Source organism: Niastella vici (assembly GCF_002077945.1).
Taxonomy (GTDB): Bacteria; Bacteroidota; Bacteroidia; order Chitinophagales; family Chitinophagaceae; genus Niastella; species Niastella vici.
On the sequence record NZ_LVYD01000024.1, the window covers coordinates 230,687 to 346,029 of the forward strand.

Consider the following 115,343-nt stretch of genomic DNA (forward strand, 5'->3'; position numbering starts at 1 on the left):
TTGACAATCGATTAACTTCTAATAATGAGAAAAATTTTTGTACTGACCGGGCTTTTTGCGGCGATCATGGGAACCACGCAGGCACAGAACCTGAGCTCTCCCTATTCTGTGTACGGCGTTGGTGAAATTCAGGAGCTGCAACCCGACCGCAGCAGCGGTATGGCCAACACGTCCATGTCACTGGTATCAACCCCCGGCTTCCTGATCAATAAAAACCCGGCCTCTTTGATTGGCTTGGAAAGAAGTTTGGCCCAGGTTGACCTCGGCATTGTTGCAAAGACCATCACGTTCAAGGGTAATATTATTAATGGCAATAATGATAAAGCCAAGGACCTTACCATTAAACGCATTTCTATATCGGCCAAACTCAACAACTGGTGGGCCAGCAGTGTTGGCTTCAAACCTTTCAGCTATGTGAACTATGCGTTCACCGGGCAAAAAAGCATTGAAGGTTCAACCAGTACCTATACCGGCAATTATGAAGGCAATGGCGGTTTGCATAATATATTCTGGAATAACGCCTTTGCCCTGGGCAAACACCTGGCCGTGGGTGTGCGTTCCAACTTTATCTTCGGATCAATAAACCAGATTGAAACATTGTCGGGCGGTGCATTGAGCACCAGCATAATATCGCAGACGAGTGATTATTATTCCGGTTTCCGTTTTGAAGGCGGCGCCATCTATGGCAACAAGATCTCGAAGAACTGGAAATTCTCCCTGGGTGGAAAGGTCACTACCAGGAATGACCTCACCAACGATAAAACGCTTACCGTTACCGAGGGAGGCAGTGTAGTTGAAGCGAATAAGTCATTAACCGGTAAAAGCTTTACCCTGCCCTGGCAGTATGATGCCGGTATTGCATTGGTAAATAAAGGCCGCGCTACATTTACTGTTGATTACAGTTATGGTAACTGGAATAAACTGAACCCCAGCGGTTCTACCTATTCTATAGTAGACAACGATCGCATTTCGGCCGGTTTCCAGTTCAGCAACCAGGTGCAACGGTTTGGCATGGTGGCTGAAAAAAGCTATTTCTCGGCAGGTGTTTTTACCGGGAACCAATACTTACAGGTAAAAGGCCAGCAGATCAGGGAAGTGGGTGGCACCATTGGTTACGGTGGTTATTTAAGCCGGGGACTGGCGTTTAACCTCGCGCTCGAAGGTGGCAGCCGCGGAACAACCGTTAACAACCTGGTGAAAGAAAATTATTTTCAGTTCACCCTGTCGCTGTCGTACAGAGAAGTATTATACAGTAAGGGAAGAAAGTACGATTAGTAGTAATTTATCTTATTGAAAGAGGCTGTGTCGATGATGCAGCCTTTTGTTTTATAGGAAGTAAGAGGTAAGAAGTAGGAAGTAAGAAGCTCGCGAATTTTCAGATTTTCCTACTTCTTACTCCCTACCTCAAAACCCAATTCCACAGAAGCCCCTTCTTCCCGAGATCTTATTTTATTCTTTTATAGAAATACAACTTCACTGAAGAAGCCAGTCCTTTTTCACTCAGGGTGTAAAAGCCGGAATCGTTATTGGCAAACACAATGGCTTCGCCCTGCGGTTCGGGCGTGTATGGCAGGTTAACCGGTTTGTTGCTCAATGACTGCAGCATGGTTTCCCCCGATTTATGCGGATAATAATAAATAGCGTCATAGGTCTTTATCACGATCCCGTTGCCGGCCGGCGAAATGGCCGCGCTTGTGACATAGTTATACGGCAGCACGCCCACGTCCTCGGCCCTGTTCATAACCGTTGTACTATATGGGTAGGTCAATTTGAAGATCCTTGACTTCAGATCGGTTTTGGTGATCAGGTAAATATCCTTGGAGGTGGGGTCAACCAGGATGGCTTCGGTATTATGGCTGCCATCGGGGTAATAAAAAGCAATGGCGTCAATGTTTTTAACCGTATCGGCAGCCGCCAATGGTTCTTCCAGGCGGTAAATGACATAATCAGGATGTACCAGCAGGTTATCGCCGGTTTCAGCAATGTACAGGTATTGAATGCCCTGCAGGGGCCCATTTGATAACACCATATCTTCCCAGTCGCGGTTCACTACATTTGCCAGGTGAATATTTTTCAGGAAAGTGCCATCGTGTTTTAACAAACCGATATCGGGCGGGTTGCCACTGTCCTGCTCAACCCATAAATAACCAGGATTGGCCTTGCTGTCGGCAATGCCCGAGACTTCATTAAGGGAGGCTTCGTTCACCGCAAATTCCTGGGGAGTGGAAGTAAAACCGGTTACATTGCCATCACTCTTATCCTGGTGACAGGCCGATAACCCGGCCATTATAATAAATAAAATATGCCTGTAGCTGAATGACACGTGCAGTTTTTGTGCAAACATAAGGTGTACAAGTTATTAAAATTCCTTCGACTACGCTCAGAATTGCCTGTTAAGGATTTATGGGGTACATTATCTTTTTTATCCTGAGCGGAGCCGAAGGACAAATATTTTCTCCCGATTTCATAATCAAAACCGGTCCCGGATGGTTATATTGCCCCAATCGCGTGCAATGGCGGTCTGCTGATCAAACTACTTCAATTCCGGCAAACACCTTACCAGGTTACCGGGATGTTAATTCCTTTATCGAACCCTACATTCGTTCCTGATAAAAACCGGGCGCGAAACTTTTTCATCAAATAGTACGTACTGAACGTAAATGAGCACCATTGCCATGAATACAACCATGCCATTATTAACACCGCTTGAACCGCATAATAAATACGCACCCGTATTTGAATGCAGGCTGGCTAACGGACAGGTAACCGTAGCCTTGCGGCCCTTATCATTGCACGACTGGCCCTATGCAGGCAAATGGCTGTGCAGGGAATTCACCCGCCGGCAGGCATCAGGCGCACAGCTGCCCGAAAAGCATTTGCGCGAAACCTTTTGCACCATGCTGCAATGTGATTTTGCCCAGCCATTTATTGGATTGATAAATGACCAGCCCGCATTTTTGATAGAGATCTGCGACGGCGATAAACATTGCGATGGACTGGAAGAAGGGCCACATGTATTTGACAACGGCGATCATGCGATCAGGTTAATATTATCACCCACAGCCATCAACACACGTTATTTCAGCCGGTATGCGCTGTTAAGCAGCCTCGAACATTTTTTCTCCTATTCCCAGGTGAAGCGAATTGTTTGGGAATTGCATGAAAAAGACAGGTACAACATTAACCTGGCAAACCAGTTGTCGTTCATGGCAGGCGAAACGCCCCATTGGCCGGGCATACATGTTTTCCTGTATCCGCGCGAAATTTTCAATCGCTTTTCTGCCAACTATCATGTACATATGCAAAAATGGCCGTAAATTATATAGTGTTACCGTTAGAACATACTCCCCTCTTCTCAGGCGCGGTGGCTGTAAGGCAGGCGCCACTACTTCCGAAACCAATCGTAAAGAGCTTACTATCCGTACTTTTTCATAATTTCGTTTGTAAGTGACCGTGCGTTATAAAAAACTAATGACGATCGCTTTTTTAAACCTTATTTTATGTCCTTGAGTAAACAGGATATTGCGTATATCCGGCAGGCCAGAACGATCCTTGACGAAAATTTCGACAAGCATATCACCATTCCGCAACTAGCCCGGCAAACGGGCATCAATGAAGCCAAGCTCAAAGAAGGGTTCAGGGAGTTATTCGGCTTCAGTATTCATACCTGTATTTTGCAATTACGCCTGCAGAAGGCCCAGGAGTTATTATTGACAACTGAGTTATCGGTCACCGATATTACGTATCATATCGGCTATAGCCATGTAACGCATTTCACCTCCCTGTTCAAAAAGGAAACAGGCATGACACCCACCGAGTGGAAGAAGAAGTTCGGCCCCCCGGAGCCTTAAGCCCCCAGCCCCTAAAGGGGAGATCGGCCATGGTGAATGGTCAATGGTGAATCGTTCGCGATTTCCAGATTTTCGAATTAAATGCAGAAATCAAAATTTCGAAAACTCCATTGACCATTGACCTTTGCCCATTCACGCTTTACAGGTTCTGCTTCTTCAATTCCCCAACCGCAAAATCAGCAGCGCGGGCCGTTAACGCCATGTACGTAAGCGATGGGTTCTGGCAGGCGGAGGAAGCCATGCAGGCGCCATCGGTAACAAAAACGTTGGGCGCATCCCATACCTGGTTATGCGCATTCAGTACCGATGTTTTGCGATCGCGGCCCATACGGGCGGTACCCATTTCATGAATGCCCTGCCCAATGGCATAGCCGTCACTATCCCAGGTACTGATGTCTTTTACGCCGGCTGCTTCGAACATGGCCACCAGTTCCTTCACAATGTCTTTACGCATTTTGAATTCATTCTCTTTCAATTCGGCGTCCATGGCCAGCACGGGCAGGCCCCATTTATCTTTTACCGATGTATCGAGTGAGATCTTATTATCGTGATAAGGCAATACTTCGCCAAAACCTGTTGCACCTATGTGCCAGGCGCCCGGCTCTGTTAACGCAGCCTTTAGTTCGGCGCCCACGCCCAGTTCGGCCACCTCGCGCGACCAGTTGTCGCGGCTGGCGCTTCCCTGGTAGCCGTAGCCCCGCAGGAAGTCGCGTTTGTCGCCGAACAGGTTGGCAAAACGGGGGATATAAAAACCATTGGCGCGGCGGCCGTAGTAATATTTATCTTCATAGCCTTCCACCAGTCCTTTGGCGCCCAGCATGTAATGGTGGTCCATCAGGTTATGGCCCAGTTCATTGCTGCTGCTGCCAAGCCCACCCGGCCATATGTCGGTGGCAGAGTTCATGAGTATCCAGGAAGAGTTTAACGCAGAGGCGCACACAAAAATGATCTTTGCATGATACTCGTAGGTTTTGTTGGTTTCAGCGTCCAGCACTTCTACCCCTTTGGCCCTTTTGGCGTCTTTGTCGTAAATGAGTTTGGTAACGATTGACCATGGCCGAACCGTGAGGTTGCCGGTTTTCTTTGCGGCGGGCAGTGTAGAAGACTGGGTGCTGAAATAACCACCGAACGGACAACCTTCCCAGCACCGGTTGCGGAACTGGCATTGGGTGCGGCCTTCCACCGGCGCGGTTAAATTGGCTACGCGGCCAATGAAAAGATGCCGTTGATCTTTATAATAAGCTTTAATGCGGCTGGCAACGTCTTTCTCCACGCAGTTGAGGTCCATGGGCGGAAGGAATTGCCCGTCGGGCAATTGCGGCAGGCCTTCTTTGGAACCGCTGATACCGGCGAATTTTTCAACGTGATCGTACCAGGGGGCCAGGTCGCGGTAGCGAATGGGCCAGTCGACCCCATATCCATCTTTGGCATTGGCTTCAAAATCAAAATCGCTCCAGCGGTAGCTTTGCCGGCCCCACAGGAGCGAGCGGCCGCCCACCTGGTAACTGCGCCACCAGGTGAAAGGTTTTTTCTCTACGTACGGACAATCCTTTTCATTGGTCCAGTAATCCATCAACTGTTCATAGGCCACCGTGCCGCCGGCCCAGTCGCGGGAGATGACGGGATTGTCGGTTTTCTGTTTGTGCGTGGCGGTGCCGCGGTGTGGGAGGTCCCACGGGTTACTATTGGCAGATTTATAGTCTTTGATATGCTCCACGTTGCGGCCCCGTTCGAGCATCAGTACTTTCAGTCCTTTTTCGGTGAGTTCCTTGGCGGCCCAGCCACCACTTATTCCGGAACCTACAACAATGGCATCGTAGGTATTTTGAACAGCGGCTTTGCTGTTAATTTGAAGAGAATCCCCTGGCATAGCATCGTATTTGGTTGGTGAGCAATGAAAAACCGGTTCAATATAGTTGATTTGACAGTTATTATAAAATACGAAGAGAAATATTTTACCGGCTTGGGAAGGGAGTCTAATTTTGTAAAGAGCCCATAATTGAGACGTATACCATCACATCGATCCTTACTCCCTACACATCAACGCTGATGAAATTTTGACGATGCCGGCAACTATTATAGCTGCTGATACGAACTGATTTTGTAGCACTATAAAACTTTTTCTATGGGCAATGGCATACGATTGACGCCATACCTTGTAGCTACCGTTACCAGGGTAAAGGATTATATTGATGAACATCCATTGGAAAAGAAAACAACCAATGAGCTGGCACAATATGCCGGCATCAGCCGCAACCTGTTACAGAAAGCATTCAGGGAGCTATATAGTACGCATATAAAAGAATACTATACCGCGCAAAAAATGGAATCAGCTATGTTACTATTGAAAGCAGGCATGCCCATCAGACAGGTGGCCAGGCAGTGCCGTTATCGCTCACACAGTGCTTTTACTACCGCATTCCGGAATAAATATGGAATGGCGCCACTGAGTTGGTTGAAACAAACCGGTTTATAATATAACAATAAAGAATAGGTGTTCAATCGGTGCCAAAGTGCAAAACATGAAGTGATCGTGCTAAAATGTAAAATTGGGTAAAGTAACTTACGCCTGAATTATCTTAAAAACTCCAAAGCCAGTCCCTGGCCAATTTGTAGCAGTATATAAATACCGACTGTGTAATACACTTTCGGGAACCTTACCGGTTTGAATAACTATCTTATCCGCCAAAGCACCGGAAATTAAAACCTTTTTGACAATATAAGGTTGAATTAATTAATATCCATTAAGATCGTTCCAAAAACTGAAAGTGCATTTTTTCAGTCAGTATTCTATTTCAATTAACAGAGCGCACCCTGCACTGATAAACCTATTCTTGTTATGACAAACCATAACCATTACACCTTGTATGTTTTGCAAGCCGTTGAGCTGGTAAAGCAGCAAATAGAAACGGATCCGTTCAAACACCGGATGTGCAAAGAGTTATTGGAACTTATTACACCTGTTAACCGGAAGATATTGGAGAAAGCATTTAAAGAGCTTTATGGGTATCGAATAAAAGCGTACCAGGTAAAGCAGCGGCTTGCATTTTCGAAGAATTATTTACAGGAAGGGATGCCCGTAAAGCGGGTGGCGGCGAAGTGTTATTACAGATCACAAAGTGCTTATTGCACGGCGTTCAAAAAAGAGTTTGGCCTTACGCCTACCGAATGGATCAGGATAATAATACAAAGAACGCCCCCTATGTTAAATTGATGTGAAGGAACAAAAAAGTAAAACAATGGTACAAATTTCAAAAATGGGTGCATGTAATTTGCCTGAAGAAACTACTTCGCTGCTATTCCTTCAAACACCAAACCTAAGCTTGAAAAGATATACCAATTGATCCGTATCCTCCAAAGGACTCTTCAATTCCATAAATAGGGTTAAGGCACTTACTGCATAGCCCTTGTTGTTTAGCCGGGGCGTTGGCAGTAAGCTGATTTGAAGCGTTCACTTTGAATACCGAATGAATGATCAACAGGAAATGCCAGGTTAAATTTGCTTGATATGAAACAAATACGATCCATGCGAAATGCATGACACAGCAACCACTTTACTAAGCGAATGGCATTAGCCTGACCGAAACAAGATTAGTAAATAAAATTTGTGCCATGCTCAAAAATGTAAAACCTTATTCAATGTATGTGCTCGATGCTATTAAATGTATAAAGCAGCACATAGACGCCAATCCCTTTCATTACAAGACAGCCGCTGAATTACTCAATCATTTAAGTGCGCCCAATCGCAATGCAGTAGAAAAAGCATTTAAAGACCTGTATGGCGCAGGTATTAAGGAATACCAGATCCGGCAGCGATTAGCAGCATCCAAAAATTTTCTTGAACAGGGAATGACCAAAAAGCAGGTAGCTTATAAGTGTTTGTACAGAACACAAAGCGCGTTTGCTGCGGCCTTCAGGAAGCAATTCAAGATGACACCAACAGAATGGCAAACGATGTATAATAGTATTACGTGGAATAATGAATCAATTTTCGACAACAATCATGCATCTTTCGACAACAATCGGGCATAAATCAACAATAAGGCGATGTACCTTGCATATAGAATGAATGATGCTCCGGTCATATTGCTCCGGAAGAAAACGAAAAACGAACCATAGCTTCACTTACAGACAATAGAATTTTCAACAGCTATTTATACAGCATAAAATAAGATACTACGCATAGTAGTACAGTAAGTTTTTATCCAAACTGGATAAGGTTTCGCCGGTACGCGCTGGTTGTTTAGCCGGGGCAGAGACGGCTGATCTATTGACCCTACACTTAATTTTTTATGAAGAATGATCTGACAACTTCTTAATAGAAGGTTGATTGGAATACTATAACCCGGTAAAAAGCTAGTGCAACAATTTAACGACATTAACGAGGGATTTGAATGCTATTTAAATAATTGTTTCCGGCTAAACGGAGGATGCTCGCTCCATCTGTCACTGGCTTTGATGCCGGGGAATCTAAACATTAACTATTAAACCTTTTTCATGGATAACACAATCAAACAAGGTAATATAGCCGCTACAACATCACCTTTACCGAAAGTAGTTAATCAGGAGATAGATAACGATAATATACAATCAATAAGCTCCAACCAGCAGCCATCAACAATAAATAGACTATCTATCATTATTCCTGCTTATAATGAAGAAAAAACAATTGCACTTATACTCGATCGCATCAATGAGGTAAAGCTTATTCGAAATATTGAAAAGGAAGTAATAATTGTAAACGACTGTTCAACTGACAAAACTGAACCTGTAATACAAAATTATATCGCTAACCGCGAGGACCTTTCGATCAACTATTTCAAATATATAAAGCATGATATAAACCAGGGAAAGGGTGCGGCTATCCATACGGGCATTGCCCAGGCAACCGGCGAATACCTGTTGGTTCAGGATGCCGACCTTGAATACGATCCGGGCGAATACAATACGCTTTTAAAACCAATTGTACTGGGCTCGGCAGATGTGGTATACGGCTCACGATTTATGGGCGGCAATCCACACCGCATCCTGTTCTTCTGGCATTCGATCGGCAACCGGTTTTTGACTTTCCTATCGAACATGTTCACCAACCTGAACTTAACCGATATGGAGACAGGTTATAAAATGTTCAGAACAGATATCATTCAAAGGATAAATCTTAAGGAACGGCGATTTGGGTTTGAACCGGAAGTGACGGCGAAGATCTCGATGGTGCCAGGCGTGCGAATATATGAGGTAGGGATTTCTTACTATGGGAGAACTTTTGCGGAGGGGAAGAAGATTGGGTGGAAGGATGGATTTAGAGCTATTTTCTGCATTATAAAATATGGTTTGTTTAATAATGAAATAGTAATAAAAGAAATCAAGAAAACTTACGACGTGTAAGAGCTTAAAAACTTCAGGGCTAAACCACTAGATATGGCCCGAGGTATAATAAATAAATAGTTGTCAATCAACTTCGTCAATACTACAACATGAGTGAACAGATTTTTATACCGGCCAATCAGGTTTCATTTAGAGAATTTATTTGGGGCGAGCATAGGAATAGAACAGCTTTGAAAGCCGCCGCGATAGCAATCGTAATTCAATTTGCAATCTTCAAGTATTTCTATCCCTTTGTCAGCTTCATCCATGGAGATTCATTTAATTATATTCAAACAGCCAGTAATAACTGGGGAATTAATACGTACATGATCGGTTATCCCATGTTTCTTCGGTTTTTGAGTGTTTTTACGACCTGGGATTTTGCATTATCTGCATTTCAGTACCTATTAATACAAACCAGTTCGTTACTGCTTCTGTTTACAGTATTTTATTTTTATAAACCGACCAGATCGCTACAAATAATCTTGTTAGCATTTATGGTCCTAAATCCCCTGTTTCTATACATAGGAAACCTCGTATCAAGCGATGCTTTGTTCCTTGCTTTAAGCCTTATCTGGTTCGCACTGCTATTGTGGATTACCCACCGGCCCTCATTTAGGTTATTAATATGGCACACTGTTGTTGTGTATTTCGCATTTACCGTTCGATATAATGCAATGATATATGTCCCGATTGCCGCTCTTGCTTTTACATTATCTTCTTTCTCTATTCGCATGAAATTAGTAGGTATCGGTATGGCTATAATAGTCATTGGTTTATTCGTACTTCATACGGGCAATCAATATAAAGTTCTTACCGGTAGTTGGCAATACTCACCCTTTTCGGGCTGGCAACTTACAAATAATGCCATGTATGCTTATAGATACGTCGATAGTGCGCACCGAAAACCGGTCCCTGGGAAATTCAAAGAGCTCGACAAATTTGTTACCCAATACTTTGATAGTACAAGAGATACTGCAAAATATCCGCAAGAGGCTATGATAGCCAGCACAGTGTACATGTGGGACCCAAGGATGCCTCCATATAAATACAGACAATGGTTTTTTAGAAAAGACACTATGGCCCCAGAACTAAAAAGATGGGCTTCTATGGGACCATTGTACAAAGATTACGGAATGTTTATCATCAAACGCTATCCGTTAGAATTTATTCAATATTTTTTATGGCCAAACTCACAAAAATATTACGCGCCTCCTGTGGAGTTCTTAGAACAATATAATTCAGGAAAGAACAGTGTTCCTTCTATTGCACAGAAATGGTTCCACTATAAAACGCCACTGCTCACCATAAGGACAAAAGACCCGAAAGCACGGTTACTAGATTTCTATCCAATTTTGTCAGGAGTGATTAATGTGATAATGTTGTTCGGTTTGTTATCCTTTTTTTTGTTAGGGGGCTTTGGTCAGAATACGCTATTCAGAAAAGCTATCTTATTGAGTGGAGCAACTTGGTTGCTGAATGCCGGATTTACCATCTTCGCTTCCTCAGCCGCCTTGAGATTCCAGTCCTTCCCCATTATGCTTTCAACGGTTTTCGCTGGATTATTATTGAATTGGATATGGAAGCTGGCAAGTGCACAAACAGAACGTATATATACATCTTCTGAAGGTATAATTCTATCAACATGAAGCCATCAAAATTAAACACATTTACGGAGGCTATTACGATACTTTTTGTAATACTATTCCTATATACAGGAATCAGCAAGTTAATGGACTATACAGTCTTCAAAGAGCAAATTGCCACCTCTCCTATTCTAGCACCCGTGTCACGCTGGATAGCGGCGGCACTTCCATGGATGGAATTCGCCATCGTGATTTTGCTTGCTATTCCTAAATGGCGGCTAAAAGGGCTCTATGCATCCTTTATAATTATGATATTGTTTACAGGTTATATCATTTCTATGCTGACCTTCAACAAAGACATTCCTTGTAGTTGCGGTGGTGTAATAGAATTGCTGTCCTGGAACCAACATATCATTTTCAATACTGTGTTCATTCTATTAGCCGCAATTGCGATCGCAATAGAAAAGAGAATAAATAATGATAAGAAAAGAACAATGGCTTTCATAACTGAACCTAACAACTAGTCATCATGTTATTCGAACAACCTATATCGAATCTTTCTTTCTGGCAGTGGCTTAGGATGGATCAAGAAAACAAAAGATTACTGTGGATATCTGCCATCACCATCTTGATACAATTCATTGTGTTCAAAGCCTTTTATCCTTTGCCAAATTTTATGCCGCCGGACTCCTTTTATTACTTAGATGCAGCATACCATAACCAAACTATTAATTTTTGGGCTATAGGTTATTCAAAATTTTTACGACTGTTTAGTAGCTTTACGAATTCGGATCTTGTTTTGGTGATAGGTCAATACCTTATATTAGAGGTAAGCTTGCTTTATTTCTTATTTTCCGTACGTTATCTGACAGCTCCAAAGATTTGGACATTTCGAATACTGTTGGGAATCAGTATACTAAATCCATTATTAACCCATATTAGCAACTTTATTTCCAGCGATGGTTTATTTACAGCATTGAGCCTTTGCTGGTTTACACAGCTGTTATTCATTTTATATAAACCTAGTCTTCGGTTACTACTATCTCATAGTCTTGTACTGCTACTGGCATTTATGGTTCGTTATAATGCCATTTATTATCCCTTTATCAGTATAGGATGTATACTTTTAGCCCATATGTCGCAGAAGATAAAATGGGTAGGTATTACAGCACTCACTTTGTTACTAGGAGGATTTATTGGGCGGACGCAGTATGAATACTACAAGATGACAGGCACTGTGCAGTATTCTGCCTTCGGCGGGTGGCAGTTAGCTGCGAACGCATTATATGGCTATGCACACGCTAGACCTGATGCAACTGAATCAATACCACCAAAGTTCAGAACACTCCACTCAATCGTTAACCACCATATGGATTCCCTTAATAAACTTTTTTTTATTTTCCGACCTGACCTGGATATTGGGGTCTATTATTTGTGGGATGGAAAATCGCCTTTAAAAGTTTATCTGGCAAAACACCGACCAAACGATACCCTTACGCCCTACTTCAACCGCTGGGCGGCTGTGGCGCCCTTATACGCCAGCTACGGGCGATACATCATTTTTCATCATCCCCGAACCTTTTTGAAATATTTTGTGTGGTCAAATTTTGTCAAATACTATGTTCCACCAGCTGGATTCATGGAGGACTACAATGGAGGAGAAGACGTGGTCGCCCCAATAGCAAGTACATGGTTTGGATGGAAGGATAACAAAATATATAACAATTTCGGAAACAAAAAGATCAGAATAGCAAAAGCTTTCCCTCTCATTTTGGCGATGAGCAACTTCATTTTCGTCATAAGTTTCATCGGCTTTACAGGACTAGGCGGTTTCAAAAAGTGTTCGGTTCAAAGCAGGCGAATCTTGTTCTTGACCCTTATCGTTTGGGGTAGCAATATGATATTCAGTGTTTTGTCGGCGCCTATTGAACTGCGTTACCAGTTATTTCCAATGGTACTCACATGTACAATACTCTTCCTGTTACTATCATTCATTGTATCAGAAAGCAGAGCGGGAAATGCTGATCAAAAAATGGATCATGGTAATGACCAGAATAAAACACCAAGTATTCAGATAATATAGTATTAAACACAAACACTATGAAAAAAATAGTATTGCTGCTACTCTTAGTATGGTTAACGGGTTGCTCCGAACGCAAACCAGCTGTAGTAACCGGTTTAGAAGGAAAAACTCTTCCTTCTTTTAATTTCCTGCTTATGGATAGCACCCAAGTGAATACCAGTAATATAGATAATGGAAAACCAGCAGTTATATTCATTTTTAGTCCTTATTGTCCCTACTGCAGAGCTCAAACCGAAGCTATCATTAATGATATTCAATCTGTACGCAATATTAATTTTTATTTGCTGTCTGGTTTCCCTTATAATTTGATCAAGGACTATTATAATCATTATCAATTGAAAAAGTATTCTAACATTACTGTTGGTCAAGATTATAGTGACTTTTTAGGAAATTATTATAAGGCACCCGGCGTCCCTTATATAGCGATTTACAAATCCAAAAAATTGAAGCAGGTATTGATGGGGAACGTGAGTATTAATGTGATACGCAATATTATTCAAGATCAGAAGTAAAGGGAGTTGAAAAATATTGTGGGCACACCCTAATCAGGAATGCCTGCAAGATACAGAGTAGCTGGCAGAGGAAAGGGCCCACTTTAACCAAGCTGCTCAATATCAGTGGGGAAGCCGAAAACCACTAAAAAAGAGTAGGCGTTTTATTTAATCTATCTTTAGCTTTTTGATGCAAAAAAGCACTTTAATTATGAAAAAAGCAAAATTAATGCTCACTGGCATCGCCATCCTTGCTATTGTTGGTGGAGCGCTTGCCTTTAAAGCAAAATCAGCTTTTAGCACTCAATTCTGTACGTCTACAACTAGTGGTACATGCGTTAGCTCTTTTCAAAATGGTAAAACTGCAACTAGCGGTACCAGAACTTACTATGTTGTAACAGATGATCCTACTGCCTGCGCATCAGCCGCTCTCAATTGCTCTGGAGATAAGAACCATGGCAACATAACCACAAGCACTACATTTATTGTAGCTGAACCATAACTGGGAGTCTAATGCCAACGTGCATTAGTAGCCGGAGGGGTGACTATATAATCACCCCTCTCTTTTTAGCCTAAAAAATAAACGAAAAAACAAAACAATTCATTCAAAAGGATCGGATGCCATATTGAGGCAATCCATTTATTTTATAATTAATTTGTTTTTTTGAATTGAATCTGCAGCTAGATGCGGCTCGACTGCTGGCTTTATGGACATTTGTGGGTGCTTTGTGTATTGCTTATTCCATATTTTACAAACCTCGCAATCTTTACTACAATATTCGACAGTATCCAAATCATACCCATTTTCAATCTGCTTCAACCTGGCCGGAATTCCTTTTGTCATCCAGATAGGAGCAGGTTTTTTCTTTAAATAATGGTCGAAAAATTGCATTGCCCTCATTGTAAAGTCTTCTTGATCCTTTCCGGGATATAAGCTATGCCCTCCATGATCGTATTGCAATAGCCAGGCTGGTTTTTCTTGTCGCCGCAGAGATAGAAACAACTCCATAGACTGTGGCCAACCTATATCATCTTTGCAATGTAGAATTAACAAAGGGCTAGTCACTTGATCAGCCGAAAAGATCGGAGAATTTTTAATCCAAAGATCAGGCCGTTGCCAAATCGTAAATCCGATGCTTTTTTCATACAATTTATCCATTCCAGCATCTATCCCTACCACCGAAAGCGACCTACTGATCAAATCACTTGAACCACCAGACCCCTGTAACGCAGCAGCAAACAAATGCGTATGTGTAACCAAATAATTCGTTTCTGATCCCCCCCAGCTATGTCCTGCAATACCCATCCGCTGAGAATCAACAAACGAAAGTGTTGAAAGGTGCTTTGCAGCAGACACTACCGCGTTATATGCATCTTTCGCATTAACGACGTCTTTCGAAAATTTTGAAGCCCACTGATAATGAATATCAGGAGTAAATATTAAGTATCCACGGCTGACGAACCAAGGAATATTTATGTTTGCGTCTGTCGAATACATGGGTCGAGGAAATTGATATAATCGGTGAGACAATTGCTCATAATAATTGAATATAACAGGATATTTTTTGCGAGGGTTAAAATTTTCGGGTTTGTATAATATCCCTTGGCAAAAAGTACCGTCCAATTGTCTCCAGTTGACTAATTCCGCGGTTAGCCAGTTGTACGAATGCTGGGGAGAAAAGTTTGTCAAAGGGGTAAAGGTCTTAAAATCACGAGTTAGGAATAAATTGATAGCCTCAGAAGTTGATTCTCTGGAAACAATCCACACGTTGGCGTCCAAAGCCTTATTGAGTATTCGGATCCCATCAAATACCATAGATAAATCAACACCTCCTCCGAAAACCCATGGCCCCATTACTAAACTATCGGGCGAAGCACTCCCATCCGGCCGACAGCTAAAAAATCCAGAATATTTATTCCGAGTATCAAATGCTGCTAGCAGCAAACGTTCTTCATTATCCATTAACCTATCCAATTGACCGCTCATCAGCCTGAATTGAATTTGATGTTTTCTTCCGTAACCCTTTGTTACATTTATAGGAGCCCGCTTTCCGGTTAGATCCATTCTCCAAATATCATAATTGTCGTATATTAGTACAGTAGAGTCTTTATACCATTTACCTATCCCCACGGCGTGAGAAATCAAATCCTTCGGAAACCCGGTAGGCTGCAGATTAAAACCAACATTGGCACCACGAGATAAGTTTACTATTTTCCCTGTTAAAAGGTCGCAGCTGAAGTAGGTGTTTATATCAAAATATACAAGGTAATGGCCGTTCGGACAAATCCAGAAGTCGCCTTGAGGTGTTTTCGTAGGTATTATTATCCTTCGACCATCCTTCATCGACACCAGGCTGTATAAAGGTAGAGGATGCAACCACCAGCGGTCACCATCGCCTGCCTCATTAACAATCACTACGAAATCGCCCCATGTATCTGTTGTCAGCACTCGTTCACCTTCCGCGATCAGTCGAACCACTAAATTCTTGTCAATGCCAATGACGGCGGCAAATAAACGCGGACCTGGATTTACTAATTGTTTCGATTGAACAATGCTGTCCTTATAATTCCATACGTCTACGCTGGCCAGCATTGCATTCGGCTTCCTTCTATCAGCCCGTGCTTCCAACTCGAAAAAAATATACTGCCCGTCTTTACTAAAGCGAGGAGAAGATGGGCAAATGGAAAACTCGCTTTGCATCCCATCGGTTTCGTGGGTAGCTTTCCTTAACGCTTTTTCCATTCCCTTTTTATAATACCATAAGGTATGAACCAATCCTCCATTCATATTTTCTTCCACAATAAAAGCCACCTGAAGCCTATGCTCATCAAGGCTATACCCACTAATATCAGCATTGCCCATACAATCTCGCTGCGAGCACCAAATGGTTACAACTTTGCCGTCAGCTAATTCAACCCACTGCAAGGAAGATGACGCTTTTCCATCCTTCTTTGCCCTTACCTTAAGCAACAACTGCTCCCCTTTTACGTCAAGCGAGTAATCCTCTACAGAAACGAAACGTTGTTTATTGCCAGTTACCAGATTATATAGAATTAGTTCATGCTCTTCTCCCTTCATTCTATACGCCAGCCATTGTCCTGTTTCCCCTTGACTAAAGGACTGAACACCAGGAATTGTATCCAACTTGTCAGAGCCCAACAATAATAAATACAATGTATCATTTTTAAGAAAGATAAATTGTTTACTATTCATTGAGAAATCACCTGTTATTGAGCCAGCTAACTCCCTGCGCCAACTTCCTCTTGTTGACTGTATAATGAATTTATTTCTCTTCGTTCCAAATTTTATAATATAGGTGAAATAATTTCCGTCGGGACTTACTAACAAAGGATGATCAAAGGTTGCCCAATTGGAAAGTGCTTCGCTATCGATGATCTGTTTAGCAAAAGAGCTTCGTTCAGAATCCTGTGCCAAAGAACCAAGAGCAAAGACAATAAGAGCAAACATCAAAAAAATACGCATAAAAATTGATTGACTTTGATATTCTTAAAGATAGAACATTTATTCGACCCCAAAGTGCGAACGTTATCGCCGGACAACTATCGGTATCCTGATGAATCTTAAATATTCCAAGAAGTTGTTTCATCCATGCAACGCATTCCCCAAATATGCAATTTACATTATGAAGTTTACAGGGTAACTTAGAACGACCAGGAGATTACGGCCTTTATGCGGCATTATGAGTTCGGGTAACAAAATAGCAACATCAAGCAGTCCTCTAAAATCAACTTTTTTCCGGTATTAAAACTGAAGTTTATCTGTACATTAAAAGATTTATTCATATACATATGTTCATGCAAGTTATACATGTATCATTATCATAACTATAAACTTTTTATAAAGAATAATTTATACTTGCGGCTCGCCAGGTTCAGATACAACGTGTGCCAGAACGGATTCACTGTACTCCTGATAGGAACTTATCCAAAGAACAACTTCAACTACTTTGCGAACCGGCATTCATTGAAAATGCCGAAAACTTTCTGATCATCGGCGCAACAGGTTGTGGAAAATCTTACCTGGTCTTTGCCGTAAAGCCTGCATGAACGGATAAAAAGCGTTTTACTTTTCCATGAACTGGTTTATTGAACACATTACTACTGTCCGACTCGATGGTATATATAACCGCTTCCTAAATACACTATTCAAAACTCCTTTGCTTATCCTGGATGACTCTGTTCCTGCTTTGTCAAAATATTTTGCTGCATTTTTTCTTACTAACATATGGGACTATCTTACCGCCAATCACTCTCGCTGATTTTGTTCCATAAATATCAACATTTCAAAAATCTAAACTATGATCGACGATATTGAATGCCAGCGTCTGTCGTCAGGTCTTAACGAAAGTAAAAAAGCACTGATCAAAATGTTCTCTTCTTGTAGACGCCTTCCATTGACCATATTTCTCCGGAGATCAGGTTTTCATCAAACCTATTCAGGATGAGAATATTGGTCCCAGAGAGGTTCCAATTATATACTATTTTATGTTCTACCTTTCCAGAAACAATATTTTGGTAAGTCAGATTTTGTATAAGTCGAAAACCATCGTCTTTCCATTGTACGACATTTTTTTTAACCTTATCTGGTAACATCAGTAACTCTGACATTCCGCCAACGATTAATGTGTCAATATAGACAGTATCTAACCCGTTTTGATTCAATGTTTGTTTATGTATTATAATTGAGTCCTCATGTTGTATTACCCGCATTTTACTAGGTACTCCATTTATATAATCATTGCCGCGATTAGAAGTCCGCTTATTAAGAATCCAAGTACCTGAAAAATCTGCATTTTGAGCGTGTGCTAAATAAAGTGAGGAAAAAAGCACAATTAAAAATGATAATCCCTTTCTCATAGTTCTGTTTTAGTATGTTAATATATTATTGTCCACAGCTTCTTCAGCACAGGAAGAAAATCTCAGTCATTAATGCAAGTACACTTTTAACCAATGTATCGGGCAAACGATTGCCTTTTTTGCATGCAAGAAATCATCGTGCATTATATATTCGGTATTGGGTAATAATTATCAGTCCAGCATCCATGATTTCAATTAAGATTGCAGCTGTAGATGATCGCCATTTTTTTTGAATAAAAGTATAAACTCCTATTAATAAGGTGTATACGTTTTTAGAAGGGATAGCTCATCTAATGAAAGACAAGGCCAACAAGATGAAATTATTTAGAACCATAGCTTATATACACATTCAATAAAAAACACTTCTATGCACCTTTACGTGATAAAATTTACCGCACCCTTGATGAGCTTAACAACGCCATTCTTAGATTACTGAAAAGGCACCAAAAGCAACCTTTTCAGAAAAGAGAACAAAAATCGAATCGACCTGTTCACTTCCGCAGAACAGCTGTTGCTGCAATCGTTTCGGTCGAAACCTTATGTCATGATCGGCCGACCGGCACTCTATTGGCCCGGATTTTTTATTCAACGACATTTAGGATGATCATCCGACTTAATATGATAAGTTAATAGCAAGATCACAACGCTGACCGCTACTATCAATCTAAGCTGGTCGAATAAGCTCCATGGACCAACGCCTTGGAAAATGAGAAAAAAATTATTCAAGCTTATAATGCAAGCGATAACAAAAAAGAATTGTTCGATAAACTTTCTATTGTCCATATTAATTCCATTCTGCTTTATCAAAAAAATATAAAATATAATATGCAATTAACGCTGCTGCAGATCATGGAAGACCGTTATAAGAAATATCCGATCATGATCACCTCCCAGTTGCCCGTTAAAGAGTGGCATGGATATATCGGCGAGCCAACCATTGATGATGCCATTATGGACAGATTGACAGCCACCAACCACCGCCTTGAATTTAAAGGAAAATCTCTCAGAAAGAAATAATCCCTACTACCCCTACTAAGTTTACATTGTACCGACCCTCGGCGTTTACTTCGTGAATCATGCTACAAAAACACCTTGCGTTCACTATCACTCCGAAACAGCGGTTCAACTCACTCCGAAATATTCAGGAATTGCATTGGCTTCCTTCCTACTGCATGGAATACCAAAAGTCCAAAATTCACTGCCTGATGAATTTAAAACTTGAAAAACATATTCATATACAGGTGTACAAGCCCACTTTTTGCCAATCAACAATCGTTTAATTTTGTCAATTTCCAATACGGTATCCATAATAGGTATATTACTACTGACAGCGCCACCTACTAAGTAATAGCCACAAAATATTCAGTTTACATAAGCCCGTTACCAAAAAAATCATTTTTATCGATATATCTTGGCCACGTAGGCTTGCCAGTTTTTATTTTATCCAGCGTTTCCCGGAATTCATTGATAAGAGTTTCCGACTGCTTTCGTTTAATAGCCTGCTGTATCGCCTCCTCTTCCTTTTCAACAGCTTCTTTTACTCTACCCGCCTTGTACAGCAAGTTGGCATAAGTGTCCAAGTACAATCCGGCATATAGCCCTCTGGCTTTCTGCCTTTCCACTATCCCTTGCATACATTCGACGGCCAAATCAATCTGTTCCTTGTCAACGCTACGCTTGAATATTGCGTTCCAAACTACTGTATTAAGTCCTAGATCAAGGTCTCGGTTATAATTATCCTGGCTATAATTATTTATTAGTATTGTAAAATATTTGGCACATAAGGCGTAGTCATGTTGGCCTTCGTACCACGACACCTGTGCTTGCAACACTGTACGATTGGCAAAATCAGAATCGTATTTAGCAGCTATTTTTTTCTTATACGTAGGCCAATCGGGAGAGTTTTCGGTTACAAGCATCGAGACATCATCTTTATGATTCTGCTCCTCTAAATTTAGGTAAGGATAAATATCTTCATTGAGAATTATTTGATCCACAAGAAGGTGGGCAAATCCCTTTTGCGCCATGACGGAATCTACTTTTTCTCCATTAGGGTAAAACAGGTGAAAAAATTTATCTTTTGAACTTTGAGTAAGGGATGCTATAATTGAAATGTACTCTTTTTTGTACAATTGATCTTGTGGCAACGTTTCAATATAAGCCTCGTAGTCCTTTACAAGGTCTTGTAACACATCGTTCTGTCTCAAATACCTGGCGGTATCAATAAGTGCAGGAATAACTTTATAATCTTTTTTGCCCAATTGATATTTTGCTAAAAGAGAATAGTATTTCAAAAAGCGCCCAGCCCCGTTAGGGTTAACCGCATTTTTTGCAATTGAAATCATGTCGTTCACATCTTTATAACCGACATCTCTGTATACCAGTTTACCTTCGGGAGAAAAGTACAGATAAGTAGGAAAAGCTGGCATGCCATATTCCGTCTTAATTCTCTCAGCATCTTTATACCAGATCTTAACGGCGTCTTCATCTTTGTCGGTTTTGTCCATTTGACATCTTACAGAAAGAAAATTCCTGTTATAAAAGTCCCCCACTTCCTTTTTTGGAAAGATCTCGTTTTCCATTAACTTACATGGCCCGCACCAGGTAGTGAAGCAATCTATAAAAATGTATTTATGCTCTTTTTTTGCTTTCTTTAGCACTTCCTTCCAAGTTAGCCCCTTGACAAATTTGACTCCATTTAGGGTCGAGTCATTATACAAATTTATCTGCTTAGCTTCAACCCGGCCCATTACTAACATAGATGCCACTAGATAAACCAAATTCTTCATTGAAACTCTTTTTATTTTTAAGTACCCAACAAGATCCATCTTTAAATTCATTCTGTTGTCCAGAACCTAATATCCCGAGTTTTGTGCAAGATTTATATCGGCGTTTATATCTTTAAATGGTAGCGGAAAGAGTTTTTGAAAGTTTTTCCATTGACTACTGTTCTTTTGAGAACAGACAAACGTCATCACAGCGTCGACATTATTCGTTCTTTTTAGGTCAAGCCATCTGTGTCCCCACTCGCTAAATAGTTCAACCTGTCTTTCGTGTAAAATAGCAGCGAGTAAAGAGCTTTTATCAGCAGCAGTAGTATTTGCCAGACCAGCCCGATGGCGGACAATATTCAAATCATTTTGTGCGGCTTGAATATCTCCCTTTTGCGCTTCAGCTTCTGCTCTAATTAAATACTGCTCTGCCAATCGAAAGACCATCAAGTATTCAGTGAGTGGCGCATATGATGTAGCGCTCTTATACTTAAATGGGTAGTAATACCGATCAGTATTTAAGATTACACTATCTATCCAATGCGCTCTCCGCTGATCCGATGCCTCAAAGCTGTAAAGTAATTGAGGGCTTAAATAAACAGGATGGTCAGATTCATCAGGCCCGGAGGAAGGAAGAATGAAATGCCAGGCATCTTCGGTATTATGCTCGGAGCTAACGGGCTGCAATTGCCAGATCGCTTCATTGCTGTTTGCTAAAAACGCATCATCTAAAGCAGTCAAGGTAAATAAGGAGGAGTTATTTATGACTGAGCTTGCCTCTGTAATTGCATTAGGCCAATCTCCCGTGTAAAGAAAAGTCCTGGCCAACAGAGCCGTTGCAGCCCACTTGTTCGGTCTCGTTCTCTCTGAAGTGGTTTTTAACACAGAAGCATCTACAAATTTATCGTTGAGCATGCCCTGCGCAGTATTTAAATCTGTAATGATCTGTTGATACACTTGGGATATTGGCGTTCTTGGAAGTGTTGCGTTTCTTTTATAGTCAGCATTTAACAGCAAAGGAACGTCACCAAACATATTAACCAGGTAAAAATAAAAGAATGCCCTCATGAAAGTAGCTTCACCAAGGAGCTGCTCCTTAACTGCTGGGGTTAATGTAACGGAAGCATTCAACCCTTCAATTGCTGCATTGCAAATGAAAATATTTTGGTACAAAGGCGCCCAATACTCACTACCAGCTCCATTTGTAGGTTGGGCGAACAAGGAGTTAGTATAATAATAGTACTTTGATTCAGAAGTGGAAACTCCACTAAACAATGTCAATTCATCTGCAGAAAGTCCAAGGTTCATGGAAATACTTCCATTACCCGTAAAATTGTAACCACCTCTACTCATAGTGGTATAAAGGCCAGTAAGCACAGAGGTCGCCGTAACATCATTCAGATAAACATTAGCTCCATTGACACTTGTAACCGGAGCACTAATCTCGACAAGCTTCTTGCAGCTAGTAAAACTTGCTATCGATAGTAGCAGCCATAGCCCCAATAACTTTTTAATTAATTTGTATTTCGAGTTCATAAAATTATACTTGTTTTTTCAGTTTTGTTTGAGATGCTTTTACTACCCTATAGTCCAAGTTGGAGGCCAACAGTCCATATCCTCAATGGTGGTAGAGTCGAAAGACTTTGAGTTTCAGGATCCAAGCCTTTATAGGAAGTGATAGTCAAAAGATTTTGCCCTTGGAGATAAACTCTCGCATTATCAACATGTGCCATTCGTTGCCATTTCAACGGAAGTTGCCACGATAGTGATACATTCTTCAGGCGGATGTAGGAAGCATCCTTATAAAAATTGTCACTATTAACAACCCTGAAGATGCTGAAATCCGTTTTGGTTGAATATAACTGCACTGTTGCAACATCTCCGGGTGTTTGCCAACGGTCTAACACACCCGTGGGCTGATTGCTGGAACCGCTGAAGAATACACCGGGAAATCTAACACCGTTATAAAAGGTAAAGCTATTTGGAGCAAGCTGCTTAACAAAATAGAAAAAGAAATCGAGCTGAACGCCTTTATAACTTAGGCTGTTACCAACTCCTCCGTAGTACTTTGGAAAAGTACTGATAAGCTCAGTGTAGTCGGTTGGGAACTGAGGAGAGGAGGTAGGTTTACCATCTGCGCCAGCCACCTGGTACTTGCCTGTGGTAGAGTTCACGCCGAGGAAATGTAATTTGCGAACAACATTTATGGGTTTGCCTATGATTAAATTTCCGGTATATGGCGATGAAGAAAAGTTGGGAAACTTTAAAAGTTTATTTCTCGGTATTGTTACATTAACGGTAGTTGTCCACGTAAAAGACTTGCTTTTTATATTGGTCGATTGCAACGAAAGCTCCCAACTGGTATTTTGTACAGTTGCAGGAAAATTACTGGTGATAGAGGAATATCCAACAAAAGAAGGCAGCATAGTACTCAATAGCTGATTTGATGAGCGGTTCCTTGCATAAGTTGCGCTCACGAGAACTCTGTCTTTGATAAACCCAAGCTCGATCCCTCCTTGTAGCTTGTTGGTTTCTTCCCATTCAAGATAGGGATTGGGCAAGCCTGCAGGTGCCAATCCAACTTGATTTTGGTAAGGCGTTCCGTCGTTATCGACATTGTTGTATATACTTAAATATTGATAATCTCCGATCTGATCGCTTCCTGTTGTCCCATAACTTGCCCTCAACTTTCCAAAGCTTAAGAAACGAAGTTTTCTGACCCAATTCTCCTGGCTAAAAAGCCACGCCGCTCCCACACTCCAGAAGTTATGATAATGGTTAACCGATCCAAACCTGCTACTTCCATCATGGCGACCGGTAAGGTTAACGATATATTTATCAAGCCAATTATAGTTGAGTTTACCAAACAGAGCGGCGTATTTATACTCTGTAACATAAGAACTTCCCATAAAATACGAAGATGCAGAAGCAATATTTTCAAGTTGCTCGTCGCTATTATAACCGAAGCCTACAACGTACCCACCGCTTGTGTTATTCCGTTGAACAGTGCCTCCCGCAAGGAAATCAAGTTTCCCTTTACTTATCACTTTTTTATAACTTAATTGTGGTTCGATTATCCAAGAATTTTGATTCCTGTTTCCATAGCCAGCTGAATTTTGCGTAGAAGATCTATACTCAGGACGGATAGCGCTATAAGGAGTAGGATTAAAATCATTTGTCTGAATATTTGTATATCCAAAACTGCTCTTAAGCTCCAGTCCTGGAACAACTTGGTAACTTAGAATAGCATTACTTACCAAATTGCTAGTCTTGTTCCTGTATTTAGTAAATATGTATGCAAGTGGATTGATGAAAGTGGAAGTACCCGACGGAGTCTGTGCCCAGTTTAATGTACCATCATCATTATAAAGAGCCGGCGCATCTGGCTCAAGCAAAACAGCTTTCTGCACCAAATCGTTTACCTGTGGCAACCGGTTCATATCCAGCATATAGTTGCCTGAGAAAACTACACGAAATTTCTGATTGTTAGACGTGACTGTAAGATTGAAATGCGACGCTCCCTTTTGATCTGAAAAATTACCCGGGAAAACAGTGTTTTCGCGATGGTAGTTCCCCCCAATTAGATACTGCACATTCGCCGTTCCACCAGAAACATTCACATTAATATCGCTATATCGGGCAGTCCCTCCTATAAGCGTCTTTTGCCAGTTAGTGTACCGTGTCGTATCCCAAAATGTAAGATCATAATCTGTAGATTTCGGGGTAAGTCGGTCATTCTTAAATGCCTCATGGCGCATTTCCAGATATTGCTGTGTGTTCATCATGTCGAACGTCCTCATAACCTTTGCCGCTCCGTATTGGTAATTAATATTGATTTTTGCACCGCCGACCTTCCCTTTTTTTGTAGTAATCAAAATAGCTCCATTGGCTGCACGTGCCCCATAAATAGCTGTAGCGTCAGCATCTTTCAGGACTTCAATGCTTTCTACATCTGCGGGATTAATATAGCTCAATGGACTTCCTCGTCCATTCATGCCAGAGCCACCTAGAATGTCATCTATTCCTGTAGCAGTTAGCTCAGAATAATAAGGCACTCCATCAATTACATAAAAAGGTTCATTCCCATTTCCAATACTATTTTCTCCCTGTATTCTTACCCGAACCGCCCCACCGGATAATCCATTGACTTGTGTAATAAACAATCCCGGAACCCTGCCTGCGATCGCTTGCAAAACATTAGACACTGGTTGCTTTTCGATATCGGAGCCTTTTATTGTCGTGACATTCCCGGTTTGAAATCTTTTCGTTGTTGTCCCATACGCAATCACCTGCATCTCATCCAAATTCCCCACAGCAACCCTCAATTGCATAGTGATTAGTGACTTTCCCTTAACAGATATCTCCTGCCTGTCATACCCAACCGATGATATTAACAGCACAGCATTTTCGTCAATTCCGTTCAACACAAACTCCCCTCTCAAATTTGTTGTCGTTCCTCGGTTCGTTCCTTTAACAGTTATGTTCACACCCTGCGCCGGCGCTCCGTGCTCATCTGTTATCACGCCTCGCACATCAATCGGACCCTCCACTTTCACCGGCGACGTTGCAGGTAACTCCTTTCGTGGTCGTATAATAATCGTATTCTCATTAATCTCATAATCCAGCTTCTGCCCCTTGAAACACATGTCAAGCACTTCTTCAATGCTTGCATTCTTTACTGCAATGGAAACTCTGGGTGTGCCTTCCAGCAATTGGGAAGTATATAGAAAACGATAGCTGGTTTGTTGTTGTATTTTCTTTAAAACCTTATCAATGGGCGCATCCTTCTCCGTTAAGGATATCTTCTGCCCATATCCTGCCGCTGTCACCTGAAGGCAGGCCGCCAGTATTATTACAGCAGTAAGTTTCATAATTCTAACTGCTTGTTGCAGCATTTTGGTTTTGCCAGTTTTGGCATTAAAGCATTGCTTCGGTTTAGTTGCCTTATTGCCGTTGCCGGGCAATAAATGCACTAGTTTGCAAACGATAATTTGCATACTTTTGGGTTGAAATGTTAACTAATATGTGATGCCGTGAAGTTTCACAGGTTGACATTCCAAAGCCGGCAATGTGACAGCATTGTTGGCTTTTCTGTTTCATAGCGCTTATTAAACACAAAGCAGTCGAACGCTATAAATCAGTATGTCAATCTGTAGGGATGTGGCCTAATGCTTAATGGATTATTTATCACATGGCAGCCAGCCCCGGCATAAAACCGGTTTGAATTATGATAGGCAGGTTTATATATTCCACTCAGGATATTGCGGATTATGAACTTTCAATTACATACTTACAATTACATACTTACAATTACATACTTACAATTACATACTTACAATTACATACTTACAATTACATACTTACAATTACATACTTACAATTACATACTTACAATTACATACTTACAATTACATACTTACAATTACATACTTACAATTACATACTTACAATTACATACTTACAATTACATACTTACAATTACATACTTACAATTACATACTTACAATTACATACTTACAATTACATACTTACAATTACATACTTACAATTACATACTTACAATTACATACTTACAATTACATACTTACAATTACATACTTACAATTACATACTTACAATTACATACTTACAATTACATACTTACAATTACATACTTACAATTACATACTTACAATTACATACTTACAATTACATACTTACAATTACATACTTACAATTACATACTTACAATTACATACTTACAATTACATACTTACAATTACATACTTACAATTACATACTTACAATTACATACTTACAATTACATACTTACAATTACATACTTACAATTGTGATACAACAATTTTTTTTCCTTCCAGCTTAAATTTCACAGAGCCCGTTTTCTCCAGCAACTGCAACACTTTCGATGCATTACTGTATCTCGATATCTCCCCGTTGAATTCCCACTTCTTCACTTCTTCCCTTTCAAACCGGGTTGGCTCAAGATCATACCAGCGTTCCATCTGGCGCATGATCAATTGAATATTGGTATTATTAAAAACGAACTTACCCTCCTTCCAGGCCATTACCTGCTGTAGATCTACATCATCCAGCACATCGATCTTTGTAGCATTTAACACAGCCTGCTGTCCGGGTTTTATAATCCTTTCCGATCTGCGGCCATTTGTTTCCGTCTCCACTTTCACACTGCCTTCTAACAAGGTGACTTTAATGTCCGCTTCATCTTCATATGTATTCACGTTGAACTTTGTCCCCAACACAACTACTTCCATACTGCCTTTACTAACAACAAACTTTTTCCCTGATAATTTAGCCACTTCAAAATAGGCTTCTCCCGTTATTTCTACCTTGCGCTCTTCCTCATTAAAAGCTACCGGGTAGCGAATAGAAGATTGCGCATTCAACCATACCCGGCTACCATCGGAGAGTTGCATATACACAACATCACTTCCCTTCGGTACCGTCAACGTATTATAGATCAGCTTATCGGTTATCGCTTTCCCTTCGGCAGAATAAAGCAGCTTACCATTGGCATCCTTAACCACTTTTGTAGCGCCCTGCGTTGCCAACAAACCGCTCGTTAAACTATCCAACACAATTGTTTTTCCGTTATCAAGCGTAAGGGTCGCGTGTGTGGTAGTAGGGCTGGCATCTGTTTGAACTGCCTTCACAACAACTGGCGCTTCTGGCAAAGCCCTGCCCGGTTTCTTTAAATAATAGATCCCCAGCGATACAAATAAGATGATCACCGCCGCCGCAACATACCGCCACCATTTTAATTGTGTTACTTTGGCTTCGCGCTCTAACTGCACATCCCAACCGTGTTCCCGCATCCGCGCCCAGGCTTTTTCAAGATCTATCTGCTTTCCATCCTGATAAGCCCGAACCTCGGCCATTAGCCCGGGAAGATTATTAAGTTCATCAAAGAATTGCCTGTTTTTTTCAGATTGTTGCAGCCAGCTTTCGAGATCAGCCGAGTCTTCAGGGGTAAGCTCCTGGCGAAAATGCCTGATCAACAACTCGCTTATTTTAGCATGGTTCTCCACTCTACGCAATGGTTTATTTGATTAGTACCAGCCGGTAATAATTTTAAATTTAGTAACAGACCGGAAACATTCAGTTAATATCTATCTATATATTAAAACAACTGACTGTGCCGGAATTGTGACAAGAAGTTGAAAAATTTGAAAAAAACTTTTTTTACTATATAAGGTGGCCCGGAGGTGGTATTTTAAATTGTAGCAATGCAATAGTATGTATCAACCAGGCAATTGCCAGCGTATTTTCGGAAAGAAGGAGTCGTAAAGTCTGCACGGCACGGCGGCGTTGGGTATAAACAGTATTCACAGAAATTTGCAGGATCTCCGCAACTTCTGCGGGTGTCAATTCTTCATAATACAGCATTTTGAAAATTTTGCGGCACTCTTCGGGCAGGCTTTCAATGGCCTGATCAATAGCCTCTACCACAACAGCTTTTATCGAATGCTCGTATTCCAGCAAAGTGTCGTCTTTCATTCGTTCTGCAAATTCTCTTATCTTTTGCCTGTCCCGTTGTTTGGCCTTTATATAATTCAAACTACTGTTACGGGCACTGATGTATAAGAATGCTTTTATATTAACTTCTGTATTAAACAGGTTATAACGTTTAAAAAGGGCCGAGAAAACGGTCATGGTAATATCCTCCGCATCTTCCCTGTTATCAATTAACTTATTGATGAATAACAGAATAGACACATAATAACTTTTGAAAACCAGCTCAAAAGCTTTTTCATCTCCTTGCTGAAAATCGAGGATCGTCTGGTTTTCTAATTTATTACTCATGAAAAATTCCCGGAAATATTTTTGCTGGGCCTTACTCCAGCAAGCTACTAATTATTGATTCCGGATAAGGATTGGAAAATGCAGATAAAGGTTACGGTCGTTTTGTGGTTTGAAAAGTGTGGCAGCTAATTCTTAATTCACACTGTTATAACTGGTTAGAAGTACATTTAGGATAGCTGTTACTTTTATAACACAAACTTACGGTTAAAATAATGGAAAATAATCAGTTGGTCAAGAGAAATACCCACAGCTCAAACCCAACTGGTAATTATGCTTAAATCACATAGAATGTCTCAATTACGCTATATTACATTACATCATAACCAAAACTCCCACATGAGATATTTCCTCATCCTCCTGCTGCTCGCCGGCACCGCCAGCGCCCAAACAATAGATACGGCTACCGTATCGCAGGCGCAGAAACTAAATGCGCTGCAATTCACTGCCGCTGAAAAAGATAGCATGATCGATGGCCTCAATAATTACCGCAGCCAGTACGAGAAACTGCACCAGGTAAGCACCCCCAATAGCCTCGCCTACCCCTTTGCTTTTCATCCCGAACCGCCGGGCTTCAAAATACCCACCAAACAGGCGCCCATCAATTGGAGCATTCCGGCCAATGTGCAATTACCGGCCAACCGCAACGAGCTGGCCTTCTACTCCATTCCCCAACTGGCGTCGCTGTTAAAAAATAAAAAGATCACCTCGGTTGCCCTCACCCAATTCTTCCTCGACCGCCTTAAAAAATGGGGCGATACCCTGGAATGCGTGATCACCCTCACCGAAGACCTGGCCCTGCAACAGGCCAAACAGGCCGATGCGGAAATCAGCAAAGGGCAATGGCGCGGCCCGCTCCACGGCATCCCCTATGGCCTCAAAGACCTGTTTGCCGTTAAAGGCTATAAAACCACCTGGGGCTCGGTTCCCTTTAAAGACCAGGTCATCGATGAAGACGCTTTCGTATACACTCAATTGAAAAAAGCCGGCGCCGTACTCGTGGCCAAGCTCACCCTTGGCGAACTCGCGCAAAATGACCAATGGTTTGGGGGCAGAACCCGTAATCCCTGGGACATCACTAAGGGCAGCAGCGGTTCTTCGGCCGGCTCGGCTTCGGCTACCGTGGCCGGACTGGTACCCTTTGCCATTGGCACCGAAACCTATGGTTCCATCACCTCGCCCGCACACCGGTGCGGGGCAACAGGTTTGCGCCCAACATTTGGGTCGGTGAGCCGCAGCGGCGCCATGGTGCTGTCATGGAGTCTCGACAAGGCCGGCCCCATCTGCCGCAGCGCCGAAGACGCGGCCATCGTTTTTTATTACCTGAAAGGAACCGATGGTAAAGACGCCAGCGCCATCGAACGCGCCTTCAACTATACCGGAAAAGCCGATCTCAAAAAACTCCGCATCGCTTATGCCGGCAATTACTTCAAACAAATTCCGCCCAATGGCATGCAATGGTCGGTGCTCAACAAATTCCGCGAACTGGGCGCAAACCCGAAAGAAGTGGAATTTCCCGACTCTACTGTGTACACCTATAATATGATCGGCATTATGATCAGCGCCGAATCGGGCGCCGCCTTCGACGAGCTCACCCGCAGCGATCGCGACGACCTTATTCGCCGGCAGGACAAAAACTTTTGGCCAAACAGCTTTCGCGTGGGGCGCTTTATTCCTGCTGTTGAATACATCAATGCCAACCGCCATCGTTCCCTGCTTATTGAAACAATCAATGATTTTATGAAAGACTATGATGTGGTCATTGTTCCTTCCTTTGCGGGCAGTCAGTTACCCATCACTAACCTCACCGGTCATCCCGTGGTCATACTACCCATCGGCTTTACCCCCGAAGGCATGCCCAACAGTATAACGCTTATCGGCAACCTGTATCAGGAAGCTACCATACTGGCCGTGGCCAAAGCATTCCAGGATGCAACGGATTTTAATAAAAAACATCCGCAAAAGTTTAAGTAAGGGTACGCCCTATATTTTTGGAATCACATCGTTACAAAAAATGATAAAAGTATTTTTGGCGGCCCTGTTGATCCTTACCACTGATCTATATGTTTATCTGGCCGGGATGCACAGTTAGAATATACGCTTGAGTTGATACGGCATAGCAGGTAGCACTTACATGGCTGCTTTGCCGGCCAACCAGCCCTTTCATTCCTCACAGTTGTTCGAACTTTGTAATTGTTTCAATATTTTTCATTTCAATTTCTGTCAAACAATTGGAGACATCTTTTTTAAAGGGATTATACCAATCTTTACTTTTAAAGTATTTTTCCATTTCGCCACCTGGCTGAAATATCAATCCATAATTTGCATAAACGGTGTTACGCATAATTTTCAGCTCCTGCTTCGTCTTTTCCTTAAAGAAGCTTTCCGGCTGAACAGTTTTCGACAGCTGATAACGTTCGCTGTCATCAAAAAATATATCAAGGCTTGTCGAGTAGTGCCCAACCTCCGCACTGTCTTTGCCATAATTTCTTCCCTGTATTGGGTCACCAAAAAGTATTAATGCATTAGTGGTCTTCGTTTTATATTTGTATTCAGTAAATAGTCCACTGTATTTTCCAAAGAAAAATTTGTTACCCTGAACCGGGACCCTGTTAAATGTTTTGCATTGACTTTGCCAACATTGTTTTTTTGTATAAAGATTTGTTGACCAGGTCCCGTTCCATATTTGAACAATTATACTGTCCCTGTTTTTAAAAATTATCAGGTCCCACTCTCCTTCTGAATCTCCAAAACTATAAACACCAACCCTTTGTTCAATTGGTTTTGTCTTGCTTGTAAAGTCTTTTGGATCGTACGTTTCTTCTGTTACCTCATTAAACAGGTGTTTTGGAATTTGTGCCAATAAAGAAGTACTGGTAAAAGCAAATAGCGTTAATAAGAGTTGTCGAATTAAAGACATCTGATCGTCAATTTTAAAAACAGGAGGATGGTCAAAAATATTGATCGTCTATGTTCCTTGCAGATACTGGGGACCTCAATGAAGCGCGATCTTTCCTTTTTTGATCTCAAAGCTGAACAGTCTGTACGTATCTACGGGTTTGCCATCTATTGAGCCGGCTTCCCATTTACCCAAAGCACTGAACACGGCTACTATCTGGCTATCGAGGGTGGCATCTTTCGTTTTGTTGTCCATTTCACATTTAACCATTTCCCCTTTGCAATTTATCCAGAGGCCTACCATCCCCTTGTCTTTGGTTTTGGGATTGTCTTTCAAAAAAGTCGCCCCCGAATCAAGGCGTTTTACTATTTCCTCGTCGGTAACCGCACAAACCGCCTGCTTTTGACCTTTAAACATGGGAAAGGGAGAATATACTTCTTTGTCGTTACAGAGTCCCTGTATGGGTTCCTTTACTTCCACTTTGGCAACAAACTGAGCGCTGAGGCCTGATAATTTCAATACAGCAATGGCAAGAATAATGATCGATTTCATGTTTTTGGTTGGTTATCGTATAAAGAAACAACATTTATTTCCTGAATACAAATTTCATGATACCCAACTTTTATCAATATCCTGGTCCGGCAACCGCTTTATTGATCGCCTCCCTGTATCGACAGGGCATGATAAAAAATATTCAGCGGGTCCCATTGGCGTTTTACCTGTTGCAGCCGCGGATAATTCTCCTTATAATAAAGGGTATACCAGGGAACGCCCGATTTGTTCCATTCGGGGTCGGCCAGGTCGGTATCGGGATGATTGATCATGCAGCCATCGGTTTGTTCATTGGGCACGGGCACCCCGCCGGTAGCAGCGAATAGTTCCTGATAAAAATTACGTACCCAGGCTACAGCAGTTGCTTCACCGGCGGCATCGCCCCAGCCTGTATTGCATGCCAGATCGAGTATACAGTTCCGTTGAGCCGAGGCAGTAGCATCGGGCGGAACCGTATTCACTTTACCGCCATATGTGGCCATGGCCAGCCCTCCGCCAATATTCTCATTGGCGGTAAGGTATTTCCAGGCCGTTGCCAGCTGGCTGCCGGTAAGCGGTTCCCGCAATAACGCATCTTTCACTTTTGCCAGGGCGTTATCGAACCCCGGCATAAACAGTTCAGGAAAAGGATTAAGCGCAAAACGCAGCCAGGGCGTTTCCTCTATCTGTTGTGTATAGGGCAGGCCTTCGGGCCCCGCAATGGCGGCCAGGTGCTCCTGTATAAGGTGGTTGGCATTGGGGCCGGTAGCCAGCCCTTTTATTTGTACCGTGCCCAGGTTGCGATGGTTTAGAAAAAGCAGGCTGAACAGTTGGTTATATTGCGAATCAGGACTGTTGTGCTGGCGGCTCCATTCCCCAAAATTGCGGGCCAGCCGGGTAAACGATAACTCATCAAGATCATTCCAGTTCCACGACACGCGAAAGGTGGTGATGGAAGCGGGCGCTTTGGGCAGTGCAGTAAATGGATCGGAACCGGTAGCATCGGGCGACCGGAGCCAGTAGCGGGTTACAATGCCGAAGTTGCCACCGCCACCACCGGTATGCGCCCACCAAAGCTCCCGGTTGGGGTCAGTTGCTTCGCGGGTGGCAATAACAGCATGGGCCTTTCCCGATGCATCAACGGCCACCAGTTCTATGGCATACAGGTAGTCGGCCGCCAGGCCATATTTGCGGCAAAGAAAGCCGAAGGCGCCACCGAGCACATGCCCGCCCATGCCAATGCCCGGGTGTTCACCGGCCGGCAGCACCACACCCCAACCCAGGAACAACTGGCGATAGGTTTCACCAACGGTAGCGCCGGCTTCCACGGCAAAGGCAGTATGTTTGTGATCAAAATAAATAGCTGTCATCAGTGATAGATCGATCAACACCTGTACGGCGGGGTCGGCCACAAAGCCTTCGAGGCAATGACCGCCGCTGCGTACCACCACGCGCTTTTTGCTGCTGACGGCTTCCTGCACGGCGTTTACCACGTCGTAGGTGCTCCGGGGCAACTGAATATACTCGGGTTTTCCGGTATAGCGTTTATTGAATCGTTTGGCTGCGAGATCGGCATAACGGATATCGGCGGGAGTGATCTTTTCCATGCATTAAATATAAAAAAATAATACCTTCACGATACCAGGGAGGCCCATCAAAATCAATGTGGCATGAGCAATGCTATTTCTGTTTCCATTCAACTAAATAACCCCTGCAGCGAGGATTGGAATGGTATGGAACCAACGGAGCAGGGCCGGTTCTGCAACAGTTGTCAAAAACCGGTGATCGATTTTACTCACTTTACCGATCAACAAATACTGGAATATTTTCTACAGCATCCTTTTCCTGTTTGTGGCAGAATAGGGCACACGCAACGAGACAGGCATTATTCACCCTCAACGGTAAAAACTAACCGGCATTTATCGCCGGTGGCTGCGACGTTGATGACGCTGGCTACTATTACTACGGAAGCGGCGTGTTCGGAGACGGAACGGGTAAAGCCACTACAGGTACAATCAGTTGACAAACAAACACCGGGCGTTCGGGCCGACTCGGTGATCATTTCAGGAACGGTAAAAGATGCACATGGTAAGCGCCTTGAAAATGTGGAAATTGTATTTGATAAATACAAGACATTGACTGATAAGCATGGGAACTTTCAGTTTACATTTTCTTCAGGCAGTCCCAAACCGGGCGTTATTCAATTTTCGTATGCAGGGCTGGAACGGCAGGTACGCAGTTATTATCCGATAATGGGCAGTACCAGCTATGAGGTACAATTTCCTGAAGCCGATTTTCCGCAATTCATTTATGGAGGAAGTATGATCACTTCATTTCACATTCCCGTTCCCGATTCGCTGACAAGATTTCCCTTTCAATCGTTGAATTTGTTGAGCCAAAAAACAAGGTCCTTTTTAGGGAACCTGGCCCAGTTCATAAAAGACAATCCGGTTGTAAAGGTGACGTTAGCCGCTTATTATAAAACATCCAGCCAAAAGGCTGTAAAACTACAGCACCAGATAAAAGATTATCTGGTTGATAAGGAAGGCGTCAACGCGGAAAGATTTGAATTTGCCCAACCGCAATTACGAAAGAAGATCAGGAGCGAAGTGATCATTCAATTTTCATCGGGGGATGAGTGAGGGGTGGGCGAGATACGCTGATAAAGCTAATTGACTTTATTGATAAATTACATCCACTACATCCGACTCCATTTTTATTAACATATGATCATCTGGGTCATAAGAACTGGGATTATAAGCTGAATATTGAACGGTATATTTTTCACCTTTCCGTAGGTCATACGCTTCATTGATATTTACAATAGCTTTAAACTGATCACCTTTATTTAGTTGAACGAAATCCTCAGGTTTAATTTCCCGATTCTTAATAGATTCAATATAATCCACTTCGTTTCCACTTTTATCAATTATCACAAACATATCCCTTTCGATTTTGTTCTTCCAACACAAAGTCATTCCATCTAAATAAATGGTATCTGGCATATTATTTTCAAACAACAAGCAAGCCTCCATTACTTCATCCTTAATTACTATAGACATTTGAACTTTGAATATCATTAATCCCATATCTAATAACATTAAAAACTTAAGAAATTAGTTTACTACAAAGTATTCAAAATTGCCAGCATTAGCCAAAGCATCTTTTGGATTTGTTTTTGTCAACTCTAAGCAACGGTCTTTATATACATAATCTTTTGTATTACCGACATCCTTGAAATGAGACAACTCATGTATAACAATTGCGGCCTTCGATTCATTCCCTGATTGGTTAGTTTTCCAGAACAATTCATTTACGAATATCGTATGTGCCTTATCACGACGATAAACTTCTGCATATAAACTCTCATTCTTCTGTTTAATTGACCTATCTTCAAAATTCTCCACCGTCAACTCCTTAACCACCTTCAACGCCCGCTGCATCCTTTCTATAATCGTTCGCACCGCCTCGCCATCATCCCTTCCAAACCACTTCTTAAAATCTCTTAAAGTGTTGAGATCTTGATTTTCCAGTAATGTCAACTTCGTCTCCAATAAATGTGTAGCATCTTTAATTGCCCGCCTGATCGCCCTGTCCTTTTCCTCCTTTGTTAGCGCTGCATTAACCCCTACTCCACCAGGTTCAGCTTCTCCCTTGTATCGAAACTTCCTGCCACCAATAAATACAGAGGTACTTCCCGCTGTAATCACTCCTCCATGCACACATTCATCACCCATCCGCGCTGCTGGTTTGCCATTTATGAATACGGTGGACGAACCCGTTATTATTAAATCCACCGCTCCTTCACAAGCACAGGTATGGCCCACTGTGACAGCTGGTTTATCATTGATCAATACCGTCACACACCCCAAACCAATCTCCCCGCCCATATGTGGCGCGCATCCCGGTGGTACCAACGGACAAACATGCATATCACCTTCCCTTGCTGCCGGTTTACCCAAGCTATGAAAATTTTCAAATTAAAAATTGCACTTATCAGCTTTAATTGAGCGTGATCATCGCTCCAACAACTGCCACCTTTTCTGCAGATCTGATACTTATAGCATCATCACTAATTACCCTCATCTCTCCTTTTGTATCAATCTCAACCACCTGCCCACTTATATTAATTGTTCCATCTTTATTCAATGCAATCATTGATTCGCCACATTTCAACTCCAATACTTTCTTTGCATCTATCCTGATAACGCCTTCCCCATCCAGTTCAAGTTTATTTCCATTCTTATCTGCAATAGATAAACTTCCATTTCCATCGTTCATTATGATCTTTATTCCATTTCGCGTTTGAATGGCTTTTATATCGTTCCCCTCTTTTTCATGCAAAGTGGTGGCGCTTCCATTATTCATTACCCCAGTTATATAGGGCCTGGTTGCATTACCTTCTTCAAAGTTCACCATCACCTCTGCGCCTATTTCGGGCTTCATATACAGCCCATTGCCATTACCGGTATAGGGTGTAACCATTCTTAAAAATGGGCTTACTTCTTTCTCTCCCATCCAATGGAACCGTACCTGTACCCTTCCCAAATTTGCTTTATCATAATTATCAACCACTATCGCAGTCTGCCCGGCACACCAGGGCGCTTTAACAGGTTTTGCGGGCGCTTTTTTTACGGATGCCGGTATAGCCATAAATTCATTCCTATAATTACCCGTGCCATCTAAATAATGCACTAAAGAAATGATCCTGTAGTCGCTTGCTGCTTCCTCCCTGTTTACATGTATTACCCCGGCCGGACGTAATCCCGGCAGATCGCTATAACCAGTCATCTGAACAATATCACTATGCTGTATAGCAACCTTGTTATTCATGACTTCATCAAGCTTCTCTTTATCCTTTACATTTTGCGAGTACCAGTCTTTTGTTACCGCGCCAAATAGCTCTTCCCCTTTTGCCAAAACCTTTGCGCCTACATCGACATGCCCGGTATGATTGGCAATATTTTCTATCAAACTTTCAAACTTTTCATTCTTCACATAATTATGGGCCTTTACCTGCAGCTTACCTGATCTTAACTCAACTCGTTGCACAAACCGGCTCAACTGAATGCCGTATGTCAGGTTAATCGCGGGATCTTTCGGCGTACCTATTACCAGTTTCTGTCCATCATAATACAACCACTCCCCATACTGCCCTGCCAGGCGGGTAATAAACTGCCAGGCTGTTTCATTATACTGCACCTCATAATAAATTGTGTCATCAGAAACAGGTTTGATCGTATATGTTAACCAATCAGCGTAATATTGTTTTAACACATCTTTGACCATACTTTTAACCGATTCCCTGATCCAGGACCTGCGTTGCGGTCCCTGGTCCAATAAAATGGTAGGACTGGCGCCACTGATAACGATCATTCCCGGATGACCATTTTCGCTGCCAACAGCCACTTCTGTTATAACGCCCGAAAACGATAAGCTGGATTGCTCCTGAACCGACGTTACCTGTACCTTAATTGACGCCCCCATCAGATCGGCCGATTCATTAAATACCGAATGCATATCTTTCCCCAACGCTTCTGCAAAACATTCGAGCCGGAATTCATGGTGCGCATATATTCCCTGGCTCAATTTCAAAGAAATAAAATCTTTAATTTCCCGGCCATCAATTTCAAGTATCGTTTCTACTGCGCGTGCCATAGACATGAGTTGGTTTGTTCGCAGGTACAATAATTTCTAACCTGCGGATAATTATGGGTTAATATGGTGTGTGTTGCTTAAAGGCCAGGCCAGCTGTTCTTAAAGACTGTCTCTTCCAGTTTTATTGTATGGGCGCTCAACGTTAACTGCAATAGCACCGGGTATTGACCGGCTGTATCAAAGGTTTCATGATATTCAATGCAAAGTGCATTTTCAAATTCAAGGGTTTTAAAATTGCTGTTATTATCATGCCTGATAAAAACGATCTTACCACTCTTGGTTTGCGAGGTGTTGATCATCCAATCAAATAAACCGGGATGCTTGCAGGTTGCCAGGGTCAAATTAATGGTTCCACCCATTGGCCTCGAACTCGCCTTACCTGATACATCAATGTGTTGATTGAAGCGAAAGCTGCAACGCAGCACTTCTATTTCACTCTCATTCTGCAATTGCAGTCGGGCAATAAACGACATAGTAAAAGTTATTTACTCTATTACAGGATTACCTGCACGGCATACGCATGCACAGGCATATATAATATAATGTACTGTAATGGTTGGACTTTCGGGCTGCCGGGGGTGTGTAGACGTTGCGACAAAAATCAGAGATACTTAACGGAGCTTATAGCTGTATGATCAAATATATGTATTATTCGAATACCTAATACAGTTACCTGATATTTTTTTTAAAAGTGTTTGCCGGTGTAAATATGAACTGTCACGAGGATATCTTTGCACCTGTTTTAAAAATGAAGCCCCGAACAATCCAGGGGCGTCCTTCTGCCTTCCCCAATACCAGAAATTTGATGTATTTTTCTGCCCATGAAAGAGATCCAGGATTTCACCGACAAACAGGCATTCATAGATTTTTTAGCTAGTCGCCCCGAAAAGAGCAAGGCTTATCCTGATATACAATATGACGAACTATATGATATAGCACCGGGCGTATGGTGCATTTTAAATCAGTATACCATTTCATTCAATGGATATAACAAATTCTTTCTTCAAATGCACCCCGAAACCAATGAACTGTTTTTAGGTGACATGAACGATAGTGGGCATGCAACAAGAACCCGCATTATTAAAATTCACCGGTCCGACATCTTTACCAGGCAAGCCTGGCTGGAAGAATGGTACGAGTTCGAAAAAAGCTGGGGACGGCCCTTGAAATTTTGGCTAACATGACATCAACAGCTCTTCGTATAACACTACATGAAGCAGTACAACGATCGTAAAAAAGAAAAACCCTTCAGCACAAACAAGCTGAAGGGTCCGGTATATTTAGTCGCAGAGATGTATTTTAATTCCCGGCAACGCGGAAGCGAAGTCCGGCACTTATATAGGTATGCCTGGGAAACAGCCAGTACACATTATCTCCACTGCCTTCCTGAGAAATATTAAATTGATAGGTGTATCCGCTTTCACCATACAAGCCCAGCCATGATGTAACATAAAAAACACAGCCGGCCCCGCCGCCAATACCAAAACTTAATTGAGTTTCCGGAACAATCCGTGCGTCGCCGCCATCACCGTTTGTTTCTTTTACTCCACCGAATAACCTTCCATTCAGGCTGGCAATAATATAAGGTTTTATTTTCCGGTCCTCGTTGTTCTCCAATAAATGATAGCCCAAATTCATTGTATAAAAGAGCTGTCCTTTTGTTTTACCCTGTGTAGTTACTTTAGCACCATAATAATCTGTAGTGCCGAATTCAAATTTATAACTGGGGATATATTGAAATTCATATCCTGAAAAGAACTGCTTGCCCACCTTGTCGCTTGCCACAGCAAATGTATAGCCCATAGGCGTTCCCCGGCCATCGCCCAGCGAATAAAACCGGGTGCCGATACTATAGGTGCGGCCTTCTTTTTCAAAGTAATTTGCTTTTTTGTACTGGGCAAATCCACTTAAGCCAATAATAAGAACTAAAAGGGTCAGGTTAAACTTTTTCATGTTTAGGGGTTGTTATTGTTTTGGTTTTAACAGTATGTACTTGAAAGTATTGTTATAGGCTGCATCAATAAATGCCAGCATATCGTTCCATTTTGCAGCAGGAATATTTTTAGCCTTGTAGCATTTTACCACACTGATCATTACGGTACCATTCTCTTCTTTGGCGGTGCAGGTAAAGCTACCGGTTTCATTTTCCACCTTTTTATTTAACTCGGTCAACCCTTCTGCCGTATAACCGGCCGGTATTTTAAACTGAATATTCCAGGTATACGTTTTTGGAGAACGTACATCGATATCAAATTTGCGGTTCCTTTCTTCTTTTTTGATCTGTAACTGGGAACCGGTTAACCCAACCAGATTGATGAGGTATTTTTTACCTGCTTTCCGAATAAGATCACTCAAATTGAATTCTTCCCTGAACGAAAGCGTACTTTTCTTTTGTGTGCGCCCATCGGTTAACAGGGTAAACTTTACATCGTTTACGGGCTGACTGAATTCACCTTCCAGCGATTCTTTTACATATTCAGGCTTCTTTGCTTTATACTCATCCTTTACGGTTTTCACGGTGTTATTGTATTCATCTACCTGTTTGGGCTTCATCTTTTCGGTTGGGTCTTCCCCGCCATAGCTCTTGTAATCATCAAACATGTAAGGGATGTATTTCAGGGCGCTCACCGTGTTCCTGGCCTTCTGAATACCTTTATAAGAAGAAGTTCTGCTTACCTGCAGTTTTTTCATATCGGCCGATAATTCGGCGTTGATCGTATACTCTGCGGTGTTATCCCCTGCGGTAGTGCCGGGTAAAGTAAACGGTTTTATCTCGGGCACCCCATTCTTTTTTGCCGGTTTATTGATAATATAGGCTTCGTTGCTTAACAGCCTTTCTTCCAGTTCACCGGGGTTCGAATAATCGGTAGCATTAAAGTACAGTCTGTTGCCCGCTTTTATTACGTACCTGATCTCCTGTTCAAACAACACCTGATCCAACCTGCCTATGTTGTTGCTGATACTTATTATGAGTTCCGATTTAATATCGCGCTGATACAGCAGGGACCCGAAGAGGAAGGCGAATTTTTTATCGGTAAGATAATCGCGCATGAATACCACTTTATTCCGCAACAGGTAATACACCATATCGATGTATTGCTGTTCGCCCAGGTCTTTGGCGCCCAGCTTTACCAATTCGGCCCAACACTGGTTAACAACCATTTGCATGGTAACATAGCCGTCTGTAAAAGGCTGATCACCTACCATTTCATAATCTTCCCAGGCCTTGCGGGCCAGTTCTTCTTTAGTGAACCCGGTTTTCACTTCGCCTTTTACGCCAACCAACGCGCCTTTTACATCGTCGCGGTTTGAATAAATGACCTGGAATTTAACCAGGGGATATTGCAAAAACGGACTGATAAAGTTTACGTCTTTTTCAGTATCCCGGTCTTTGTCGGTAAACACATACCGGAAGAACCCTTCTGTGCTGTTTTCTTTTTTAAAGACAGGAGCACCGTTCAATGAAAGCGATTTGAAAAAAGATTTTTCATCTGTTTCTATAGCGATCTCATTGAACATAACCGGATACCCCTTATTGCATATTTCATAATTGGGGCTGAACTCAATATAACCTGAAGCGGTTACATCGAGCTTGCTTTTGGTAGTGGTTACGTATTCCAGGATATCGCCCGGTTCCAGGTTACTAACCGGTACTTTGTAATACTGGTAATTTGAACGGGCCACCTGGTCGAAATAACTCTTGAAGTATTCCGGGATATCGGTCCCGTCTTCCACCCCTACCGCATTCTGCAAATTGATATTTACAGCCGTATCGCCGGGTTTGGTTATACGGGCTATAAAGCCATCTTCCTTTGAACCATAGCGGAAGTAGATCTCTGAAAAAGCATTTACGGCATTGTTGTCGTTGAGCCTGATCTTGAAATGTGTTTTCTCAAAAAAATACAGGCTATGTTCCCGGCGGCTGAAGAACCCACCGCTGCTTTTACGATCGAACAAAACATTGCGCGAAAATCCTATAACAACAGCCGATTCATTGTTCCATTTGGCCGGAATGGCATTGCTGCTAAAAGCCTGCGGTTGCTCGGCAAGCATAAAGCGGGCATTGGTTTCGATATTATCGAGAAAATTTTCATCAATATAGCCCTGGGCCAGGGTGCGGGTGGTATAGCAAATGCACAACACCGTAATAATAAGGCTAAGCGCTGTACGCGATTTATTGATAGTCATGGAGCGGGTTATTTAGTGGTAATGCTGAAAAAGTAGCTGCTGAAGGTCTTGATAGATTCAAGGAATTTTTTCCAGTTCTCAAAGTCGGCAGTGGTGATGGTACTGTTCTTCAGAACGAGCTGTTTTTTAAGGGTGATTTTATTGCCCGATACCACATATTCGCCACTGAATTCGTACCCGTTTTGTTTCAGCTCCAGCTTTTCAGGGATATCTGAAAAATGCTGACCTGCCGCAATGGTCAGTGAGAACTCGTCATCAAAGCTCAGTACATAGTCAAGATCATAACCGCTTTTCCTTTTTTCATTGGGCATATACCTTTCCAGTGTTTTTGGAAAGAAATCGAGGTTGATGTATTTATCGCCCGAAATAGCCTGTACGGCATTGCTCAGGTCGATATTGCCTGAAATAGTCACCGGTATATCGCGGTTGCTGAGGTCACTGGTTTTAACATCCGATGCCTGCACATTGTCGTTATTGAATTCAAGGTAACCGTTCAAAAATTTCTCCCGGCCACTGATGGGCAGGTCCTGGTAATATTGATGAAAATCCTTTCGTTCATTCCCGGTGAGGGTTACCTGAATTTTACCTTTCATGAGGTCGTTGGTAAGCGTAAAATCGGCTTTGGTAAATATTTTATGATCGTTACCTGTTGTAAGTGGCACGGTCTTGATCTCAAATTTATCGCCATTGGCCACCATGGCTTCCTTGCCCTGTATACGGTAAGCGTTCTCGCCAAGGGGCACATACTTTTCTGTGGCATCTAAAAAGTACTCTTTGCCTTTATAATACAGGGTGCTGATGGCATGGTTGTTTACGCACAGTGCGGGCAGCGATTGGGGGTAAGGCAATGCCCGGGTACCGATCCAGGTAAAGCGGGCATCGTAGCCGGCCGCCTTCAACAATTCGGTGAGGAGGTTGGCCATTCCTTTGCAATCGCCGTATTTGTTGGCCAGTACTTCCTGGGCCGATGCCGGTATATAACCGGAGTAACCATCTTCATACGCGATGTACCGTATTTTATCCTGCACCCAGTAATAAATAGCTTTTATTTTGTCGAGATCATTACTTACCCCGCCAGTGATCTTTGCCAGGGTTGGCTTCAGCTTTTCAGGGTCGTTATTGCACATTTTGTACAACCGGTTATTCCAGTTGTATACATCGGCAGTTTTATCAAAGCCCTGTATTGATTCGCCCTTTATTTCAAATGATTTTATCTGTATAATGATATGCGGGTCGGTGTAGGCCCGGCCGATCTGTTTAAATTCACCTTTGTGGGCCGGCAGGTCTTTCATGGTGAACACATAGGTGGTATAACCGCCTTTGGCAGTTTGTTTCCTTTCTATTTTATTCCCGTCGAAACAGTAGGTTTTAAAATCAACCGATAACCAGTCGGGCACTTTAAATTCAAACACCTGTTCGTTGGTTGGGTAAGCCTGGTGAAAGAACAACCGCGTGAGGTATTTGGCATCGGTGTATTCTTTTTTTACCGTAATGCGGGCCATACTTCCTTTATCGTTAAAACGAATGGGATAGTACTGCACCCGGCTGTCGTCGAAAAAGATGTTCTCATCCGTGAGGGAGCGGTCGATGCCCTTCCTGTCGGATGTGAGGTATTTGGAGCCCGACTTAACAGCCTTTTGAAATGTTTTTAACTGAATGAACTTGTTATAGAACTCCGGATAGGTGATGCCGGAATATTTTTTCAGTGAAAGGAATTGCAGTTCCGCTTCTTCCTGTACTATCACCACTTTGTCTTTCAGGGCATTAAGGCCTTTATCGAAGGTGAAGTAGTGATGCGAAGAACGGCAGATCACATTGTCATCCTTGTAAATACGGGCCTGGCGGTCGGCTTCCGCTTCATCATCGGAGCTAACAACCTGCGATTTAGCGGGGTAAAAACAAAACAGGTAAATAATGGAAAGGAAGAGGAATTGGGCCGGGCGGTTGAAGCATGTAGCAACAACTACAGGCGGTAAATGCCTGCCTGCGCCGGGTAAGGGCTTTTTCATGTCTACTAAGGGTTTTTGGCAATGCAATAATATTAAAAAAAAGCCCGGCATAACAGTACCGCAGCTATATTATATAAATATTGTAGGAAAATAATAGGAATTACTGATCGATCGGGGCCCTAAACATCGAAAATACGGCATAAAAAAGCCCCTCCCGTGCCGGCTGGGCCGGGCGGGAAGGGCATCGCGTAGTGCGTGGTACTAAGGGGGTACAGATAGTATGTTATTATTCTTTCATGTTCTTCTTTGTGATCACCCTTCCACCGGGCTTCAGCTGCGCAAAGTAGATGCCTTGCGCCAGCCGGCGGCAATCGATTGCATAACCCGTTTCTTTCAGGGGCGCCGGATACGCAGGCGCCTGGCGGATACAGCGGTTAATAAGCGTATGGAAGACAGCTATCAATTGTGACGGCAAGATGCAGCCAATTTTTTTCGTGATCGAGGGGGATTTTCGGCTAATAAGGGGGTGTAATTCGTTCCCCCCGGCCCCCTGAAGGGGGAGGATTTGCGAGCAACCGCAATCAATTAGCAATAGACAATACATTTGGAAACTAAATGCAACCTAGTCTCAGGAATGTAACAAGCTTAAAAGCCCCCTTTAGGGGGTTTGGGGGTGGGACATAAAAAAGGTCCACTGTAGAAACAGCCGACCTCTAACGATTGCTTGCCATATGAAAAAAACGTAAGTCTTATTAGTGTGAAGCGTTTGCTTCGTGGTAGCTTTCCTCTCTTTCCTTTCTTCACTTACCGTGCTACCGTTTTTCTGCTACAAATGTACAGTGCCTTCAACTTTCCACATAACGCAGTTTGTCACTGGTTTATTATGCCTAACGTGGTTATAGCTTTGAAAAAACGGCTACCAGCCTGCTTATGCGCCAATTTTGATCATGATCTCCGGCATTGTTTTACCGAAATAAAATGTGAATAAGTCCAACAAATTATGGAATACCTACCTTCATGCATCTGGTTATGAAGGGTATGCTCACCAGTTAACTTATATTGTATGCCAAAAATCTCCATCTTTAAAAAATTCATTACCTGCACCCTGGCAGGATTGGTAATTTATGCATCCGCTTTACGTATAAGCTTCACATTTCTGCGGGCATGGATCCCTTTGCGGTTTATAGCTATTCCGCCTTTTTTATTGCTGGCTGCGGCTGTTATTTATGCGGTTATCTGGCTATTCCGGAAAACAAATAACCCCGCCACCCTGGCCTTCTGGCAGGGACTTATTCGCTATGGCGTGGCATTTGACCTGGCCTGTTTTGGCTGGGAAAAACTCTTTCATTTGCAGTTGGTAATGCCCCAGAACAAACTCGACATGCCGCTGAGCAGTTTACCATCACAAGACCTGTTCTGGGTTTTCTTCAGTCACTCCTATCCTTTCGCCTGTATTATTGCCGCCTTGCAGATCCTGGGGGCCATGCTACTATTATTCAGGAGGACCAGACTGGTTGGTGCTTTTGTATTACTGCCGGTGCTTGCAAATATTTTATTGATGGATATCTTTTATGATATTGGTATAAGTGTAGTAATTCATGCCTCCATTATGCTATCGGGCACCCTGTATTTCCTGTTCATTGAATTTAACCGGTTAAAGGAATTCTTCTTTGTTGCAAAAGATCAGCTGCCTGCGCTGTCCTTTTCCAAATATGTAAAAATGGGGCTGCGCCTTTCAATTATATATATACCCATCCTGTTAATTGCTATGCATGGCAATCCCGATACAGACCCACAGCTCAGGGGTAAATATGCGGTGAAACAAATAATAGCAAACAAGGCGATAAGCAGCGCCGGTTGTGCCGACAGTTCACTTACCCGGGTATATTTTGAGATTAAAAATGGCTGTGTGTTTGAATTTAATTCCCCGCAAAGAAGATGGTATGGCACTTATAAAAAACAGCATGACTCCCTGCAAATAAAATGGCGTACGCCCGCTGAAAAACCAGGTTTTACCGGTGTACTGTCGCCGGTTAACAATAATGGTACTATACTATTGACCGGGACAATGGGGAGTGATTCAATAAAGATCACGCTACAGAAAATAAAGCTCCCCCATTAGGGATTGGGTTAAAAGAAAAAAGTCCTCTGTAGAAACAGCGGACCTCTAACGATTGCTTGCCATATGAAAAAAACGTAAGTCTAAGTTGTGTGAAGCATTTGCTTCGGGGTAGCTTTCTTCTCTTTCTTTTCTTCACTTACCGTGCTACCGTTTTTCTGCTACAAATGTACAGTGCGGCCATCCATCAACATAATCAGGTTTTTCACGATTTCATTACGCCAAACATTGCTATAGCTTTGCAAAACCTGCACCCAGTGGGCATTTCAGCTGATTTTACCTATTATCTCCGGCAGGTGCAGGCAGGATGGTGCAGGATAGTACCCTTCGGCTTCGCTCAGGGCAATCAATGAAAACTATATGCTGAGAATTACTGGTAGTTATAAGATAAGTATCTTAAAAGATGGCTCCCCCTTCAGGGGGCTGGGGGATGGCATAAAATAAAAAAGGTCCACTGTAGAAACAGCTGACCTCTAACGATTGCTTGCCATATGAAAAAAAACGTAAGATCTTTTTAGGGTGAAGCTTTTCGCTTCGTGGTAGCTTTCTTCGCTTTCTTTTCTTCACTTACCGTGCTACCGTTCTTGATGATGTAAAAGTACAGTGCGGCCATCCATTAACATAATCAGGTTTTTCACGATTTCATTACGCCAAACATTGCTGAACATTTGCAAAACCCTTGTGCAGCAAGGGTTTCAGCCAATTTTATCAATGGTATCCAACCCAAAAAACAGGTAACGAACCATCAAATCGTTTACTTTTCTTTAACATTTATAATAACAACCGCTTAACCTTACCCTTTGCAAAACCCGCCAGCGTACTGATTTTCAGGTACATCATGTAAAATTGTTGTTAACGCCGGAATCAGGTAATTATAGTTTCTATTTTTGCAGGGTCATGCTTCGAAAGATACTGGCCATTATATTATTGCTTAATCATCTCAACACATCTATGTTCATACCACAGATGGCTGAGGTTGATTACTATGATAGTATGGGTAACCAGATCGATGATATCAATACCCTGGTTGAATATATTGACCAGGATATCCTGGGCCATCCCGACTACTCGCCCGAAGATGAAGACGATGACAGCGGCCAACCCTATCATATCGTAAAGATCGTGGATTACTCCTGGCATCCGTATGTTGTAGAAGTACAAACCAAAGTAAACTTCACCGACCAACCGGCTAAAGTATTTACCGGTTATATTGAACATAAACTTACACCCGGCTTTCCCCATAGCCTGTTGCAACCGCCGAAATGTTAAAGGCTAATTGCCTGACACTTAACGCAAGTACGCGAGACTTCTTATTATTCAATTAATTACAAATAGCCAACTAAATGGGCTGTTTGTTCATCCGTTTATTGCTTGCGCGATTGACGTGCTGTGTACTGCGTTCCCTCAACCAACCGACATTCCTGAATTCAAATAAGTAACAATGACAATCACCCAGCTCATGTGTAGGGCATTTACTGTATTGACTTTGGCAGGCGCCGTCCTGCACTGTCCTGCACAGGATACGCTTCGCATTACATTACCCGAAGCGGAAAAACAGTTCACCAGTAAGAACCTTGACCTGATGGCCGAAAAGTACAATATCGACATCGCCCGCGCCCAGGTACTACAGGCCCGCCTGTACAACAACCCCAATATCCAGTTCGCCGCCAATGCTTACAACCCCGACCGCAAAAAATGGCTCGATGTAAGTAATACCGGTGAATATTATGGGGGCATTCAACAACTGATCCTGCTCGCCGGCAAAAGGAACAAGCAGATCAAAATGGCCGAAACCAATTCCCTGCTGGCAGAAAACCGCTTTTACGATCTTATGCGCACCCTGCGGTATACCCTGCACAGCGATTTTTACCAGGGTACGTATCTGCAACAGGCCATTGCCGCTTACCAGGTGCCCATTGCCGCCCTGGAAAAGTTAACGGTCAATTACAATGAGCTGCAGGCAAAAGGCGTGATCACCCTTAAAGAAGTGGTGCGGGTGAAATCGCTTTTATATAACCTGAAAACGGAACAAACCGCCCTGCAGAACCAGTTCAACGATATAGAAGCAGAACTGCAGCTATTGATGCAGAATAATCATACCTGGTTTATACCCGTAAGCGATGTAGCAGTTACCCAACTGCCATCTATTCGTAAGTATGTGTTACCAACGCTGGTCGACAGCGCGTACGCAAACCGGTACGATCTGCAGGTGGCCGCCAATACCCTTACCCTGAACCAGCAAAATTACAGTTTGCAAAAAGCCATGGCCGTACCCGACCTTACGGCCGGCGCCCAGTTCGATAAACGAGGCAGCTTTGTGAACAACGCTTCCTTTCTTACAGTAGCGATGGACCTGCCTTTCTTTAACCGCAACCAGGGTAACATAAAGGCAGCGAAGATCGCCATCGATCAAAGCAATACCAACCTTACCCGTCAAAAGCTGACGGTGGAAAATGAAGTGCAGCAAGCCTACGGCAAAGCATTGAACACCGAAAAAATGCTCAATGCCATTGACCCCGGTTTCCAGAACGATTTCGACAAACTGTTAAAAAGCATTACCGAGAATTTCGAAAAAAGGAATATCAGCTTACTTGAGTTTACCGATTTCTATGATTCCTACAAACAAAATGTACTGCAATGGAATCAACTGCAAAACGACCGCATCCAGGCAATAGAGTCACTGAACTTCTCCATTGGAAAACCAATTATAAACCTTTAATAAAGAAATCATGATCAACTATAAATCAACCCTCATTCCCGCCCTGCTTATTATTGTCGCCATTGCGTGCAACCGGCCAAAGGCCGCTCCTGCCAAAGGCAATGCCGTTTGGGACAGCGTTTTACAAAACGTGCAAACCGCACCGGTGAAAGAGGAAGATGCATCGGAATGCATAAAACTGAACGGACAAATTCAGGCCAATGAAGACCACCAGGCAAAAGTGTATGCACTGGCCAGTGGTAAAATAAAAAGCGTGAACGTGGCCCTCGGCGATAAAGTGCAAAAGAACCAAACCCTGGCCGTGCTGCAAAGTATGGAAATAGCCGCCAGTTCAAACGACCTGGTACTGGCCGAATCAAATGTGGCCATGACAAAAAAGAACCTCGAAACAACGAAAGACCTGTATGAGGGTAACCTGGCTACCAGCCGCGATTACACCAGCGCACAGGTTGATTATAATAAAGCCCTTAGTGAGCTCAACCGCGCTAAACAGGTACAGGCCATCACCGGTGGCCGTAATGCCGTGTATGAATTGAAAGCGCCATTGAGCGGTTATGTAATAGAAAGAAATATCAGCGGCAATTCGCAGGTACGGCAGGATAACAGCAATCCGCTGTTCACCGTGGCCGACCTCAGCAACGTTTGGGTTATTGCCAATGTATATGAGTCAGACATCAGCCGCATTCATAATGGCGATGCAGTAAGCGTAACCACACTCGCCAACCCCAATACGCCGCTCGATGGCAAGATCGATAAAATATACAATGTGCTTGACCCCGCTACCCGCACCATGAAAGTGCGCATCAGCATGCCTAACCCCAACAATACATTAATGCCCGACATGTTCGTGACCGTTAAAGTGAATGCACAACCGGCCAGCAGCATGCTCACCATTCCATCGCAAGCCATTGTGCTCGACAACAGCAAAAATTTTGTGGTGGTTAAAGACGCAAAAGGGCTGCACAAAAAAGAAATAACCGTGATAAAAAGGGTTGACCCCAAAGCATACATTCAGGGTCTTTCAGCAGGAGAACAGGTGGTTACCAATTCACAGGTTTTCATCTATCAGGCTTTAAGCGAATAAACAGGCATGTTAAAAAACTAAAGAACCAGGAATGAACAAACTAATAAAGAAGGTCATCGCCTTTTCACTAAAGAACAGGCTCTTTATATTCTTTACGACCATCATACTCATCATATGGGGCGCCATTGCTTTCAGGAGTATTCCCATTGAAGCATTCCCCGATGTTACCAATACCCAGATCACCATCATTACCCAATGGGCCGGGCGCAGCGCCGAAGAGGTGGAAAAATTGGTGACCATACCCATTGAAGTGGCCCTGAACCCCGTGCAAAAGAAAACCTCGGTACGTTCAACCACCGTATTCGGTTTGTCGGTTGTAAAAGTGATCTTTGAAGACAATGTAGAAGATGCTTTTGCCCGCCAGCAGGTGAACAACCTGTTGCGCGATGTGGAACTGCCCGAAGGCGCCGACCCCGATATTCAACCCCCTACCGGCCCTACCGGCGAGATCTTTCGCTACACCCTGGAAAGCACCACCAAATCGGTACGTGACTTAAAAACCCTGCAGGACTGGGTGATCGAACGCCAACTGTTAGGTGTACCCGGTGTGGGCGATGTAGTAAGCTTCGGCGGTGAAGTAAAGACCTATGAAATAAAAGTAAATCCGCAAAAGCTGGCTTCCTACAGCAACATTACGCCGCTCGATGTATACACCGCTGTTTCAAAAAGCAATATCAATGTAGGCGGCGATGTGATCGTTGACAATTCACAATCGTATGTAGTGCGCGGCATTGGCCTCATCAACAACGTTGATGAGATCAGGTCGATCATTGTAGACAATGTGAACGGTACGCCCATATTGGTAAAAGATGTAGCCGATGTGGAAGTATCGGCCCTGCCCCGCCTGGGCCAGGTTGGCCGCGACAAGCAAAACGATGTGGTGGAAGGCATTGTGGTAATGCGCAAAGGCGAAAATCCCGGCGAAGTAATTAAACGGGTGCAGGCAAAGATCGATTACCTGAACAAAAAGGTGCTGCCTGGCGATGTAAAGATCAACACCTTCTACAACCGTAACGACCTCATCGACTTCGCCACGCATACCGTGCTGCACAACATGCTCGAAGGGATCATCTTTGTTACGGTGATCGTATTTATATTCATGGCCGACTGGCGCACCACGGTGATAGTGGCCATTGTAATTCCGCTGGCACTGCTCTTTGCCTTTATATGCTTAACGCTGCGTGGCATGAGCGCCAACCTGCTTTCCATGGGCGCCATCGACTTTGGGATCATCATCGACGGCGCTGTGGTAATGGTAGAGGGCATCTTTGTGCTGCTCGACCAAAAAGCGCATCAGTTTGGCATGGCGCGGTTCAACCGCCTCTCGAAACTGGGCCTTATCAAAAATACCGGTGGCGAGCTGGGCAAGGCTATCTTCTTTTCCAAGCTCATCATCATTGCCGGTCTGCTCCCCATCTTCTCGTTTCAGAAAGTGGAAGGTAAAATGTTCTCGCCCCTGGCCTGGACGCTCGGCTTTGCCTTATTGGGCGCGCTCATTCTCACCCTTACGCTTATTCCATTGCTCAGCAGCATTCTGCTGCGGAAGAACGTACGCGAAAAACACAACGTGTTTGTGGAATGGCTTACAAAAGGCGTTATGTGGCAGTTCAACTGGACATACGCCCGCAAACGCTTCAGTATAATTATGGCCACCCTCGCCGTAGCGGTAGGCCTGTTCTCCTTTAAATTCCTGGGAACAGAATTCCTGCCCGAGCTCGATGAAGGCGCCATCTATATACGCGCAACCTGTCCGCTCAGCGTATCGCTGAACGAGTCGCGCGATATCGCCAACAAAATGCGCAAGATGGTGCTCACCTTCCCCGAGGTAAAACAGGTAATGTCGCAAACCGGCCGGCCGAACGATGGTACCGATGCCACCGGCTTTTACAATATCGAATTCCATGTTGACATTTATCCCAAAAGTCAATGGAAAAGCGGGCTTACCAAAGAAGAGCTGATCGACAAAATGCAGCACATGCTCTCGGTGTTCCCCGGTATTGACCTCAACTTTTCGCAACCTATTATGGATAATGTGGAAGAAGCGGTTTCGGGTGTGAAGGGGTCGTTGTGCGTAAAGATCTATGGCGACAGCCTGGCCTATACCGAGAAGAAAGCCTACGAAGTGTATGATGTTATGAAGAACGTTCGCGGGGTCGAAGACCTGGGGGTTATCCGCAATATTGGCCAGCCCGAATTGCGCATCGACCTCGATCAAAATAAAATGGCATTGTATGGTGTAACCACGGCCGATGCCAATGCCACTATTGAAATGGCCATTGGGGGTAAAGCCGTTTCGCAGATCTATGAAGGCGAGAAGAAATTCCAGCTGCGCCTGCGTTACCAGGAAGAATACCGCAACAATGCCGAAGCCATCAGCAACCTGTTGATACCTACCCTGCGGGGGTCGCAGGTGCCGGTAAAGAACATTGCGACCATTGAACGGTTAACGGGCCCCAGCATCATATTCCGTGACGATAACCGCCGCTACAGCGCCATCAAGTTCAGTATTCGCGGCCGCGATATGGGAAGCACCATTGCCGAAGCGCAAAGCAAGGTCGATAAATCGGTGCACCTGAACAAAGGGTATGAAATGGTATGGGCCGGTGATTTTGAGAACCAGCAACGGGCCACCCAGCGCCTTACACAGGTAGTGCCCGTAAGCCTGCTCATCATCTTCCTGATACTGTTCGTTATGTTTGGCAATATAAAAGATGCCGGCATGGTATTGCTGAATGTGCCATTTGCCATTATTGGCGGAATTGCCGCATTATTGATCTCAGGCACCAATTTCAGTATTTCGGCGGGTATCGGGTTTATCGCCCTGTTTGGTATCTGTATCCAGAACGGGGTGATCCTGATCTCGGTGTTCAAAAGCAATATTCAAAAGATCAAAAAGCAGGAATTTGACCATCATTCGCTGGAGCAGGCGATAAAAGATGGGGTGCGCTCGAGGGTGCGGCCGGTGATCATGACTGCCCTCATGGCAGCCATCGGTCTGTTGCCCGCGGCCCTGTCGCATGGTATTGGCTCTGAAACCTCAAGACCGCTGGCCATTGTGGTGATCGGTGGTTTAACCACTGCCACCTGCCTTACCCTGCTGGTGTTCCCGCTGTTCTTCTATGCAGGATACCGGAAACTGGGACAGAAAATGGATTAATGAACGTTGTGTGTGTTGATTGACAAATAAAGGATCATTAGCAATGGTGGTCCTTTTTAATTTTTACCGCCTTCCGTTCAACTGCCAGCGCTTCATAGCACCGTTAGATTGTCACTTCTTGCTATAGGGTTAAACATTAATGTCGTTGTACTATATTACAAATACTTCCGATTGCGGGAAAATGTGCACATTTTTCGGTAGGAATTTTCCTATTATGAGGAAATTAATTCACATTACTGCAAAATAAATATACAAAAGCTAGTTTATTATGTGATTGGCTTGTAATTTGAACTATGTAATCTTAGTTTTTCAAAGAGTATTTTTGGATTAAAACGGGGGCGGATGTCTATCCAGCCCCTCTTTTAACCCACTTGTCAGGATTAACCGCTTTTATACCTGCTCCCCGGATGTATTATAGTACACTACGCAGTCTGCACTTTCCCCCATAAACGATGTCATCAATCATTATTACAACTGCCTTCCTTTTTACTTTCTTATTAACCACCACCGTAACCAGCGGCATGTGCAACACCACTTCCACCGGTGTTTTGGCCAGGCCGTTCTGCAACCGGTTACATTGAAACTGCGTATACCCGGCAGCGTGCTTAGGACCCCGAACAGGCCGGCCTGTTATAACCCTGTTCTGCGATTCATGTGCATAATGATTTAGGAATAAAAATTAAAAATCCGTATCTTCTGTAAGATTACTAAAATGTTAAGTGCCGGAAGCTCTTTGCAGTTGTGACATAATGTTGAACAAGTGAAGTAATGAAACAAACACATTGGTAATAATTACTTAAACTCATTGCTGGCCATATTACAGTTACTTCGCATTAAACCAACCAACTATATGCTACAACTATTCAAAACACATGAGCGGCTACTCGCCGGCGTTCTTTCCATTAGCCTGTTGTTTACAGCCTGTAAAAAAAACATGGATACTGTAAACACATCCACGTCAACCAGTCCCTCGCCCAAAACAGAAGCCACCACGCTTTCTGAAACCTTTGAATCGGGCAGCAAAACAGCGTATTCAGCAGCAAGCGTTACGTTATCAACCGGCTCCTGGTATTTTGATGATGCCCTTATCGGTAACCTGTCAACCGACAGAAAGAACGGCACCCAAAGTGCCCGTATACGCAACACTGGTAGCATTGGTATGAACTTCAATTTTGCCGACGGCGCCTCCACCGTAGCGGTGAAGCACGCTGTGTTCAGCAGCGATGGCAGCAGCACCTGGGAGCTGCAGGTGAGCACCGACGGTGGCAGCACCTACACCAAAGTAGGCAGCACCGTTACCACTTCATCAACTACCCTGGCAACCGCTACCTTTACGGTAAACATAGCCGGTAATGTACGGTTTCAAATTGTAAAGACCGGCGGCGGCACTAACCGCATCAATATCGATGATGTGGTGATCACCTCTTATTCATCGGGTGGTGGCAGCGGCGGCGGCACCGGCACCGACGATGACAATATGTTGATGGGTAACCCCAGCGGCGCTACCAACGATGTTGCCAATTACACCAACTACCTGATGGTGAAAACTTATTATACCGAATCGTACCACCGCGACCGCGGCACGCCAAACTGGGTTAGCTGGCATATTCAGGCAAGTGACCTCGGCAGCACAACCCGCCAGGACGATTTCCGCGCCGATGCTACCCTGCCTTCAGGCTGGTACCAGGTGGGCAACACCAGCTACTCGGGCAGCGGCTTCGATCGTGGTCATAACTGTCCTTCAGGCGACCGCACCGCTTCAGTAGCAGCCAACTCTTCTACTTTCTTAATGACCAATATGATACCCCAGGCGCCCACCAACAACCAGCAAACCTGGGCTAACCTCGAAAGCTATACGCGTTCACTGGTTACTGCCGGCAGCGAAGTGTATGTGATCATGGGTTCGTATGGAACCGGCGGCACTGGCAGCAGTGGCACCGTTAACACCATCGACAATGGCCATGTTACCGTTCCCAACCGCATCTGGAAAGTGATCGTGGTGCTGTCAAATGGTTCGGGCGACCTGAGCCGGGTAACTACTTCCACCCGCGTAATCGCCGTTAATACACCAAACATCAACACCACTAACAGCGATTGGAAAACTTACCGCACTTCGGTTGATGCCATTGAATCGGCCACCGGCTATGATCTGTTGTCGAATGTGAGTACCTCTATCCAGAGTGTGATCGAAGCACAGGTCGACAATCAGTAGTTACAGGTTACACGTTCCAGAGCCTGCCCCGCCATAGCGGGGTTTCAAGGGTTACCTTAACCCGGGCCTCACGAATAATTAAAAACCTCAAAATTCAACAGCATTCATCGTTGAATTTTGAGGTTTTCTTTTAATTATCAATTATGCTTTAACCAGGCCCTGTAACCTGAAACCTGTAACTTTTTCCTACTTTTGGCCCGGACCATTCATTTTATAAAAAGAATTCACCATGACCAAGATCCGTTGGGGCATATTAAGCACTGCCAAGATCGCCCGGGAAAAAGTGATCCCGGCCATGCAACGCGGCAAGTATTCTGCGGTAACTGCTATTGCCTCCCGAAACGCAGAGCAGGCAGCCGAAACCGCGAAGCGATTGAATATACCAACGGTGTATGGTTCGTATGAGGAATTATTGACCGATGCGAATATTGACGCCGTGTACATTCCCCTGCCCAACCACCTGCATGTGGAATGGGCCATCAAATGTATAGAAGCCGGTAAACACGTATTATGCGAAAAACCGATTGGACTATCCTCAGCGGAAGCCATCAAATTGCAGCAGGCCGCTGCCAAAAAGCCGGAGCTCAAAGTGATGGAAGCATTTATGTACCGTTTCCATCCGCAATGGGAGTTGGCAAAAGAGCTGGTTGATGACAAACGCATTGGCCCATTAAAGACCATTCATTCTTTTTTCTCCTATTATAATGCAGACCCCAACAATATCCGCAACCAGAAACACCTGGGCGGCGGCGGAATGATGGACATTGGCTGCTATTGCATTTCGCTGGCGCGCTTTCTTTTTAACAGCGAACCGCTTCGGGTATTGGGTCATGTTACCATTGACCCGGTGCTGCAAACAGACACCATGGCTTCGGGCATCCTGGAATTTTCAACCGGCACGGCTACCTTCACCTGTTCAACCCAGTTAATGCCTTATCAACGGGTGCAAATACTGGGCACCGAAGGCCGTATTGAAATTGAGATCCCTTTCAATGCGCCCCCCAACCAACCGGTAAAACTGGTGGTGTATGAAAAGAATGGCGACGAAGAAATGACCTTTGAACCGGTTGACCAGTATACCCTGCAGGGCGATCTGTTTTCCCAGGCCATACTGAACAACACACCAGTGCCTACTCCACTGGAGGATGCCATTAACAATATGAAAGTGATTGAAGCAATTTTCGCCAGTGCAAAGTCCTAACCTTTCAGCTCGGCCTGGCGGTTTTCTATGGCGGATTCATGCAGGAATTTGGCCGTTGAGATGGTTTGCTGAAAACGGGCGGGTTTCTTTATAAAATCCAACGCGCCAATTTCAAGACATTTTGCTTTTTCTACTTCATGGATGGAAGTAGTGTACATTATTACCGGAATATTTTTATAGAGCTTGTGGGCTTTTAAGCGTGATAGCGTTTCCATGCCATTCAGGAAAGGCATGTTCAAATCAAGCACTATCAGTGAGGGCATGCCCGATTGTTCGAGTGATGTATCGAGGTAATTGAAAACCTGCAAGCCATTTTCTACGAGGGCTATATCATTAGAACGACCAATTTCTTCAAACGCAGTATGCAGCAAATACCTATCCTCCTGGTCATCGTCCGCAATTAAAATAAAAGGTTTTTGACTCATCTTTTTTGGAATAACAGTAAACAATACAAATCAGGTAAGTACACGAGGTAATTACTCATAAAAAATCAACCAATCAGATTTTTCATCCAAAGCAAAACATTCGGATAACAGTGTTTCTTAATCCGGTACAGGATACTTACTAATAATCAGAGAGAGGTCTTAATCCGTAACTTTGAAAGTGGTCTTTTGGGCTTGTTAATTTCAATCGTGGAGTAAGTTAAATCTTTCACTTGAAAAATAAAAATGTTTAACGAAAAATCATTCAAAACCCGTCATTTTACGGTTAGCACCAATAGGTTAAAGTTAAACCTTTAATTAGCAGTGAGAACGAGGTGATAGTGTGGGCAATTTGTCTGGAGTACATGATTGGTGAATACAAGTGTTAAGTCGTGAATGGTGAATGGTCAATGGTGAATAGCTCGTGATATTTGAGATTAATAATCGATCCTGCACCGCCTGAAATTGACCATTGACCCTTCACCAGCATGATCACAATCAGTAAAAATAATATGCTCATTGCCTGTACAAACCGGCTTTTATTGTAGTAAATTTATAAACGCTCCTTTCCATCTTATCCCAATCTTTTCTTATTGAATTAGTCGTGCTCTCCCGCACACCATGAACCACCGAAGGAACAGCCCCGCACTCCTTTTGAAATTGTATTAAAGCCATTTAATCACTCAAAAAAAAATCGTTTATGGAAACGCTAGTTCACCTTGGCCAGAAAGTAAATCAAATGTATGATGCCTTCAATCGCCGTGACCTGAAATTTATTACCGATTGCCTGAGCACTGACTGCATATGGGAAGTTATGGGCGGAGCTGATGTCCCATTCAGCGGCATTTATCATGGACCGAATGATGTACAAAATTTCTTTGGCAAAATGGGAGAGGCGGTCGATTTCACAGATCTTACCTGCGAACACATTCTTGAAAATGGCAACATAGTAATTGCCAGTGGCAATTTCAATGCGGTAGCCCGCAACACCAACAAACGTTTTTCTTCCTTCTGGTGTATGACCTGGGAATTCAACGATGACGAACAGGTGGTTCATTTCCGCGATAGCTTTGATACGGCGGCGTGTGCAAGAGCATTGCGCGAAAAGTAAGTAAGCGGCTTCTTTTATTAAATGAATCTTTTGAGGTTTTTAGGATTACGAAGTAGGAAGTAAGAGGTAGGAAGTAAGAAAAGTCACTATTTTCAGCCTCCCGATTCCTTCCTACTTCTTATTTCTGTATTTGTATTTCATACTTCTTACTTCATACTTCTTACTTCATACTTCTTACTTCTTACTTCTTACTTCTTACTTCTTACTTCTTACTTCTTACTTCTTACTTCTTACTTCTTACTTCTTACTTCTTACTTCTTACTTCTTACTTCTTACTTCTTACTTCTTACTTCTTACTTCTTACTTCTTACTTCTTACTTCTTACTTCTTACTTCTTACTTCTTACTTCTTACTTCTTACTTCTTACTTCTTACTTCTTACTTCTTACTTCTTACTTCTTACTTCTTACTTCTTACTTCTTACTTCTTACTTCTTACTTCTTACTTCTTACTTCTTACTTCTTACTTCTTACTTCTTACTTCTTACTTCTTACTTCTTACTTCTTACTTCTTACTTCTTACTTCTTACTTCTTACTTCTTACTTCTTACTTCTTACTTCTTACTTCTTACTTCTTACTTCTTACTTCTTACTTCTTACTTCTTACTTCTTACTTCTTACTTCTTACTTCTTACTTCTTACTTCTTACTTCTTACTTCTTACTTCTGTCTCTTATTTCCCCTTCATAAACACTAAAATAGCAGATCCACCAAGTTCGATCTGATCACCATCCTGCAGCTCATGCGATACACCCGGCACATTCAACGACTTCACTTTATCATCGGCCGTGTAGATCCTCGTTTTGTTACCATTCTCGGGCAACCCGCCCTTGTCGGGGAAAAGAAAGAATTTGTCTAACTGCGGATTATACTGAATATAGGCATGGTTGCGGCTCACATGCAAATTGGCGGCGCCTGTTTGCGCATCGAAGGCCGGATCATCCTGCCCCCAGAAAACAATATCATTGGTATGGATCTTCCCGGTCGTTAACTGCGGGTTCTTCGTTCGGCCAATATTGAATTTCAATTGCTGTTGTGGATTCAATTCGTATTCGGGCAATTCCGTTTTTCCTTTCAGCACCTGCAGGCGCGCAACAGAGTATTGCTGCACAAAATCCTGCCCCCGCCTGATCACTTCGAGGCCCATGGTGCCATGGCTAATACAATAGTCGGGCAGTTTATCTTTTACCAGGTGATGTTCAAAGAACCAGTCCCCGGCCAGTTGAATAAAATTGTTCACCAGCTTGCGTTCCAGGTGTTCTTTCTGGAACATTCCCGGCACATCGCTGCACAGGGCCACCTGCAGGGTTTCTTCCAGCTCCTTGTTATTACAAACCACATACAAACGCAAACCGGCAATGGTATGCCCCTTTTCATCAATATAGGGTTTTAACCCATTGATGATAAAACGCACGATCTCTTCGCGCTTGGCCCGCGTGGCCGGAATTGATAATACCGGCTGCCCATTACCGGTGGCTGGCGGCGCATCGCTTTGCTCAGGTGCAACCGGTGTGGGGTTGGTGAGCCACCGTTTAAAAAAGTTTTTCATCGCGGTTATAATTATTTATTGACTTTAATTGCAGCTGCTGATAAATATTGAGCAGTTACCAGTTGCCGGATTCCGGTTGCCGGGCCTTGAATTTCGGAGTTTCGAATAAAAAATCGGAAACTTCGGAATATAAACCCCGGTAACTGGTAACTGGTAACCGGTAACTGGTAACCGGTAACCGGTAACTGGTCCCCTTCAACCTGTAACTGACGCTCCCCGGCCTCCAAAACTTTTCTTCAAAACTAAAACGACACTATATATCCCCGTTTCTCCAACACTTTGGCAATGGCATTGGCTACCAGTACCGCATTGCCCGATCCTTTCCCCCGCTCTATTCTTATACAGGTTACGGTGCGCGACCTGTGATCGGGCGTGGGCGCAAAGAACACATACCATCCATCCGATTCTATTTCACCATTGATCACCCGCTCAGGCGTACCCGATTTACCCGCTACCACTATATTCTTTATCTTTTGTTTGCCCGGCTGATTACTTTGATCGATCATATAGCGCGTAAGGACACCTGCATAGGCGGTGTCCTCGCTTATTTCAACACCTGAGGCGGGCGGCTCGTTTACACCCGCTTCTTTCAAAAGATACCGCGTGGGCATCATAACGCCGTTGTTGGCAATGGCGCCGGCCATGCGCGCCATCGATGCCGGTGTGGCGGTAAGCGTACTTTGCCCCCAGGCCAGCCCCGAGAACGGACTGCGATACCGGTTCTTGGTACCCTGCAACCTCGGATTGTTATACGCCCGGCGGTCATGGTTCATCACTTCCTTGCGCCAGAAGGCCAGGTCTTCCGATGCTTTCTCTTTATTCAACGAGGGCGCAAAATCGTACCCACCACGCTGGCTAACGTTCATACCCGTTGCCTGGTACAACGCCGCCATCTGGTCTTCGAGGTTATTCTCATTGGCCATGCGAATGAAAAAGATATTGCTCGAATTCACGATGGCCTCATGCATGTCGACATAATTCACCTTGGGAATAAATGGCTCCTGCTCGGTTGGATTATCGCGAAAGATCTCGTTGCGATAAATGTCGCGGTATTTTACTTTAGTGGCATCAAGCCCCATTTTGTTCATGGCCGCCATACCGGTGAGGATCTTGGCGGTTGAACCGGGCGCGGTGGCATACGTCATACCCAGATCGCGATCGGTGACCGGTTTGGGCAGTTTATTTCTTTCACGATCCGGGAGCAGCATCAGATCGGGCATTTGCAAATTGGGCAATGGGTTCAATGCAGAAGCCAGCAGTTCGCCGGTTCCGGCATCCAACACCACCACAGCTATCCGGTCATTTTTGAAACTGCTTTTGTGCAACGAATCCTGGATCTCTTTCTGCAGGGCCGCATCGAGCGTTAAATAAATATCGCGGTCTTTGTGTTTTATTTTTCGTACCGCTGCATTGGTGGTGTCAATGCCCGATTGCAGGCTTTCCACCAGCGGTGAATAATCATAGCTTACCAGTTTGATCGTCTTTTGCACCGGCCGGGTAAATTTATCGGGCCGGTATTCGGTGCTTACATAATCACGCTTTTCCGGACTGGTTGCATAGCCCCGCAACGAAGTAAGGTGACGCGCCTCGGCAAAATAGCCATTGCCCTGCCCCCAGAACAACCGGGTATTGTAATCGCCCGTCCAGAAGAACAGGTCTTCCTCAAAGGGATAAAAACGCACTACCCTTTTCTGCATCAGGTTTTGCAATTGCAGGGTGTCTACCCCGGCAGCGAGATAGTCATTCATTTGGCGCTTAATGGTACCGGGCTCGCTGGTAGCGATCACCAGGCCATTACGGTCGTATATAGAACCGGCGGCCAGCACGCGCGTGAGCTTATCGATACGTGGATTGTAACTATAGATCGGTAACCCGTTGCGGTTTATAACACGCGCCGGTTTAACCAGTATTTCTTTAGCATGCACCACCTGCACCTGGTACAGCTTCACCATTAAAACGGCTATGCCGCTCAAAAAGAACAGGATGCCCGTGCCCAGTACAAAATCATAGTATTTACGCAGGTGTTCGGTTTGAATGGGCAAGCCGGGCCGCGATGAAATACCGGCCACAATACCCATGGCCGCGAGGTTTACAATAAGCGAGATCTTTCCATAACTCAGGAAAGGGACCGTAACACCGGTAAGCGGTAACAGACCGATAGAACCGCCGGCAATCAACAGGAATTGTATGCCGGTGGCAATGGCAATACCGGCGCATAAATAAAAACTGAATGGCTGCCCTGCGCGGCGGGCATGCAAAAAAGACCGGTGTATCAGGATGCCGAACAGGGCGAAAACTGCTACCAGTCCCAGCCAGCCGAGTTCTTCCCCAATACTTGGCAATATCATATCAGTATGTGCGGCGGGCATGGTATTCGGAAAACCGCGGCCGGGGCCCTGACCGGTAAGTCCGCCCGAGGCAAGCGTCCAGTAACTGTGCGCCAGGTGGTCGCCGCCAAAAACGTCATTATCCCACTGGCTTTGCCACATGGCCTTGCGATCGGCGAGGCGGTCGCCAATACCCGGCAACTGATCGCCAAATGCAAATGCCGCGATAACCAGCAATACAATTACCGGTGCATCGGCCAGCACGGCCAGCGTACCATACCATTTCACTGTTTTCACCTGGCGTTGAATGATCATGGTGAGTATAACCGCCACAAAACTGATGGCAGTGGCCAGCCAGCCGGGTATCAGTGATAACAATACACAGTATAACACTCCTGCTAACACGGTCAGTAGTAAATTACCTCTTGCAATGCTATAGAAAAACAGGAATGTAAAACACATTACCATGGCCGGCCCCATGTCGCCCATTAACAGGTACAACACCAGCAACAGGCCTGTGCCCAATAGCACGCCCATGCTTACCTGAAAACGCCAGCGGATGTCCGATAAATTGCGGATGTTCTCTTCATTGGCCGCAAAGAAACCGGCCAGGAACAACAGCAACAGGTATTTGGTGATCTCGCTGGGTTGAAAGGTAAAACCACCCAGTTGAATATTCACTTTCACGCCGCTTCCTTCGGGCCCGGTTCCAACCAACAGCGTCAACAGCGCCATACCAACGGCAAGGGCCAGCCACGTCCACCCGCGAAGGGCATATACACTCTTCTTTCTGAAATTGAACAGGGCATCGAACCACCAGCGGGTATATAATTTACGGATATCGATCAACGCAAAAACAACAAACCCGGTCAACCCAATAAGAACGCCCTGCAAAGCCTGAGCGGCATGCAGGGTATCGGTAAGCGGGTTTTGAATACTGAATAACAACAACACCGAAATGCAGCAGAGGATCAGCAGCAACGGTAAAATAAAAATATCAGGCTGTTTTCTCCGCAACCATAAAATGATATGAGCGAAAAAGAAAGCGAGGATACAACCACCGGCAATGAGCCAGTAAGAAGTAGTGAATTCTTCAGGCGTTCTAACCAGTAGTACGCCGTCTTCCTTGAGCTGTGCATAGGCAATAGGGCCTATTAACCTGATCTTATGCGGTTTGCCGTTGAAGGTATAGAATTTGTTCTTTGCGAGCCGCGCACTCCCCTGCCGCGCACCAAATTCATAACCGGGTTTCAGGGGCAATACACTATAACCAGAATCCTGGATGAGACCGGTGAAATGAAATTCGCCGTTGGAGCCGGTGCGTGCATACACCACATGATCTGTCAGCGAATCCTCCTCGAGCGTGGCAATATGTTCGCGCAATTGCACCAGTGTACCGGGCATGGGTTCGCCCTGGAACAAAATGCGGCCGCCCATTTCATAGCTACCGGTTGATACATTTACGGTGGCGGGATAATTAACAGGGTCGCTCAATTCTTTCTGGTACAACACCGAATCAAAACCCAGCCGTTGCCGCGAGGCTTCCAACCGGCCCTGAAAATCGACCCCGGCACCGGGCGCTTTCCAGGCTGTGGGCGCAGCCACCCCAAATGCCCCCTTATTGATGGCGCCGAGGTTATCGACCCCTTCGAGCGTTATGAGCCGCATCGATAAGGAATCAACCAGCATGCTCACATCACGGTCATCGGTAAAATAATTGCCCCCGGCAATGATCTTTCTCAGCGAGTCTTTATTCATGCCGGCTTCCAGCTTTATGGCCCGGCCGGTTTTCAATGCTACATTGGCCCGGGTAAGGGCTGGTGTGAGTGTAAGGAATAATTTTACAAACAACACGAGCATCAATACGGCAGCGCCTGAAAGTAGTATCCAGGCTTCTATGTTACTTCTATGAATATTTTTCGGGGGAATTTCCATTTTCGTTACTTATGTTTGTTTACTGGTTGCCAGTTACCAGTTACTGGTTACCAGGACTTCCATTTCGAGCACTCTACAAGTAATCTGGTTCTCTAAATTTTTTGCCTGGCGACCGGGAACCGGCAACCGGTAACAGCAACATTCGCTTTTGCAGTTTATTGTTTCAGGATTGCCACAGCCTATTACCTGGATCCTTTCACGATCAACTGGTCAAAAGCTACCGTTTGTGCACCATCTACCCGCAGGCCAAAACAATTTCCATAGCCGCCGGTAAAGGGCAACACATTCTCCACCTTATCATTTATGTAAAAAAATATCGAGTTATTCCTTTTTTCTATTGACAATGTATTCATTTCATTATCCGGACGAATATTGGAAGTGTGCGTCCAGTTCACGATCGGTTGCCAGTCGCCGTTGGTGATGGAACCAATGGCATAATAGCCGCTGGCCGTAATGTAATAAACGTAATAGGCGTCAATGTCGGTATTGCCGCAAAAGTTGATCCCATACGCTTCATCGGGTTCATTGCCCCATTGCGTGGCGCTGGCTGAGATGCTGAAATTCTTTTGAATGTCCAGATCAAATTTTACGGTAGAATGATAGGTCAGGCTATCCGTTAACCCTTTGATGACGTATTTACCATGGTCGAATTTGAATATACTGTTCTCATCTTTACCGGTTTCCCAAATGCTGTCGGCATCATCGCTGAAATCATCATAGTACATCCCGTTCTGCAATGTAACGCCTGCATCGCGCTGCGCGGGGGTTTGCACGGCAGCAATAACATTAGGATGCGGCGCGGCATTCACCACCGGGGTTATCAATGGTTTCCCTTGCGCAACGTGTGTTCTGTGACTTGCCTGGGCAACGGAAACGGAATCAACCGGCAGCACCGTAGCAGCAGCCTGTTCTTCTTCATTGGGCCGGCCGGGCTTGTTCGGGAATACGGCCCACATGCCCATCATGAAAGCGCTGAACAGCAACACACCCAGGATGGTGAAAACGACTTCCTTCTTTTTACCCGCCACCGCTTTCGGCACTGCCACCGGTTTGTTGAATACCTGGGTAAGCTTTTTTGTTTTGTTGGCGGTTGCCGGTTTGCGGAACCGGCTTTGTGCATTTTCCAGCGCAGCCTGCTGCAACAATTGCCGCACATGCGCAGTATCGCTCAACCGGTGCACCGCCTGCTTGGCCGTTAACCCATGCAACAACTGCAACAAACTGGGCGGCAAATAGCGATCGGCCGGTAATGCGGGCTCGGGTATAGGACATTCAATTACCCGGTTTATATGCCACAACAGGTCTTCATCATTATAGGCAAATGGCACTTTGCCGGTTAAACATTCATACAGTACAATACCTAATGAATAGTAATCGGTAGGCGTTGACACGGTTCTTGCCTGGCTGAACTGCTCGGGCGAAGCATACTCATACGTAAGCATGGAAGAACCGGTTACCGTGTTGGTTTGTTCGCGCAACTTGGCAATACCAAAATCGGTGAGCAAAAAATGCAGCTCGCCATTGGGCATGCGGCGGTACATGATGTTCTCGGGTTTTATGTCGCGGTGCACCACGCCTTTTGCGTGAATGGCATCCAGCGCATCGGTCATGTGTTGCGCCAGCTGTATCACCGTATCTACTTCCAGTGTGCCGCGTTCTTTCAACAGGCGGCGTACATCACCGCCCTCAATGAGTTGCATAACAATATAGGGCAGCTCTGCATCGAGGTGTACATCTACGATCTTGACGATGTGATCATGCTGGATCGATTTCATGATCTCCGATTCGCGCTGGAAACGGCGCAGGGTATCGGCATCGGTGTTAAAGGCAAAGTGCTTGATGGCAACCAGGTTATTCGAAACCAGGTGCCTTGCTTTAAGCACGCGGGCATTGCCCCTGCCTATTTCACCCAGGATCTCGTATCCTTTAAAATACTCTCTAAAAATGGATGTTGCCATATGTTATTGCATCTCTGTTTTTACCATTTGCACAGAGAGACTTTTATTTGTAGAATCAGGTTTAACCTGGTAACTCACAGGATACTTAACGTTTTCAAAAAATGTGTTCACCAGTTTTACATGAACCGGAAAGCGCACGTTGATGCCGGTTTCAAACCCTTTCAGGCGCAGGTTTTTGATGACAATTGTGTCGCCTGCCCTGCCTGATAATTTGTTAATTTCCAGCGCTGCAAAATGACTGCCCTTTTCTTTAGCCGGTATTACCAGCAACATATGGTTTATACTGTCGGCATAATGCTGCACCTCCATTATATTCTTTGTTGCTGTTAACCGCATGGTATCATACGTGAGCGCTACGGGCCCTGCCGGCGCCGCATGCTCACCGCTATAAATGGAAGCCGGCATTTTTCGGGGATCGCGAGCTGTATCTGCAACAGCAGGCAGCTTCTTGTTGGCAGTATTATTTTCGGGAGTTGTCGTGGGTGTTGATTTGTTTTGTGAGAAAAAGAACCAGGAGCTCGCCGCCAGCAGCACCACTACCAATACGTTCCAGCGGATCCATTTGTTACTCGCCTTTTTTGTTTTTGGCGTGGAATTATCGTCAACAGCATTATTGGTATCGGGTTGCTCTTTATTTGTAGATGTAACAACAGGCGTTGTAGTTGTTTCCGTTTTTGCTTTAACAGTTTTTTTTGTTTTAACCCCATTGGTGACGGGTGCAGTTTGTTTGGCGCGGTTGTTCTTTAATAATACAACAGTGATATTATCGTGCCCGCCCGCTTCGTTTGCCAGCGCAATGATGTTATTCACCTTTGTATTAAGCGCGGCAGTAGTAGCCAGTATATTGGCAACTTCTTTGGCCGTGACCATATCGGTAAGTCCGTCACTGCACAACAACAGTCCATCGCCCGGCAACAGCTCTTCTGTACCATACTGCATAAAATCTTCATCATCGATGCGGTGAATGGCCGAACCTACTTCGCGCAGGATCTGGTTACGTTGCGGATGGCTCATTGCTTCGCGCTCGGTAATTTCACCGGCATCTTCGCGCAGGCCAACAAACGAGTGGTCTTTGGTGAGTTTTTGTAAAACGCCTTTACGATACCGGTACATACGGGTATCGCCCACGTGAACAAAATACACGGCGCCGGTAGTAGCATCGGCAACAGCGGCCGTCAGTACACAACACATTTCACTGAACTTTGGATTTTGTGCACGCTCTTCGGCAATACGGTTGTTGGCAAAGATCACGGCTTCGCGCAACATGGTGAGCGTATCACCCTTTGGCGTATCCATGTACTGGTCAATAGATTCCCTGGCAATAGCAGCCGCGCGTTTTCCACCTGCATACCCACCTACCCCATCAACCACTACCAGCAGGGCCTTATCGGGCGACCATAACTGGCGGCAGGTATAGGTATCTTCATTCTCCGTCCGCCGCATCCCGGGATGCGTATTGCCACTGATCAAAATAGTTTTCATATTACCGTGGCAGGTTTTTAAAATGCCTGAATAATAAAATAATCACAAATACAAACAGCGCTATGGATGAGATGGTGTTGATCATAGGTAGTTTACAACTGTTTAAATGTAAGCGTTACCATGCCATTCAATAATACCTGGCTTTTATCACGCAGATCGAACCAGCGGGGACTGCCGGCTTCACTTTTCCCGATCACTGTTTCATTTACCCGCGTTTCGTTGTTGCTGAAGGAAGCGATCTGAAATGATTGTTGCGATTCATTCCATCTGATACGGGCATGGGGGTTCGAAACAAAACCCGATTCAATAAGCAGGTAATTGCTGTAGCCCACATTCTCCGGTTCTTTACGGGCGATCACGATCTCGGTATCTTTCATGATGTACACCGCATCTTTACTGGTATCGGCCGTGTAGTATTCAATGCGAGCCAGTCCGGCATCGTTGCGGGCCGTTCTTTGCGTAGCATTATTGGTTACGGCTACATTGGTAACGCTGAGGTCGGGATTGAATTTAACGGTGAAAGTGCCGTTCTCGGCAAAATGCAGGTGACGCAGCACGTCGAGGTTGATATCCATTTTATCAAAAACATTGGTCGCTTTTGATTTCATGGTCACCCTGGCTGTATTGTGCCGGTCGCTGCCGCCACTGCCGGCGGGCTTCAAACCGGTGAGCATACCGATGACCCGTACATCTTCCACCGAAATTCTTTCCTGGTTGAAATCGGTGCCGGGTGCAAAGCGGAAATGCCAGTGAAACGACACGGGCGACAGTTCATCATAATTCTTCCGGGCGGTTTTCAGTTTGCCGTAAAAGGCTTTCAACGCTTCTTTTACTATGACGGGGAGAGAAGGCAACCGTTCTTCATACACTTCGGGATGAAGAATGATCAGGTAATGCATGTTGAACAATAAACTTTTACCAACAGATTCGCGTTTGCAGGAATTCTCAAAACACTCCATCAATTCTTTTAAAATAAAATTGTTGGTGACCGGACCGTTAGCGGCACGCTGGTCGGTGCTTTCCGGAAGTATTATTGATTTGAGGGCCGCAAAAAAATCACCTGATTTTTTCTTCATGGGTTTCCCTGGTTTTACACGGTTTACAGCTATCATTTATACGAATTAAAAATAATTGATTTGAGAACGTGTGCATCGTAAAGAAAACATAAAATGCATTTGATTGGAACGCTATTTGTAAGGGGAAAAACCGAGCCAGAATTTATTTAACGTTTCTCTGCAAGTTGTTTAACGAAGAATTAGGAAAACGTGAAATAAAACAGTTACAGGTTACACGATACAGAGCTTGCCCCGCTCTGCGGGGTTACAGGGCACAAACTTCAAAACTCAAAGTAAGGGCCCCCTGAAACCTGGAACCTGCACCATGGAACGGTTTCATAATTACAAGCGCTCTCCTTCATTACCCAGCGCCTTTCCCGTAAGGGTACGCACCAAAAAACCGTTTTTATACTGTTTTTTCGTTCCTGTATATAAGCTACCTTTTCAGTAGTTCACCCTCCCCTACCCCAACCATCTCATTTGCACTTATTCATTAACCAGTTAACACATTCTCTATGAACAGGATCCTGAAAATATTTGCAACCGGTGATGAGCGAACCGGTGTCATCAACGGTTATCCGGTCATTGAACAGTATGACGGATTTATACTGACCGAAGTACCATCGAACAAAATGAAGGCGCTGCCCGCATCCTGGTTGTTCGAAGACATCACCGACGAATACCGTATTAAAACCGGTAAAGGTGAAATCGACACTTCCATCCCCCGCCTTACCCGCCCCGGTAAAGTGAACGCGCACCCGGCTTATACGGGGAAAGATAAAAAGACGCCCCCCGCAGGCAAACACCATTACCTGGTACAATTCATTGGACCCATAAAACAAACCTGGCTGAGCGGGGTAAAAAAAGCAGGCGGTGAATTGCGCGATCCCTACGGCGGCTTCACCTACATTGTACGCGCCACAGCCAAACAAATGCAAAAGGTTATAACATTACCGTATGTACGCTGGGCCGGACATTTACCTTACGAATCGCGCATTGAAAGAACGTTGTTGCAAAAGATAGAAGCCGATGGTACGCCGCGTAAGAAAAGCGCTGCGATGGCAACACTGCCACGAACAAAGACCATGCAGGGTGTATACACGGTTGAATTCTTCGGCCCCAAAGACGTGACCAGCGCCGTGCCTGATGTAAAGAAACTGGGGTTCAATATTCTCACCAAAGATGTGAAAGGGAAATTGTTGGTTGTTGAAACCAATAAACCGGCCCGCATCCTGAATTTATCAACCGTACATGGCGTGCGGCGAATAAATGAGCGGTCCATTAACCGGCCCAGCAACGATGTGGCGGCGGGCATTATGGGCACGCAGCAGAGTATGGGTAAAACAAACGGCAGCCTGGGCCTGAGCGGCAAAGGTGAGGTCATTGGCATTTGCGATACCGGCCTCGATACAGGCGATCCTAAAAATATACACCCCGATTTTGAAAAACGGGTAAAATGGCTCAAAAGCTATCCTATTACCCACGACTACGCCCAATGGATCAACAACCCCGGCGCTGATGATGGCCCTGCCGACCTCGACAGCGGTCATGGAACGCATGTTGCCGGATCGGTGCTGAGCAGCGGCGCCAGCTCAAAAGGATTGCCCGGTTTGCAGGGGCCTATTCGCGGACTGGCCTACAATGCCCAACTGATCTTTCAGGCAGTGGAACAGGAGCTGGACTGGAAAGACCCAAACGATCTGCGTGATTATGGCCGGTATTTGCTGGCGGGCATACCCACCGATCTCACCGATCTTTTTGGCCAGGCTTATCAAAAAGGCGCGCGCATCCATTCCAATTCCTGGGGCGGCGGTAAACCCGGTGAGTACGATGAACAAAGCCGTCAGCTCGATCAGTTCATTTGGGACCATAAAGATTTTTGTGTGCTGGTAGCCGCCGGAAACGACGGAACCGACAAAGACGGCGATGGCAACATCAACCTCATGAGCGTAACCTCGCCGGCCACTGCCAAGAATTGTATAACCGTTGGCGCCTGTGAAAACAAACGCATCAACTTCAACAAAGAGGTGTATGGCGAATGGTGGCCAACCGATTACCCGGTGGCGCCTTACAAGAATGCGCCCATGGCCGATCAGCCCGACCAGGTAGTGGCGTTCAGCAGCCGCGGCCCTACCCGCGATAAACGCTTTAAACCCGATGTGGTAGCGCCCGGAACTTTTATCTTATCGACCCGGTCAACGATGATCGCCGGCAACAATACCGCCTGGGCGCCGTTTACGCCAAGCAAAAAATATTTTTTTATGGGCGGAACCAGTATGGCCACGCCGCTTACTGCCGGTGCTGTTGCGCTCATCAGGGAATACCTGCGCACCAAACAAAAGATCAGCAAGCCATCGGCCGCTTTGCTGAAAGCCACGCTGATAGCGGGTGCCGTGCGTTTGCCCGCCACCGCCGCCAATGGCGCGCCGGTTGATAACCACCAGGGATATGGCCGCGTTAACCTCGATGCCATCCTATCGCCGCAGGGTTCTAAAGCAGTGTTTACTGATGTAACCAAAGGATTGCATACCGGTGAAGTGCAAACTACAACCCTCACTGTACCTTCAGGCGCTGCGGGGTTGCGCGTGGTGCTGGCATACAGTGATTATCCGGGGCTTTCGTTGGTGAATAACCTGAACCTGATATTGACGGGGCCCGATGGAAAAAAATATACGGGCAACCAGGGTGGCAGCAGTTCCGCCAAAATGGATAGTGTGAATAATGTAGAAGTGATTGCGCTCCCCAAGCCATCGGCCGGCAACTGGCGCCTCGATGTGGTGGGTTCCAACATTCCACATGGCCCGCAGGATTTTGCGCTGGTGTATATTGTGTGAAACGTGAATAAATAAAAAAACCTGAGCGTGTTCCATGCTCAGGGTTTTTTATTTTAATTTTCTATTGCTTACAATGGCTGGAATAATAATTTACCTGCAACCAAAGCAGGAATGATAACCTGGTTTTGTTTGGCATCGAAATAGAAATCTGCCGGACCTGCAATTGCCGGCCAATCGTATTTGGTGACCTTTTTAGTGTTCAGGTCAATTTTCTCCAGAAAACCGGCCGGGTGGTCCAGGGCGCCCCAGTCAGAAACGATCAACGTATGATCATCGAGCAGGGCCAGTCCGTCAAAAGCGCCATGAATGTCGCCTGCTTTCTCATACGAAGGGATATAGTTCTTCCAGCTTATCACCCCAATTTCACCACCCTGCATATTCTGAAAATCAAAACTGCAGGTGTACAGCAGGTTCTTTGCTTTGTCGTAACAAAGACCATTGGCGCCTTTTACGTCGACCACTGGCGTAACCGCACCGGACCTGACATTCACTTCAAATACCTTTCCAACATCAGTAGCCGAAACAAACAACGTGAGATCATCTTTCACGGCGAGGTCGTTCAAAAAAGAAGTTCCGCTATTTGATAAATTGATATCGGTTATTTTATTGCCGGTCGAAAGTTGAATACCAATGACACGATCAATATCAGCCACATATAAAACGTTGCGGATGATAGCGGTTCCCTTGGGCGCATTCAGTTTTGCTTTGGCGAAAGAAGGCGTTATTACCTTCCCACTAAGCGAAAGTTTTGCAATGAACCCATCCCCATCTTTAGCAGTGGGATCAAGGGCCTTGCCAATATTGGATACATATAGGAACTGTCCATCGGAGGTTACGCTTTCGGGATTCGACAGGCCGGTAGAATCCTGCGCCAGCGCGCTTACCGCCAGTAGGACGCTTGCAATAAATGATAGTACTTTCTTCATCTGATTTTATTTAATGCGCTAAGTTATTTTATCATGGTTTAACATGATAACGTAAAAAGCTCAAATAATTGCACATTTAACCGGGAATGATCTCAGGCTGGGTATTCAGGGGCGACAACGCCGGTTCTTTTCCCCGGTTACTATTGGGCGTAAAACCGAAGCGTTGTTTGAATATTTTGATAAAGTGGGGAATATTTTCAAATCCGCATTCCATGGCTACTTCCGAAACGTTATTACCGGAATGCTGCAGCAACAGTCGGGCATGTTCAAGCCGTTGCTCGTTGATCCATTTTTTAGGAGAGTTGTTATACCGTTGTTGAAAATCACGTTTAAACGAAGCCAGGCTACGCCCCGATAATTTGGCCAGTTCTTCGAGGGTAAGCGGTTGCAATAAATGTTTGCGAACGATGAAATCAATATCGAGCGGTTGGCCAAAAGCAATGTGTTGCAGAAATGCCAGCACCTGTTCTCCCTGCGGACCGGCCAGCAATAACAACATCAGTTCCTGCAGCTTTAAGTAAAGAATGCTTTCCATGGCGGGCATGGATTTTCCAAAATAACCCATGAACTGGGTTTTGAAACCATTGAGCAATTCGTTGCTGGGAACAATAAGGTGCGTGGCGGTTGCAGGCGCCTGGCTTTTTGCGACCTGATGCGTATGCAGGAATTTCCTGGCAAAATCATCGGTGAAGAAGATCAACAGGGCTTCATAATCGAGGCCATCCGGAACAAATTCCGACATGGCATAAATGCCGCGTTGCAGTATCACCAGTTGCCCCGGTTCTGCCATATGTGTATGGTCTTCAAAATGCAGGTACTTATGGCCCTGCAAAACGAAAATAACAGTGTGCTCGGTGATAAAGCTGGTCCTTTTACCAACGGCCGTGGCTTTTCTGTAGCGGGCCAGCGGCGTATTACCCAGCTGCAATACGTCGTTATCGTTTTTGTCGAAGGAGGCGGCGGAAGGGAACCGTATTAACATCCTGCAAATTAAAGAATTCCTTAACAATGGAGCGGCGCAGCTTTCAACCTAAATAATACCCTCATTCGCAGCCGGTTAAACAAACCGGTTTTACGCAAGTTTACATGAGGGGGAATGAGTTGGTTCCGCCGGCGATATTGCAATTGGTTTATAGCGTAAAATTCAGTAAATTATAGTAAGCAACTATTCCATTATCCTTCGCACAAACATTGATCGCAGCCTGCCATAACACCAACAACATTATAAAAAATATACACTATATGTCAATTCCTATTGCCAACCCGGTAGTTTTTTTCGAGATCGGCTGTAAAGATCTTTCGAAAACGGCTTCGTTTTATGCCGATCTGTTTGGCTGGACGCCCACTGGCATACCGATGGCCTCATTGATAAATACCAATACGGAAGAAGGGATCCAGGGACAGCTCACCTCGCTGGGGCACGAACCCCATAATTATGTGCTGTTCTATATTCAGGTGAATGATATTAATGAAAGCCTGACGAAGATCCAGGAAGCGGGCGGTAGAAAGTGCGTAGGACCTGTTATTTTGCCCAATAACAAGCAATTTGCGTGGTTCACTGACCCTGAAGGGAATATGGTTGGTTTGGTAACGCGTTAGGGTTGAGCGGAAGCTCCTTTTGCCGGAAGCCCCTGAACATTTGCTGTAGCTTGCTCTTTACCAGTTGGACGCACAATTCCCGGATTGTCAATTGCACCCGGCCAGGCGGGGGCGTGTTATTTATTGGCCAATTGTTCCGATTTATTCTATTCCTGCAAACCGGCGCTTTCTAATTTCGCCAATCGCCAGCTTTTGTATCTTTAGAAGGAGAAACAAGGGTTGCGCTCAAAGTTTACCAACCATGACCTATCACGAATTCAAACCGGGCAAGGCGTTACAGCCATATGTGAAACACTATTATGTGTATGAATCCACCTGCGATGCAGCATTTGAAGATGTGGTATTTCCCTGCGGCAGTATGGAGATCATTTTTAACCTGGGTTCGGGGAGTTGGCTAACACAACCCGGACAGGAATTTGTTACCACGCCCGCCGTTGAGTTGTGGGGACAGGTGTTGCGACCGCTGGCAGTACGATCAATAGGCCGGAACACGATGTTAGGGATCCGGTTCTACCCCCATGCTGCCGCCAGCATTTTGAACGACAGAATAAACCAGTTCAATCACCAGGTGGCTAATTTCGGCGATGTAATGGGCAAAGAGGTACATTCATTACATAGCCAGTTAACGGATGCCAGGTCCTGGACAAAAAGACTGGCCCTGGTAGAAACTTTTTTATTACAACAACTTTCCCTGGCCACAAAAAGGTTAAACAAGATAGCGGTGGTGAGCGACCTGATGCTGAAGCTGCAGCAACAGGAATCGTTTGATACCATGGAAACATTGGCAACGCGCTATGGCATTTCGGCGCGTTATATGCAACAATTGTTTGTACAGTACACCGGGCTTACGCCGAAATTATACAGCCAGATAAACCGGTTTCAAAACAGCCTGCAATTAATAAGGGAAGGAAACAGTTCATTAACCTCCATTGCCTATGAATGCGGTTATGCCGATCAATCGCATTTCATCAGGGAGTTCAAAACATTTACGGGGCTTACCCCATCGGGTTATGCCATAGCCAATTCACCGGTTGAGTTGGCGGCCAGTTTGGTTGGGCAGCAGTATGAAGGTGTTTTGATTGCGTGATGGCTAAACGTTTTTCAGAGCTTCCAACCATTGACTTCAGATTTTTGGCGTCCCTCCTCCCCTGTTCCGTTTTATACAATTTCAACTTTTCGACTACGGGTAATTTTGTTTTATCATCATAAAACAGAAACCTATGTCATCAGTATATCAACAATTCAAACAACTACACCAGGGTCCCGGGTTATTTGTGTTGCCCAACATTTGGAACGCTAAAAGCGCGTTGGTTTTACAACAGGAAAAATTTCCCGCGATAGGCACCTCCAGTGCCGCAGTTGCCAGCAGTTTGGGATATGAAGATGGAGAGGCGATGCCCTTTGAAGATTATCTGTTCGTTGTTCGCAGGATATTAGCAGCCGTACAAATACCATTAACAGTAGATATGGAAATGGGGTATGGAAAAACGGATGCCGCCATTTATGCCAATATAAAGAAGCTGGCTGAGTTGGGCGTGGCAGGCATTAACATTGAAGATTCAACGATAGAGGCAACCGGAAGAACCTTGAAAGATGCCAACGTTTTTGCGCAAACTATTTCATTTATAAAGAGCCAGCTGGCAACAGATCAGTTGGAGCTGTTCATCAATATTCGTTGCGATACGTATATATTGAATGTAGCCAACAAGCAGCAGGAAACGGTTCAACGTTTGAAACTGTATGAAACAACAGGAGCAGATGGCATCTTTCTGCCCTGCATCAGCGAAGAAAAAGATATAGCCGCAGCGGTTAGAAGCACGAAGCTTCCCATAAATGTGATGGGCATACCCGGCTTGCCCGGTCTCGACAGCTTAAACAAACTGGGAGTAAAGCGGGTTAGTCTGGGTCCGTTTTTATACAACAAAGTATATGATAGTATAGCTCCATTGATGCAAGCCGTAACGGCCGGTAAGCAGTTTACCCCGCTTTTCTAGTATTCTTCATTCATCAACAATAAAAAATCAACAACATGAATTTACCAACGAGGGCGCAGGATGCCCATGCCAGCTTAGCAGCGGCATTTAATACGGGCGATGTGAATACGGTACTGAATATGTACGATTTTACTGGCATTATTGTGCCGGAGCCGGGCAAGCCAGTTTCGGGCCGGGAACAATTTGAAGCGGCGATCAAAGCCATTTTAGCAATCAAAGGCAAAATGGAGATCAAGACCGTTTATTGTTTGCAAACCGGCAATGTGGCAGTTGGCCGGAGTGAATGGAACATTACCGATGGTGATGAGGTAAAAGTGCAGTCGAAAGGTATCGAAGTCATGAAACAGCAACCCGATGGAACCTGGAAGATTGTGATTGATCATGCCTTTGGGGCGTTGGAGCAAATTGTTTAAAAGGGTATAGCCATGAAAAAATTGGGGCTGTCCCGATAGCTATCGGGATGGCCTTATTTATATGTTTGCCGCCCCAGGTACTACTGGAATGGGTGTTAGATGGCCTCTTATTCTCTGAGTATTGCCTGAGAATGGTATAAAACTAGCCATGCAGGAGTAGAGTGCGTGTAGGAGCTCTGTAGGGGGCGGGTACGGGACGTAGGCCAATAGCCTACCAGTTTAGGTCAATACGGATAGCATTACGCTACTGTTTTGCCAGCTAAATGTAAATGTTGTCATGGAGATCTGTTTTATGATCACCAGGCTGGTGCAATTGCCCCGAATGATTAGCCAGGGTGTTACACAACCCGGAGCGTGGGCGGCGCCTCATTTAAATTATTCTTCCAGAATGCTTTATTTGACCTGGACTTCAATTTGGGGTCGCTCCTTTTTCTTCAATTTTTTTAATAAAAAAGTAAAAAAACTTTTTGGGGGAATCTCAAAACTGCTATCTTTGCCATCCCAAAAACGACACACCCTCAGGGAAAATCGTTCAGCGGTAAGGATCGGTAGTTCAGTTGGTTAGAATGCCGCCCTGTCACGGCGGAGGTCGCGGGTTCGAGTCCCGTCCGGTCCGCAGGTTTTTTGCTCAAACCCGCTCCCAGAGCGGGTTTTGCTTTTTTTGGTCGCGTTTTTGGTCTACCATGTTTAAAAAATACTGCGAGTTTGACATAAATTGACTCTACTTTACTTAACAGGTTGCTATCATACTGAATTTACTAATTTCTTTCCATTTTTTGTTTTTTTTGATTTTGACTTCAACGGCGGAACCCCAGCCTAAGATGGTTATAGTAAGCCAGATTTCCCAACAAAAGGATTGATGGGCCATTTCTACCGAAGGCACACTGGATTATTTTGTAATTTACTGCCCCTGGAGGATCGTAAATTAGTTAGAAGCTTTTCTAATACTTGTTTAGTATGCGAAAACCAAAAAGAAACAATAGAAAGGGAAAACGAAGGACTGGTTCCTATTGGAATTATAAACAGTCAGGAAAAGTCATCATGGATCATTGTTCAACATTAAGCGATATTGAAGACAGCAAGTTCGGCGCTAATTTTCTGTTGGAAATCGGCCTAAAAGCTGGCATTAATGCCGTCAATGAGAATAAAGCCTTAAATATTCCGATTACCGTGGTAGAGAATGGTTGGATTGTCAAAAAAACTGCAGATGGAGCCATTGTGAAAATGTACCCTATTAATCAGAATCTAAGTAATAGATTAACAAAAGGCACAATTTTACATATCAAAATAAACCAGTAAGCGGCTACGCATTTTGCTGGCCCCATGGTCCAGGAAAGCACAATAATAAAAGAAATCAAGAAAATTGGAACAAGGAAAGTCTGTTGAAAAAGGGCCACAAATTGAAGGCAAGGACTTGTACGAATTATTAATTGCCAAAGGCGTAAGAAATTTGCATCATGCGAATACAGTTAAAACATCTTTAACTTATATTACAAACGATGCACTTTTGTCCCGTCATTATGTTGAATCTTTAGCGTTGGTTCAAACATCCCAATATACTGATGAAAAGGACAAAGAATTGGGTATTTGGGATTCAGTTTTTCTTGATGGTTTGGATCTTCATAAAAAATTTGTGAAACCTAATAAATATGGACCGATACTATTTTATATCGATTTGTCTTTACTATTAGATTCTGAGTTTTCATGGGTACGAGTAACTAAAAGTAATCCTGATTCATGGCGACCACCCGAAACCTCCTTTTTTGAGAATGTTAATGATATCAATCAGAATTATCTATCCGGTAACAAACTGGATGATGGAAGAATTATGTTCCTATTTGACAATCCTGACAAAAAGATTAGTCTATCTAAGTATTGTAGAAAAATCGTAGTGGATGATCCTCGGATTGAGTTGACCTTTTCAGATGGAACCGTTACGAAAATTGCGGAAATGGTTAAGGCTTCTATAGAGAAAGCGATAGACGATTGTAAAATTACAGGCATTGACGTAGAAATTCGCCATCCTAATCTTGATGGTTGTAATTGCTATCATTTATATAAGCGTATGTATGAACATTCTAAAGAAATTTTCGATAAGCTTTTTCAAAAATAGATCATTTATAGACCAAAGTTACTGGTAATAGCGGGTAGCGCAAAGCGGTAGGCAATAGTTTCTGGTTGCTTAATCCGAAGGAAACATTCATCGGGGCTTGAAATCTTTATTGTCATAAAAATTGGTGGCGGTCATCTACTGGCGTTTATTTTGGATGCTTTCAGCATATTCCATTGCCTCCAGTCGAAAACGCGCGGTATCTTGTTCCGAACAAAACTCGACTTGGATTGTAAGGGCGTTTATCGCAGCGGGCAAATTGGTTTTGTCTCCTGTGGCAGGATCTCTTCCTATTATAAGAACATTGCCAAAAAGCGGTCGTTTGAAAAAAGAGGAGTGAAAGGCAATATTTGATTCATTTATCAAGCAGTTTTCGTCAGCTATAAGTTGGGTAGTCTTATCGGTTGAAATAGTGTAAATATGTGAACTGCACTTAAGCAATCGGTTAACTTCCTTGTTGTACGATGCCAGGTCCATGGGAAGAACAACAGGTTCTACCCGCCCTTCAACTGAATTAATGAGCAAGGCTTGCATATCGTAATTTTTCGTTCGAAAATTTAGTAATGGTAAGGCAATTAGGAATAGTACTTATTGAGCAGTTCCTCCGCATATATTTTCCCATCTTCAGGAATATTGGGATCATTAAGAATCTGCTCAATTTCGGCTTTTGCAAGCAGGCACTCGGTGTCTCTGATCTCTACCACTTTTACCTCCGCAATTTGGCTACCACTCAAAATTAAATCTTTTAAACGATTATGCCCATCATGGATAACTAATTTCCGCTTGCCTATTACTTTCACTTCAATAGGTCTTTCACTTTGCGTGGCACCAGGGTCAGCTAAATCCCAATCACTCGGCTTCCAATTTTCATCACACATATTACGTGGATATAATCTGTAGAAAGGAACGCAAAGCAATTGGTCTATCTGTAAATCAATATATTCTTCTCTGGGCTGTGGGTTCATCAATGCGAGGTAACGAGCGTAGTTAATACTATGCAAGGTTACCAGTTCTGCAGGAGTTAATTGCATTAACTCCGCATCTGCAAGAACTGTAACTTGTTTGAGAAAGTCTAAACACCTGGATTTAAAGCTTTCGTAGCTTTCGTCATCCTTAATAATTAAATCATATTTTAAAAAAGCGCTCATAAGTATAGGCCTATTTTGGTAAAACAAATAAAATTAAGTTTTATAAATTGAAAAGAAGTAAAAAGAGCAAATACATAAACAATTGCGTATTTACAACATGATAAAGGGGTAAGAAAATTAAGGCGATCGTGGAGGGCTATCCCAATAAAAAGTTTCTTGTCGCTGATCTTTTATGGTTTGAATCGGGCGTCCCGCTCGTAACCAATCTTTGTGGAAAAATTCAATTTTTTAGTGAGTAGTAAATCTATTAGAAGTGGTTGTTTTTAATAGTACAAACGATGAAAATAATAAGCGAATAAATCAAATAAGCGCTTTAATCAAATAGGAAGTTAAATATAAACAACTATTGATCTTTATGATCTATCGATTGACAAAAACGGGTTTTTGGCAGTTTTGTATTGCCCAGTCTACCCAAAATTTCAACCAAGTTAGTGCACATTGGTGGTCTTCTGTTAAATTGGTTATATTCAAGTACGCCTGGTTAATTATTCGCTGGTGACTACAAATTCTCCATCGTTATTATTATTTATCAATAAGCCGTTTTTCTCATTAAATAAAGTTTGCAACCCGGCGGCAATCGTAAAAAGATGCCAAGCGTTGTTACCCTAGAAAAATATTACAGGCTTAGTTAGTCGTTTTAATAAAAGATGTTATTAATTGGAAAATTGTCTTACATAAATAATGATCAATGCATCCACTAATTCAATTTTTTATAAGAGCTAAGGAACAAGTCATACACATTAAGGAGGAATCAGACGAAGAGATAGAACAGGTATTTGAGGTGTTAAGTTGGGGAGAGATAAATTCGAGGCGGTATTATATCATGCGGGCTACCTGTGAAGAGGCGTCACAATATTTTATCGGCTTTAAAAAAAACGAATACATTGATGTCATATTGAAAGCGGAAGGACAATTATTCAGTTTTGATAATGGTTTTGACTCTTATGTTCATGAAAGGGATGAAGATCAAATGTTAAATCACTTAATTGAATTTATTATCATTGATGCTGTGATTCAAAAACGGTCTTTTATTAAGGGGTACTTTTATGGGTATGATGATGAAGGAGCGATACACAGGATATTGTTTGCTATAATGGAAAAGTTGAAGTTTGACGTTACAGACTTAAATCCGGGTTTTAGGGTAGATAAAAATTTAACTTCGGCTTTATCACCTTTAGAGCAATATATTAAAAAATTGGGCATAAAGGAACTAACGGTGGAAAAGATCCATTTTGGAAGGCTCCCTAATAAAAGTTATTATTTTATTGGTGTGAATGTGGAAGGAGCTGTATATCGTTATGAGTTGAGGGCAAATTGTGGTAATATCATCGTTACCGCAAATATTGATAAGGGCCGTGAACAGAAGAAAGTAGCCATCGAAGTTTCTTATATCCATACAAAAAAGGATGATGTATTTCAAAAGCTGCTTGAAAGCATTTGTTTTGACTGCATACATGATTTCATTCCTGGAGATGTAAGAACAGTTGAATGCACTATTGATAATACTATAGTTGAAATGGTGAAACCGGGGTTCGATTTTTTTAAACCAAATCACGTTGATTATGGGAATTCGCAATACTTTAAATTTGATTTTTAGTAATTGCGTGTCGGCTTACTCCGAAAGTCAGTAGATTAAGTCGGATTGCCAAAACTTTTTAGTATGTAGATCCATTATAGTTAGTCGTCCATTTTTTCCTCCTGATCCGGTATCCAAATTGTAAATATGAGCCGCTTTCAAAGGAGTATTCAAACCCCAATTCAAGGTACTTGTATGTCCAATAAATATGTTCTTATAATTGTCCGCTATATAAAAGGGTTCAACTGTTCCTTGATATCGGTTCTGAATTTGCCATTGAAGAGCATCTTGCCATAAAGTACGATCCCAATAAAAAGTTTCTGGTCGCTGATCTTTTATAGGCTGAAACCTGTTTAATCCCCCGTGAACGAAAAGGTTATTATTTTGATCATTATAGTACAGCAATTGCTTTTCAAAAAATATCTGGTGTTGCTGCGGAATATCCTCAGGATTTAGCGAAACCTTGAATCCATTTCCGCTATATTTAAAAATTAGTTTTTTACCAGAATGTATGGCATAAGACTTTGCTGTGCTTAAAGCTCCATACGTCCATTGAACAGGATGATAACTTGATTTCAAAAACTCAAGTAGCCATGCTTCATGATTTCCTTTTATCGCAATTAAGTTTTTTATTTTTAGTAACTCTTCAACACATTCGTAAACAAATTCGCCACCATCTATAACATCCCCTAATTGTATAAGAGTATCTTTTTGATAATCAAATTCACATTGTTCAAGACATTGTAGAAAGCCCTTTATATTTCCATGAAGATCACCAATAACGTATGTTGCCATAGAGTTGTAATTTAGTTTTACATTATTTCGTATTTGGGTGTCTTTACTGTCGCGATCGCTACGATGTTGTGGTTTCTTATTACCCCACCCATCTATGTGTGAATGTTAATCAGGGGTACCATGTTATTTAAAATGTCATTTTGAATATTGCGAGCAGCACCACCTTCCAGGTCCAATCAGCAGTTTTTAAAAAAAAATTCAAGGTTGGATAGTTGTGTCAGCACGAATTGTGTAATTACACACACATTTTGTGATGTAGGGAACAGATTCTCCATATCCCGGAATGAAAAAAAGGCCATATTATTGTTAATTCATTTTTGTTGCTAGGTATAAGTTCCTTGTTTATTTCTTATTTTTATTTATCCTAATTAGATATCGACTGATGAAATATGTTGAGCGTAAAAGAAAGATTCTTTCCCTATTTGGTAAAGAATTTATGGTGAACAGAAACAATTATACCGAAACAATTACTGGTACTAAAAAATCAGTCAAACAATATGTTAGTGAATTTTGGGAAAAAAGAAGTATAGATGAAGTAAATACTGATATGTTTTATAAGATTAGAAAAAAAGATGTAGAAACCTGGTTATTGGAGGAAGTTGATTTGCTGATACGGGGACCGCTTAAAATTAAAGCTGTGGGCGGAACTGTACCAACCATTAATATTTCTATTAGGGAGTTCGCAGATAATCTGGAGGCGCTTAGTTCTGGAAGAAACGAAGCATCGAAGGAAATGCTTGAATTCTGTACACAAGTGATTATTAATAAATATGGCGTTGGTGCTATTGTGCTAGGAGACAAATTTGTAACGTATTGTGGATTTAAGGCTGAAGAGATGATTGATGAATTTTTGAAAAAGTATAAAAAGAAGAAAAAATAGCGGAGCGAGAGTTCAATCACTTAGAAAAAGTCGATAAAAATCGAGCATTCAAAAAAAATTGAAAGCAATGAGTTGCGTAAATTATATTTATGATAAGACTTATAGCCACATTTTTTTTCCTTATAGGGACTTTTAGCTTTATTAATCTATTTTCACAAAGCAGCGATGTTTTTGTTAATGGATATTTTAGGAAAGATGGCTCTTATGTTCAACCTCATTTTAGAACTGCCCCTAATAGCAGCATGTTTGACAATTATTCGACTAAGGGAAACTTTAATCCCTATACGGGAAAACCAGGATGGATTGAACCATTTTCTAAAGTTTCTTCAAGTAGTTATCAGGCGATACCCAACAATTACCAATCTAACTTTGACAACCTATTTAATTATCTCAATAAAAAAGACTCATATCATTATTTTAAAATAGTCGATGGTTTTGATTATGAGTACAAGCTTTTTTATACAGGTTTATTTAAACTAAATAATAACGAACATAAAGAAGCATATAACATCTTTGATACACTTCGTAAAATAAAAGGAACTAACAGTTTCATTCATGAGGAAAGTAACTTTTGGTTTGAAATAAGCTCCCAATATTTAGATGCACAAAAGGAATTTGAAGATATTTATACAAGTTCGGCTAAATATGAAGAAGATGGAAACTATGAGGTGTTGGAAATGAAGTTAAATAAGGTAAAGAATCCGCTTAATTTTTACCACAAATATTTAATCAAATATACTACTGCTTGGCATTGTCATAAATATCAGGAAGCAAAAACTTGCCTTGATTCTTTAATTGTCTATTCCTCTCAAACAGAAGTACATGACACTCTTCTTGCAAATTATGACGCCATCGTAGAGAATTTGAATAACATGCAAAACACCTTAGATACACATTTAAACGGCACATATTATTATCCATTAGAATCATTAGTTGAAAACCTACGATACTACTTGATAAATAAAAAATCCCCCTCGGATCAATTAAAAAAGGCCGCTTTCTATCTCAGAAATATAGAATGCACAATAGAAGATACAACTTTTACGCGGTCACTTAACGATACTTCAAATGCTAAAACTAAAGTCGCTAAAATTGACTATCTAACCTTTCATACACATTTGTCCAAAAATTATGGTACCACTATTGGAATAGTCTTATTACAATTCTATGACGACTCGTCATACTTTATTTATAAAAAGAAGTTATCAGAATTTTCAAAATTCCAAAGTGCGAAAAACTCAATTGCCTTTAATTTCAAAGGTCTTCAGAATAATGTGGAAGGTTTAGAATACTTGATTAGTGAACCACTAGTTGGCGGTTTGACTGAAAGAAATTTTGAAGGTCCTATTACCCAAAAATATAAAAAAGAATATAGGCTTTACTTTTACTGTATTCTCGACAGCTCAGGTAACCTAAAAAATTTATCTGGATTGTTTAAATAAAAAATAAGGACGGATGAATAGTCCACACTTTAATCATACTGGCTTCTCTGGCGAAAAATCCCTTGGCGAGCATTTAAAAATCTTCGCCAGTGTATGAATCGACTAATTAGCAATCGGAGAAATTTGTAATTATCTGAGAGATATTAAAAAACCGCTCAGCTCTTTTGGAGCGGTTTTTCAATTTCGGTGTGTTTAACTGTCTTTTGAGAATTGCGTTTTTATTTGACAAAGAATGAATTTTTGCCTGTGCGATTGTTTTCTTTTAGTTCGGAGTTCCTGGGTAAGTTCATATGGGAGATGTTCTTCGGTAGATTCGGGTTTGAGAATATCCTCAAATATTTTATTCATTTGTTTAAGAACATCGGCGCCATTTCGATCCTGCAATATCCGGGTTAAGTTATAATTTTCATTACGGCTGCGCCAAAATTGTATCTCCCTTTATAGAGAACTGCACGTGGGTTTGCTTTTGTAGAAATTGAAGTATGCTGTTTAATGAGTCGCAGCGCGAAAAAATTCCAAAGTAGGTTTTCTTGGGAAGGATTCCTATACATTGAACCTTCTTGTGATAGTGTTTGCTCACTTTTTTAACTATTGATTCTAAGTATTCGTTTTCAAACACAAGGGGGGCTGTCTGGACACTTTTGGGTTTCCTCTCCTATGGTTTTCGTTGAATTCTCCATGGTCTGTTTTTTACCAAGATTGGCGGCAGATGCTTGACCGCTGTTAAATTTAAACGAGCCGGTTACCACAATTAAAAAAACTGCATATTCTTGTATTTTATCGAATATTTGTACTTTAGACTGAATGACACGAATAGAAAAATTAAGGACATTACCGGAAGATGTTAAAATCGGAAGCATCATTCATTCGTTTAAAACCTTTGCATTAGGGGATATAGAATACAATATCACCAGACCGATCGCTGCTTTTATTTTGGGAAGTTGTTTCATAGACCAAATGGCTGCGTACAGATATAATCACGGCACAACAAGCAACGAAGAACATTATAAGAAATTTATTAATGAGTACCTTAAAGAGTACAATTCTTTTGATCTATATAACAATTTACGCTGTCTGATAATTCATAATTATACATTGGGTGAATATATGAGCCTGACAAGCGAATTAGAGGCGATAGATCAGCAGGAAGACATTTTACATGTAAACATTTTGACGGCACGGCGATTCCATAGCGCTTTGAGTCGGGCTTTTAGCGAATTTTCGAAAGACATTTTGAAAATTAACTCGCAAGCAAGAATAAATGCCGTTAATAGATACAACGAGGCGCCTGTTTTAGTCATGAACAACTATGAGATTCCTGTGTATAGTGAAGACGATGCCGATTATTTAATTGTTTTTTTTCCAAAAAAGTAGTTGGTAAAACAATCAACAATAACGGTTCCCTTGAAATTTTGGAGCTAAGGAAATCGTCTATACAGGAAGGTGTATTTAAGGTGGAAGCTTTCACCAAGAAAAAGCACAGGACAATTGTTCATGCTGCAAGTTTAGCTGACATTGCACACCAATTAGGATTACCTGCACCGATAGAAGTACTTGCCGCCCGATCAAACGAATAAAGAGATGCATCGGGCAGGCGTCCGTTTGTTGCAGCAATCGTAAGATGAATACGAATTAATCCTCCTCATCATCATTCAGGATATTTCCCAACAACTCATCCGGAGAGGAAGGTTTACCCAAATAATTGAGTGGATTAAAATCCTCGAGGAATCTTGTAAATACAGATGAAGGGAGTGTAAGTTCGTTTCTGTAGGCCCTGTAAGGTTTATCAAAGACAGCTTTAAAGGTATCAGTAAAATAATGCTGGTAAATCCCAGGAAAGTTATTTAAAAACGTTATGAATTCGACGGTGCCTGCATAGTTTCGGGCCACATTTTCTTCATAACGAAAAAAGCATGTAAGAAAGTAAACAGGAAAAAGTGCTCGGAATCATAGAAGGCAAATTCCTTATCGGCAATTCCGGTATTATTCCCGTACAAAATTCTCATAAACCTGACTTTAGGATATTTTTCAAGCCACTCGGTTTGATCATAATATAAAAAGGATAAAAATTCTTTCGCCATTTCCTCATGATCCTGCCCGAGGCGATGTGATATATCCAGAAGGAATAGAAGGTAAGTGTTTAAATAAGTTTTAAAGAAGCCTTTTTTGAACCTGTTTCTCAGGCAGTAAAAATGACCGGTGTATGGACCGTTGTAAAAAGTGTCGTTCATACTGGAGTTTTGATGTTTATATGGGAGAATATAGCCCTGTTATATAAACAAAAAGAAGCTGAATTTTTACCATAGGTATGTTCGTTTTAGTTATTCACATGGCATGGTTGTTTTTGTTTATGGCCTGATGGTCTATATCATCTTCCGCCGCGAACCTATTGGCCAGTCTTTGTCTTAAATATGCAACAAATTTGCCGCCGTTTTTACTGGTGATCGAAGCACATACTTTATTTGACATAAATAGTGGCGTGTGAACAAGTTAAATGTAATAATTTAACTTGGGATCATGCGGGGTTGGAGAAGTATAACAATACAGGCACAATTTATTTCAAACCCTTGAAAAGATCAAATCCCTACCCCGACTAATGCTTTTTTTTTCAAGGGGGGGCTATGGATTTTTTGTCCTCATCCTGGCGGCAATGCCGGTGAGTTCAAAATGATTCCAGAATTTTAAAGCATGTTCAGGCGTGGAAAACGACAAATTCACTTTTCGGTTTCGGAAAAATTTGATTGTAACACCCGGAAAAATTATGTATGTTCTTTTTACATCAATCTCTTTTAACCATTGATCGTAAAGCGTAGATAATTCAGAAGGCATTGAGTTTGTATTTAGAAAGCAATAGCATAGGGCATGTAGTAACCATTTAATGGATTGTTCACCATCTTTTTGCAATGAAAGATGACCATAATTATTATAACAGCAATAAAAAGGTAAACAAATCTTTTCTCCATTGATAACAGGCTGCTCTTCCTGGTAGTAAAATCTACGCTGAAACTTGTCTGCAATATTTTCACTTCCTGATATATTCAGGTCTTCACTACATTGACTAAAAATGCCGGAAACAATGGGCAAAAAAGAATTGAAAGGCGAAAGTTTGGCTTTTAAGTTTAAATATGATGAAAAACTGATAGCATACTTAGTTATAAAATAACTTTCGAGAATTTTGACCAGTGACTCCGAGTTAATTCTTATAATACCGTTTAATAAGTCATTTATTTCTCCAATCTTTTGTATTTCTTCTTTGTCTCTCTTTTCAATTTTTTCAGTTGTGTCTCTTATAGTTTCGAGTAAACTATTAATAAGATGTAATTTGTTCTGGTAATTCTCAAAAACCAGCTGACAATGAATCTGATCTTCGGACGATAGCCTGTTCAATATATCCTGTGTGTTTTTTATTGTGTATGTCATAAACCGATTTTCTATAGTTGTATGAATGATGAGTTAAGGGCAGACCTTAAAGGGTTGGTTTATATTATTGTCGATTGGTTGACCGACCGCAGGTACGGCAGATATCGTTTTTCTGTCAAGTCTTTTCCCCGCCGAAATCTATCCGTTTTGTAATTATAGTGTTCCACAAAAAACTGTACTCTTTTTTGTTGGAGATCAATGATGTACCGATAGCTTGCAGTCGTACGCTTTTCATTGATGCTGTCAGAATTCTTATGAATGAATGCAATCTCTTTGTCCTGGTCGTTTAGTGCCAGTAGAGGCAGAATAAATTTTTCTACGATATAGCCCTGTTCGGGCGCGGTGCTGCTGTCCAGGACAAAAAACAATTTTTTTCCCCCGGTAAGGGTGACAAAAATATTAGAGCGCGTCATAGTTATTGTTCTTTATGCTTGTTTAAAAATGGCTGGGAGCGGGCCTTGGTAGCTCCCAGCTTTTTGAGTTTGTCCTTATATTGTTCAAAGACGTCTACCGTAATGAGGTAGCTTTTGCGTTTACTGCCTAATGTGGCACTTCCATAAAATGTGGCCTCAGGTAATAAGGCTTTAATGCGTTCTATCTTCCGGTTGGAAGCGGGAGTATTAATTACGATTAGTCCGCTTAATGTTTCCATGTGTTCATACTTGTTTATGAATGTGATTGTATATCCCAACTAATTAAGGTTGCGAGAGAATAAAATCAGCGAATTATTGAATAGCTAAAAGGAGATTATAAATCAAAAATAAATTCAATGCCGTTGTTAATCTCTTGACGTTTGCATTCTGTAATATATAGTCCCAAGCAATTCAGTACAAAATAGCGGCAATAACCGTTGAATAGGTGGATAGAAAAAATGTAGCTATTTGAAACAAGACGTTCTTGAAGGGTGGTTATTTTAGCGTTTACTCGTCTGGCAAGTTCAAGCCATTCATCAGTAGTGATGGTTTCAGGATCCCCGTTATTCGTAATGTCGGCGGCGGGGTCGTTTAAGGCAATTAAAGTTTGACTAAGGGTGAAAGAGATAAATCCGCGAATAATTCCCGGGTAGAGAGTATGGAGTAATAGCGCTTTTTCTGCAGCGGACATTTCGGTAATAGGTTTTTTAATTTGCAGGCTGTCAAATGAAAAAGTTTTGAACGTTTTCTTAACCGGCGCTAGGACGAGGCAAGTATCGACAGCAATTACGCGGGAACAATTAGCGCATCGTATGTATTGGCTGAGAGATGGTGCTATTTCAATTTTATTACCTAGCCCGTCACATGCAGTAAAGCCATCGAAGCCGGCTGTATTGCCGCAATTGCAAATAATTTGTCCGGAAGTTTCAATTTTTCGAACATATTCGGTCAAAAAATTGTCCTCGAATATTCTTTTTAACCATGCGTTGGCAAAACGAGTATAAAATTTTATAAGTGAGTTATTTACGGTGATAACTTCCCTATCTGTTATGGTAACGAATGTGGCGGTTTGGTTAATGATATCCTGCCGGTAACTGACAGGATAAATTTTAGCTGCATTTGGGGTCGAAGAGGTGCGTTTGTCAACAACTAAAAATTGCATGGATGGATCTTGTGAACCGGTGCTGGCATCAGTGATACGTAAAATAAAAAGGTTGGCAGTTACACCGCGTGGATTGATTTTGATCCCGGTTTCCGTTAAGCATAAGAACAAAGAAGGTTTGTTTTTATGTTTGATATTGAGGTAACCATCGTTACCCAAAAGATCAACCAGGCGCATAAATATGGAGGTAGCTTTTTTATTTAGCTTTTGCATAGTATTTTATAAGTTTAAGTGGTGATGAGTTGTAAAATGGGGTACTGTGGCGGTGAATAGAACTTGTGCCAGGGAGATTAGTGGAGGTTGACATGTGCGCTCAATTAAGTCTCGGGCCGATGAAACTTTGCCCAGTTTATATATAAAAGAGCAGGTGAAGTCGTTCACCTGCTCGTTCATTGTTCAATTCTGACTATTCTCGTATGACTATAGATTCCAAATCTGTTCCATAAGGTCAGACTTCATTGATTTTATCACGTTGGCTTTTTCAGGGAATTTTTCTTCTTTTGGTATTGCGGAATATGCCTGTCGTATACATCCATCTGCTATAAGGTTATTGACCTTTTTAATTTGTAATTCAAACTCATTTCGGCGCTTTTCTTCTTTTGAAGATTCTTTAACCATGTTTTTTGTTGGTTGCTGCCCTGTAACCGGCTTACCGGTAATTGCTTTAGATTTTTTAACAATTTTGACTTGCGAATTCTCGCGAGATTTTTTGACCCTTTTTGTTGCAGTATCAAGATTATTTTTACTTCGCATAATTTAGTATTTAGAATTATTATTTCTGACAATTGCTAAGACTGTCTGTAGTGAGAAATTGATGATGAATGTTTATAAGCCCGGTATGTTGCATGATAGGCGGAGGCTACTTGCCGCTGAGGGAGGACGAAAGGAACAGGATCGAAAAGGTAAATTCGAATTATGAATGGACGTTAAGCTTGACCTGAAAACCAGGTTGTAATTTTGGGAATTAATTCGACATTTATAAAATCGGCATAGATTAATAGGTCTTCTTTTGTGGTACCGAAACCGAGTGAAGGGTTATCGTATTCGTTTAACCATTCGATGGAAAGGTTTGCATTTGTATGGGTATCTAAACCGTAAAATCGAAGTAGTTGTGATAGATCACCCTGTCGAAGACAATTAATCGCCTTTTCAAAAAGGGCTACTTCACTTTCGGAGAAATTATAAATAGGAACGTGCAGGTTGAAAACAAAACCTCGCTCAAAAATGGTTTTATCGGCAGGGAAAGATTCGGGGTCAAAACAGTTTACTATATCGGCGCCTGATTTATTAGTTAACTGCATCAGTGTGATTGTAGCCAAACAACCGAGACAAATCTCTTCGTTAATAGTCATCCATTCCTGCATATCTGGTATAAAATGAGGGTCGTTCTGTATTTTTCTACAACCGACTTCAATGGCCTTTAACGCGTCCTTGAGAGTGGGCGCCAATGTTTTAATGTGCATCATGTTTTTTAATTAAATCGTTAAGAGAATAAAGGAAGTTTAGTCTTCAAACCACTTTACAATTTTTCCGGTTTTTCAATTAGTCTTAATAAAATTTAGAATGGGAAAAAAAAGGCAGGAGTGGCTTGTGATTCAATTTCTATTCAAAGGTTATCTTTAACAGTGTTGTAAGCTGATTGTGATAAGTAATTGTTCTTTGAGATCGGGTGCTAGTTCGTAGGCCAAAGCTTTGAAGTCCTTTGGTACCGGGGGACAGGGATTAGGATGCCAAAGGAAATTATACCAAGTGAGCGTGGCTACGTGGCAGCCGTCCCAAATGAAATAGGCTTTCTGGTCGTGGACGATATAGCGGCCTTTGCTGCCATAAAAAGTGATGCGCTGCTCTGGCCATCTGTTCCATAGGGTTGCGGGCATATATTCAAAAATGGCGGATGCGTTGGGCGGTACGGCTGGTGTAGTAAAGAGGGTATCGAGGCGAGCAGCCAGCAGGGAACCTATGGGCTGAAATGCAGTGTCAAAATCGTGCATGATCTGGCAAATTTTGGTAGCCAGGGTGTTGTCAACCATCAGGTCGATGTGGAGCATCCAGCGTCTGCTCTTTCTGTAGAGGATGCTGTAGTTATTCGGCATCAGCCGGATCGTATCGCTGTAGCTGTCGTGGGTGAAAAACTTTTGCATATGGTTGTGAATTGACTGGTGAAACAATGACGAGGAAAAAAGCGCAACCGGAGGGAGGGGGGCCTTCCTTAATTGAACCATTGCCTATCCTACTTGTTCAAGAATTTTAGCTTCGTTGCAACCGGTCGGGCAATGGGGCCTGCTGTTATTGTCTATTATTTTATATGGTATTAGAGCTAAAATGTAATTTTGGTATCATTCCATTTATTCTTCGTTCTGTTCGGGATCTGTTTCGGTGTAATGGTAAAATGCAGCCCATTCCACAAGTTCCAGATTGTTATGGTCACATATTATTTCATCTTGTTCAACACCGAAGGAATAACGGCACCATGTCGTTTTCATGCTGGAGTATTCCCATCTCTCACCTTCCTTTACCTGAAAAATCTCAGCAGTATGTTCGCCATATTGATAGTAGTGAACGGCCTCGATTTCTTCAAACAGTTCTGCTTCATGTTCAATTTCGAGTTGTTTTAGGTGTTCGGCAATGGTGACAGTTTTTTTTGATGCCTGAAATAATTTAAAGGCTTCGAGCATTTCCTGGGTTTTATATGTTGCAACAGTCCATTGATTAAAATTTCTTTCGTAAAGAACTTTGGAATCATAGGAAGGTCCTACCAAATGGTTAAACTTATTTTTCTTATGGGGAACGGGCTTCCCCTGATACCAAAAAGCTTGTGCGCCCCATTCCGGATGCCTGAGATTGATAATTTTTAATGCATTAGGTGCGTTCTCTATTGTTAATAATGGGAGTTTATTTGTGTTCATTTTATTATAAAAGTTTATTGTTAGAAGTTATTAGCAGTATAAGAGTGAGCGACATTTCATTTACTGCTTTTATGAAACGGCGGTGGAAAATTATTAGCTATACACCCGCTGCAAGGATGAATACTTTCAACAGCATCTTCTTCTGTAAATAATTCCAGGAAATCGTGCCAATCTGGTATTTCTAATCCATCGGCAAATTTTGCTTGGTTGTTAATTATTTCTATGGGAGCTTTTTGCCGCAAGTCGTTTACCTCATTTTCAGATAAAAGCCCTTCAGCAATAATAAAATCAGTCATGCGCCCTGGTTTAGGTTTACCGTTCTTTGTTCCTTTAATACCATTTCTCCATAGACCGAGTATGGATGTGAGTTTAGGTTCAGCACGGGCTTCCATTATAACTATATATCTTAGGTATTTTTTTTTGTATTCTAAAAGTTCTTCAGGTTGTGTGGAAGGGCAAAAAATACAGGCAGATTTAGGCGGAACAGGCAAACCCTCCGATCTGATTTTATTTTTACAATCGTTTCTTGTCATTCCCCATTCAACTAAGGGATACCAGTATTCGTATTTGGGGTCTATAAACTCCTTAGCGACTGCATATCTTTTCATGTCTTTTGGAGAAGTATCGTATCCTATTATTTTTTTTACTTTTCCGCCAGCATTCCACCAGTCAATAGCCGGAATATATTCTTCCAGCCATTTATTTTGAGGAGTTACTTTCCATTTGAGTGAGCAGCTCTTAAATCCGAAAGCCAGTGACGGTAAAGTACCATTGGTTAAACAATCTTCTCCAATTGTATGGTAAGGTGGCCTATTCTTAAAATCCTTTGCCACATATTTTACGGTAATAACCGGCGGGAAGCCCACTTTATTTAACCAATCTTGAAGAATAGGGAGATATGAGTATGTTTCATCTTTTTCAACGCCAACATCGGCAAACAAAATTGCATCTGGCTTGATATTTCTGCTTTTCATTTCAACCAGGTATGCTACGGTGTCTACTCCAAGACCACAGGCGGCAATTAAGGGTTGTTTGATCTCGTAGAACAAATTCGATTGAATATTATTCATAGAACTGGTTTTGATATTTAGATACTCGGTATAATAAAGGGGAAAGCGACTTGCTTCCCCCTTCCCATAAATGATCAACATTTAATCAAACACGTTATTGGTAGTTCCATCCATTGGATTAAATTCTACCTGGTGATAACTCCGGTATTTGTCTGGTTCAAAAACCATGTGCTCATGTTCATCATGGGTAAATATTCCCACTTCATTTAACATAAATTTGATACTGTCGTTATCACCTTTATCAAATCCGATTGGTGATTTGGAACTCAAAACATGTTTGTGTCCAATCGTTTCTCCTTCGCCGAGAACGATTCTTTTTGCTTTGTTTTTGTACATATGCTGATATTTAGGTTTCAGAATACATTAATTCGAGATACTGCTTTCCAGTGAGATGGTATGGGCGTACTACTATGGATTGAGGAGATTCCTGTACAATGATGATATCACCCTGGCGGAAAATGCGTTTGGGATAACTGATATTTATGCGAATTGTCCAGGCTATTGCCTTTATAGCATCAGGTTGCCAACACGAGCTTTGTGGCATATATTCATACGCAGCGCGGTGCGGCACATAAATCCAGTATTCACGGTGAGTGGTGGTGCACCAGCACCTTACAGCAAAAACGGGATCAGGTGTTCTCGATTCGTTAGTACCCTTGAATAGTTTATACCCTTCAATTTTATAGAGTTCGTAAACATCATCAAAATTATATTTGTAAGGTTCATACTTTTCGTTCCAGCGAGTCCGCTCTTTACTGATAACCTGTTTATCCAGCAATTCAGGATCTAATTCTTTAAATAATTTAGCAACACCGATGCAATCGAACATTATCCTGCGTATTTCTATATTTGGTTGTTTCAACGCTTCATGGATAGATACAGGAATTATTTCATCCCACATTTCTTCTACAAAAGCGCCGAGTTCAAGTAAAGCATTGTGTGTAATTACCTCCTTTTTAAAATCTTTGATGGTTTCAAATTTTGCTTTCCAAAAACGGAGCGCTTCATTGAGGGAAAAACCCGGGAGGTTGGAAACAATGTATTTGGATGTTTTATAATTGAATTGTGTCATGGGGTTTCAATTTTCAGGTAATTGTATGTGGATAATATTTTCACGGCAACCATCATAGGAGTATTCAATCTTCTTTATGACAAAAACGAGTTTATTACTTCGTTTAATGAACTCACGATGGGCGATGGTTATGTTTTCATATAAACTATTAAAATTGGGAATGCCTTCCTGAACCTCCATAACCTGTTTTTTTATCATTTCCCCGATTTTGTTTTCAATCTCTGTATGGTGGTCGATCCGGGGACCGTTAGCTATGATAAAAGAGGGTGCTACATTTGGTTCTTCTTCATCACTTTCCATTTCGATAAAAATGTCTAACTGATCGAACCAAATGTTGTCTGGTACGGTTACATTGATTGTACACATGTAATTATCAGATTCCGATGTGGAATAATTGTCAATTCCATCAAAACTTTTGGTTTCCCGGTTGTATGTTAATTCTCCGGTAGTGGAGAAATCACCTGCAAAAGAACCATAACCAAGAGCTTTACTGATGTAGTCTTCTATCGGGCCAAAATCAATTTCATCATCGAGTGGTTCTTCATCCAATAGTATTTCAAAGTAACCTTCGTCGTTGCCGCCATTCCAGGTGATGACTAGATTTTTACCGTCTTTAGTTAGCTCGTCACATAGTTTGATCATCGTAGGTTGTTGCTGCTTCATATAATTCAGGTTTAACTAGTTTTTGAATTTTTTTTAATAAAATTTTGTCGCTTTGACGGGGATGATTGAACCAGGTTCGATGTATATCCGGGACTTCAAACCGGATACAGCTCAGCCAATCAGCTAATGATGGCACTTTCCCATTGTGGTCTTCTCGGCAATGTTCATAAAGAATATCACGGGTGGACATCATATTGCCTGTCTTGGTGTTCAAAACAACATCCCCAATCAATTCCGTGAGGACCAGTATAAACCATATATTATGGGAGAATAAACGGTGCTGGCTTTCAGGAAAAAAATGCTTGGAGCTGTCCATGAGTTTATGCAAGCGCAGCGTATCCTCAATGTTGCAATGGAATTTCTTTGCACTGAGTAGTGCATGATCGTAATAGTGCATAGAATTTATTTAGGTTTAAAAAATAAAACCGGTAGTGTTTACTGGTTAATGGTTATGGAAAGATTTATAGGCGCCAGCCGGCAATATCCAGTTATCGCAGAAAATAGGTAGCAGGTAGTTACGGGATATGGCTTGTGCTGCAATGGAAGGGAATTGAAACACCCCTTCGTAAACAAGGCCTTTGGAGCTATATGATCCAAGATCTATACCCGGGTGTATGTTTTTTCCAAACTGCTTTTCATATTCTGCAATTTTTGCCCCTTGCTTCGGAGATAACGCAAACGAAGTAGCTACCTGGGAAGGTGAAGCGAATATGCACCATTTGCAACTGCAGCGACCATACCCTAAATAATAACAGGGATGAACAATAATTTTATAAACAGCTATAATGTCCCAAACCCGCTTTTCATTCCAATGATGAATGATGCGGCAACGGTCAACATGTCTTTTTTTCCTCCCATTTCTATTGTCAGCTCTGTCCGTTTCGAAAAAAAGATAATGTTTTCTGGAAGGGCTTTCTTCAGCGCGTTCTCCGGATATTACCAGCACTTTTTTGCCGTTGAATCGCGGTTGGTTTACAATGGCTGAGGCAGCTACATCAATTTTCAAATACGGGGAGCACCACCTTTGGGATAGATTTGCGGATAGTTGTGGAAATTGAAACCGGGTATTGGCTTTTCCTTTGCCACCGGAATGAAATAATCCGTCAGGGGTTTCAAAGTATGTTTCTTTTGTTGGTGTATTGTTACGCAACATTTCTCCCTCGAACCCTCCTTGTTTCCAGCTAAAATATATGGGTACGAGAAAGGCATCGGCAAATTTTCGGCAGTAATCTTCGGTGCATTCCCAATCCATGAATCGATGTTCTTTGCCATCGATCAGGTGGTGCCAGAGTTCGATTTTGGAAATTGGGATACCCAAATCAAGAAGGTGCAGGAATGATGCAGTCGAATCTTTGCCGCCTGAAAACATTATAAGATAATGATCGTATTCATGGATGTTAAACGTTTCATTCATAAGAGGAATTTATAAGCTGAAAAATGAATGAGAATTCAGTAATAAAAAATTTCCTGGCTTATCCAGGTATATTTAACGCTGCCGCTGTTATACCATGCTGTAAATGCAGCATTCTTGGCCTCTTTTTCAGTAGCATATCTGTTTTGATATAAATAAATTTTTCCACCATGGTTCTGCTCATGAACTACAAAAGGCCCGGGGATCACTCCGGTAACTTGAAGTGAACAACCCGGCGGTTGGTTTTTTCTCTTTTCATCGTATTTTTTATGAGGATGAATTAGTTTAAATTGAACATGATATGAGAGCTATTTTTTCGAGCGTTTTTTTAGAAGTTCGCGTCGTTTGGTATAAATCTGGCGTCGTAACTCGTTCAGTTTAGACGTACGATAATCATCGAGTACTTTGGGAGCATTAACAAGGTCCCAGCGATCTTCTCCAAAAAGATCTTCCAAAACTTTGCAGGATACGTGGCAGGTAATGTCTGCCCACTCGTGGGTCATGGGGGCTTCGAATGATGCAGTATAGAGGTAAATACTGCATTCCAGGTAAGTTGCCATTTGTTCTCCTTTTTTATAGGCAATTATTCTTTCTATTGGAAGATTTTTTAACAATCGTTCGGGAATAGTATCGGCCCACATTTGGTTGGAGGTAATTACAGGTGCCTGAAGGGCATCCAACAGGTCAAAGGAAAACGCATTACCAGTTTTTTTTTCGCTTCCCTGGGTATCGGAATCGGCATCAGTAAGAAAAAGGTTAAGTTGGGCATTAGCGCGATTGGATTTCTTTTTCATGGTCACTTGCATAAATGGTTTATAGATCGGGCGGAGATTGGAGAAAGCATATAGCTTAAAAATAAATTGCCCCACATCCGTGATGCAGGGGCAATTGTTAGCAAAACCAATTTAAAAAATCAGAGATTCATGCCTTTTAGCAATCTCCATCCAATTGTCTGTAAGTAAAGCCGTAAAATCATCCGCATTTTTATCGTTGGTAATAGGTATTCCAATTTGAACCACACGTGTTCTTCTCTATAGTTGTAGCTTTCAAACCGAAGTGTACCTTTCGTATTCTGGTATATAATTGCGTTCATCATTTCTTCTTTTTTCCGGGTATGACTAATTCAATTGATAGCGCAGTTCGATTGATTTTAATATGAATATCACCACCCAGTTGTATCCCCTGTTTAAAGAGTTCCAGTTCGAAAGCTTCAACGAAATCATCGCTACCCATAGCAGTAGCTGATTTATTGAACCAACCAGGATCAGTCGGAGCAAAGCCTTCTGCATAGCAAAGGTGGCTGTCGTCCTCTGGCATTTTGTCCAGTTTGGCAGATGTCATTAAGTAAACACCAGTGTCTTTAACTAACCATAGTGTAGCTTTTGTTTGAGTATAGTAAGGAGTCAGATTTACACCCGGTTCATAGTCTTTACCGGTTTTAAATTTATAGGTTTCGACGGCTTCTGGAAAAGTGGATTTGAATTCAGTAGCCTGTTCGCTTATTTTTAATATAGTCCGTAGTTTCTCGTTTTTGAAAATAAGTAGTGCCATTTTTAAAATTTTAAGAATTAATGCTGATCCGTGAAGAGTACATTTTGATAGTGGTCGGTTTTATTCTTCTAATTGCCGGATAAATTCATTTTCCTGAGCCTTCAGAGATAAATAATTCACCATGGTTGACAGGGAAAAAAAGCGAAAAGGGTTGTTTACTTTCATAAAGAAGTAACGGATATCTGCCGGTTGCGGAAAAGCATATTCAGCAGGTATAATATAGCTGAAGAAGTAGGCTTTGCATTGATTTGTGCTAAGGCTAATATGCAGATGGATCTTATCAGCGATAAAAATTGCTCTTTGTCAACACTCACTGATGATTTACCAAACATTGAATATGCGATATGTAATAATGCGTCATATATCGGGTTATCAAATATGCCGGAGGCCGATTTCTTAATTTCTTCCAGGTCAAATTTTAAAACTTGAATGTTATCCATAAAAAGAGTTTTGTTTTAATCTTTGCGATTATTTGTTGGAAATAAAGGTTTGCCATTCTTCCTCAGCCCGCACTTCCATATCGGTAAAAGGATACTTTTGCAGCAGGTATTTTGAAAAGCCAATACGGTCATGTAATACAGGATTTGTAGAAGTGTCAGCTTCCAGATCACTCAGCAAGTTTATAATAATCTTGCTTACTTTGGCGCCGGTTGGGTCTTCAAATAAGAGGGTACTTAAAAGGTCTTCTTCTATCCAGTGGAGTTCATCGCCATTATCTTTTTTATTTAAACTTTTATTGACGGAAAGACGCATCTTTTTAATATTACTGGCAGAAGGGTTATTTATTACCGCCTCGAAATCATACGTAATCCCGTATTTTTTGGCTGTTTCAGTAAAGTAGGCAAGTGCAGCCTGTATATCAACATAAGGTTTCGCATGCTGGGGAACATTACCATCTACATCGAGAATTATATAGATTGTCATTAATTATTTTTTAGAATTGAGATAAAAAAAGAAAGAAAGGGTACGGACATAGCAATGCAAGTGTGGTACGCCTGTAAAAGAAAGCGCATGCATCACTCAGTTTTTTTAAAAAAGGGTTACCATTAAAAGGCATAGTTCTTGGTTTCTTTACGGGCCTTGAATTGCCAGGTGTAATTATTGCGTTCTTTGAAACCTAGCTCCAGCGTGGCTGCCGCCTTTTTTACAACTATTCCTTCGTACAAATCTGTTTTGACAATAGCGTTGTACAAGGATCTGAAGTTGTTTACGTAAGAAGGTGAAACATAAACGTTCTCAACCCGGGTTGTTTGGAGGTGTTCGTACATTACAATGGAATCTTTGGTTACAACCGTCTGACTTGTACCATACAGGCTGGAAAGTATTTTAAGGCGGGATTCAAATGTCTCGCCGATTAAATACCTGCTCTGCCATACAAGGATATCCCAGATAATAAACTTATGGTTAAACGGCTGCCCGTTTTCACCATCCTTATTTTTATTAAGGTATTCACCGCATAGCACCATATATTTATTACTGTCATTTAATTCATTGTATGGAAGAGGCTGTTGCTTTTTCATTGGTTCATTGTGACGATTAAAAATCTGGTAATCTGTCCGGCCATTCAAAAAAAGCACTGCGCAGCTCCCGTTGTATTTGGGTTGAGCAATGTAGCCCTCTCCCACACTATCGAGTTCATCGGGTGGTATGGTAGATTCAGGACGTGGTGGGTAGATATACCTGAATTTGTTATATTCAGAAAACATATTCATAGTTGCCAATTATTTGATAAGTATTGATTATTTAAAGGCAATGACCGGTGAGATAGCGTTAAACAAGTCAGCCATTTTATCGCCGTACGAGGCCAATGTTTCGATGGCGCCTTTTTTCACCGAGATCACTTCTTTGGCCAGGATTAGTCTTTCCAGATCTGCCTTCGGGATACCAGATTTTTGGAGTGATTCAGATATTTCATTGATGTATTGGGCAAGAACTTCCTGGTCAAATAAATACTCTGTGGTCCTTACGATAATACCCGGAAAATTTTCATCAACTATTGTGGCAACGCCTTCATCAATGGTACCATACCTGTCCTGAACCATTACCAGGACATCACCGAGTTGAAAGGAGCCGATATGGCGTTTTTGAATTTTGCATTCTTTAAGGTATGCTTCAGCAGCATATGGCTTCAGGGCTCCTTCGGCGATTTTCTTTTTTCCTTCCCAGGTTTTAAAATTTGTTTTTGCTTCTTTATAGTTGAGCAGAACTTCCTGTATTTCCGGAGTTATATCTAATGACTGCTTTTCTTTCTTACTTTCTTTTTTATCTACTTTCTTAGCTGAAGAAAACAGATTCGGTTTTGCGACTTTTTCAGACATTGTGATAATGATTGAATGTTAAAAAATAGAAAACCCTTACCGTAGTAAGGGTTTGTTTACTGAACAGTTTTATAGAAGAGTACTTTTATTTCTTTTGTTTAGGATTTAAAGTGGCATATGCAGCAGAAAGCTTTTGAGCCATTTCTACCGCTTTTTCAATCTGGTGTTGATTGCTATCGGGATGCCATTGTTTCATTTTAGTACGGTAAGCGCTTTTAATTTCTGATATAGTGGCATTGGTTGAAACACCAAGGATGGAATGTGGAGATTCGCCAGTGCGGGCCAGGATGGCCTTTGCTTCATCGGCATTCATACGTGTTCGAAATGCACTGCGCCATTTATCAGGATCACCGTATCCATTTGATGTATCATAGGTCTTGTATCCATCGAGAAAACCTCTTTTTGCCATAGGACTATTGTTTTATAAGGTTGACTTCATAGGGCTTTTCATGGCCGGGAATGTTGAGCGCCTGTAAATGCTTACAGGTCCGGTGTATCCTCCAGCCTGGACAACTGCATCCCCAGTGTTTTTTAGTTTTGTGTTGGGAAATGGTATATAAGCGATTGGACGTTTCACTTTGGACATTGAAGCGAAATTGCCATTGATCTAAATCCGGCAATGCCATTTCCTTAGGAACATAAATCGTAGGTACTTGCATAACTTAAATGTTTAAATGATTAAGGAATGAATTACTCTGGTGGAAAGAGTGATGGTAAGTTGATGGAACCCGAGGAGCGGTTTCGCTTACAGGAAGGCACGGTTTGCGTAGTAAAATCGCAGGTGATGATTTCAACTTTTGGTGCGGCACCTTTCCACTGATGGCCGTTGGCATCGATGCCGCAATTATTTTCTAAACATATCCCGGTTTCCTTATTGAATTTGAGGTATTCCCTGGAATCATTGTTGTATGATTGCCCGGCCCTGGGGTAATGGATAATGGGGCTGCTGCTTTGTGGTATAATGAACGCTCCCGCTTTAGCTGTTTTACTGGCTACTTCGATCGCTTTATATTCAAAGGATGCACCTGTATAATTAAGATGGGGTGCCTTCTTCATGGACATGTTCTTACCAAATGGAGGATTGGCAATAGCAAAATCAAACTTCCTGTCTAAAAACTTATCCGGGAAATCCGGGTCTAAAATGTCGGCGCATATCCAGGACGCCTTTGGTACAAGAATTTTCCCGACAGCGACAAATTCAGGATTAATTTCAACACATATAAGTTCAAATTCATCCCATTTTATCCAATCCTGCATCCAATAGGAAAGGTGACCGATGCCGGCGCATAGATCAATTACGGACTGGTGTCCCTGGGCTTCCACTCGAAAGTCTTTTGCCAGCTCTACCGGCGTAAAAAATATTCCTGCATTGACGACGAGGTGGGCGGCAGTATACCCGGGATCAAAATTTTCTAAAACATAGAGCTCGTATTTTTCTTTTGTTTCAAGATCAGTAATCGAAGGCAATTCATTTAAATACTGCAGGGCTTGTTCGTGCCGTTTCACTTCGGGCCCGGTTAGTCTGCTCATAAAATATTTTTATTGAATAAAAAATGGTAAAACACTAACCATCATCTTACCTGACTTCCCTTGCGGGTATAGAAAATCAACAAAGGATTTTACTTTGGAAATTTGTTACAGATAAAACGATGATTAGTGTTGGAGGGGATGGAGTGCGTTAAAGCAGTAGTGATCAGGTTGTATGGTACCTGAGTGCTTTTTTTATTTTTATCAATTCCAGTTCGGGAAAAAGGTGGATCATTTGCTGTAGTATTGCTTCCTTTGTTTTGGGGTCCATTTGATCAACCGTTACTTCAAATATGAAATCTGAATCAGTTACAACACCGTCTAGAACGTAGTCAGCTTTAATGCATATGAACTTTTCTTCGTAGAAAGTATAATAATAATCACATCCCAATACTTCGTAGGGTTTCCAGTTGAGTGTAATCATAAAACTAAGCTGCCTGGAAATTTAAAATGTCGTCTGAAACAAAGTCACTGATTTTATTGAGTAACTCTTTGGCATTGCGGGCTGTTTCATTTCGCCTGATCTGGTTGGTACGGAGTTCATCAGGATCAATAAGAAGTTTTTTCATATCATCGATGGCGTCGTTGATATCAGGATCATCGGTAAAGTTCAGCCGGGGTAATAAATCAACCAAGTCACGAACATTTTCGACAAGGCTTTTTTTGAACTTCGCATCTTTATCCGAAAGACGTTGATACATATGTTCAACAGCTTCCCGGATACGGTTCCACATGTCTTTTGTGGAGTCGGCAATTTTTTTATAAATATTTTTTTCAACCTCCTGTTTAAGACGGTCAACTTCCTGTTGGCTGACAGAAATACGTATGTCATCCAATTGAGCAATTGGGGTAGGTTCAGTTGTAAAATCGAATTTTTCCCTGAGTTTAGATACAGATGGGTAATCTGCTTCACTGAACATCGTGTTTAAGAAAAGTTGTGCATCAGCCTTTAAAGCCGGGTAAACAGCAATAAAATCATCAACAGCCTTTTCAAATTTCTCTTTAAATTCCATTTGTTTGTTGATGTATTCATAATAATTGGTTGCAGGAAGAATTCGCCCACCGTTATCCGTCCAGGGGAGTGTTTGTTCATAATGATAATCCCTGGCCTCTTTTGCAATACTATTTAATTTTGACAAACCATCTTTTGCAATCAGAATTTTATTGAACCGGCCTGCATCTTTTGCATTATGGTTCTCTTCAACTTCTTTGGTTACTTTTTTATCCATTTTTTTGGCAGACCACATTTTTATGGTAAGGTTAAATACAATAACCTTTTTAGATAAATCTTTCATTTGTTAAAATTTAGTGTGAATGAAAATGTAGGGTTAGTTTTCAACAAGGATAGTATCTCCAAAAGGCGGATTGAATCTTCGGTAACTATAAACTGCCCATATTACGGGGAAATCGGGAGGGTCCGGAAAGGTAGAGCATCCACCATCTGTAAGGTAAACGACAGCCCTTGGTAATAAGCCTTGTTCGTCGATATAATTAAAGCCTGGTATAAAGTCGGTGCCACCATTTCCATGTGGTTCTAGTTTGACCGCTTCATCAGGTTCAACGTATTGTACTGAACGTACGAGGTCATCGCAATAGATAACTATAAGTGAAATTTTAAAAATGCTAATTATTTCCTGAATTTCAGCTGCGAACTGGCTGATGAGTTCATCACCAATACTTCCTGAAGTATCAATTATCAATACAATATTGCCCACTCCAAGTGAGCGGAGGGCAGGGAGATAGACACCAGAATGGAGATATCGGGTATTCGGAAGTTGCCAACTGTAGTCACTATTTGATATGGTGGAGAGAAATTGTGCAAGTGCTTCCTGCCATTTTATTTTTGGTGTTGATACATCCTTTATAAGTCGTTTAATATATTCAGGGCATTTATGTTGTGCCTGTGCGATAAAGCTTGCTCTTAAGATTGAGGATCGTATTACTTCTTCGGGTAGGTCTTCAGGCGCATCAGTCACTTCACCAATATTACCTAGAAAATTTTTATAGTCAACATCATCGGGCAGTAAACTATAAATCAGTTCTGCAGACATTCCTTTGTAGAGGTCATCAATAAGTGCACCTTGGGGTAATGTAAAGCCATCATCAATCAGCAGGCTATTTATCGCGTAGTCTGCAGCAACGTTGAATTTATAATGATCTCTGTTTCCGCGCCGGGTATGATGCAGGTAGGCCACATGCAATATTTCGTGCGCCAGGACGCCGATCAGTTCGGACTTTGTTAATGAGTCAATAAATTCATGATTGTATTTGATCAGTTTACCGTTGATACAACACGTTTTTATGGAAGAATCTTTAATAAATTCGAGATTAAAAAGCAGTGAAGCATAAAAGGGTTGTTTCATTACCAGGCTCATTTTAGCCTTGTTGATATCTTCAATGACGTTCATAGCTATTGATTTTGAAATATGTTTTTATGCATTTTTTTCGTCCATTTGATAAACGTTTCTGTGTTTTGTAATTCAGGGTTTTTGGATGTGGCCATCGTCATGCAACAAACATTCAGTTCGGCTGGCAACCGGTACAGGTATTTGGTAATATTTGGTATTGTATCTTCATCCATACGGTTTGCCAGGGAAATGGTAAAAGCGTATGTTGAACCGTTGCCAGGTGGGATTAATGCATTATCAGGATCAGCAATTACTGACTCAACAGTAGGAAGGCTTGTCATTAGATCTAAAAATTCGAAATATTGATATGAAAATTCCGGTCCAACCGCTCCTTCGGCTGCCTCTTTAAGTAATTCATCTGGACAGTTACTATTATATAACTGGCCCAGCATTGCGATAGTGCGGGGGCAATATGTATTTTCAATAGCTTTCCCCGGCGATGGATTGTTAAGTAAATCCGGCTTCCATGCAATGAAAGACATTAGTTGCGGCGGCATATTGTTTTCAGCAGCCCATACAAACCAATCTTTCCAATCGACGTCCAGCTTTGCTAAATAAAAGCGCCTGATAAGTGGTTCAATAACACCGCTTACACCTGCCCGATCTTCTTTCCGGTTGGTAGCTGCTATAAATGTGACTTTATCTGAAATCTTGTGTCCGTTGATCTGGCGTGTGAGTACTAATTGCATGATTGACGCCTGAACACTTACCGGCGCTTGGCCCAGGTCATCGATAAGGAACACGAGTTCATCTTTTGTTTCCATTAAAATTTTAAGGTCGCCGAACGGAAGGAAGTCGGCACCATTTCGGTCTTTATTTGGAAATGGAAGTCCCCGGTAGTCAGTCGGATCGGATACAACAGGATGTGTAACGAGTAGGCGTATTTTCAGGATTTTACAGACATGGGCAACAATATCACTTTTACCCACCCCTGGGGGACCAGGTATTAGTACGGGGTAGTGATTTTTTATGCAATATTCCAGGTATTTCGAAAGCTTTGCAGGTTTCATAAACCAGTATTTTATTGATGATAAAAATGAAGGGACGCATTCACCAGCAGTAATAGTAGGTACGCCGGTAGTTGAGCTACCGGTTGTACCATTGGTAAATGCGTCCGTATTTATTAATGAATAGTAAAAGAAAGCAGGGGTCAGGCAGCAGCTTTCTTCTGATCAGAAGGGAGTTGCTTTACAGGAGTTTTTTTGGCAGATGCTTTGATTTTCTTTTCGTGTTCGCTAAGCGCAGCTAATTTTTCTTTTAACCGATGATCGCGTTTATCAGCTTCTGCTTTTTGTTCCTTTTCAAAGGCGCTGATTGGTACAATACCAAGGCTTTCGGCCATTTTACGTACCATAAATGCTTCTTTAGAACCCGGAAGGAAATTTCCGTATTTATCCAAAAACACCTGGTGCAGTACAAAGGATACCTGCTGTTTGGGTAATGTTTCAAGCGCTTTGAGAAATTTATCCGCAGTATTATGAGAGAATGGAGGTAATTTGACCATTTTTTCAATCTTGGAACGAACCGAATAGCTGATATTATCGAAAAGTAAAAATAATAACATTGAACTATCAACGCGGCTGGGTGCTTTAGGTAAAGAGCCATTAAAGTTGGTTGATTCACGAAGGCCCCCTACAATTTTTTCATGTACTTTTTGCGCGTCGAGCTGCTTTTTACGTGTTGACCATTCCTGTAACCGGGTCCGTTCCTGGTTGATGTCATCTAAAGTCGCTTTTCCACTGGCGAGTTTTTGCTTATTTGCCTGTGCATTTTTGGGTTTCTTTTCATTCATTTGTACGTAGATGTATTTGCCGGTAGACTTATCGCTGGAATCATAAACAATAAATGCCTTTTTATATCGGCCGCAGGCAACATGCTTGTCGTATATAGATTTATCGGTTTCATATTTTTTAACAGCTTTAGCATAGCCTTGTTTGATTTCCCCTTTTTTCATACCGTGGCGTTTGGCCCACTCCTGATACTCCTCCGGTGATCGTTTAACGGGTTCTACTATTTGAGTGCAATCATCACTGTAACCAATTTTGAAAACCTCCAACCCTTCTTCTTTTAAGGTCTTGACCTCATCGGGTGTGCCGTTATATGATTCAAATACAAACACGATAGCCGGATCTTCTTTTGCTTTCTGAAATTCCTTTTTGATATGAATCGATGTTTTATTATTAAAACAGGCGATATTGCTGCATTGAGGGTGCTTGTCATCACCGGGAAACAAAGAGTAGCAGCCGCTATTGAATGGACAGGTGAGGCATGTACCCATTTTTGTATCAAGGGTAGAATCGGTGGTATCGAAAACAGCCTGTGACAAAAGCCCGCTATACTTCGTAAGTATGTACGTGTTTAGATTAATATCAGGATGTTCAGCATTTTCATCCTCTTTCGAAACTTGGTTCTCGTAAATTAATTTCTGAACGTTAGCCGGAAAGACTGCTATTTGAAGCGCAATTTTAACGGTAATACCTTGTTTGGTAAGTATGGCCTGCCATTGGGGAGTGAGGTCTGTTAATTTGATTTGCTGCCGTATAAAATATTCGGTTTTACCAACAGCAGCGGCGATTTCGGACGGGTTAAGGTGACATTGTTCTGCCATTTGACGGAACTTGGCTGCCTGTTCCATTACAGGTACGTTTTCCCGTTGGAGGTTTTCAATCAGTTGCATAGCAAGCGCCTCTTCGTCGGTAGCTTCAATGGTAAGGGCAGGTACGTCGGACAAACCTACTTCTTTAGCTGCCCGCCAGCGTCGTTCACCATGGATAATCATATACTTGTCTCCTTTTTTACGAAGCGAAAGGGATTGCATGATCCCCCATATCCTGACGGATGCAACAAGTTCATCCATAGACATCTCATCGAAAGTTTTTCGAGGTTGATTAGGATCAGGAATAATATCGGTGGTGGCAACACGCTGCGGTATTCCATCTGCCTGGGTGACTTGATTTTCCGAAGTAGAAGCAACGATAGTTTCGTTTGCTACAGTGATTTGATCTGTCATAATTCTAATATTTAAAAGTGAACAATAATTTCTAATTGATTAAAAACCGTGTCTTCGTAACAACTCCCGTACAGGGGACTGATTGGGATCTTCCGGGTCGAAGAGTGTATATAGCTGACCAGCAAGTGTATCTGAATTTAAAAATTCAACAAGCCGGAAAGGGATAGCTTGTGTTTTGTCAGAAACCAGGTGTGCCACCTGTACAGGTATATCACTGTAAACCGCTGATAGCTTGTTTCCATCGATAACTACAACCAGTTTGCAGGATTTGGAACCGCCGTGGTGAAGACTACCTGATTTTAAAGGATCACCATATGTTTTATAAGGCTCCTTGAACTTTTCAAATTGTTCGTTGGCCCAGCAAATGAGAAAATCGTCCCAGGATGTGCAGTTATAAATGTTTAATTCAGATTCTTCAAACTCATCCCAGTTCAGAAATTGCTGATGGTAGTCATTGTGAAATTTTATGGCCCACCGGGCAATTTCATGGAGGGTGTCAACATAGCCGAACAAATCCTTTCGTTGAATAAAGTGGTAAAGCGGTTGAAGAATGGCATCTGCGATACAAGCCGTATACAGAAGCAATGACCGGTCATGTTCAAATGCAGGTATGTTATTTACCATCGGAAAAAGTTTATAGCAAGGTGTTTCAATACCTTACTGGTAATAATTTGTTTTGACTAGTAAAATGGTGGTGGAAATTTCACCGGGTAATTGTATCAAGCCCGGTGTCTTTTATTATAGGGTACACCATATCCTTCGGCGAGAAGGCGTTTGGCTGCAAGTCTAAAATCTTTATTACATTCTAAAAAGGCGTACACTGCACATGGGCGGTAACCAACCTTGCGTTCAAATTCAGTGCTGGTCGTAAATACACCAAAGAGGTTCAAACCATGGTGGAAATCTCCGGAGGTATCGTGGTCGGTGATGCCAGGTCTTCTGAAATAAGATTTTACGCCGTCGTACCGAACAAGTTTCCAGCCATGATACTCGAGTAAACCAATTACATCTCCCCTGGCATCATAATCATTCAGCGGACTTTCATTATCGTAATAATGAATGGAAGGAATGGCGATGGTAGGCCGTGGGCGTTCATATAAATTGAACGATTTTGCAATATCCATAAGCATGAGCCGCTGATCGGGTTGTAATACCGGCAGGTGCCCGAGGTCATGCTGAATAAACTGGTAGCCTGGTGTAGGATAAACAATAACATACCCACCTCTTCCCCTTGTTTCCAAAAGCACCCTTATTTTATCGTTCGGGTTTATCAACAATTCTTCTTTGGTTGTGGAGCGCCTGGCAAGGACACGATTATTTTCAATTACCGGGCATTTATAATAAAAATGATATCCTTTATTACGTGTGGCGCCTATACAAAGGCTGGAAGCAACATCTGCGTTTGAGCGTTGAATGGCAGAATAAAAATCATCAAACAAATGAGTAGTAAGATCATGTTTGCTATCTACGTCAATAACTTCCAGGTTCCCGCTGACTTCTCCGCAGATTATGGCAATACCTTCCACACTAGAGTAACGGAATACTTTGCGCAATTCTTTATCTGAAATAATCTCGTGCTGGTAAGGTTCCCAGTTTATTAAGCTTTTTTTTTGAAAGTTGACAGGGACAACTGACAAACCGAAGGATTTGTACAATTGTGCAGCCTTTATTAGTGAGTTCATCCGATCAGTTTTTATAAAGAGGTGAAACCGGTATTTAGCTGGCTGTTTGTTTAATTACAGAAGTAATCGGTGCATCCATATTTGTATACATAAATGATCTCATTATTTTTAAAGGTTTAGCGTAGTTCTGTCAGCAGTTCATCCTTCATGGTCTGAGCCAGGGTGAATCTCTTCTTGATTCTCCGGAAGGCATGGAAGACCTTTGTATTTTTCAACGGGTATTTCACCACGTTTGGATTTACGGATAGAATTAGCCGGTTTAAGCATACCGAGACGGATATTAATAATACTGACCATCGCATTGATGGACTTGTTGATAGTCTGAGCCTGTTGGATGTACTCTTTATTTTCCTGGACTTTAGTAATGTTGTCTTTTAGAATGGATATCACATCGCCGATGAAAGAATTTTCCTGTTCCATAAACAGGGCAACCTGTTGTTCAGCATCGGGATTGGATTTCAGAGAAATGATATTGGTAACAGGCTTCCAGTATTTTAAAAATTCTTCGATGGACTCGAATGGCCGTTCAAAGGAACAAATATTGGTTTTGATGATGAAGCGTTCTTTTATTTCATCAATTTTATAGTCCAGCACATAATAAATGTTGGTGCCGTATTGAAAGGTTTTACTCTTTATTGCTTCGAGTGTATCAGTTATTTGTTTCGTGTTCATAAATAATTCGGTTTAATGTGAGTTGTTGACGTTTAAGTTCCAGCAGGGCTGGATTTTTTTTTAACAGTTCGCGAAGTGTGGGATTACCATGGGTTAGAATTCCCGCTACGTAGTTATCTGAAAGGGCCTGGCTGCTTTTGGCGGAATTTTTACGCGATAGTTCCGCATTGGAGAGAAGGACAAGGTTATCGATGGTAAGGTTATGAGGGTCCCCGTCCCTGAATACGACATTCATTCCTTCAGCAATCTCACCATATATTTGTTGCCATGCCCAGCGTCCCCACTGAATAAATTTGCCGTTGATTTTGATAAAGGGAATTTTGCGGGCTCCTTTCTGCATTGACCAGTAATGAATTTCGCCATCAGGTGTTCGCCCGACTTTATCCCAGGCTTTTACAGGACAGAGGCGAAAACAACCAGCTTTTACGTTACGTTCATGAATGGCTTTTATTTGACCGGGAGTTCGGGATAGATGCAGGTACTTTCTTTTCTTTTCAATATGCTTTTTTGTCCATCCCTTTTGCTTCGGCCATTTTTGCTGAAAGATTGTGGCAAGTTCTGTGTCTCCTATAATGGTATATTGTTCTTTCAGAAATACGATCATTTCCCCGGTGAAATATTCCAGCTCCATTCTTTTTAATCCCAACCGGCGACAGGCAGTTCTGACAGCAGAAATAGTAATGCCTAATTTTCCTGAAAGCTGGTGATTGGTTAATTGCTCATAATGATCACGGATAAATAATTCAATAGTATTTAAGTCTGAAGTTTTGTTCATGACTCATCGTTTTTAATTAATTGAGTAATGAATGATGTTTGGTAATTTGCGTTAATGGGTGATTAGCAAAGTGTTCAAAACTCTTCATCAAGATGCGAATGCTCAAAATCTTCGTTTTGTTCAGTAGGTTCGTTTTGCAACTTGGGTTCAATACCCAGCAGCAATAATTCGTTCAGTACTATTTCGGTGACCAGACGGTTAATACCGTTTTTGTCGGTATACCTGCGATGTACCAGTTTACCGGATACAGCCACTTCTCTTCCTATGGCAAAAAACTTTTCGGCGATCTCAGCCAATTTCCCCCAGGCTACTGCCTTATGCCACAAAGTCTCAGTGACGCGTTCCCCCTTGGCGTTTCTATAAGTATCATTGGTGGCAATTGAAAAACGGGCCATTTTTTTACCGCTTTCGGTAAGGCGGATAACAGGCAATTGCCCGAGGTTGCCAATCAATTGAACTCTATTTTTTATTGCGAACATATCGGTATTTTAAAATGGTTATTTATTTCTGTTTATGAAGTCCTAATGTCAAGCAATGGTTATAAAAACCGGGACGGTGTTTTCTATCCGCCCCGGAATTGTTCTTTGCCGTTAGAAAACAGCGTTTCTGTGGTACGGCTAAACGGGCACTTTTACTGTTTCGAAAGCTGCAAAATCATCGGCCCCGGCCACTGCGTCTGGGTACAGGTAACCGTAGACTGGATGCTTTTTGTATTCAATTTTTAAGTAAGTGCAGCTTTTTATTTCATTTTCAAAGTAGGATTTCAGTGCCTCCAGCTGGTATCGTTGCTCACCAGTCAAAGAATATGGACATGGTAAAAAATATTCATTTTGTAACTGCTGCAGAATTTCCCACAGGTATAACACGGACTTTTCCGGACGGTAATAAGACTGCGTTGCGAATTGATATAGCGCAGATTGATCTCCGGTATGCCAAAGAGTGGCAAGGTCCCGGGCCTTTGCATCTGTTATCATAGTAGATATTTAAAGTGTGAACGTATACTTGTAGGTGACAGGATTCAGGTAAGTGATCTGTTGGTTAATCTGTTTGCGGATCAGTCGGTGTTCCCGGGTCTTCAACAATTGCCACATCTTTCATATAGTTGAGCTTGTACCATAGATAAAAGCGTTTTTGTGCTTTTATTAAGGCTTCGACGGCTCTTCCTTTTTCTGCCTTTTCAGCAAATTTTTTAGCCCTGGCTTCTCCCCATCCAAACTCTTCCTTGGCATACCGTTCAAAAACGGCCCTGGCAGTATCACCGGGCTTATAATTTGTAAGAAAATGTTCAGCAACCTGAACATAAAATTGTTCTGTTGTCATAACAATTACAGTTTAATGGTGATAAAAAATGTTTGACGAATGGATTAGGCTGCACTTTCTGACTGAGTATCGGAAGCAGTTGTATTGATTGGAATGGATGGTGGCTCGTAGGTTTTTAGAAACTCAGTGGCAGCAAAAACGGCGTTGTTATTTAATTGCCGTTGCCATGCTTGTTCTTCATGAGACCACCTAAAACCCCACCTCTTTTTTAGTTGTTGCCGGATTTCATAAGAAGGTTTGTCAGGAAAAATGAGTTGTAGTCTTCCAACATATGTATTTTCCAATACCCGAACACCTTTAATCATGGTATCAGTAGGAACTCGTTTAGCTTCCTGTTTCAAATAGGCGATACGTTGGCGAATGCGGTGCATATTGGCATTGTTATTTGTAAGTTTATAACCTGGATAACCAGTGCCTTGAAAACGACCGGGAAGGTTGAGCTCTTGCCACAATTTGTCTGTGCCATACTCGAGTGCCAGGAATTTTTCTTTATCCTGTTTTTTGATACACTTGTTGGTATCTTTCATAAACTGTTGCATACTTTCGAGTGCCGCCAGTTTTTCCTGTAATTTTTCAATAGCGTTAGGATCATCCGAAGAAATAGCGTGGTTTTCCTCCATCGCCTTTACTCTGGCTTCATAGTACTCTGCTTTTTTGGACGCTTCGACGCCTTTGTGCATTGAATTGTGGATTTGATCAAGAGCGCGGCGGTGTTTTTTTTCGGAATGGTGGCCGACAAGGATCGGTTGTCCGGGCGGGATATAGGATGCGATGTCATCTGCCTTTTTATAAAAAGCGGCTGACTGTTTTTTATTTTTTTCAATCTGGTTTTTTGCGTTATCAATGCGTTTTTGTTTGTGTTCTTCATAATTGTGCTTCATAGTTAAATTTTTGAATAAGAAATAAATGGTGAAAGCCCGTGGCCGCCATACCAGGTGAGGTACAGTGGACCGGGCTTTCATTAAAAATTAAATGGGTATAATTACAGGAGATCTACCTGTAGTGTGACCGTGTTGCTTTTCAGCATGCGGATTTGTTGTAAGATGTGCTGCAGGTGGATCGAATGTGCGAAATCATCTGGCCTTTGGGGAGCGCATTGGTTGGTAATGTCCTGCAATCCTGCATTCAGAATAATACCAGCTAGCCGGTGAGGTTCCTTATACAGGACTTCTGAACCGATTGCTTTATTTTCAACCAGGGTGGCCAGCACTTCTTCCATTTGGTCTAAAATTTGAAGTAGCCGGACAAGCTGATTGTATTGCAAGAATAATTCACGGTAATACGGCTGTTGTGTGAACCTGATGTTTTTTAACTGGGTGCAATTTTTTATAGTTGTTTGTAATACACCTGTGCGCATAGCGGGCAAACCTAAATGGCAAGAATTTTTACTACTCATGTGCTTTCAATTTTATGGCTGGCGCCAGCCGGAGTATGGTAATGCCGGTAATTTCTTATCTGTGAGTAATTTCCATCGTGAATTTGACTACATATCGCCCTGAATGCTTCGTAATCATTTTCCTTTTTACCGATATACGATAAATATGCTTTTACAAATAGTACTGCATCGTAATCTTCTTCGAGGTAAACCATATCATTCTGCCGGTAAGAAAAACCTGTAATTTGGTGATGAAGATTAAGCGTAAGCAGGGCACTGTATGGAACTTCGAGCCACGCATGCCCTGCATCGGCATAATAGGTAAATCGGGTTGGCATTTGAGCACCCGCATTCTGTTTATTGGTTTTCATAAATGTTATTTATTTGATTATTATTTTTTGAAACAAGTTTTGCCAAGTGTAGGTAAAGGACTTTTTACTGCTTACTAGGTGATTTACTCGATAAAATGCCCAATAAACTTTACCTGGTTGAGGGATTTGTTAACCGTTACGGTTTTCTGCTGGAGATCTTTGAAGATGCCAAGTAGTTTTGAGCGTAGTTGTGAGGCTGGTTCACTTTGACTGAACTCGAGCGCCTTCATCATTAGATCGAGCTGACGTTCAGAAAAGATAACTTCATCATAAACCTCACCGGATTCTTTAAAAAAATCCCTGCTGTTTCGATATCCATATAGGAAGCCGCCAATCCGGGTAGAAAATTGAACATCAAAATCATAATGTGTAGCTGCTTCATGGAATAGTAAGTCAAATTCCTGGTCGCTTAGTTTGACAGACGCAGTTAGTGTGGCGATAAAATAGTATTGCTCCATAAATTGAATTTGTTGATGTGAGAAAGTGATTGCCGAGAACTGATTTTTTTACTTAATGCAACTGCTTGCTGCGGGAGTAAATAACATGACCACGGTAGTGGATTTCACTGACCCTGGTTTTGCCGGCAGGACTGAATTGTTCGTCAGTATTGATAGCGTAGCAACCAAGCTCCGGGTAATCAGGATAAATGGTGGCGCCATATAGATTTGCCTGGAGTAAAAATTGCTGGACGGACTGTTCAGTAACTACATGATCAAGTTTGTCATTGAACCAGAAGCAGAGTTTATATACGATAACAGGATTACGGAAGTGGCAGGCACAATGCGGACAAAAAGGTATTACGGTGACATGATCTTCACCTGATCGCTTTGTGGTAAGCATATCCAAAAAATTCTTTTGTCGTTAAATAATAGGGTGATAGTCGTTATGATGCAGTGGCGACGCCAGATGGCTGGTCGGATGTTGAAGAATGATCATAAGGTTTGGCAGACAAAATATAATCAACGGCAGCTCTTGCCTGGGAAGATGCTTTTAAAATGAGTGATTTATCTTCCTTTATATGCGTGCGCCAGTAACCCGGATCATTTGAAATGTTTGCAGCAGGATGCAGTACAATACCGGTGATAGCACATAACATAGCGGTGACTATTTCGGCGGTGAGTGCTTCTTTGGCAGTAACCGGTTGTTTAAAATCCTCATTATCTGTTAAGTCTTTTCGGTTCAGGCGGGAGTGATGACCAGTACTGAAGGCCAGAACATGAAACAGGTGCGAGTAGTAATGATCTGTACTTTCAAATGTATCGATATCGCGGATCTTTATAAAATCCAGCGACGGCACATAAGCAGTCATATCTGTTCCCTGCCTGATCGGCGGGCAATTCGTCATTCCATCGAGCAATCTCTGGCAGGATTCGTTTTTTTCTGATATTGTTTTTTGCCTGGCTGGTATAGGCATATCAAAGGCAATGTTTTCCGTTTGGTCGATATTAAAGACCCAATACGTAGTACAAATCATACGTGATCGGTTATACACTGTGTCTATTTCACCAGCGGCGCCAACAGATCGGTATTTGTTATCAATCTTTTGCCAGAAAGCAACCGGGTATCCTTTTTCGCCCCGGCGTATATGTCCGCCCATTTCTGTTGCTTGTTTGAAAGTCAGGAACAGCGGTGTTTTGTACTTATTGGTAAGAGTAATGGAGTTCAGAAAAACGGCGTTCCATTCGCTGTAAACATAACTGCTGCTGATATTACGCGGAAGCCCGTATGGGTTCCATGATTGTTGCGAGGACACGATGCCTTTTTCAAGTAGTGCGATTGCCTGATCAGAGATGAGCTGAAAAGTGCTTGCTGTATTACCCTGGTATGTTTTGTTGTCACTCATGGACTGAAAGATTTAAAAATGAATAATTATGTTATTTTTTTCCTTCAGTTCCTGAACAATCTTTTATAAAAAAAATGAACTGGGGCAAAAAGGAAAGGCCGGTGATAACAGACGGGGCCCCCGGAATAATGGGTAGGGGCCAATGAGGGCCCCCGGAGGGGGGCAGCATTCCGGCTTGCCCCTAGGCAAGCCGGAATGCCGTGTTGCTCCTACCCATTTTCCGGGGTGGCTGTTACCTTCGCCGGCCCTTTTTGTCCCAGTT

Annotated in this window: 111 protein-coding genes and 1 tRNA gene (1 of these 112 cut by a window edge); 38 read left to right on the plus strand and 74 right to left on the minus strand. The window is 42.5% G+C overall.

Annotation, left to right across the window (positions count from 1 at the left end):
- Together A3860_RS08540 and A3860_RS08545 are read left to right on the plus strand one after the other, a co-directional pair.
- Positions 1-15: the end of a DUF4270 family protein gene (locus A3860_RS08540; protein WP_081146130.1), read on the plus strand. 1,329 nt of this gene lie to the left of the window's left edge; only the last 15 of its 1,344 coding nucleotides appear in the window; its start codon lies beyond the left edge, outside the window; it ends in the stop codon at positions 13-15.
- Between the two features lie 9 nt (positions 16-24).
- On the plus strand, positions 25-1,275 hold the full coding sequence (locus tag A3860_RS08545; protein ID WP_081146131.1) for a hypothetical protein: 1,251 nt from the start codon (positions 25-27) through the stop codon (positions 1,273-1,275).
- Positions 1,276-1,444: 169 nt separating this feature from the next.
- Here the strand turns inward: A3860_RS08545 and A3860_RS08550 are convergent, their stop codons facing one another.
- Positions 1,445-2,344, minus strand: coding sequence for a hypothetical protein (locus tag A3860_RS08550; protein WP_081146132.1), 900 nt, complete (start codon positions 2,342-2,344; stop codon positions 1,445-1,447).
- 331 nt (positions 2,345-2,675) lie between these two features.
- Between A3860_RS08550 and A3860_RS08560 the strand changes: the two genes are divergently transcribed.
- Together A3860_RS08560 and A3860_RS08565 are read left to right on the plus strand one after the other, a co-directional pair.
- Entirely contained in the window at positions 2,676-3,317 is a 642-nt protein-coding gene (locus A3860_RS08560) for an acetyltransferase (protein WP_143774008.1), read from the plus strand.
- A 183-nt stretch (positions 3,318-3,500) separates the two neighbouring features.
- A complete protein-coding gene (locus A3860_RS08565; protein ID WP_081146135.1) occupies positions 3,501-3,851 on the plus strand; it encodes a helix-turn-helix transcriptional regulator in 351 nt (116 codons plus the stop codon).
- Between the two features lie 139 nt (positions 3,852-3,990).
- Here the strand turns inward: A3860_RS08565 and A3860_RS08570 are convergent, their stop codons facing one another.
- Positions 3,991-5,721, minus strand: a complete 1,731-nt coding sequence (locus A3860_RS08570) for a GMC oxidoreductase (RefSeq protein ID WP_081146136.1) — start codon at positions 5,719-5,721, stop codon at positions 3,991-3,993.
- Between the two features lie 255 nt (positions 5,722-5,976).
- Here A3860_RS08570 and A3860_RS08575 point away from each other — a divergent pair, with 255 nt between their 5' ends.
- From A3860_RS08575 to A3860_RS08615, 9 genes are all read left to right on the plus strand, one after another.
- Positions 5,977-6,327, plus strand: a complete 351-nt coding sequence (locus A3860_RS08575; RefSeq protein WP_081146137.1) for a helix-turn-helix transcriptional regulator — start codon at positions 5,977-5,979, stop codon at positions 6,325-6,327.
- 363 nt (positions 6,328-6,690) lie between these two features.
- Positions 6,691-7,065, plus strand: a complete 375-nt coding sequence (locus A3860_RS08580) for a helix-turn-helix transcriptional regulator (RefSeq protein WP_081146138.1) — start codon at positions 6,691-6,693, stop codon at positions 7,063-7,065.
- A 398-nt stretch (positions 7,066-7,463) separates the two neighbouring features.
- Positions 7,464-7,883, plus strand: coding sequence for a helix-turn-helix domain-containing protein (locus A3860_RS08585; protein WP_081146139.1), 420 nt, complete (start codon positions 7,464-7,466; stop codon positions 7,881-7,883).
- A 465-nt stretch (positions 7,884-8,348) separates the two neighbouring features.
- Complete coding sequence (locus tag A3860_RS08590; protein ID WP_081146140.1) at positions 8,349-9,236, plus strand: glycosyltransferase family 2 protein; 888 nt, start codon at positions 8,349-8,351, stop codon at positions 9,234-9,236.
- Between the two features lie 89 nt (positions 9,237-9,325).
- Positions 9,326-10,864, plus strand: coding sequence for a hypothetical protein (locus A3860_RS08595; protein WP_081146141.1), 1,539 nt, complete (start codon positions 9,326-9,328; stop codon positions 10,862-10,864).
- Positions 10,861-11,325 carry a MauE/DoxX family redox-associated membrane protein gene (locus A3860_RS08600; protein WP_081146142.1) on the plus strand — a complete coding sequence of 155 codons (465 nt, stop codon included), beginning with the start codon at positions 10,861-10,863 and terminating at the stop codon, positions 11,323-11,325. The genes A3860_RS08595 and A3860_RS08600 overlap by 4 nt, the downstream gene beginning before the upstream one ends.
- Before the next feature lie 5 nt (positions 11,326-11,330).
- Positions 11,331-12,884, plus strand: a complete 1,554-nt coding sequence (locus A3860_RS08605) for a hypothetical protein (protein ID WP_081146143.1) — start codon at positions 11,331-11,333, stop codon at positions 12,882-12,884.
- A gap of 17 nt (positions 12,885-12,901) precedes the next feature.
- Entirely contained in the window at positions 12,902-13,396 is a 495-nt protein-coding gene (locus A3860_RS08610; RefSeq protein WP_081146144.1) for a TlpA family protein disulfide reductase, read from the plus strand.
- A gap of 190 nt (positions 13,397-13,586) precedes the next feature.
- Positions 13,587-13,877: a hypothetical protein gene (locus A3860_RS08615; protein ID WP_081146145.1), complete on the plus strand. Its 291-nt coding sequence runs from the start codon at positions 13,587-13,589 to the stop codon at positions 13,875-13,877.
- A 138-nt stretch (positions 13,878-14,015) separates the two neighbouring features.
- Here A3860_RS08615 and A3860_RS08620 read toward each other — a convergent pair whose 3' ends face one another.
- On the minus strand, positions 14,016-16,859 hold the full coding sequence (locus A3860_RS08620) for an alpha/beta hydrolase family protein (RefSeq protein ID WP_081146146.1): 2,844 nt from the start codon (positions 16,857-16,859) through the stop codon (positions 14,016-14,018).
- A gap of 422 nt (positions 16,860-17,281) precedes the next feature.
- Between A3860_RS08620 and A3860_RS42250 the strand changes: the two genes are divergently transcribed.
- A complete protein-coding gene (locus tag A3860_RS42250) occupies positions 17,282-17,443 on the plus strand; it encodes an ATP-binding protein (RefSeq protein WP_158085171.1) in 162 nt (53 codons plus the stop codon).
- 315 nt (positions 17,444-17,758) lie between these two features.
- Here the strand turns inward: A3860_RS42250 and A3860_RS08630 are convergent, their stop codons facing one another.
- A complete protein-coding gene (locus tag A3860_RS08630) occupies positions 17,759-18,253 on the minus strand; it encodes a hypothetical protein (protein ID WP_081146148.1) in 495 nt (164 codons plus the stop codon).
- An 825-nt stretch (positions 18,254-19,078) separates the two neighbouring features.
- Here A3860_RS08630 and A3860_RS40480 point away from each other — a divergent pair.
- Positions 19,079-19,270 (plus strand): ATP-binding protein, encoded by a 192-nt coding sequence (locus tag A3860_RS40480; RefSeq protein WP_143774009.1) that lies wholly within the window; start codon positions 19,079-19,081, stop codon positions 19,268-19,270.
- Between the two features lie 105 nt (positions 19,271-19,375).
- Here the strand turns inward: A3860_RS40480 and A3860_RS08640 are convergent, their stop codons facing one another.
- From A3860_RS08640 to A3860_RS08665, 6 genes are all read right to left on the minus strand, one after another.
- Positions 19,376-19,561 carry a hypothetical protein gene (locus A3860_RS08640; RefSeq protein ID WP_081146150.1) on the minus strand — a complete coding sequence of 62 codons (186 nt, stop codon included), beginning with the start codon at positions 19,559-19,561 and terminating at the stop codon, positions 19,376-19,378.
- A 59-nt stretch (positions 19,562-19,620) separates the two neighbouring features.
- On the minus strand, positions 19,621-21,042 hold the full coding sequence (locus tag A3860_RS08645) for a thioredoxin family protein (RefSeq protein WP_158085172.1): 1,422 nt from the start codon (positions 21,040-21,042) through the stop codon (positions 19,621-19,623).
- Positions 21,043-21,108: 66 nt separating this feature from the next.
- Positions 21,109-22,560 (minus strand): RagB/SusD family nutrient uptake outer membrane protein, encoded by a 1,452-nt coding sequence (locus A3860_RS08650; protein WP_081146152.1) that lies wholly within the window; start codon positions 22,558-22,560, stop codon positions 21,109-21,111.
- A 47-nt stretch (positions 22,561-22,607) separates the two neighbouring features.
- Positions 22,608-26,021, minus strand: a complete 3,414-nt coding sequence (locus tag A3860_RS08655) for a SusC/RagA family TonB-linked outer membrane protein (protein ID WP_081146153.1) — start codon at positions 26,019-26,021, stop codon at positions 22,608-22,610.
- Positions 26,022-26,846: 825 nt separating this feature from the next.
- Complete coding sequence (locus A3860_RS08660; protein ID WP_081146154.1) at positions 26,847-28,070, minus strand: FecR family protein; 1,224 nt, start codon at positions 28,068-28,070, stop codon at positions 26,847-26,849.
- Positions 28,071-28,227: 157 nt separating this feature from the next.
- Positions 28,228-28,845 (minus strand): RNA polymerase sigma factor, encoded by a 618-nt coding sequence (locus tag A3860_RS08665; protein WP_081146155.1) that lies wholly within the window; start codon positions 28,843-28,845, stop codon positions 28,228-28,230.
- A 336-nt stretch (positions 28,846-29,181) separates the two neighbouring features.
- Between A3860_RS08665 and A3860_RS08670 the strand changes: the two genes are divergently transcribed.
- The gene (locus tag A3860_RS08670) at positions 29,182-30,816 is read left to right on the plus strand and encodes an amidase (protein ID WP_081146156.1); all 1,635 of its coding nucleotides are present in this window, start codon (positions 29,182-29,184) and stop codon (positions 30,814-30,816) included.
- 196 nt (positions 30,817-31,012) lie between these two features.
- Here the strand turns inward: A3860_RS08670 and A3860_RS08675 are convergent, their stop codons facing one another.
- The 3 genes from A3860_RS08675 to A3860_RS08685 form a co-directional block, all read right to left on the minus strand.
- Positions 31,013-31,762, minus strand: coding sequence for a YARHG domain-containing protein (locus tag A3860_RS08675; RefSeq protein ID WP_081146157.1), 750 nt, complete (start codon positions 31,760-31,762; stop codon positions 31,013-31,015).
- Between the two features lie 75 nt (positions 31,763-31,837).
- Positions 31,838-32,293 carry a hypothetical protein gene (locus A3860_RS08680; protein WP_081146158.1) on the minus strand — a complete coding sequence of 152 codons (456 nt, stop codon included), beginning with the start codon at positions 32,291-32,293 and terminating at the stop codon, positions 31,838-31,840.
- A gap of 98 nt (positions 32,294-32,391) precedes the next feature.
- The gene (locus A3860_RS08685) at positions 32,392-33,879 is read right to left on the minus strand and encodes an FAD-binding oxidoreductase (protein ID WP_081146159.1); all 1,488 of its coding nucleotides are present in this window, start codon (positions 33,877-33,879) and stop codon (positions 32,392-32,394) included.
- A 63-nt stretch (positions 33,880-33,942) separates the two neighbouring features.
- Here A3860_RS08685 and A3860_RS08690 point away from each other — a divergent pair, with 63 nt between their 5' ends.
- The gene (locus A3860_RS08690) at positions 33,943-34,914 is read left to right on the plus strand and encodes a carboxypeptidase-like regulatory domain-containing protein (RefSeq protein WP_081146160.1); all 972 of its coding nucleotides are present in this window, start codon (positions 33,943-33,945) and stop codon (positions 34,912-34,914) included.
- Between the two features lie 36 nt (positions 34,915-34,950).
- On the opposite strand, the gene A3860_RS08695 is transcribed toward A3860_RS08690, so the two are convergent.
- From A3860_RS08695 to tssD, 4 genes are all read right to left on the minus strand, one after another.
- A complete protein-coding gene (locus tag A3860_RS08695; protein ID WP_143774010.1) occupies positions 34,951-35,361 on the minus strand; it encodes a hypothetical protein in 411 nt (136 codons plus the stop codon).
- Between the two features lie 27 nt (positions 35,362-35,388).
- Positions 35,389-36,234, minus strand: coding sequence for a PAAR domain-containing protein (locus A3860_RS08700; protein WP_081146163.1), 846 nt, complete (start codon positions 36,232-36,234; stop codon positions 35,389-35,391).
- 40 nt (positions 36,235-36,274) lie between these two features.
- Positions 36,275-37,930, minus strand: a complete 1,656-nt coding sequence (locus A3860_RS08705) for a type VI secretion system Vgr family protein (RefSeq protein WP_158085173.1) — start codon at positions 37,928-37,930, stop codon at positions 36,275-36,277.
- A gap of 77 nt (positions 37,931-38,007) precedes the next feature.
- Positions 38,008-38,403, minus strand: a complete 396-nt coding sequence (tssD, locus tag A3860_RS08710; protein ID WP_081146167.1) for a type VI secretion system tube protein TssD — start codon at positions 38,401-38,403, stop codon at positions 38,008-38,010.
- 348 nt (positions 38,404-38,751) lie between these two features.
- Here tssD and A3860_RS08715 point away from each other — a divergent pair, with 348 nt between their 5' ends.
- Complete coding sequence (locus A3860_RS08715) at positions 38,752-39,114, plus strand: hypothetical protein (RefSeq protein WP_081146169.1); 363 nt, start codon at positions 38,752-38,754, stop codon at positions 39,112-39,114.
- A gap of 115 nt (positions 39,115-39,229) precedes the next feature.
- Here A3860_RS08715 and A3860_RS08720 read toward each other — a convergent pair whose 3' ends face one another.
- The 4 genes from A3860_RS08720 to A3860_RS40485 form a co-directional block, all read right to left on the minus strand.
- Positions 39,230-39,883 carry a hypothetical protein gene (locus A3860_RS08720; RefSeq protein WP_081146171.1) on the minus strand — a complete coding sequence of 218 codons (654 nt, stop codon included), beginning with the start codon at positions 39,881-39,883 and terminating at the stop codon, positions 39,230-39,232.
- A 12-nt stretch (positions 39,884-39,895) separates the two neighbouring features.
- Entirely contained in the window at positions 39,896-42,118 is a 2,223-nt protein-coding gene (locus tag A3860_RS08725; RefSeq protein WP_081146173.1) for a hypothetical protein, read from the minus strand.
- Between the two features lie 8 nt (positions 42,119-42,126).
- Positions 42,127-44,127 (minus strand): transglutaminase-like domain-containing protein, encoded by a 2,001-nt coding sequence (locus tag A3860_RS08730; protein ID WP_158085174.1) that lies wholly within the window; start codon positions 44,125-44,127, stop codon positions 42,127-42,129.
- Between the two features lie 226 nt (positions 44,128-44,353).
- Positions 44,354-44,542, minus strand: a complete 189-nt coding sequence (locus tag A3860_RS40485) for a hypothetical protein (protein WP_143774011.1) — start codon at positions 44,540-44,542, stop codon at positions 44,354-44,356.
- Between the two features lie 588 nt (positions 44,543-45,130).
- Between A3860_RS40485 and A3860_RS08735 the strand changes: the two genes are divergently transcribed.
- From A3860_RS08735 to A3860_RS08770, 7 genes are all read left to right on the plus strand, one after another.
- A complete protein-coding gene (locus A3860_RS08735; protein ID WP_081146176.1) occupies positions 45,131-46,189 on the plus strand; it encodes a hypothetical protein in 1,059 nt (352 codons plus the stop codon).
- Positions 46,190-47,083: 894 nt separating this feature from the next.
- Positions 47,084-47,455: a hypothetical protein gene (locus A3860_RS08745; RefSeq protein WP_143774012.1), complete on the plus strand. Its 372-nt coding sequence runs from the start codon at positions 47,084-47,086 to the stop codon at positions 47,453-47,455.
- A gap of 172 nt (positions 47,456-47,627) precedes the next feature.
- Positions 47,628-48,905 (plus strand): TolC family protein, encoded by a 1,278-nt coding sequence (locus A3860_RS08750; RefSeq protein WP_081146181.1) that lies wholly within the window; start codon positions 47,628-47,630, stop codon positions 48,903-48,905.
- Positions 48,906-48,915: 10 nt separating this feature from the next.
- The gene (locus tag A3860_RS08755; RefSeq protein ID WP_081146183.1) at positions 48,916-49,989 is read left to right on the plus strand and encodes an efflux RND transporter periplasmic adaptor subunit; all 1,074 of its coding nucleotides are present in this window, start codon (positions 48,916-48,918) and stop codon (positions 49,987-49,989) included.
- A gap of 31 nt (positions 49,990-50,020) precedes the next feature.
- Positions 50,021-53,146 (plus strand): efflux RND transporter permease subunit, encoded by a 3,126-nt coding sequence (locus A3860_RS08760; RefSeq protein ID WP_081146185.1) that lies wholly within the window; start codon positions 50,021-50,023, stop codon positions 53,144-53,146.
- 850 nt (positions 53,147-53,996) lie between these two features.
- The gene (locus A3860_RS08765) at positions 53,997-55,358 is read left to right on the plus strand and encodes a DNA/RNA non-specific endonuclease (protein ID WP_081146187.1); all 1,362 of its coding nucleotides are present in this window, start codon (positions 53,997-53,999) and stop codon (positions 55,356-55,358) included.
- Between the two features lie 229 nt (positions 55,359-55,587).
- The gene (locus A3860_RS08770) at positions 55,588-56,559 is read left to right on the plus strand and encodes a Gfo/Idh/MocA family protein (protein ID WP_081146189.1); all 972 of its coding nucleotides are present in this window, start codon (positions 55,588-55,590) and stop codon (positions 56,557-56,559) included.
- Here A3860_RS08770 and A3860_RS08775 read toward each other — a convergent pair.
- The gene (locus A3860_RS08775) at positions 56,556-56,984 is read right to left on the minus strand and encodes a response regulator (RefSeq protein ID WP_081146191.1); all 429 of its coding nucleotides are present in this window, start codon (positions 56,982-56,984) and stop codon (positions 56,556-56,558) included. The two genes, A3860_RS08770 and A3860_RS08775, sit on opposite strands and share 4 nt — an antisense overlap.
- Before the next feature lie 382 nt (positions 56,985-57,366).
- On the minus strand, positions 57,367-57,501 hold the full coding sequence (locus A3860_RS42070; RefSeq protein ID WP_262497289.1) for a hypothetical protein: 135 nt from the start codon (positions 57,499-57,501) through the stop codon (positions 57,367-57,369).
- Positions 57,502-57,681: 180 nt separating this feature from the next.
- Here A3860_RS42070 and A3860_RS08780 point away from each other — a divergent pair, with 180 nt between their 5' ends.
- Positions 57,682-58,092 carry a nuclear transport factor 2 family protein gene (locus A3860_RS08780; RefSeq protein ID WP_081146193.1) on the plus strand — a complete coding sequence of 137 codons (411 nt, stop codon included), beginning with the start codon at positions 57,682-57,684 and terminating at the stop codon, positions 58,090-58,092.
- A 670-nt stretch (positions 58,093-58,762) separates the two neighbouring features.
- Here the strand turns inward: A3860_RS08780 and A3860_RS08795 are convergent.
- The 5 genes from A3860_RS08795 to A3860_RS08815 form a co-directional block, all read right to left on the minus strand.
- On the minus strand, positions 58,763-59,638 hold the full coding sequence (locus tag A3860_RS08795) for an FHA domain-containing protein (RefSeq protein ID WP_081146194.1): 876 nt from the start codon (positions 59,636-59,638) through the stop codon (positions 58,763-58,765).
- A 242-nt stretch (positions 59,639-59,880) separates the two neighbouring features.
- Positions 59,881-63,900 carry an FtsW/RodA/SpoVE family cell cycle protein gene (locus A3860_RS08800; RefSeq protein WP_081146196.1) on the minus strand — a complete coding sequence of 1,340 codons (4,020 nt, stop codon included), beginning with the start codon at positions 63,898-63,900 and terminating at the stop codon, positions 59,881-59,883.
- A 182-nt stretch (positions 63,901-64,082) separates the two neighbouring features.
- Positions 64,083-65,858, minus strand: a complete 1,776-nt coding sequence (locus tag A3860_RS08805) for a serine/threonine-protein kinase (protein WP_081146197.1) — start codon at positions 65,856-65,858, stop codon at positions 64,083-64,085.
- Positions 65,859-65,861: 3 nt separating this feature from the next.
- Entirely contained in the window at positions 65,862-67,340 is a 1,479-nt protein-coding gene (locus A3860_RS08810; RefSeq protein ID WP_081146199.1) for a PP2C family protein-serine/threonine phosphatase, read from the minus strand.
- Positions 67,341-67,432: 92 nt separating this feature from the next.
- On the minus strand, positions 67,433-68,416 hold the full coding sequence (locus A3860_RS08815) for an FHA domain-containing protein (protein ID WP_143774013.1): 984 nt from the start codon (positions 68,414-68,416) through the stop codon (positions 67,433-67,435).
- A 494-nt stretch (positions 68,417-68,910) separates the two neighbouring features.
- Between A3860_RS08815 and A3860_RS08825 the strand changes: the two genes are divergently transcribed.
- The gene (locus tag A3860_RS08825; RefSeq protein WP_081146205.1) at positions 68,911-71,229 is read left to right on the plus strand and encodes a S8 family serine peptidase; all 2,319 of its coding nucleotides are present in this window, start codon (positions 68,911-68,913) and stop codon (positions 71,227-71,229) included.
- A gap of 68 nt (positions 71,230-71,297) precedes the next feature.
- On the opposite strand, the gene A3860_RS08830 is transcribed toward A3860_RS08825, so the two are convergent.
- Together A3860_RS08830 and A3860_RS08835 are read right to left on the minus strand one after the other, a co-directional pair.
- Complete coding sequence (locus tag A3860_RS08830; RefSeq protein ID WP_081146207.1) at positions 71,298-72,155, minus strand: NHL repeat-containing protein; 858 nt, start codon at positions 72,153-72,155, stop codon at positions 71,298-71,300.
- Between the two features lie 76 nt (positions 72,156-72,231).
- Positions 72,232-73,137: a helix-turn-helix transcriptional regulator gene (locus A3860_RS08835; RefSeq protein WP_081146209.1), complete on the minus strand. Its 906-nt coding sequence runs from the start codon at positions 73,135-73,137 to the stop codon at positions 72,232-72,234.
- Between the two features lie 260 nt (positions 73,138-73,397).
- Here A3860_RS08835 and A3860_RS08840 point away from each other — a divergent pair, with 260 nt between their 5' ends.
- The 7 genes from A3860_RS08840 (at position 73,398) to A3860_RS08870 (ending at position 78,274) form a co-directional block, all read left to right on the plus strand.
- A complete protein-coding gene (locus A3860_RS08840) occupies positions 73,398-73,754 on the plus strand; it encodes a VOC family protein (protein ID WP_081146211.1) in 357 nt (118 codons plus the stop codon).
- Between the two features lie 241 nt (positions 73,755-73,995).
- Complete coding sequence (locus tag A3860_RS08845) at positions 73,996-74,841, plus strand: helix-turn-helix transcriptional regulator (protein ID WP_081146213.1); 846 nt, start codon at positions 73,996-73,998, stop codon at positions 74,839-74,841.
- A gap of 133 nt (positions 74,842-74,974) precedes the next feature.
- Positions 74,975-75,748, plus strand: a complete 774-nt coding sequence (locus tag A3860_RS08850) for an isocitrate lyase/PEP mutase family protein (RefSeq protein ID WP_081146215.1) — start codon at positions 74,975-74,977, stop codon at positions 75,746-75,748.
- 35 nt (positions 75,749-75,783) lie between these two features.
- A complete protein-coding gene (locus A3860_RS08855; RefSeq protein ID WP_081146217.1) occupies positions 75,784-76,161 on the plus strand; it encodes a YybH family protein in 378 nt (125 codons plus the stop codon).
- Between the two features lie 542 nt (positions 76,162-76,703).
- Positions 76,704-76,777, plus strand: a tRNA-Asp gene (locus tag A3860_RS08860).
- 341 nt (positions 76,778-77,118) lie between these two features.
- Positions 77,119-77,460, plus strand: a complete 342-nt coding sequence (locus A3860_RS08865; protein ID WP_143774014.1) for a hypothetical protein — start codon at positions 77,119-77,121, stop codon at positions 77,458-77,460.
- Positions 77,461-77,524: 64 nt separating this feature from the next.
- Positions 77,525-78,274 (plus strand): hypothetical protein, encoded by a 750-nt coding sequence (locus A3860_RS08870; protein ID WP_081146221.1) that lies wholly within the window; start codon positions 77,525-77,527, stop codon positions 78,272-78,274.
- A 135-nt stretch (positions 78,275-78,409) separates the two neighbouring features.
- On the opposite strand, the gene A3860_RS08875 is transcribed toward A3860_RS08870, so the two are convergent.
- Both A3860_RS08875 and A3860_RS08880 read right to left on the minus strand, forming a co-directional pair.
- Positions 78,410-78,805 carry a hypothetical protein gene (locus A3860_RS08875; protein ID WP_081146223.1) on the minus strand — a complete coding sequence of 132 codons (396 nt, stop codon included), beginning with the start codon at positions 78,803-78,805 and terminating at the stop codon, positions 78,410-78,412.
- A gap of 41 nt (positions 78,806-78,846) precedes the next feature.
- The gene (locus tag A3860_RS08880; protein ID WP_081146225.1) at positions 78,847-79,419 is read right to left on the minus strand and encodes a hypothetical protein; all 573 of its coding nucleotides are present in this window, start codon (positions 79,417-79,419) and stop codon (positions 78,847-78,849) included.
- A 688-nt stretch (positions 79,420-80,107) separates the two neighbouring features.
- Here A3860_RS08880 and A3860_RS08885 point away from each other — a divergent pair.
- The gene (locus tag A3860_RS08885; RefSeq protein WP_143774015.1) at positions 80,108-81,016 is read left to right on the plus strand and encodes a hypothetical protein; all 909 of its coding nucleotides are present in this window, start codon (positions 80,108-80,110) and stop codon (positions 81,014-81,016) included.
- Between the two features lie 27 nt (positions 81,017-81,043).
- Here the strand turns inward: A3860_RS08885 and A3860_RS08890 are convergent, their stop codons facing one another.
- Entirely contained in the window at positions 81,044-81,790 is a 747-nt protein-coding gene (locus A3860_RS08890; RefSeq protein WP_081146233.1) for a metallophosphoesterase, read from the minus strand.
- 382 nt (positions 81,791-82,172) lie between these two features.
- Between A3860_RS08890 and A3860_RS08895 the strand changes: the two genes are divergently transcribed.
- Positions 82,173-82,670, plus strand: a complete 498-nt coding sequence (locus A3860_RS08895; protein WP_143774016.1) for a hypothetical protein — start codon at positions 82,173-82,175, stop codon at positions 82,668-82,670.
- Between the two features lie 89 nt (positions 82,671-82,759).
- Positions 82,760-84,112 (plus strand): hypothetical protein, encoded by a 1,353-nt coding sequence (locus A3860_RS08900; RefSeq protein ID WP_081146237.1) that lies wholly within the window; start codon positions 82,760-82,762, stop codon positions 84,110-84,112.
- A gap of 409 nt (positions 84,113-84,521) precedes the next feature.
- Here A3860_RS08900 and A3860_RS42255 read toward each other — a convergent pair whose 3' ends face one another.
- A complete protein-coding gene (locus A3860_RS42255; RefSeq protein WP_081146241.1) occupies positions 84,522-84,731 on the minus strand; it encodes a DUF4974 domain-containing protein in 210 nt (69 codons plus the stop codon).
- Between the two features lie 185 nt (positions 84,732-84,916).
- Here A3860_RS42255 and A3860_RS08915 point away from each other — a divergent pair, with 185 nt between their 5' ends.
- Entirely contained in the window at positions 84,917-85,486 is a 570-nt protein-coding gene (locus A3860_RS08915) for a hypothetical protein (protein ID WP_081146243.1), read from the plus strand.
- Between the two features lie 1,245 nt (positions 85,487-86,731).
- Here the strand turns inward: A3860_RS08915 and A3860_RS08925 are convergent.
- From A3860_RS08925 to A3860_RS09125, 40 genes are all read right to left on the minus strand, one after another.
- Positions 86,732-87,532: a hypothetical protein gene (locus A3860_RS08925; protein ID WP_081146248.1), complete on the minus strand. Its 801-nt coding sequence runs from the start codon at positions 87,530-87,532 to the stop codon at positions 86,732-86,734.
- A gap of 59 nt (positions 87,533-87,591) precedes the next feature.
- Complete coding sequence (locus A3860_RS08930) at positions 87,592-87,945, minus strand: hypothetical protein (RefSeq protein ID WP_081146250.1); 354 nt, start codon at positions 87,943-87,945, stop codon at positions 87,592-87,594.
- Between the two features lie 2 nt (positions 87,946-87,947).
- On the minus strand, positions 87,948-88,184 hold the full coding sequence (locus A3860_RS08935; protein WP_081146252.1) for a hypothetical protein: 237 nt from the start codon (positions 88,182-88,184) through the stop codon (positions 87,948-87,950).
- A gap of 95 nt (positions 88,185-88,279) precedes the next feature.
- A complete protein-coding gene (locus A3860_RS08940) occupies positions 88,280-89,320 on the minus strand; it encodes a DUF6908 domain-containing protein (RefSeq protein WP_081146254.1) in 1,041 nt (346 codons plus the stop codon).
- Between the two features lie 207 nt (positions 89,321-89,527).
- The gene (locus A3860_RS08945) at positions 89,528-89,860 is read right to left on the minus strand and encodes a hypothetical protein (RefSeq protein ID WP_081146256.1); all 333 of its coding nucleotides are present in this window, start codon (positions 89,858-89,860) and stop codon (positions 89,528-89,530) included.
- A gap of 173 nt (positions 89,861-90,033) precedes the next feature.
- On the minus strand, positions 90,034-90,573 hold the full coding sequence (locus tag A3860_RS08950) for a hypothetical protein (protein ID WP_081146258.1): 540 nt from the start codon (positions 90,571-90,573) through the stop codon (positions 90,034-90,036).
- Positions 90,574-90,726: 153 nt separating this feature from the next.
- Positions 90,727-91,248: a hypothetical protein gene (locus tag A3860_RS08955; RefSeq protein WP_081146260.1), complete on the minus strand. Its 522-nt coding sequence runs from the start codon at positions 91,246-91,248 to the stop codon at positions 90,727-90,729.
- A 204-nt stretch (positions 91,249-91,452) separates the two neighbouring features.
- Positions 91,453-92,013 carry a hypothetical protein gene (locus A3860_RS08960; RefSeq protein WP_081146262.1) on the minus strand — a complete coding sequence of 187 codons (561 nt, stop codon included), beginning with the start codon at positions 92,011-92,013 and terminating at the stop codon, positions 91,453-91,455.
- Between the two features lie 56 nt (positions 92,014-92,069).
- Complete coding sequence (locus A3860_RS08965) at positions 92,070-93,083, minus strand: hypothetical protein (protein ID WP_143774017.1); 1,014 nt, start codon at positions 93,081-93,083, stop codon at positions 92,070-92,072.
- Between the two features lie 81 nt (positions 93,084-93,164).
- On the minus strand, positions 93,165-93,419 hold the full coding sequence (locus A3860_RS08970; protein WP_081146265.1) for a hypothetical protein: 255 nt from the start codon (positions 93,417-93,419) through the stop codon (positions 93,165-93,167).
- 10 nt (positions 93,420-93,429) lie between these two features.
- Entirely contained in the window at positions 93,430-94,155 is a 726-nt protein-coding gene (locus tag A3860_RS08975; protein ID WP_081146267.1) for a hypothetical protein, read from the minus strand.
- A 6-nt stretch (positions 94,156-94,161) separates the two neighbouring features.
- A complete protein-coding gene (locus A3860_RS08980; RefSeq protein ID WP_143774018.1) occupies positions 94,162-94,818 on the minus strand; it encodes a hypothetical protein in 657 nt (218 codons plus the stop codon).
- On the minus strand, positions 94,781-95,215 hold the full coding sequence (locus A3860_RS08985) for a DUF6915 family protein (protein ID WP_081146271.1): 435 nt from the start codon (positions 95,213-95,215) through the stop codon (positions 94,781-94,783). Before A3860_RS08985 ends, A3860_RS08980 begins: the two co-directional genes overlap by 38 nt.
- 45 nt (positions 95,216-95,260) lie before the next feature.
- Positions 95,261-96,232 (minus strand): phosphoadenosine phosphosulfate reductase domain-containing protein, encoded by a 972-nt coding sequence (locus tag A3860_RS08990; protein WP_081146273.1) that lies wholly within the window; start codon positions 96,230-96,232, stop codon positions 95,261-95,263.
- A 305-nt stretch (positions 96,233-96,537) separates the two neighbouring features.
- On the minus strand, positions 96,538-97,023 hold the full coding sequence (locus A3860_RS08995; RefSeq protein WP_143774019.1) for a hypothetical protein: 486 nt from the start codon (positions 97,021-97,023) through the stop codon (positions 96,538-96,540).
- A 298-nt stretch (positions 97,024-97,321) separates the two neighbouring features.
- Positions 97,322-97,780: a DUF3085 domain-containing protein gene (locus tag A3860_RS09005; protein WP_081146279.1), complete on the minus strand. Its 459-nt coding sequence runs from the start codon at positions 97,778-97,780 to the stop codon at positions 97,322-97,324.
- Between the two features lie 161 nt (positions 97,781-97,941).
- On the minus strand, positions 97,942-98,220 hold the full coding sequence (locus tag A3860_RS09010; RefSeq protein WP_081146281.1) for a hypothetical protein: 279 nt from the start codon (positions 98,218-98,220) through the stop codon (positions 97,942-97,944).
- Positions 98,221-98,248: 28 nt separating this feature from the next.
- The gene (locus A3860_RS09015; RefSeq protein ID WP_081146284.1) at positions 98,249-98,704 is read right to left on the minus strand and encodes a hypothetical protein; all 456 of its coding nucleotides are present in this window, start codon (positions 98,702-98,704) and stop codon (positions 98,249-98,251) included.
- A 122-nt stretch (positions 98,705-98,826) separates the two neighbouring features.
- Positions 98,827-99,492 (minus strand): DNA ligase-like domain-containing protein, encoded by a 666-nt coding sequence (locus A3860_RS09020; RefSeq protein WP_081146286.1) that lies wholly within the window; start codon positions 99,490-99,492, stop codon positions 98,827-98,829.
- Positions 99,493-99,519: 27 nt separating this feature from the next.
- Positions 99,520-100,098 carry a hypothetical protein gene (locus tag A3860_RS09025; RefSeq protein ID WP_081146289.1) on the minus strand — a complete coding sequence of 193 codons (579 nt, stop codon included), beginning with the start codon at positions 100,096-100,098 and terminating at the stop codon, positions 99,520-99,522.
- An 85-nt stretch (positions 100,099-100,183) separates the two neighbouring features.
- Complete coding sequence (locus A3860_RS09030; protein ID WP_081146291.1) at positions 100,184-100,507, minus strand: J domain-containing protein; 324 nt, start codon at positions 100,505-100,507, stop codon at positions 100,184-100,186.
- A 281-nt stretch (positions 100,508-100,788) separates the two neighbouring features.
- Positions 100,789-101,604: a methyltransferase gene (locus A3860_RS09040; protein WP_158085175.1), complete on the minus strand. Its 816-nt coding sequence runs from the start codon at positions 101,602-101,604 to the stop codon at positions 100,789-100,791.
- Between the two features lie 187 nt (positions 101,605-101,791).
- A complete protein-coding gene (locus A3860_RS09045) occupies positions 101,792-102,049 on the minus strand; it encodes a hypothetical protein (protein WP_081146298.1) in 258 nt (85 codons plus the stop codon).
- Between the two features lie 4 nt (positions 102,050-102,053).
- Positions 102,054-102,854 (minus strand): hypothetical protein, encoded by an 801-nt coding sequence (locus A3860_RS09050; protein ID WP_173820189.1) that lies wholly within the window; start codon positions 102,852-102,854, stop codon positions 102,054-102,056.
- A 99-nt stretch (positions 102,855-102,953) separates the two neighbouring features.
- Positions 102,954-104,033: a vWA domain-containing protein gene (locus tag A3860_RS09055; protein ID WP_081146302.1), complete on the minus strand. Its 1,080-nt coding sequence runs from the start codon at positions 104,031-104,033 to the stop codon at positions 102,954-102,956.
- Positions 104,034-104,035: 2 nt separating this feature from the next.
- Positions 104,036-105,043, minus strand: coding sequence for an ATP-binding protein (locus A3860_RS09060; protein ID WP_081146304.1), 1,008 nt, complete (start codon positions 105,041-105,043; stop codon positions 104,036-104,038).
- 140 nt (positions 105,044-105,183) lie between these two features.
- Positions 105,184-107,043: a ParB/RepB/Spo0J family partition protein gene (locus tag A3860_RS09065; RefSeq protein WP_081146306.1), complete on the minus strand. Its 1,860-nt coding sequence runs from the start codon at positions 107,041-107,043 to the stop codon at positions 105,184-105,186.
- Positions 107,044-107,082: 39 nt separating this feature from the next.
- Positions 107,083-107,667 carry a hypothetical protein gene (locus tag A3860_RS09070; protein ID WP_081146308.1) on the minus strand — a complete coding sequence of 195 codons (585 nt, stop codon included), beginning with the start codon at positions 107,665-107,667 and terminating at the stop codon, positions 107,083-107,085.
- A 95-nt stretch (positions 107,668-107,762) separates the two neighbouring features.
- Entirely contained in the window at positions 107,763-108,725 is a 963-nt protein-coding gene (locus tag A3860_RS09075; RefSeq protein WP_081146309.1) for a bifunctional DNA primase/polymerase, read from the minus strand.
- Between the two features lie 138 nt (positions 108,726-108,863).
- Positions 108,864-109,397, minus strand: coding sequence for a hypothetical protein (locus tag A3860_RS09080; RefSeq protein ID WP_081146311.1), 534 nt, complete (start codon positions 109,395-109,397; stop codon positions 108,864-108,866).
- Positions 109,375-110,172, minus strand: coding sequence for an HNH endonuclease signature motif containing protein (locus A3860_RS09085; RefSeq protein WP_081146313.1), 798 nt, complete (start codon positions 110,170-110,172; stop codon positions 109,375-109,377). Before A3860_RS09085 ends, A3860_RS09080 begins: the two co-directional genes overlap by 23 nt.
- A 74-nt stretch (positions 110,173-110,246) precedes the next feature.
- On the minus strand, positions 110,247-110,651 hold the full coding sequence (locus A3860_RS09090) for a single-stranded DNA-binding protein (protein ID WP_081146315.1): 405 nt from the start codon (positions 110,649-110,651) through the stop codon (positions 110,247-110,249).
- A 138-nt stretch (positions 110,652-110,789) separates the two neighbouring features.
- On the minus strand, positions 110,790-111,146 hold the full coding sequence (locus tag A3860_RS09095; protein WP_081146317.1) for a hypothetical protein: 357 nt from the start codon (positions 111,144-111,146) through the stop codon (positions 110,790-110,792).
- A 64-nt stretch (positions 111,147-111,210) separates the two neighbouring features.
- On the minus strand, positions 111,211-111,492 hold the full coding sequence (locus tag A3860_RS09100; protein WP_081146319.1) for a hypothetical protein: 282 nt from the start codon (positions 111,490-111,492) through the stop codon (positions 111,211-111,213).
- A 44-nt stretch (positions 111,493-111,536) separates the two neighbouring features.
- Entirely contained in the window at positions 111,537-112,373 is an 837-nt protein-coding gene (locus A3860_RS09105) for a DUF3560 domain-containing protein (RefSeq protein WP_081146465.1), read from the minus strand.
- A 101-nt stretch (positions 112,374-112,474) separates the two neighbouring features.
- Complete coding sequence (locus A3860_RS40490; RefSeq protein ID WP_143774020.1) at positions 112,475-112,711, minus strand: hypothetical protein; 237 nt, start codon at positions 112,709-112,711, stop codon at positions 112,475-112,477.
- Between the two features lie 173 nt (positions 112,712-112,884).
- Positions 112,885-113,238 (minus strand): hypothetical protein, encoded by a 354-nt coding sequence (locus A3860_RS09115; protein ID WP_081146323.1) that lies wholly within the window; start codon positions 113,236-113,238, stop codon positions 112,885-112,887.
- A gap of 83 nt (positions 113,239-113,321) precedes the next feature.
- On the minus strand, positions 113,322-113,696 hold the full coding sequence (locus A3860_RS09120; RefSeq protein WP_081146326.1) for a hypothetical protein: 375 nt from the start codon (positions 113,694-113,696) through the stop codon (positions 113,322-113,324).
- A gap of 52 nt (positions 113,697-113,748) precedes the next feature.
- On the minus strand, positions 113,749-114,078 hold the full coding sequence (locus tag A3860_RS40495; RefSeq protein ID WP_143774021.1) for a hypothetical protein: 330 nt from the start codon (positions 114,076-114,078) through the stop codon (positions 113,749-113,751).
- 43 nt (positions 114,079-114,121) lie between these two features.
- A complete protein-coding gene (locus A3860_RS09125) occupies positions 114,122-115,081 on the minus strand; it encodes an ArdC-like ssDNA-binding domain-containing protein (RefSeq protein ID WP_081146327.1) in 960 nt (319 codons plus the stop codon).
- Positions 115,082-115,343: the final 262 nt, after the last annotated feature.

Coding starts and splice junctions, on each gene's coding strand:
- A3860_RS08865 (WP_143774014.1), top strand. CDS start 77,119: ATGCGAAAACCAAAAAGAAACAATAGAAAGGGAAAACGAAGGACTGGT.
- A3860_RS08880 (WP_081146225.1), bottom strand. CDS start 79,419: ATGAGCGCTTTTTTAAAATATGATTTAATTATTAAGGATGACGAAAGC.
- A3860_RS08945 (WP_081146256.1), bottom strand. CDS start 89,860: ATGCGAAGTAAAAATAATCTTGATACTGCAACAAAAAGGGTCAAAAAA.
- A3860_RS08590 (WP_081146140.1), top strand. CDS start 8,349: ATGGATAACACAATCAAACAAGGTAATATAGCCGCTACAACATCACCT.
- A3860_RS40495 (WP_143774021.1), bottom strand. CDS start 114,078: ATGCTTACCACAAAGCGATCAGGTGAAGATCATGTCACCGTAATACCT.
- A3860_RS08615 (WP_081146145.1), top strand. CDS start 13,587: ATGAAAAAAGCAAAATTAATGCTCACTGGCATCGCCATCCTTGCTATT.
- A3860_RS09060 (WP_081146304.1), bottom strand. CDS start 105,043: ATGAAACCTGCAAAGCTTTCGAAATACCTGGAATATTGCATAAAAAAT.
- A3860_RS08810 (WP_081146199.1), bottom strand. CDS start 67,340: ATGAAAACTATTTTGATCAGTGGCAATACGCATCCCGGGATGCGGCGG.
- A3860_RS08685 (WP_081146159.1), bottom strand. CDS start 33,879: ATGGAAAAGATCACTCCCGCCGATATCCGTTATGCCGATCTCGCAGCC.
- A3860_RS08835 (WP_081146209.1), bottom strand. CDS start 73,137: ATGTTAATACGGTTCCCTTCCGCCGCCTCCTTCGACAAAAACGATAAC.
- A3860_RS08935 (WP_081146252.1), bottom strand. CDS start 88,184: ATGGAAACATTAAGCGGACTAATCGTAATTAATACTCCCGCTTCCAAC.
- A3860_RS08750 (WP_081146181.1), top strand. CDS start 47,628: ATGACAATCACCCAGCTCATGTGTAGGGCATTTACTGTATTGACTTTG.
- A3860_RS08955 (WP_081146260.1), bottom strand. CDS start 91,248: ATGCAAAAGTTTTTCACCCACGACAGCTACAGCGATACGATCCGGCTG.
- A3860_RS09050 (WP_173820189.1), bottom strand. CDS start 102,854: ATGGATAAAAAAGTAACCAAAGAAGTTGAAGAGAACCATAATGCAAAA.
- A3860_RS08770 (WP_081146189.1), top strand. CDS start 55,588: ATGACCAAGATCCGTTGGGGCATATTAAGCACTGCCAAGATCGCCCGG.
- A3860_RS08780 (WP_081146193.1), top strand. CDS start 57,682: ATGGAAACGCTAGTTCACCTTGGCCAGAAAGTAAATCAAATGTATGAT.
- A3860_RS08650 (WP_081146152.1), bottom strand. CDS start 22,560: ATGAACTCGAAATACAAATTAATTAAAAAGTTATTGGGGCTATGGCTG.
- A3860_RS08655 (WP_081146153.1), bottom strand. CDS start 26,021: ATGCAAATTATCGTTTGCAAACTAGTGCATTTATTGCCCGGCAACGGC.
- A3860_RS09025 (WP_081146289.1), bottom strand. CDS start 100,098: ATGTCTGAAAAAGTCGCAAAACCGAATCTGTTTTCTTCAGCTAAGAAA.
- A3860_RS08765 (WP_081146187.1), top strand. CDS start 53,997: ATGCTACAACTATTCAAAACACATGAGCGGCTACTCGCCGGCGTTCTT.
- A3860_RS08985 (WP_081146271.1), bottom strand. CDS start 95,215: ATGCACTATTACGATCATGCACTACTCAGTGCAAAGAAATTCCATTGC.
- A3860_RS08610 (WP_081146144.1), top strand. CDS start 12,902: ATGAAAAAAATAGTATTGCTGCTACTCTTAGTATGGTTAACGGGTTGC.
- A3860_RS09045 (WP_081146298.1), bottom strand. CDS start 102,049: ATGATTACACTCAACTGGAAACCCTACGAAGTATTGGGATGTGATTAT.
- A3860_RS08815 (WP_143774013.1), bottom strand. CDS start 68,416: ATGAAGAAAAAATCAGGTGATTTTTTTGCGGCCCTCAAATCAATAATA.
- A3860_RS08605 (WP_081146143.1), top strand. CDS start 11,331: ATGTTATTCGAACAACCTATATCGAATCTTTCTTTCTGGCAGTGGCTT.
- A3860_RS42070 (WP_262497289.1), bottom strand. CDS start 57,501: ATGAGCATATTATTTTTACTGATTGTGATCATGCTGGTGAAGGGTCAA.
- A3860_RS08725 (WP_081146173.1), bottom strand. CDS start 42,118: ATGACTATCAATAAATCGCGTACAGCGCTTAGCCTTATTATTACGGTG.
- A3860_RS08620 (WP_081146146.1), bottom strand. CDS start 16,859: ATGCGTATTTTTTTGATGTTTGCTCTTATTGTCTTTGCTCTTGGTTCT.
- A3860_RS08930 (WP_081146250.1), bottom strand. CDS start 87,945: ATGACGCGCTCTAATATTTTTGTCACCCTTACCGGGGGAAAAAAATTG.
- A3860_RS08600 (WP_081146142.1), top strand. CDS start 10,861: ATGAAGCCATCAAAATTAAACACATTTACGGAGGCTATTACGATACTT.
- A3860_RS08675 (WP_081146157.1), bottom strand. CDS start 31,762: ATGTCTTTAATTCGACAACTCTTATTAACGCTATTTGCTTTTACCAGT.
- tssD (WP_081146167.1), bottom strand. CDS start 38,403: ATGTCGTTTATTGCCCGACTGCAATTGCAGAATGAGAGTGAAATAGAA.
- A3860_RS09120 (WP_081146326.1), bottom strand. CDS start 113,696: ATGGAGCAATACTATTTTATCGCCACACTAACTGCGTCTGTCAAACTA.
- A3860_RS08640 (WP_081146150.1), bottom strand. CDS start 19,561: ATGGATACCGTATTGGAAATTGACAAAATTAAACGATTGTTGATTGGC.
- A3860_RS08795 (WP_081146194.1), bottom strand. CDS start 59,638: ATGAAAAACTTTTTTAAACGGTGGCTCACCAACCCCACACCGGTTGCA.
- A3860_RS08735 (WP_081146176.1), top strand. CDS start 45,131: ATGCCAAAAATCTCCATCTTTAAAAAATTCATTACCTGCACCCTGGCA.
- A3860_RS08960 (WP_081146262.1), bottom strand. CDS start 92,013: ATGAACACAAATAAACTCCCATTATTAACAATAGAGAACGCACCTAAT.
- A3860_RS08990 (WP_081146273.1), bottom strand. CDS start 96,232: ATGAATGAAACGTTTAACATCCATGAATACGATCATTATCTTATAATG.
- A3860_RS09065 (WP_081146306.1), bottom strand. CDS start 107,043: ATGACAGATCAAATCACTGTAGCAAACGAAACTATCGTTGCTTCTACT.
- A3860_RS09010 (WP_081146281.1), bottom strand. CDS start 98,220: ATGGATAACATTCAAGTTTTAAAATTTGACCTGGAAGAAATTAAGAAA.
- A3860_RS08980 (WP_143774018.1), bottom strand. CDS start 94,818: ATGAAGCAGCAACAACCTACGATGATCAAACTATGTGACGAGCTAACT.
- A3860_RS08970 (WP_081146265.1), bottom strand. CDS start 93,419: ATGTACAAAAACAAAGCAAAAAGAATCGTTCTCGGCGAAGGAGAAACG.
- A3860_RS08570 (WP_081146136.1), bottom strand. CDS start 5,721: ATGCCAGGGGATTCTCTTCAAATTAACAGCAAAGCCGCTGTTCAAAAT.
- A3860_RS08965 (WP_143774017.1), bottom strand. CDS start 93,083: ATGAATAATATTCAATCGAATTTGTTCTACGAGATCAAACAACCCTTA.
- A3860_RS08730 (WP_158085174.1), bottom strand. CDS start 44,127: ATGAAAAAGCCCTTACCCGGCGCAGGCAGGCATTTACCGCCTGTAGTT.
- A3860_RS08690 (WP_081146160.1), top strand. CDS start 33,943: ATGAGCAATGCTATTTCTGTTTCCATTCAACTAAATAACCCCTGCAGC.
- A3860_RS08805 (WP_081146197.1), bottom strand. CDS start 65,858: ATGGCAACATCCATTTTTAGAGAGTATTTTAAAGGATACGAGATCCTG.
- A3860_RS08800 (WP_081146196.1), bottom strand. CDS start 63,900: ATGGAAATTCCCCCGAAAAATATTCATAGAAGTAACATAGAAGCCTGG.
- A3860_RS08995 (WP_143774019.1), bottom strand. CDS start 97,023: ATGAAAAAGAAATCCAATCGCGCTAATGCCCAACTTAACCTTTTTCTT.
- A3860_RS08630 (WP_081146148.1), bottom strand. CDS start 18,253: ATGAGAAAGGGATTATCATTTTTAATTGTGCTTTTTTCCTCACTTTAT.
- A3860_RS08850 (WP_081146215.1), top strand. CDS start 74,975: ATGTCATCAGTATATCAACAATTCAAACAACTACACCAGGGTCCCGGG.
- A3860_RS09115 (WP_081146323.1), bottom strand. CDS start 113,238: ATGAAAACCAATAAACAGAATGCGGGTGCTCAAATGCCAACCCGATTT.
- A3860_RS09075 (WP_081146309.1), bottom strand. CDS start 108,725: ATGAACTCACTAATAAAGGCTGCACAATTGTACAAATCCTTCGGTTTG.
- A3860_RS09090 (WP_081146315.1), bottom strand. CDS start 110,651: ATGTTCGCAATAAAAAATAGAGTTCAATTGATTGGCAACCTCGGGCAA.
- A3860_RS08855 (WP_081146217.1), top strand. CDS start 75,784: ATGAATTTACCAACGAGGGCGCAGGATGCCCATGCCAGCTTAGCAGCG.
- A3860_RS08840 (WP_081146211.1), top strand. CDS start 73,398: ATGTCAATTCCTATTGCCAACCCGGTAGTTTTTTTCGAGATCGGCTGT.
- A3860_RS08900 (WP_081146237.1), top strand. CDS start 82,760: ATGATAAGACTTATAGCCACATTTTTTTTCCTTATAGGGACTTTTAGC.
- A3860_RS08975 (WP_081146267.1), bottom strand. CDS start 94,155: ATGACACAATTCAATTATAAAACATCCAAATACATTGTTTCCAACCTC.
- A3860_RS08705 (WP_158085173.1), bottom strand. CDS start 37,930: ATGGCACGCGCAGTAGAAACGATACTTGAAATTGATGGCCGGGAAATT.
- A3860_RS08645 (WP_158085172.1), bottom strand. CDS start 21,042: ATGAAGAATTTGGTTTATCTAGTGGCATCTATGTTAGTAATGGGCCGG.
- A3860_RS08925 (WP_081146248.1), bottom strand. CDS start 87,532: ATGACATACACAATAAAAAACACACAGGATATATTGAACAGGCTATCG.
- A3860_RS09125 (WP_081146327.1), bottom strand. CDS start 115,081: ATGAGTGACAACAAAACATACCAGGGTAATACAGCAAGCACTTTTCAG.
- A3860_RS09030 (WP_081146291.1), bottom strand. CDS start 100,507: ATGGCAAAAAGAGGTTTTCTCGATGGATACAAGACCTATGATACATCA.
- A3860_RS08830 (WP_081146207.1), bottom strand. CDS start 72,155: ATGAAGAAAGTACTATCATTTATTGCAAGCGTCCTACTGGCGGTAAGC.
- A3860_RS09020 (WP_081146286.1), bottom strand. CDS start 99,492: ATGAATATGTTTTCTGAATATAACAAATTCAGGTATATCTACCCACCA.
- A3860_RS08875 (WP_081146223.1), bottom strand. CDS start 78,805: ATGCAAGCCTTGCTCATTAATTCAGTTGAAGGGCGGGTAGAACCTGTT.
- A3860_RS08760 (WP_081146185.1), top strand. CDS start 50,021: ATGAACAAACTAATAAAGAAGGTCATCGCCTTTTCACTAAAGAACAGG.
- A3860_RS08565 (WP_081146135.1), top strand. CDS start 3,501: ATGTCCTTGAGTAAACAGGATATTGCGTATATCCGGCAGGCCAGAACG.
- A3860_RS08680 (WP_081146158.1), bottom strand. CDS start 32,293: ATGAAATCGATCATTATTCTTGCCATTGCTGTATTGAAATTATCAGGC.
- A3860_RS09080 (WP_081146311.1), bottom strand. CDS start 109,397: ATGAACACGAAACAAATAACTGATACACTCGAAGCAATAAAGAGTAAA.
- A3860_RS40490 (WP_143774020.1), bottom strand. CDS start 112,711: ATGGAAGAAGTGCTGGCCACCCTGGTTGAAAATAAAGCAATCGGTTCA.
- A3860_RS08585 (WP_081146139.1), top strand. CDS start 7,464: ATGCTCAAAAATGTAAAACCTTATTCAATGTATGTGCTCGATGCTATT.
- A3860_RS09055 (WP_081146302.1), bottom strand. CDS start 104,033: ATGAACGTCATTGAAGATATCAACAAGGCTAAAATGAGCCTGGTAATG.
- A3860_RS08695 (WP_143774010.1), bottom strand. CDS start 35,361: ATGGGATTAATGATATTCAAAGTTCAAATGTCTATAGTAATTAAGGAT.
- A3860_RS08825 (WP_081146205.1), top strand. CDS start 68,911: ATGAACAGGATCCTGAAAATATTTGCAACCGGTGATGAGCGAACCGGT.
- A3860_RS08745 (WP_143774012.1), top strand. CDS start 47,084: ATGCTTCGAAAGATACTGGCCATTATATTATTGCTTAATCATCTCAAC.
- A3860_RS08895 (WP_143774016.1), top strand. CDS start 82,173: ATGAAATATGTTGAGCGTAAAAGAAAGATTCTTTCCCTATTTGGTAAA.
- A3860_RS08885 (WP_143774015.1), top strand. CDS start 80,108: ATGCATCCACTAATTCAATTTTTTATAAGAGCTAAGGAACAAGTCATA.
- A3860_RS08595 (WP_081146141.1), top strand. CDS start 9,326: ATGAGTGAACAGATTTTTATACCGGCCAATCAGGTTTCATTTAGAGAA.
- A3860_RS09100 (WP_081146319.1), bottom strand. CDS start 111,492: ATGACAACAGAACAATTTTATGTTCAGGTTGCTGAACATTTTCTTACA.
- A3860_RS08775 (WP_081146191.1), bottom strand. CDS start 56,984: ATGAGTCAAAAACCTTTTATTTTAATTGCGGACGATGACCAGGAGGAT.
- A3860_RS08550 (WP_081146132.1), bottom strand. CDS start 2,344: ATGTTTGCACAAAAACTGCACGTGTCATTCAGCTACAGGCATATTTTA.
- A3860_RS09015 (WP_081146284.1), bottom strand. CDS start 98,704: ATGACAATCTATATAATTCTCGATGTAGATGGTAATGTTCCCCAGCAT.
- A3860_RS08845 (WP_081146213.1), top strand. CDS start 73,996: ATGACCTATCACGAATTCAAACCGGGCAAGGCGTTACAGCCATATGTG.
- A3860_RS09070 (WP_081146308.1), bottom strand. CDS start 107,667: ATGGTAAATAACATACCTGCATTTGAACATGACCGGTCATTGCTTCTG.
- A3860_RS08715 (WP_081146169.1), top strand. CDS start 38,752: ATGAAAGAGATCCAGGATTTCACCGACAAACAGGCATTCATAGATTTT.
- A3860_RS08665 (WP_081146155.1), bottom strand. CDS start 28,845: ATGAGTAATAAATTAGAAAACCAGACGATCCTCGATTTTCAGCAAGGA.
- A3860_RS08560 (WP_143774008.1), top strand. CDS start 2,676: ATGAATACAACCATGCCATTATTAACACCGCTTGAACCGCATAATAAA.
- A3860_RS08670 (WP_081146156.1), top strand. CDS start 29,182: ATGAGATATTTCCTCATCCTCCTGCTGCTCGCCGGCACCGCCAGCGCC.
- A3860_RS08720 (WP_081146171.1), bottom strand. CDS start 39,883: ATGAAAAAGTTTAACCTGACCCTTTTAGTTCTTATTATTGGCTTAAGT.
- A3860_RS09005 (WP_081146279.1), bottom strand. CDS start 97,780: ATGGCACTACTTATTTTCAAAAACGAGAAACTACGGACTATATTAAAA.
- A3860_RS40480 (WP_143774009.1), top strand. CDS start 19,079: ATGCAATTAACGCTGCTGCAGATCATGGAAGACCGTTATAAGAAATAT.
- A3860_RS08575 (WP_081146137.1), top strand. CDS start 5,977: ATGGGCAATGGCATACGATTGACGCCATACCTTGTAGCTACCGTTACC.
- A3860_RS08890 (WP_081146233.1), bottom strand. CDS start 81,790: ATGGCAACATACGTTATTGGTGATCTTCATGGAAATATAAAGGGCTTT.
- A3860_RS08915 (WP_081146243.1), top strand. CDS start 84,917: ATGACACGAATAGAAAAATTAAGGACATTACCGGAAGATGTTAAAATC.
- A3860_RS09095 (WP_081146317.1), bottom strand. CDS start 111,146: ATGATAACAGATGCAAAGGCCCGGGACCTTGCCACTCTTTGGCATACC.
- A3860_RS08545 (WP_081146131.1), top strand. CDS start 25: ATGAGAAAAATTTTTGTACTGACCGGGCTTTTTGCGGCGATCATGGGA.
- A3860_RS09105 (WP_081146465.1), bottom strand. CDS start 112,373: ATGAAGCACAATTATGAAGAACACAAACAAAAACGCATTGATAACGCA.
- A3860_RS08755 (WP_081146183.1), top strand. CDS start 48,916: ATGATCAACTATAAATCAACCCTCATTCCCGCCCTGCTTATTATTGTC.
- A3860_RS08580 (WP_081146138.1), top strand. CDS start 6,691: ATGACAAACCATAACCATTACACCTTGTATGTTTTGCAAGCCGTTGAG.
- A3860_RS08940 (WP_081146254.1), bottom strand. CDS start 89,320: ATGCAAAAGCTAAATAAAAAAGCTACCTCCATATTTATGCGCCTGGTT.
- A3860_RS09085 (WP_081146313.1), bottom strand. CDS start 110,172: ATGAACAAAACTTCAGACTTAAATACTATTGAATTATTTATCCGTGAT.
- A3860_RS08950 (WP_081146258.1), bottom strand. CDS start 90,573: ATGATGCACATTAAAACATTGGCGCCCACTCTCAAGGACGCGTTAAAG.